Origin of the sequence: Trujillonella endophytica, assembly GCF_900110555.1 — a bacterium.
In the GTDB taxonomy this organism is placed as follows: Bacteria; Actinomycetota; Actinomycetes; order Mycobacteriales; family Geodermatophilaceae; genus Trujillonella; species Trujillonella endophytica.
Map to the genome: position 1 here is coordinate 170086 of NZ_FOEE01000006.1, position 114138 is coordinate 284223.

A 114138-nucleotide genomic window follows, 5' to 3' on the forward strand; every position below is an offset into this window, starting at 1 on the left:
GTGTCCCCCGACCCCGACCCGGCCACGCCCGGCACGCCACAGGCGCCCGCCGAAGCCCCCGCGCCCGAGGTGCCGGCCACGGTCCCGCCCGCGGAGGACGTCATCGCGGCCGGCGCCGTCGCGGCGGCCGCCGACCTCGGTCGCGAGGTCTCCGGCGACGACCTGCGCGCCGTCGTCGAGGGCTGGTCGCACGACCCGCACGCCGTGCTCGGCGCCCACCGCGCCGGCGACGGGTGGGCCGTCCGCACGCTGCGGCCCGACGCGGTCTCCGTCGCCGTCGTCGACGAGGACGGCAGCCGCTACGAGGCCCGCCAGCTGCACGGCGGCGGCATCCACGAGGCGCTGCTGCCCTCCCAGCCCGGTGACTACCGGATCGAGGTCGCCTACCCCGACGGCGCCGGCGGGACCGCCGCCTTCACCGTCGACGACCCCTACCGGTGGCTGCCGACGGTCGGCGAGCTGGACCAGCACCTGCTCCGCGAGGGCCGGCACGAGCGGCTCTGGGAGGTCCTCGGGGCGCACGTCCGCCGCTATGACACCCCCCGCGGCCGCGTCGAGGGCGTCTCCTTCGCGGTGTGGGCGCCCAACGCCCGCGGCGTCAAGGTGACCGGCGACTTCGACTACTGGGAGGCGCGCGCCTACCCGATGCGCTCGCTGGGCTCCTCCGGCGTCTGGGAGATCTTCGTCCCGGGCGTGCAGGTGGGCACCCGGTACCGCTACCACGTCCTCGGGGCCGACGGCAGCTGGCGGGAGAAGTCCGACCCGCTCGCCTTCGCCACGGAGGTGCCGCCGCTGAACGCCTCGGTCGTCGCCGAGTCCACCCACGAGTGGGACGACGAGGAGTGGCTGACCGACCGCGCGGCCGGCAACTGGCACGAGCGGCCGATGAGCGTCTACGAGGTGCACCTCGGCTCCTGGCGGCAGGGCCTGTCCTACCGCCGGCTCGCCGACGAGCTGATCGACTACGTCTCCGCCGCCGGCTTCACCCACATCGAGTGCATGCCGGTCGCCGAGCACCCCTTCGGCGGCTCCTGGGGCTACCAGGTGACCAGCTACTACGCGCCCACCTCGCGCTTCGGCGGTCCCGACGACTTCCGCTACCTGGTCGACCGGGCGCACCAGGCCGGCATCGGGGTCATCGTCGACTGGGTGCCGGCGCACTTCCCCAAGGACGCCTGGGCGCTGGCCCGCTTCGACGGCACGCCGCTGTACGAGCACGCCGACCCCCGCCGCGGGGAGCAGCCCGACTGGGGCACCTACGTGTTCGACTTCGGCCGGGCCGAGGTGCGCAACTTCCTCGTGGCCAACGCCCTGTTCTGGTGCAAGGAGTTCCACGTCGACGGCATCCGCGTGGACGCCGTCGCCTCGATGCTCTACCTGGACTACTCCCGCGAAGAGGGCCAGTGGGCGCCGAACGTGCACGGCGGGCGCGAGAACCTCGAGGCCGTGGCGTTCCTGCAGGAGATGAACGCCACCGTCTACCGCGAGGTGCCGGGTGTGGTCACGATCGCGGAGGAGTCGACCGCCTGGCCGGGCGTCACCCGCCCCACCTACCTGGGCGGTCTGGGCTTCGGGTTCAAGTGGAACATGGGCTGGATGCACGACTCGCTCGAGTACATGAGCAAGCAGCCGGTGCACCGCAGCTACCACCACGGCCAGATGACGTTCTCGATGGTCTACGCCTACTCGGAGAACTACCTGCTGCCCATCAGCCACGACGAGGTCGTGTACGGCAAGGGCTCGCTGCTGCGGAAGATGCCCGGTGACCGCTGGCAGCAGCTGGCCAACCTGCGCGGCTACCTGGCCTTCATGTGGTCCCACCCGGGCAAGCAGCTGCTGTTCATGGGGTCGGAGTTCGGGCAGGACTCCGAGTGGGCCGAGAGCCGGTCGCTGGACTGGTGGCACCTCGACGACCCGGCGCACCGCGGGATCCTGCAACTGGTGACCGACCTCAACGCCCGCTACCGGGAGCTCGAGGCGCTGTGGTCGCTGGACGTGGACCCGGCCGGCTTCCAGTGGATCGACGCCAACGACGCGCCGGGCAACGTGCTCAGCTTCCTCCGCTTCGGCAAGCCCCGGCAGGCGTCGAGCCCGGACGACGGCGCCGGCGCGCCCGAGCTGGGGCAGGCGCTGGCCGTCGTCGCCAACTTCGCCGGCGAGCCGCACCACGGCTACCGGATCGGGCTCCCCCGCGGGGGCACCTGGCGCGAGGTGTTCAACAGCGACGCCGAGGGATACGGCGGCTCGGGGGTCGGCAACGCCGGGGTCGTGGTGGCCGAGGAGCAGCCCTGGCACGGCCAGCCGTTCTCGGCGACCCTGTCCGCTCCGCCGCTGGGCACCGTCTGGCTGCTGCACGAGTAGGGGGCACCGCCCGGGCGACACCTCGTCCTCCGCTCGGACGACGCGCGCGCGATTCGGCACCACGACGGACGGAGACCGGGCATCATGTGCCGGCTCTCGAACGGCCGCCGGAACCGGTGGCGCCCCCCAGCAGACGAGGAACAACGGTCCATGAGGCAGGTCTCGCGCCGCGCGCTCGTCGCGGCAGCGGTGGGCAGCACGCTGCTCACCGGCTGTACCACCAGCGTCGCCGGCTCGGCGAACCCCCCGGCCACCGACGTGAGCGCCGAGGAGTTCCCGATCGTCGGTGCCGCCGACAACGACGTCGACCGGCTCGCCCGGAACGCGTTCGCCGACCTCAACACCTTCTGGGCGGAGGCGTTCCCGGAGTACTACGGCGAGGACTTCCTCCCCCTGCAGGGGCCCACCTCGTCGGTCGACGTCGACGACATCGACTACAGCCTCTACCCGTCCGACACCGGACTCGGGTGCGACGAGTACCCGATCGATCCGGCCGAGGTGGAGATGAACGCCTTCTACCACCGGGGCTGCGACATCGTCGCCTACGACCGCGCGTTCATCCTCACGCAGATGGAGCAGTTCGGCGCCTACATCAACCCGGCGATCATGGCGCACGAGTTCGGGCACCTGGTGCAGGGGCCGATCGACGAGCCCGCGGGCCGCGCCGGCTTCAGCGACGTCACCATCTACAACGAGACGCAGGCCGACTGCTTCGCCGGCGCCTTCACCCGGTGGGTGGCCGACGGCAACGCCGAGCACACCACCGTGCGGGTCGCCGACCTCGACCCGGTGCTCACCGGCTTCATCGAGCTCCGAGACCCCGTCGGCCTGACCGACGTCAACGTCCAGGGTGCGCACGGCTCCGGTTTCGACCGCGCGTCGGCCTTCTACGAGGGCTACGACGCCGGCATCGCCGCCTGCCGCGACAACTACGCGGAGGGCGCCCGGGTCTTCACCGTCGACGAGTTCGGATCCGACGAGCAGGGTCAGATCGACGAGGAGAACGAGGGCAACGCACCCATCGAGGACGTCCCCGCCATCATCGACGGCACCCTGCCGGTCTACTTCGACTCGTGGGTGGACGGCTTCGAGGCGCCCACGCTCAGCTTCGACGGCTCCACCCCCGACTGCGGCGTGATGGGCGAGGAGGAGCGAGCCCTGGGCTGGTGCGAGGACGACAACACGATCTACGTCGCCGAGGACCTGCTCGAGGGGGCCTACAACGAGATCGGCGACTTCGCCGTCGCGACCGCCTACGCCTTGCCCTTCGCGCAGGCCGTGCGCGCGCACCTGGGCCGGTCGGCCGACGACACCACCGCGACCGTCTGCCTGGCCGGCGCCTACACCGCGTCGTTCTTCAACGGTGACTTCGAGGAGAGCGAGAACGGCGCCACCCTGAGCCCCGGCGACGTCGACGAGGCGATCACGTTCCTGCTCACCTACGGCCAGACGGAGAGCGTGCTGCCCAACGTGTCCGCCACGGGCTTCGAACTGGTCGGCGCCTTCCGGGCCGGCTTCCTCCAGGGTCCGGGCGCCGACGTCTGCGACGTCCAGGCCTAGCCGGCACGACGCACGGTTGCCGTCCCACCGCCGCGGGCACCCCGCGGCGGTGGGACGTCGCCGTTTCCGGGGCCTGCTCGCCGCCGTGCTGGGCGGCGTGCTCCTGTCCGGGTGCGTCGTCACCGTCGGCGGCGCGCCCCGGTCGGCCGACACGCCTCCGCCGGACGCCCCCGACGGGGAGGTCACCGTCGTCGGCACCGACGGCGGCCCGGTGGACCGCATCGCCACCAACGCGCTCGCCGACCTCGGCACGTTCTGGGCCGAGCAGCTGCCCGACGTCTTCGGCGTCCCGTTCGAGCCGCCGGCGGGTGGCTTCTTCAGCGTGGACCCCGACGACGTCGACCCCTCCGTGTACCCGGACGGCGTCGGCTGCGGCTCCGATCCCCGCGACGTCGAGGGCAACGCCTTCTACTGCCGGGCCGAGGGCGTCGCGCACTCGGACGCGATCAGCTGGGACCGCGCGTTCCTGGCCGACCTCGCCGACGGCTCCGGCCGCTTCCTCCCGGCGCTGGTGATGGCGCACGAGTACGGCCACGCGCTCCAGGCCCGGGTCGGGTACCCGCGGACGTCGATCGCGACCGAGACCCAGGCCGACTGCCTGGCCGGCGCCTGGACGGCATGGGTGGCGGCGGGCGAGGCGGCGCACTCGCAGATCCGCGAGGCGGAGCTGGACGAGGTGCTCGGCGGCTACCTGCAGCTGCGCGACCCGGTCGGCACCGGGGCCGGGCAGGAGGAGGCCCACGGGTCGTTCTTCGACCGGGTCTCGGCGTTCCAGGAGGGCTTCGACGCCGGCCCGGAGGCGTGCCGCGACGGCTTCGGCCCCGGCCGGCCCTTCACCCAGTCGGAGTTCACCAGCGACCTCGACCTCGCCCGGGGCGGCGACGCGCCCTACCCGACGGTCGAGCAGCTCGTGGCGGCGTCACTGCCGGAGTTCTGGACCCGCGCGTTCGACGAGGTGCTCGGCGGCCGGTTCGACCCGCCGGACCTGGAGCCCTTCTCGGGCAGCCCGCCCGGCTGCGCGCCCGACGACGAGCTCGACCTCGTGGCCTGCCCCGACGAGGGCCTGGTCGGCTACGACGAGCGCGACCTCGCGCTGCCGCTGTACGAGGAGATCGGTGACTTCGCGGTGCTCACCGCAGTCTCCGTGCCCTACGCGCTCGCCGCCCGGGGCCAGCTGGGGCTCCCGGTCGACGGCGAGGACGCCGCGCGGTCGGCGATCTGCCTGACCGGCTGGTACGCCGCCGCGGTCGCCGACGGCGCGCTGACCGACATCGTGATCTCCCCCGGTGACGTCGACGAGAGCGTGCAGTTCCTGCTCACCCGCGCCGGCGACCCCGCGGTGCTGCCCGACGTCGACCTGTCCGGCTTCGAGCTCGTCGACCTGTTCCGCGCCGGCTTTCTGGAGGGCGCGGCGGCCTGCGACGTGGGGGCCTGACCGGCGGGCCCGCGGCATGATCGCGACCGTTGCGCCGTGGTCGCCGTCCGCGCTGTCCGTCGCGCGGACGGCGACGCTCCGGTGAGGACGGCGATCTAGTAGAGGGCGATCATCAGCTGGCGGCGGGCGGCGGCCACCCGCGGGTCCTCGTCGCCGACGACCGCGAACAGCTCGACGAGGTGCTTGCGGGCGGCGTCGCGGTCCTCGCCGGCGGTGCGCCGGACGGTGTCGACCAGCCGGGCGAACGCACCCTCGACGTCCCCGGTGCCGAGCAGGAAGTCCGCGGCCCGCGTCTGCGCGGCGACGTCGTCGGGAGCGGCGTCGGCGAGCGCGAGCGCGTCGGGCCCGGCTGCGTCGGCGCGCTGGAAGAGCTGCACCTGGCGCAGCGCGAGGCCGGCGACCGGGTGGTCGGGCTCGACGTCCAGGATCGCCTGGTACGCGGCCTCGGCCCCGGCCAGGTCACCCTGCTCGAGCGCGGCCTCGGCGGCGTCGAGCCGCGGGTCCTCCGCCTCCTGCTCCTGCTCCACGCCGTCGGCGCCGTCCGCGGGAACGGCCCCGCCGGTGGTCGCGCGCACGAGCTCGCCGACGAACTGCCGGGCCTGGTCCTCGGGGATCGCCCCGGTGAACTCGGCGACGAGCTGCCCCTGCCACACCGCCTTGACGGCGGGGATGCCCTGGACCCGCAGGCCCTGGGCGAGCGCCGGGTTGGCGTCGACGTCGACCTTGGCCAGCACCCACGAGCCGCCGCCCTCCGCGGCCAGCCGCTCGAGGACCGGGGACAGCTGCTTGCACGGCCCGCACCACTCGGCCCACAGGTCCAGCACGACGGGCACCTGGAACGAGCGGTCGAGCACCTCGCTCTGGAAGGTCTCCTCGGTGACGTCGATGACGGCCGCGCCCGGTGCGCCCGCGGGGACGGCGGCGCTCGGCGGCGGCGCGGCCTGGGCGCGGGCGGCGGCCTCGGAGCGCGCCTTGACGGCGGCGAGGTCGACGGCGCCGGACATGGCGGCGGCCAGCTGAGCCTGCTGGGCCTGCGCGCGCGGGTCGGGACGTCCGGGGCGGGAAGGCTGCATGCCCCGATGATCCCACCCCGGCGGCGGCGACGTCGGCGGGTGCCCTGCTCAGGCGGTCACCGGCCCGAGCGAGGGATCCCCGACCCCCATGCGGCACGCGGCGGTCACCACCCTGGCCATAGCCACCGTCCGGCGCATGAGGGTGGCTACGCGATCGCGCGGACCGCCCCGCCCGCCCTGTGGACAACCGCTCGTGCCCGCCCGCGGCGCGACAGAGTGCCCGGATGCCTCGCCCTCCCACGCGTCCGGCCGCCCTCACGGGGAAGGTGTTCCGCGGCTCCGACGCTCTCGCCTCGGGCCGGCTGACCCGTGGCCGGCTGCGCAGCTCCGCCTGGCGCCGGGTCTTCCCCGACGTCTACGCCTGCTCCTCCCTGACCGTCGACCACCGCCTGCGGGCTCGGGCCGCGGCACGACTCCTCGTCCCCGCGGCGGTGGTGTCCGGGAGGAGCGCGGCGGCCCTGTGGGGAGTCGACCTCGCCGGCGCCTACGACGACGTCGAGTGCACGGTCGACGCGACCTGCCGCGGCGGCGCGGTGCAGGGCGTGCGGCTGACCCGCCGGGCGCTCCCTGCCCAGGACGTCACCAGCCGGGACGGCGTCCGCGTGACGACGCCGCTGCGCACGGCGCTCGACCTCGCCCGAATCGAACCGCCGGAGGAGGCCGTCGTCTGCGTGGACCGCTTCCTGCAGCAGTCCCGGCGGGTGACGCTCGAGGAGGCTCGTGCGGCGGCGGAGACGCTGACCGGGCCGGGCTGCCGGCGCGTCCGGGCGGCGGTCGCCCGCGCCGACGGCCTGGCGGAGTCCCCGCAGGAGACCCGCACCCGCCTGCTGCTGCACGCGGCCCCTCTCCCCCGGCCGACCGCCCAGTACGTCGTCCGGGACGCCGAGAGCCGGTTCGTCGCGAGGGTCGACTTCGCGTGGCCGGAGGCGAAGCTCGCGCTGGAGTACGAGGGCATCTGGCACGGAGCGCCGCAGAACGTCGGGCGCGACCGCCGTCGGCTCAACGCCCTCACGGCCGCCGGCTGGACCGTTCTCTTCGTCACGGCTGCGGACCTCGCCGACCCGGTCGCGCTGATCGCCCGGGTGGCGGCCGCCCTCCAGGCGTCCGGATACGCACGGCGGCGGTCTCCGACCGCGCCGTGACCGCCACGATGCGCATCCCGGCGGCCCAGCGCCGGATCAGCGCGCTATCGGGGCCGGGCGCAGCGCCGGGACGTGCCGCAGCCCGAACACCTCGCGCAGCGCCAGCCGGGCGGCGTTGTCGCCGCACATGCCGTGCACCGCGGGTCCGGGCGGGGTGGCCGCCGAGGCGAGGTAGGTGCCCTCGATCGGCGTCTTGTAGGTGTTCCAGCGCGGCACCGGCCGGGCCAGCATCTGGCGCAGCGACGCCTCGCCGTTGGAGATGTCCCCGCCGACGTGGTTGGGGTTCCACTCCTCCATCTGCCGCGCGTCCTTGGTCGCCCGGGCCACGATCGTGTCGCGGAACCCCGGGGCGAAGCGCTCGATCTGCGCCTCGATGGCCTCGGTCATGTCGACGTCGGAGCCGTGCGGGACGTGCACGTAGGCCCAGAACACGTGCTCGCCGCCGGGCGCCCGCGTCGGGTCGACGACCGTGGGCTGGACGGCCAGGACGTACGGCTTCTCGGCCGGCCGGCCGTGCGCCGGCCCGTCCTCCCCCGCGATCGTCTCGGCGAGATTCCCGGCCACGTGGATCGTCCCGGCCCGCCGGACGTCGGCGTTGGCCCACGGCACCGGCTCCGACAGCACCCAGTCGACCTTGAAGACGCCGGGACCGTGCTTGTAGCGCGACACCCAGCGGCGGTAGCCGTCCGGCACCCGGTCACCGGCCATCCGGACGAAGGCCCGCGGCGCGGTGTCCAGCAGCACCGCCGGCACGCCCTCGAACTCGCGCAGGTCGGTGACCTCGTGCCCGGTGACCAGCTCGCCGCCCTGCTCCTCGAACGCCCGCACCATCGCGTCGGCCAACCGCTGCGACCCGCCCTCGATCAGCGGCCAGCCGACGTGGTGGGCCAGCATCCCGAGCAGCATGCCCAGCGCCGAGGTCAGCGGCCGGGCCAGGTCGAGCATGCCGTGCGCCGCCGCGCCGGCCAGGAGGGCCTGCCCCTCCTCGGTGTCGAAGTTCCGCCGGGCGAGCCAGCGGACGTTGGGCAGCCCGGTGAGCCCGAAGCGCGCGACCTGGACCGGGCTGCGGGTCGGCAGCCGGCGCAGGCGGCTGGACAGGAAGAAGTCGACGACGTCGTCCCCGTGCTCGACCAGCGGCTCGAACAGCCGGCGGTAGGCCGCGGCGTCGGCCCCGAGCCCCGCGGCGGTCTCCTCCAGCGACCGGCGGGCGACCGCGGCCCGGCCGCCGTCCAGCGGATGGGCGTAGGCGACCTCGGGGTGGACCAGCCGGACCCCGCGGCTGGGCAGGTCGAACTCGCGGAAGAAGGGCGAGGCCGCCGCCATGGGCTGCACCGTCGAGCAGACGTCGTGGTGCACGCCCGAGCGGATCAGCTCCTCGGTCCGCATGCCGCCCCCGGGGCGGTCGGCCCGCTCGACCAGCTGCACGCGCAGCCCGGCGGCCGACAGCCGCAGCGCGGCCGCCAGCCCGTTGGGTCCCGCTCCGACGACGACGGCGTCCGGCTTGCCTGTCACCGCCCCATCCTGGCCGAGCGGGGTCAGAGCTGCGCGAGCAACCGGTCCGCGGCGGCGAAGGGATCGGTCTCCCCCGCCACGACCCGCGCCGCGAGCGCGTCCAGCGCCGCCGAGCCGCCGACGTCGCCCATTCGCGCGCGCAGGCCGGCGAGCGCGATGGCCTCGATCTCCCGCGCCGCCCGCTCGGTGCGCCGGCGCCGCCCCTCGCCGGAGGTCTCGAGCCACTCGGCGTGCCGGTCCAGCTGCGCCAGCACCTCGTCGACGCCGTTGTCGGTGTCGCGGCTGGCGACGGTCCGGCAGATCGGCGGCCGCCACCCCCCGGGCAGGTCGTGCCGGCCGCCGAGGGACTGCATCGCCCGCAGGTCCCGCGCGGTCTGCCCCGCGCCGTCCCGGTCGGCCTTGTTGACCACGAAGACGTCGGCGATCTCCAGGATCCCCGCCTTGGCCGCCTGGATGCCGTCGCCCATCCCCGGCGCGAGGAGAACCAGCGTGGTGTCGGCCAGCGAGGCGATCTCCAGCTCGGACTGCCCCACGCCGACGGTCTCGATCAGGACGACGTCGCAGCCGGCGGCGTCGAGCACCCGCAGCGCCTGCGGCGTCGCCCAGGCCAGCCCGCCGAGGTGCCCGCGGGAGGCCATCGACCGGATGTAGACGCCGCGGTCGCCGGCGTGGTCCTGCATGCGCACGCGGTCTCCGAGCAGCGCGCCGCCGGAGAACGGCGACGAGGGGTCGACCGCGAGCACGCCGACGCGCCGGTCGCGCGCGCGGAACGCTCGCACCAGCGCCGTCGTCGTCGTCGACTTGCCCACGCCCGGGGCCCCGGTCAGGCCGATCACGCGGGCGTTGCCGGTGTGCGGGGCCAGCGCCGCGGCGACCTCCCGCAGCACCGGGCTCGCGTCCTCGACCAGGGAGATCAGCCGGGCGACCGAGCGCGGGTCGCCCGACCGCGCGCCCTCGACCAGCGCCGGGACGTCGACGGCGCGCCGGCCCCGCCGCCCCGAGGGGGCGGCGGGGCCGGGCGGCTGGACCGCCGTCGAGGCGAGATCGGCCTCCGTCACGCCTTGGCGGGCACGTGCAGGATCAGCGCCTCGCCCTGCCCACCGCCGCCGCACAGCGCCGCGGCACCGACGCCGCCGCCGCGGCGGCGCAGCTCCAGGACGAGGTCGAGCACGATCCGCGCGCCGCTCATGCCCACCGGGTGGCCGAGCGCGATGGCACCCCCGTTGGGGTTCACCTTCTCCGGGTCGATGCCGAGCTCGCGGGTGGACACGATGCCGACGGCGGCGAAGGCCTCGTTGAGCTCGACGAGGTCGAGGTCCTTCGGGTCGATGCCCTCCTTGGCGCAGGCCTGCTGGATGGCCCGCGACGGCTGGCTCTGCAGGGTCGTGTCGGGGCCGGCGACGACGCCGTTCGCGCCGATCTCGGCGAGGACGGTCAGCCCCAGCTCCGCGGCCTTCGCCGCGCTCATGACAACGACCGCGCAGGCGCCGTCGGAGATCTGCGAGGCCGACCCCGCGGTGATCGTGCCGTCCTTGGCGAAGGCGGGCTTGAGCCTGGCCAGACTCTCCACCGTCGTGTCGGCCCGGATGCCCTCGTCCTCGCGGAACTCGATGGGGTCACCCTTGCGCTGCGGGATGAGGACCGGGGTGATCTCCTCGTCGAAGACACCGTTCTTGGCCGCGCGGGCGGCCTTCTGGTGGCTGGCGGCGGCGAACTCGTCCTGCTCCTCGCGGGTCAGCCCGTACCGGGCGTTCGCCTGCTCGGTGAGGGCCCCCATCGCGACCTGGTCGAAGCTGTCGGACAGGCCGTCGTAGGTCATGGAGTCGACGAGCGTGGTGTCGCCGAACTTGGTCCCGGTCCGGCCGTCGAGCAGCAGGTGCGGCGCCTGCGTCATCGACTCCATGCCGCCGGCGACGACGATCTCGTGCTCGCCCGCGCGGATCAGCTGGTCGGCCAGGGCGATCGCGTCGACGCCCGACAGGCACACCTTGTTCAGCGTGAACGACGGCACGGTCAGCGGGATCCCGCCGGCGACGGCTGCCCGGCGCGCCGGGTTCTGGCCGGTGCCCGCCAGGATGACCTGGCCCATGATCACGTAGTCGACCTGGTCGCCGCTGATGCCGCCCCGCTCCAGCGCCGCCTTGATGGCCACGCCCCCGAGGTCGGCGGCGGAGAAGTCCTTGAGCGAGCCGAGCAGCCGGCCCATGGGGGTGCGCGCGCCGCTGACGATGACCGAGCGGGGCTGGGTGGACTGGCTCATGCGGGCCTCCAGGTAACGCCGGACGCCGACGTTGGCGACCGGGCCGGTGCGGGCCGGCCGGGGGCGACGTGCGGCCCGCGGCCGGGTGGGCTGCCGGAAAGGATAGGACGCCCCGCGCGGGTACCGGACCGGATGAGCGGCCACTGTCGCGTGCACCACACCCGACCGGGGGGCGGCGCCGCCGTCCGGACCTGACGTCCCGCGCGCGCTGCGGCAGGATGCGGCCGTGACCGATACGCAGACCGGCCTGCCCGCGGGCTTGTTCACCACCATCGACCACGTGGGCATCGCCGTCCCCGACCTGGACGAGGCCATCGCCTTCTACGAGAGGACGTACGGCATCACCTCGGTGCACGAGGAGACGAACGAGGAGCAGGGCGTCCGCGAGGCGATGCTCGCCGTCGGCGACGGCGACACCCGAATCCAGCTGCTCGCGCCGCTGACCCCCGAGTCGACCATCGCCAAGTTCATCGGCCGGTCGGGTCCGGGGCTGCAGCAGCTGGCCTTCCGCGTGGAGGACGTCGACGCGACCTGCGCGATCCTGCGCGAGCGCGGGCTGCGCCTGCTCTACGACCAGCCGCGCCGTGGCACCGCCGACAGCCGGATCAACTTCGTGCACCCCAAGGACGCCGGCGGCGTGCTCGTCGAGCTCGTCGAGCCGGCGAAGGTGCCCGCCGCGCACTGAGCGCCCGACGCCCGCCGGATCAGCGGGGCCAGGCCACCGGGAACAGCGGGTGGTCCAGCTCCGCGCCGGCGGGCAGCTCGTCGGCCAGCCCCTCGAACGGCGGCGAGGTGCGCCACGGCCGCGGCGCGTGCCGCGCCTCCTCCGACAGGTAGCGCAGCGACAGCACCCGCCGCCGCCCCGGGAACGGGAAGCCCGGCGCGCCGTGCACGGTGAGGAAGTCGAAGAACACCGCGTCGCCGGGCTGCAGCTCCCACGCGCGGATGTCGTACGCCGACCGGTCGGCCTCGACGTCGGGCAGCTCGGCCAGCGAGCCCTCGGGGAACCACCGGGCCTCCCCGGTCAGGAACGTCCGCGGCATGAGCCAGGGCCCGGCGTGGCTGCCGGCCAGCAGCTCCAGGCTGCCCGCCTCCGGCACCGGGTCGACGGGGATCCACGCGCTGACGCCGCGACCGTCGACGTCGTAGTAGGGCTGGTCCTGGTGCCACGGCGTCCGCTGCGCCGTTCCGCCCTCCTTGACCAGCACGTGGTCGTGGTAGAGCCGCACGCTCCGGCTGCGCAGCAGCGCGGCGGCGATCTCCGGCACCCGCGAGCGCAGCGCCAGCTCGGCGAGGTCGGGGACGTCGGTCCAGCGGCGGAAGTCCTCGACGAACCGGCCCGGGTCCTCCGGCCCGCTGGCCGTGATCGCCAGGACACCGGGACGGCGGAGCACCTCGTCGATCGCCCGCTCGGCTCGCGCGACCTCCACCGGGTCGAACACCCCGCGGACGCAGACGACGCCGTCGCGCGCGAACTCCTCGACCTGCTGCCGGCCCACCGGCTCCGCGTCGCCCACGGCGGCAGCCTAGGCAGCCCCGCCTCGGGCCGGCGTCGTGGCGCAGGTCGCACGCCCCGCCTCGCCTCCTTGCCTACTCGTCAGTAACATCTGGCCCCACGCACCGCTCCTCCGAGCCGACGAAGACCCGGGAGACACCGTGGACGAGATCAGGGACGCCATCCTCGCCGACAGGCTCAGCGACATCGGGGGGCTTCCGGTACCGGAGTCCTACCGCGCCGTCGTCGTCCGCAAGGACGAGCAGGACATGTTCGAGGGCGTGGCCACCCGCGACAAGGACCCGCGCAAGTCCCTGCACGTGCAGGAGGTGGCGACCCCGGAGCTCGGCCCGGGCGAGGCGATCGTCGCGGTGATGGCGTCGTCGGTGAACTACAACACCGTGTGGACGTCGATCTTCGAGCCGGTCTCGACCTTCGGGTTCCTCGAGCGCTACGGCCGCGTCTCCGAGCTCACGAAGAAGCACGACCTGCCCTACCACGTGGTCGGCTCCGACCTGGCCGGCGTCGTGCTCGAGGTCGGCCCCGGCGTGAACAGGTGGAAGGCCGGCGACGAGGTCGTCGCGCACTGCCTGTCGGTCGAGCTCGAGGACCCGGCCGGGCACGACGACACGATGATGGACCCGCAGCAGCGGATCTGGGGCTTCGAGACCAACTTCGGCGGCCTGGCCGAGCTGGCCCTGGTCAAGAGCAACCAGCTCATGCCCAAGCCCGGCCACCTCACCTGGGAGGAGGCCGCCGCCCCGGGCCTGGTGAACTCCACCGCCTACCGGCAGCTGGTCAGCCACAACGGCGCGAACATGAAGCAGGGCGACACCGTGCTGATCTGGGGCGCCTCGGGCGGCCTCGGGTCCTACGCCACCCAGATGGCCCTCAACGGCGGCGCGATCCCGGTCTGCGTCGTCTCCAGCCCCGAGAAGGCCGACATCGTCCGGAGGATGGGCGCCGAGCTGGTCATCGACCGCTCCGCCGAGGGGTACGCGTTCTGGAAGGACGAGAACACCCAGGACCCCAAGGAGTGGCAGCGCCTGGGGAAGAAGATCCGCGAGCTCACCGGCGGCGAGGACGTCGACATCGTCTTCGAGCACCCCGGCCGCGAGACCTTCGGCGCCAGCGTCTACGTCGCCAAGAAGGGGGGCACGATCGTCACCTGTGCCTCCACCAGCGGGTACATGCACTCCTACGACAACCGCTACCTCTGGATGAACCTCAAGCGGATCGTCGGCAGCCACTTCGCCAACTACAAGGAGGCGTGGGAGGCCAACCGGCTCATCGACAAGGGGCTGATCCACCCGACGCTGTCGAAGGTCTACCCGATGGCCGAGGTCGGCCAGGCCGCCCTCGACGTCCACCGCAACGCCCACCAGGGCAAGGTCGGCGTGCTGACACTGGCGCCCGAGGAGGGCCTCGGCGTCCGTGACGTCGCGAAGCGCGAGCAGCACCTCTCCGCCATCAACCGCTTCCGCGGCATCTGAGGCGGCCCCGCCGCCCCCGGCCTCGCGGCGGGCCGGCGCAGCGCGGCCGTCCGGGGAGGTGTCTCTCGGGGCACCTCCCCACCCCGTCCGCGTTCTATCGTCGTGGGCACCGGCCGGGCCGGGGCCCGGACCGACACGCCGATGACGCCCCCGACTCTGCGAGGATGAGCGAATGACCGATCCCCGCCGCGACCTGGTGCCGATGCGCGAGGCCCAGCACTCGTTCGACGTGGTCCTGCGGGGCTTCGACCGTCACCAGGTGGCGGAGACGATCGAGCGGCTGGAGGCCGACATCCGCGTGGCGCTGGCCGACCGCGACGCCGCGATGTCCCGGTCGTCCGAGCTGGGCGGCCAGCTGTCGGCCATGCACGCGGAGGTCGACCAGCTGCGCCGCAAGGCCGCCGCCGCCGGGCCGACGACGTTCGAGAACATGAGCGAGCGCATCTCCCACATGCTGCGGCTCGCCGAGGAGGAGGCCGCCGACATCCGGCGGGCCGCCGAGGAGGAGGCGCAGGCGCTGCGCGAGCAGACCGCCGCCGAGGAGCGCGCCATGGCCGAGCGGCACGCCGCCGGCCAGTCCGAGGTGGAGCGGATGCTCGGCGAGGCGCGGCACCACGCCGAGCAGATCGCCACGAAGGCCCAGATCCGCGCCGACGAGCTGGTCACCAAGGCGCAGGAGAAGGTGGCCCGGCTCGACGCCGAGTCCCAGGCCCGCCGCGCCAAGGTCGAGGAGGACTTCGAGCTCGCCCAGCGCTCGCGGCGCGTGGAGGCGGCCCGGCTCGAGGAGGAGCGCGACCGCGCGTCCACGGAGGCGGCCCGGCAGCGGGTCGCCGCCGCGGAGCAGCACGCCGCCCGGCTGGTCGGCGAGGCCGAGGCCGCGGCCGCGGCGATCCGCTCCGTGCGCGACGAGCTCACCGGCCGGCTGCTCGAGGCCCGCCGGGTCCTGAGCGCGCTGCCCGACCTGGGCGACCGCCCGCCGGCCCCGCCCGTGCCCCAGGGGCAGCAGCAGGTGCGCCCGCAGGAGGGTGACGAGGCCGCACGGCAGCCGGCGCCGCCCATCTCCGGGCCGTCCCCGTCCGGGCCGTCCCGCGAGCCGGCTCCCGGCGCCGGGGAGTCGGCCGCCGCGCGCCAGCCCGTGCGCCCACCGGCGCCCCCGACCCAGCCCGGAGCGCCGCGCGGCGCGCACCGCACGCCGACCGGGTCCCAGCCGGCGGTGCGCGCGCAGGGGCCCGACACGCAGGTCGCCATGCAGACGGTCTCCGGCGGCCAGGTGTCCACCCCGCCGGCGTCCCAGACGCAGGTCATCCGCCCGGTCACCGCGCCGCAGCCGGCGGCGCGCGCGGGGAGCACCGCGTCCCGGCCGGCCGACCCGCAGACGCTCGTCCAGCCCGCCGTCTCCGCCGACTCCGGAGCCGACGCCCCGGCGCCGTCCGGAGAGGGCACGGCGGAGAACCGGGCGGAGTCCCCCGCCGACGGCCCCTCCGCCGCGACCGGCAGCGAGACCGCCCCCGCCTCGCACCGCTGACCCCTCCACCCCCGGTCGCGGGGCCGGCACCGAGTCCGGGGAGGACCGTCCTGCGCACCACCCGGGCCGTCCTCGTCGCGCTGCTCACCGCCCTCGGCGCCTTCCTGCCGCTGGGCGGGGCGCAGGCTGCCGACACCGCGTTGCTCCGCCTGGCGCACCTGTCCCCCGACACCCCGCCCGTCGACGTCTACGTCGACCCGGTGTCCCCGCCGGGCGCCGGCCGGGCGTTCCCCGGGGTCGGTTACGGCACCGTGTCGGACTACCAGCAGGTGCCGCCCGGCACGTATGCGATCAGCCTGCGCCGGGCCGGGGCCGACGCGGTCGACCCGCCGGTGCTGTCCACGACCGTCGAGATCGCGGCCGGGCAGGCCCGCACGGTGGCCGGGGTCGGGCCCTTCGCCGACCTGGGCCTGGCGGTGCTCGAGGACGACCTGACCCCGCCGACCTCCGGCACCGCGCGCGTTCGCGTGGTGGCGGCTGCCGCCTCCGCCCCGCGGGTGGACGTGGCCCTGGCCGGCGGCCGGGCGCTCGCCGGCGGGCTCGCGTTCGCCGACGTCGGCGCCTACGTCGAGGTGCCCGGTGGCGTGACCGCGCTCGTGGTGACCCCGGCCGGCGGCCCCCCGGTGTCCCTGCCGGTCGGGATCGCCGCGGGCGCCGTCTCCAGCGTCCTGGTGCTCGATGCCCCCGGTGGCGGGCTGATGGTGCGGCCCACGCCGGACGCCGCGGGCGCGGGCGCCGTTCCGGTCGGCGGCGTGGAGGCCGGCGGCGGGGGCGCGACCGGGGTCTCGTCCCCGGTCCGGCCGATCGCTGCGGCCGTCGTCCTCGTGTCCGTCGCCGCGCTCGCCCTCACCGTCGCCGCCCGGACCGGGCGCCGGGGCCCGGCCGTCCGGGCCCTGGGAGCCGTCCTCGCCGTGCTCGCCGGGAGCATCCCGCTGCTGGCGCCGGACCCCACCCCCGCGCGGTTGCCCGGGGAGCCGGTCGCCGCCGCGGCGACGGGGTCCCCGATCGCCCTCCAGGCGTGGACGTCCCGGGCGGCGGCCGAGCCGCTCCGGGTGCGCGTGCCGGGCATCGGCGTCGACACGCCGCTGGCGCCGGTCGGCGTGGACGCCGCCGGGGCGCTGGCCCCCCCGGTCGATCCCACGCGCGCCGGCTGGTTCACCGGCGGTCCGGCGCCGGGGGACGTCGGCCCGGCGGTGCTGGCCGGGCACGTGGACTCCACCGCCGGCCCGGCGGTCTTCTGGCGGCTGGGCGAGCTGTCCCCCGGGGACGAGGTGCTCGTCGACCTCGCGGACGGGACGACGGCGCGGTTCACCGTCACCCGCGTCGAGCGCCACGCCAAGGACGCCTTCCCCACCGCCGACGTCTACGGCCCGACGCCGGACGCCGAGCTGCGACTGGTCACCTGCGGCGGCGAGTTCGACCGCTCCGCGCGCAGCTACCGCGACAACGTCGTGGTGTTCGCCCGCCTCGCGAGCTGAGCCGGCCGCCCGGGTGACCGCGCCGGCCGCCTTGAACGGGCCGGCCGCGAACCGTGCGGGCGGCGGGGTCCGTCATCTGCGGCGGTCGCGGGCGCGCCAGCACGCGCCGTGCCAGTGCCGGCGGGTGTCCGCGGCCGAGTCGGTGTCCCACGGCTCGAGGTCGGAGTTCCGCGCGTAGGCGGGCCACGTGACCAGGTGCGGCGTCCCGGGGCGGATCTCCTGGTCGCAGCCCGGGCAGCGGTAGCTCTTGGTGCTGGCGGAGCCGGTCAGGGAGCGGACGACCCAGTCGCCGTCCCCCGCCTCCTCCACCCGCTCGGCACGCCGGGCCGGGTCGGTCCGGGCAGGGCGCGACCCGGCCCGTGCGCGCCGTCGGGGCACCGGATCAGCGGCGGGCGTAGTCGCGGAACCCGCGCCCGGTCTTGCGGCCGAGGTAGCCGGCCGTCACCAGGTGCTCCAGCAGCGGGGCCGGGGCGAACCCGGGCTCCCGGAACTCGGTGTAGAGCTCCTTCTCGATGGCCAGGGAGACGTCGAGCCCGACGACGTCCAGCAGCTCGAACGGGCCCATCGGGTAGCCGCAACCGACCTTCATCGCGGCGTCGATGTCGTCGGCGGTGGCGTAGTGCGCCTCCAGCATCTTGACCGCGTCGTTCAGGTAGGGGAACAGCAGCGCGTTGACGATGAAGCCCGCCCGGTCGGTGCAGGAGACCGGGTGCTTGCCCAGCTGCTCGCAGACCGCGTACGCGGTGGCGGTCACGTCGGCGGCCGTGGAGATCGTGGACACGACCTCGACCAGTTTCATCACCGGCGCCGGGTTGAAGAAGTGCAGGCCGACCACGTCCGCCGGGCGGCCGCTGGCGCGCGCGCACTCGATGACCGGCAGGCTGGAGGTGGTCGTGGCCAGCACGGCGCCGGGCTTGGCGATCTCGCCGAGCGCGGCGAACAGCGCCTCCTTGACCGGCAGCGACTCGACGACGGCCTCGACGACCAGGTCGCGGTCGGCCATGTCGTCGAGGTCGGTGGTGCCCCGCACCCGGCCCAGCACCGCGTCGCGGCCGGCCTCGTCGAGCCGGCCGCGGGCGACCTGCTTGTCCAGGGACTTGGTCAGCGCCGTCACGACGCCGTCGACCTTCTCCGCCGAGCGCGCGTGGAACAGCACGTCGTAGCCGCCCTTGGCGACGACCTCGATGATGCCGGTGGCCATGGTGCCCGACCCGATGACGCCGACGGCCGAGACCGGCCGCGCTCCCGCGGCCGCGCCGCCGGGAGCCGGGGTGTGCGCGTCGGCGACGATCTCGGCGGAATCCCGCTGGGCGTAGCTGTAGAAGCCGCGGCCGGTCTTCCGGCCCAGCAGCCCCGCGGTCATCATCTGCTTGATGATCGGCGCGGGGGCGTGCAGCCGGTTGCGCGACTGCTTGTACATGGTGTCCAGGATCTCGTAGGCGGTGTCGATGCCGATGAGGTCCATGAGCGCGAGCGGGCCCATCGGCAGGCCGCAGCCCAGCCGCATGGCCGCGTCGATGTCCTCGCGCGAGGCGTAGCGGGCCTCGAACATCGACACCGCGTGGTTGAGGTACCCGAACAGCAGCGCGTTGGCGATGAAGCCGGCCCGGTCGCCGATGGTCACGTCGACCTTGCCCAGCCGGGCGGCCAGGGCCTCGACGTCCTCGACGACGGAGGGCTCGGTGACGACGGTGCGGACGACCTCGACCAGCTTCATGACGGGCGCGGGGTTGAAGAAGTGCATGCCGATGACCCGGCTGGGTCGGGCGGTGGCCACCGACAGCTCGGTGACCGACAGGCTGGAGGTGTTGGTCGCCAGGATCGTGTCCGGCGGGCAGATGGCGTCGAGCTTGCCGAATATCTCGGTCTTGAGCTCCAGCCGCTCCGGAACGGCCTCGATCACCAGCTCGGCGGCGGCGAGGTCCTCCAGCGAGGTGCTGTACCGGATCCGGCCGAGGATCTCGTCGCGCTCGGCGGACTCGAGCTTGCCGCGGGTCAGCGCGCGCTCGGTCGACTGCTCGATGTGCGCGCGCCCGCGGGCCGTCGCCTCGTCGTCCACGTCCACGGCGGTCACCGACAGGCCCGCCCGCGCCAGCACCTCGCTGATGCCCGCGCCCATGGTGCCCAGGCCGACGACGCCGACCTCGGTCAGTTCTCTGGCCACGCTGCCAACTCCTCCCGATCGCTGATCGACGGGAGTCTTCCACTCGCCCGAGCGCCGCGCGCGCCCGGGTTACCGGCCAGTAACTAGAAGAGTCGCTGGGTGGGGTCGTCGGCGCCCTTGAGGACGGCGTAGTCGACGGTGACGCAGTCGATGCCCCGGTCGGCGGCCAGCACGCGGGCCTGCGGCTTGATCTCCTGGGCGGCGAAGACCCCCTTGACCGGCGCGAGCAGCGGGTCCCGGTTGAGCAGCTCCAGGTACCTCGTCAGCTGCTCGACGCCGTCGATCTCACCGCGCCGCTTGATCTCGACGGCGACCGTCGCGCCGCCGGCGTCCCGGCAGAGCAGGTCGACCGGGCCGATCGCCGTCGGGTACTCCCGGCGCACCAGCGACCAGCCCGCGCCGAAGGTGTCCACGTGCAGGGCCAGCAGCCGCTGGAGCTCGGCCTCCACGCCGTCCTTCTGCAGGCCCGGGTCGACGCCGAGCTCGTGCGAGGAGTCGTGCTCCACCGCCTCGATCGTGATCACGAGCTGCTCGCCGGCCTTGTTGGTGACCGTCCAGGTGCCCGCGCCGTCGGCGATCTCGTCCCTCAGCGTGCACGGCGGGGTCATCCAGTTGAGCGGCTTGTAGGCGCGGTCGTCGGCGTGCACCGACACCGAGCCGTCGGCCTTCACCAGCAGCAGCCGGTTGGCCATGGGGAGGTGGGCGGTGAGCCGGCCGATGTAGTCGACCGAGCAACGGGCGATGACCAGGCGCACGGGGTGCGACGGTACCCGGCGGCCCGCGATCCGCACGGGACACCCGGGACCGGCGGGGCGCGCCGGGGAACCGCCCGGCTCCCCGGGACGTCGGACGACCGTGACGAGGACCTCCCTGCGCGGCGTGCTGGCCGTGCTCGCCCTGGTGCTGCTGTGCTCGTGCGCCGAGCGCCCGGCCGACGACGGGGGCGGCGACGCCGGCGCCCCACCGCCGTCGCCGGCGCTGCCCGAGGGCCTGGTCCTCCAGGTCTCCTACACCGGCGGCTACGTGACGCCCGAGATGCTGGCCTCCCGGCTGCCGCTGCTCAGCGTCTACTCCGACGGGCGGGTGCTCTCCGAGGGGCCGGTGACCATGATCTACCCCGGTCCGGCGCTGCCCAACGTGCAGCTCGCGCGCGTCGACGAGGCGACCGTCCGGGGCCTGGCCGAGCGGGCCCTGGCGGCCGGGGTGGCCGACACCGGCGACCTGGGCTCGCCGCCGATCGCCGACGCGGCCTCGACCCGGTTCACGCTCGTCACCGCCGAGGGCACCCACGTCCGCGAGGTCTACGCCCTCACCGAGGGTGCGGGGGCCGACGAGCAGCTCGGGGACGAGCAGCGGGCGGGGCGAGCGGCGCTGGCCGGGCTGCTCGACGAGCTCACCACCGTGACCGGCACGGCGAGCGAGGGGTACGTCCCCGACGCGCTCGCCGTCGTGGTCCGGCCGTGGACCGCGGCCGACGACGAGGTCGAGCCGGACCTCGTCCAGCCGCAGGCCCCGTGGCCGGGGCCCGCACTGCCCGGCGAGCCGCTCGAGCCGGCGCTCGGGCTGTCCTGCCTGCTGGTGGCCGGCGCGGACGTCCCGGCGGTCCTCGAGGCCGCCACCGCCGCCAACGCGCGGACGCCGTGGATCGGCGCCGACGGTGCCCGGTGGGCCCTGACGTTCCGGCCGCTGCTGCCGCACGAGAGCGACTGCACCGCACTGCGGAGCTGATCCGGCTCAGCGCCCCGCCGCCCGCGCGAGCAGCGTCCGCCGGCTCCGGACGCCGGTCTTGTCGAACACCGACTTGAGGTGGTCCTGCACGGTGTGCCGGGAGATGCACATCCGCCCGGCCACCTCCCGGGTGTCCGCCCCCGCGGCCAGGTGCCCGACCAGCTCCACCTCCCGGGGGCTGAGGCCGGCACAGCGCACGTAGAGGTCCAGCCGGTCCACCGGGCCGGCCTCGTCGACGGTGACCGCGATGTCACCGGCCACCGGGTCGCCGACGCGCGCCGCGCGCAGAACGAGCCACCGCCCCGCGGCCAGGTGCACGCGGGCCTCCGGCGGGGCGTCGTCCACAGCGGCCTCCACGGCGAGCAGCTGGGCGGCGACGTTGTAGGCGCCCGCCGGGACCGGGGGCCCCGCGTCGTCCCGGGGCACCAGGCGGCGCAGGGCCTCCTCCGTGCCCGGGGTCGCCCGGACCGAGCGCAGGTCCGGCGACAGCAGGAGGACCAGCGGCCCCGGCGGTGGACCGGGGGGCGGCGGCCCGGCGAACGTCCGCGCCTGGCTGCGGCGCAGCGCGGTGGTCACGCACGGGACGACAGCGCGCAGCACGGCGGCGTCGTCCGCGCCGAACACGCGGCCGCCGGTCCGCCACAGCTCCAGGAACGCCCAGCACCCCCAGGCGTCCCGGAACACCACCGAGGCGACGTCGGCGACGTCGTGGCGGCACAGCAGCTCCCGCCAGAGCTCGCTGCGGCCGAGGTCGCCCCCGGTCGCCGAGCTCAGCAGCGCGACGGGGTCCGGCGCCAGGCCCGTCCAGCGGTTCAGCCGGGTGAGGTACCGCAGGCGGATCAGCTGCGGGAGCTCGGGCAGGCACGGGACGTCCGCCAGTGGCGCGCCGCCGACCCGGGTGCGCGGATCGGTCAGGACCCAGGCGTAGGCGTCGAAGCCGAGGGAGCGGTGCAGCACGGCCAGCAGCCGCAGGCGCAGCGCCCGGTCGTCGTCGGCGTCCGCGCAGATCCGCTCGATCCGTTCCCGCAGCGCCGCGTGGCCGGCCATGGACGGAGGCTAGGACCCCAGGTCCCTGGGATGGGGCGCACCGGACGCGCCGTCCTAGCGTCCCGGCATGACCACCCTGCACATCGAGCACGCGATCACCGACCTGCCCACGTGGCGGGCCGCTTTCGACCGGTTCGCCGACCGGCGCCGCCAGGGAGGGGTCTGCGGCGAGCGGGTGCAGCAGCCCGTCGGAAACGCGCACTCCGTCGTCGTCGACCTGGACTTCCCCACCCGCGAGCAGGCCCGGCGCTTCCTCGGGTTCCTCGAGACCACGGTGTGGGCCTCCCCCGACAGCTCCCCCGCGCTGGCAGGAACCCCGCGGACGGTTCTGCTCGAGCCGGCCTGACCCGCCCTAGTCCGGCCAGACCGGCGGGCGCTTCTCCAGGAAGGCCGCCATCCCCTCCCGGGCGCCGTCGAGCTGGCTCGCCGCCGCCATGACCTCGACCGCGACGTCGTAGGCGTCGCGCTCGGGCCGGTCCAGCTGGGCATACATCGTCGACTTGCCCCACGCCTTGCTGGCCCGCGAGCCGCGGGTGGCCCGGCCCATCAGGTCGGCGACGGCCGCGTCGAGCTCCCCGTCGGGCACGACCCGGTTGACCAGCCCCCACTCCAGCGCCGTCCGCGCGTCGATCACATCGCCGGTCAGCGCGAGCTCCATCGCGCGCTTGCGGCCCACGTTCCGCGCGACGGCGACCATCGGGGTGTGGCAGAACCAGCCGCCCTTGCCGCCCGGCGCCGCGAAGCCGGCGGACTCCGCCGCCACCGCGAGGTCGCAGGAGGCGACGAGCTGGCAGCCGGCCGCGGTGGCCAGCGCGTGCACCCGGGCCAGCACCACCTGCGGCACCGCCTGCAGGGTCTGCATCAGCTCGGTGCACAGCGCCAGCAGGCTGCGGACCTCGGCCACCGGGCGGCCGGCGACGTCGGCGAAGTCGTGGCCGGCGCTGAACACCGGCCCCTCGGCGGCCAGGACGATGCCGACGGCGTCCGTGCCGCCCACGCCGGTCACGGCCTCGAGCAACTGCGCGAGGTGCTCCCGGGACAGCGCGTTGCGCCGCGCCGGCCGGCACATCGTCACGGTGACGACGTCGCCGTCCCGCTCGACCCGGGGCGCGCCCTCGCTCACGGGACGACGGTCGTCGACGGACGCGGGACCGGCAACTCGTCGTCCAGTCCGCCGGCGTGGAGCAGCCCCCGGCCGCGCGCCTTGGCGCCGTACATCGCGAGGTCCGCCTCGGCCAGCACCTCGGCGAAGGCGGTCGTGGGCCCGGTCATGGCCAGCCCGATGCTGACCGAGACCCGCACCATCCGCCGGCCCACCTCGATCTCGTCGGCGAGCTCCGCCACCAGCCGCCGGCCGACCGCCGCCGCGTCGTCCCGGCTCAGCCCCGGCAGCACGGCCGCGAACTCGTCGCCGCCCAGGCGGCCCACCACCGCGTCGGGGACCTCGACGAGCCCCGCCTCCAGCCGCTGGGCCAGCCGGGTGAGCAGCTGGTCGCCCACGGCGTGCCCGGCCCGGTCGTTGACCTCCTTGAAGCGGTCGACGTCGACGAAGAGGACCGCCCCGCCCCGGTCGGCCAGCGCCTCCTGACCGGTCGCGAGCAGGTGGCCGCGGTTGGCCAGGCCGGTGAGCGGGTCCTGGCGGGCGGTCCGGGTCAGCGCGCGGCGCCAGGCATCGGCCTCGGTCGCGATGGTGGACAGCCGGGCCACGGTGTCGTCGAGCGCCAGCCGCTGCTGCGGCTCCGCGTCCGGCGCCAGCTCGCGGACCGCGGCCGCGACGAGGTCGAGCACGTCGTCGAGCGGGTCCCCGGTGGCCACCCCCTCGAGCGCCCGGTTCTGCAGCGCCAGCAGCCGGGCGTCCCACCGGTGCGCGGCCACCTGCCGGCGCAGCGACAGGACGCTGCGCACCAGCCGCACCTGGACCTGCAGCACCTCGACGTCCTCGCCCAGGAACGAGCGCACGTCGTCGTCGAAGACGCCGAGCGAGCCGAGGACGAAGCCGTCCTCGTCGACCAGCGGCACGCCCAGGTAGGCGCGGACCGCACCGGCGGCCACCGCCGGGTTCGCCGCGAACACCGGGTGGGCGAGCGCGTCGCGCACCTCCAGCGGCTTCCCCGTCGCCACGACGTAGGCGCAGAACGACAGCTCGTCGGGCACCTCGGTGAACGGCAGGCCGACGCCGATCTCCGCGGGGAAGCACTGCAGGTCCGGCCCGACCAGGTTGATCACCGCGATCGGCGCGTCCAGCGCGCGGGCCATGTACGCGACGACGGCGTCGAGATCGTCGTTGCCCGCGTGGCCCCCGAGCCGGTAGCTGGCGAGGGCCGCGAGCCGAGCAGGGTCGGCGACGGCGTCGCGGGGGGACTCCACCTGCTGCACGTTAACCGCTGACCGTCACCATGCACACACGTTGGGGCACGAAACCGGCGATCCGGCGGCGCGATCTCAGGCCGGCGCGGGTACCCGCTGGTCGGTGTCCTGCGGGAGACCGTTGGCCTCGCGGATGACGTCGACGATCGAGCCCATGATGTCGGTGAGGCCGAAGTCCTTGGGCGTGAACACCCGGGCCACGCCCTGCTCGCGCAGCCGGCGGGCGTCGCTGTCGGGGACGATGCCGCCGACCACGACCGGGACGTCGTCCAGCCCCGCCTCCCGCAGGCCGCGCAGGACCGCGGGCACCACCTGCAGGTGCGAGCCGGACAGGACCGACAGCCCCACGACGTGCACGTCCTCCTCCACGGCGGCGGACACGATCTGCGCCGGCGTCAGCCGGATCCCCTGGTAGACCACCTCGAAGCCGGCGTCGCGGGCCCGCACGGCGATCTGCTCCGCGCCGTTGGAGTGGCCGTCGAGCCCGGGCTTGCCGACCAGGAAGCGCAGCCGGCCGCCGAGCTCCTCGCCGGTGGAACGCACCCGCTCGCGCACCTCGGCCAGGCCCTCGCCGGTCCCGCCGCCGCTGGCCGCCGAGACGCCCGTGGGCGCGCGGTACTCGCCGAAGACCTCCCGCAGGACCCCGGACCACTCCCCCGTCGTCACGCCGGCACGGGCGCACTCGAGCGTGGCCGCCATGAGGTTCTCCTCGGTGCCCGCGGCCCGGCGCAGACGGTCCAGGGCCCGCTGCACCGGCTCGGGGTCGCGCTCGGCGCGCCACGTCCGGACCGACTCCTGCGCGGCGGCCTCGACCGCCGGGTCCACCGTCATGATCGCGGTGTCGAGGTCGGCGGTGAGCGGATTGGGCTCGGTGGTGTCGAACCGGTTGACCCCGACGACGACGTCGTCCCCGCTCTCCATCCGGCGCCGGCGCTCGGCCAGCGACGCCACGAGCCGGCCCTTCATGTAGCCGGACTCGACGGCGGCCACCGCGCCGCCCATCTCCGCCACGCGCGCCATCTCGGCGCGGGCCCCCTCCACCAGCTCGGCGACCTTGCGCTCGACCACCACCGAGCCGGTGAACAGGTCCTCGTACTCCAGCAGGTCGGTCTCGTAGGCCAGCACCTGCTGCAGCCGCAGGGACCACTGCTGGTCCCACGGCCGCGGCAGGCCCAGCGCCTCGTTCCAGGCCGGCAGCTGCACCGCACGCGCACGGGCGTCGCGCGACAGGGTCACCGCGAGCATCTCCAGCACGATCCGCTGGACGTTGTTCTCCGGCTGCGCCTCGGTCAGGCCCAGGGAGTTGACCTGGACGCCGTAGCGGAACCGGCGGTGCTTGGGGTCCTGCACGCCGTAGCGCTCCAGCGTCAGCTCGTCCCAGAGCTGGGTGAAGGCGCGCATCTTGCACATCTCCTCGACGAAGCGGACGCCCGCGTTGACGAAGAAGGAGATCCGCGCCACCACCTCCCCGAACTGCTCCTGCGGCACCTGTCCGGAGTCGCGCACCGAGTCCAGGACGGCGATCGCGGTGGACAGCGCGTAGGCGATCTCCTGCACCGGCGTGGCCCCGGCCTCCTGCAGGTGGTAGCTGCAGATGTTGGTCGGGTTCCACCGGGGCATCGCCGTCACCGTGTAGGCGACCATGTCGGTGATCAGCCGCATCGAGGGCCCGGGCGGGAACACGTACGTCCCGCGCGACAGGTACTCCTTGATGATGTCGTTCTGGGTCGTGCCCGCCAGTTGCGCGACGTCGTGCCCGTGCTCCTCGGCGACCGCCTGGTAGAGCGCCAGCAGCCACATCGCCGTGGCGTTGATCGTCATCGACGTGTTCATCTCGTCCAGCGGGATGCCGTCGAACAGGGCGCGCATGTCCCCGATGTGCGTGACCGGGACGCCGACCTTGCCGACCTCCCCCACGGCGAGCTCGTCGTCGGGGTCGTACCCGGTCTGCGTCGGCAGGTCGAAGGCGACCGACAGACCGGTCTGCCCCTTGGCGAGGTTGCGGCGGTACAGGGCGTTGGACTCGGCGGGCGAGGAGTGCCCCGCGTAGGTGCGCATGACCCAGGGGCGGTCGCGCTCCGCCGGCGACGAGGGGAACGGCATGCACGGAGGATAGGTCGGTTACCCGCCAGTAGCATCCCCGGTGGTCAGGTGCGAGCGGCGGCACACCCGTCGGGAGGACCCTGGTCGCATGGGTCTGCACTACACCGCGGCGCCGGTGCTGGTCTTCGCCGTCCTCGCGCTGATCGCGCTGTTCCTGCGGTGGGCCTTCGGCACCGGCGGCGCGCGCCGGCCTGCGGCACCCGGCGACGACGGCCTCCTGGTGCGGGTGGCCACGACCACCAGCCACGAGTCCGCGCTGGCGCTGCGCGCCGTGCTGTCCGACGCCGGCGTCCGGTCCACGGTCCGCCTGGCCGCGGCGCACCGGGCCGAGGTGCTCGTGTTCCGGGAGGACGCCGAGCGGGCGCGTGCGCTCGCCGCCACCTTCCGCAGCTAGGCCCCGTCGCAGGATCCCGCCGCGAGCTGGCGAGTGGTGGGGGGCGAGGGGGTCCTTCCTCAGTCCGGCCGGGCCACCCGCTCGATCGTCGCGCCCAGGCCCCGCAGCTGGTCCACGAAGTCGGGGTAGCCGCGGTCCACGTGGTGCACCTCGGCGACCTCGGTGACCCCGTCGGACACCAGCCCGGCCAGCACGAGGCCGGCCCCGGCCCGGATGTCGGTGGCCAGCACCGGAGCGCTGGACAGGCGTTCCCGCCCCCGGACGACGGCGTGGTGGCCGTCGATGCGGACGTGCGCGCCGAGGCGCACCAGCTCGTTGACGAACATGAACCGGCCCTCGAAGACGTTCTCGGTGATGAGCGCCGTCCCCGAGGACACGGCGGCCAGCGCCACCGCCATCGGCTGCAGGTCGGTCGGGAAGCCGGGGAACGGCAGCGTGACGATGTCGACGCAGCGCGGCCGCTCGGTCATGACCACGCGCAGGCCGTCGGGGACCACCTCGACCGAGGCGCCGGCGTCGGTCAGCTTGTCCAGCGCGACGGACAGGTGCGCGGGCACCGCCCGCTCGATGACGACGTCCCCGCGCGTCATCACCGCGCCGATCGCCCACGTCCCGGCGACGATCCGGTCGGTGACGGTCGTGTAGGTGACCGGGTGCAGACCGGTCACGCCCTCCACGGTGATGGTGGAGGTGCCGGCGCCGTCGATGCGGGCGCCCATCGCGTTCAGCATCGCGCACAGGTCCGCGATCTCCGGCTCGCGGGCGGCGTTGTCGACCACCGTGGTGCCCTGGGCCAGGACCGCGGCCATGACCAGGTTCTCGGTCGCGCCGACCGACGGGAAGTCCAGCCAGATCGTCGTCCCCACGAGGCGGGGCGCGGTCGCGACGAGGAAGCCGTGCTCGCTGTCGATCGTCGCGCCCAGCCGCTCCAGGCCGGAGATGTGCATGTCCAGCCCGCGGGAGCCGATCGCGTCGCCGCCCGGGAGCGCCACCCGCGCGCTGCCGCACCGGGCGACGAGCGGGCCGAGCACGCTGATCGAGGCGCGCATCTTGCGGACCAGGTCGTAGTCGGTCTCGGTGCCCGGTTGCTCGGGCACGTCGATGATCACCCGGCCCCCGCCGCCGGTGCCGGCGATCCGCTCGTAGGTCACGTCGCAGCCCAGCCGCCGCAGCACCTCGCTCATGATCGCCACGTCGAGGATGTCGGGGACCTCGTCGATCGTGGTCCGTCCGGCGGCGAGCAGCGCGGCCGCCATGAGCTTGAGGGCGCTGTTCTTGGCCCCGGTCACGCGGACCCGACCGGTGAGTGCGGTGCCGCCGGTGACCTCGAAGCACTCCACCCGGTCACCCTACGGCGCCCCACGATCACGGCGCCGGACCGGAGCGACCTGGCGGGGGGCCGCGGGCCGGAGCGGCGGTGCGCTCCTTCTAGGCTCCGACCATGACCGTCCGGCTGACCCGCATCTACACCCGCACCGGTGACGCGGGGCAGACCCACCTCGGCGACATGAGCCGGGTGGCCAAGACCGACGCCCGGCTGGTCGCCTACGCCGACGTCGACGAGACCAACAGCGTCATCGGCGTGGCGCTGGCCCTGGGCGCCCCGGCGCCGGAGCTCGCCGACCTGCTGCGCGGCGTGCAGAACGACCTGTTCGACGTGGGCGCCGACCTCTCCACGCCGGTCGTCGCGGACCCCGCCCATCCGCCGCTGCGGATCACGGCCGAGTACACCGCGCGCCTGGAGGCGGCCTGCGACGAGCACAACGAGCGCCTGGAGCCGCTGACGAGCTTCATCCTGCCCGGGGGCACCGCCCTGGCCGCGCTGCTGCACCAGGCGCGGGTGGTGGCCCGGCGCGCCGAGCGCAGCGTCTGGGCGCTGCTGGCCGACGACGCCGACCGGACGAACCCGGAGACGGCCCGCTACCTCAACCGGCTGTCGGACCTGCTGTTCATCCTCGCCCGCGTCGCCAACCCCGGCGGCGACGTGCTGTGGCGACCCGGCGGCGACCGCACCTGAGGAATGGACCCCGCTGCCCCCATGGCCCCGTCCAGGGGCTCGCGCCGAGCGTGCGAGGCGTGCGGAGGACGGGGTCCGTCATCAGCGGCCCCCGCGGGGGGCCGACTCCACCCACGACAGGAAGCCGGTCACCGTGGAGGGGTCCATCGCCAGCTCGCGGAGCCCGGCGGCGGTCGAGCAGGACAGGACGACGACGTCGTCGGGCAGGGCGACATCGGCCCGGCCGGCATCGCGCCGGCCGGTCACCTCCAGCTCCGCCCGGCTCAGCCGGTGCTGCGGGCGCACCGACAGGGACACCGCGCGGTACCAGAGCAGGGCGTCACCGCCGTACCAGGCGACCCCCACCGACCAGCGCGAGGAGCCCCCGGGCCGCAGCCACATGGTGACCGCGCCGAGGCCGGAGAGCAGGAACCGCCGCCGGAGGGCGAACGCGACGACCACGACCAGCAGCAGCACCCCCACCAGGACGAGCACGACGGTGGTCATGGGGTGTGTCCCGGGGGCCGAGGGGGCTGTGCGGGGTTCGGCAGGAGGTCAGGACTCCTGGCCGGCGGCGCGCAGCCGGCCCTGGGCACGGCGGGCGGCGGCGAGCGCCTCGGGCTCGTCGCCCTCGGACTCGGCGCGGCGCAGGGCCTCGCGGGCCCGGTCGACGTCGATCTCGGCCGAGATCTCCGCGGTCTCGGCCAGGATCGACACGCCCTGCTGGGTCACCGACAGGAAGCCACCGTGCGCGGCGACGACGAGGTCGTCGCCCTCGGCCGTACGGATCGTGACGACGCCACCCTCGGCCAGCTGACCGAGCAGGGGCGCGTGGCCGGGCAGGACGCCGAGCTCGCCCTCGGTCGTGCGGGCGATGACCATGGTCGCCTCGCCGGACCAGATCGTCCGCTCGACGGCCACCAACTCGACCTGCAGGGTCGCCACGACACTCCTCGGTTCGTTGTGAGATCAACTGTAGACGGCGGCACGGGCGCCGGCCGCCCGGCTCCGGCCGGACGGGGGCCGCACCGGAGCGCGGCCCCCGTCCGCCGGAGCGGGATCGACCCGGGTGCCCGGGCCCCGGCTCAGCCCTTCTTCAGCTTGTCCGCGTTGCGCTCGAGGTCCTCGAGCCCACCGCACATGAAGAACGCCTGCTCCGGCAGGTGGTCGTAGGTGCCCTCGGTGAGCGCCTTGAAGGCCTCGAGGGTCTCCGCCAGCGGCACGAAGGAACCCGGCTGACCGGTGAACGCCTCGGCCACGAACATGTTCTGCGAGAGGAAGCGCTCGATGCGCCGGGCCCGGTTGACCGTGACCTTGTCCTCCTCGCCGAGCTCGTCGATGCCGAGGATGGCGATGATGTCCTGCAGCTCCTGGTAGCGCTGCAGGATCTGCTTCACGCGCTGGGCAATCTGGTAGTGCTCCTGCCCGACGTACTGCGGGTCGAGGATCCGGCTGGTGGAGTCCAGCGGGTCCACGGCCGGGTAGATGCCCTTCTCCGAGATCGGCCGCGACAGGTTCGTCGTGGCGTCCAGGTGCGCGAAGGTGGTGTGCGGCGCCGGGTCGGTGATGTCGTCGGCGGGCACGTAGATCGCCTGCAGCGAGGTGATGGAGCGACCCCGGGTCGAGGTGATCCGCTCCTGCAGCTGGCCCATCTCGTCGGCAAGCGTGGGCTGGTAACCCACGGCGGACGGCATGCGGCCGAGCAGCGTGGACACCTCGGAGCCGGCCTGGGTGAACCGGAAGATGTTGTCGATGAAGAGCAGCACGTCCTGGTTCTGCTCGTCCCGGAAGTACTCCGCCATCGTGAGCGCCGACAGCGCGACCCGCAGGCGGGTGCCCGGCGGCTCGTCCATCTGGCCGAAGACCAGGGCGGTCGACTCGATGACGCCCGACTCGGTCATCTCCGCGATGAGGTCGTTGCCCTCACGGGTGCGCTCGCCGACACCGGCGAACACCGACACGCCACCGAACTCCTGGGCGACGCGGCGGATCATCTCCTGGATGAGCACCGTCTTGCCCACGCCGGCGCCACCGAACAGGCCGATCTTCCCGCCGGCCACGTAGGGGGTCAGCAGGTCGATGACCTTGATGCCGGTCTCCAGCATCTCGGTACGACCCTCGAGCTGGTCGAACCGGGGCGGCTGCCGGTGGATGCCCCAGTGCAGGGCGTCCGTGCCGTAGCCGGGGGTGTCGAGGCACTCGCCCAGGGCGTTGAACACGTGGCCCTTGGTGACGTCGCCGACGGGCACCGAGATCGGGCGGCCGAGGTCGGTGACCTGGGCCCCGCGGACCAGGCCGTCGGTCGGCGCCATGGAGATGGTGCGCACCACGTTGTCGCCCAGGTGCTGGGCGACCTCGAGGGTGAGCGTCTTGCCCAGGTCGGCGAGGGTGACCTCGACGTGCAGGGCGTTGTAGAGGTCGGGCATCGCGTCGCGGGGGAACTCGACGTCGACGACGGGGCCGGTGACACGGACGACGCGGCCGGTCCCCTGAGTGGTCGGACGGTCCTCGGTGAGGGTCATCTGGTGGCTCTCCTGCCCTGGTTCAGTCGTCTGCGTTCGAGGACACCAGCGCGTCGGCCCCGCCGACGATCTCGCTGATCTCCTGGGTGATGTCTGCCTGGCGGATCTGGTTGGCCTGCCGGGCGAGGCTCTTCGCCAGCTCCTCGGCGTTGTCCGAGGCCGACTTCATCGCCCGCCGCCGCGAGGCCGACTCCGAGGCCGCGGCCTCGAGCATCGCCGCGTAGATGCGGGTGGTGACGTACTTCGGCAGCAGCGCGTCGAGCAGCGCCTCGGCCGAGGGCTCGAACTCGTAGGAGGTCGGGATCCCGGAGTCGGCGGTGCGGCCGGCCTCCCGGTCCTCGCGCTCGTAGTCGAACTCCTCGACCTCCTCGACCTCCAGCGGCGCGAGCCGCTTGGCGACCGGCACCTGGGCGAGCAGCGAGCGGAACTCGGTGAAGACGATGTGCAACTCGTCCACCCCGAGCAGGCCGTCCGCCCCCGGGCCGCTCTCGTCGTCGTCCTCACCGGCGGTGAAGACGGCGATGAGCTCCTCGCCCACGCGCTGGGCGTCGGCGTAGCCGGGCTGCTCCGAGAAGCCGGTGAAGACGTCGGCCATCGGCCGGTCGCGGAACCGGTAGTAGGTCTCGCCCTTGCGGCCGACGACGTAGAGCACCGGCTCCTTGCCCTCCTGCCGCAGCAGGCTGAGCAGCTCCTCGGTACGCCGCAGCACGTTCACGTTGTACGAGCCGGCGAACCCCCGATCGGACGTGATGACCAGGACCGCGGCGCGCCGGGGGTTCTCCCGCTCGGTGAGCAGCGGGTGGTCCAGCGACGCCGACGAGGCCAGCGCCGAGAGGACGCGGGTGATCTCGCGGGCGTACGGCTTGGAGGCCTCCACCCGCGCCTGGGCGCGCACGATGCGGGCGCCGGCGATCAGCTCCTGGGCCGAGAAGATCTTCTTCGTCGACTTGGTGGAGCGGATGCGGCGCCGCAGCGCGCGGAGGTTACCGGCCATCGGTCAGCTGCTCTTCTTGACCTGGACGCGCTCCTGGCCACGCTCCGAGGCGTCCATCGCCTCGGCCTCGGGCTCGTTGAGCAGCGTGCCGCCGTCGGGGAGCTGGAACTGGCCGTAGAAGGACTCCACGGCCCGCTCGAGGCTGGAGACGGCGTCGTCACCGAGGAGCCGCGAGGTGCCGATCTCGTCGTAGACGCCGGCCTCGCTGCGCCCGATGTAGTCGAGGAACTCCGACTCGAAGCGGCGCACCTCGCTCACGGGCACCTTGTCGAGCTTGCCGGTGGTACCCAGCCACAGGGCGACGACCTGGCGCTCCACCGGGTAGGGGCTGTACTGGCCCTGCTTGAGGATCTCCACCAGCCGCTGCCCGCGGTCCAGCGTGGCGCGGCTGGCCGCGTCCAGGTCGGAGGAGAACGAGGAGAAGGCCTCGAGCTCGCGGAACTGGGCCAGGTCCAGGCGGAGACGGCCGGCGACCGACCGCATCGCCTTGACCTGTGCCGAGCCGCCGACGCGGGACACCGAGATGCCGACGTTGATGGCCGGGCGGACACCGGAGTTGAACAGACCGGTCTCGAGGAAGATCTGCCCGTCGGTGATCGAGATGACGTTGGTCGGGATGTACGCCGACACGTCGTTGCCCTTGGTCTCGATGAGCGGGAGACCCGTCATCGAACCGGCGCCCAGGTCGTCGGAGAGCTTCGCGCAGCGCTCCAGCAGGCGGGAGTGCAGGTAGAAGACGTCGCCCGGGTAGGCCTCGCGGCCCGGCGGACGGCGGAGCAGCAGCGACACCGCGCGGTAGGCCTCGGCCTGCTTGGTGAGGTCGTCGAACACGATCAGGACGTGCTTGCCCTCGTACATCCAGTGCTGGCCGATGGCCGAGCCGGTGTAGGGGGCGATGTACTTGTAGCCCGCGGCATCGGAGGCAGGGGCGGCGACGATGGTCGTGTACTCCATCGCGCCGGCCTCCTCGAGGGCCGAGCGGATCGAGGCGATCGTCGAGCCCTTCTGGCCGACGGCGACGTAGATGCAGCGCACCTGCTGCGCCGGGTCGCCGGTGGCCCAGGCCTGCTTCTGGTTGATGATCGCGTCGATGGCGATCGCCGTCTTGCCGGTCTGCCGGTCACCGATGATCAGCTGACGCTGGCCGCGGCCGATCGGGGTCATCGCGTCGATGGCCTTGATCCCGGTCTGCAGCGGCTCGTGCACCGACTTGCGCTGCACGACGCTGGGCGCCTGCAGCTCGAGGGCGCGGCGACCGGAGGTCTCCAGCGGGCCGCCACCGTCGATCGGGTTCCCCAGCGGGTCCACGACGCGGCCGAGGTAACCCTCACCGACGGGGACCGAGAGCACCTCGCCGGTCCGGCGGACCTGCTGGCCCTCCTCGATGCCGGCGAAGTCACCCAGGATGACGACGCCGACCTCGCGCACGTCCAGGTTCAGGGCCAGGCCACGCACGCCGCTCTCGAACTCGAGCAGCTCGTTGGTCATGACCGAGGGCAGGCCCTCGACCCGGGCGATGCCGTCGCCGGCCTCGGTGACGATCCCGACCTCTTCCCGGGAGACGTCCGGGGAGTACTCGGTGACGTAGTTCTGGATGGCACTGCGGATCTCATCAGCGGAGATCGTCAGCTCGGCCATGGCTCGCGTCCTCTTCCCTGCGGGGGTCGTGTCTGTGTTCGGGCTGTGTGGGTGGCTGCGCTCGGACGGCGCCGGTCAGCCGACGAGACGGCGGCCGGCCTCGTCGAGGCGACGCAGGACGCTGCCGTCGATCACCTCGTCGCCGACGCGGATCACCAGACCACCGAGCAGCTCGGGGTCGACGGTCACCTGCAGGCCGATGGCGCGGCCGTAGACCCGGCCGAGCACGTCGGCCAGGCGCCGCTCCTGGGCATCGCTCAGCGGCGACGCCGCGGTCACGTGCGCGACCGACTGCCCGCGGCGGCGCGAGGCCACCTCGGAGAGCCGCTCGATCGCCGTCTCCGCGTTGGCGACGGTGGGGCGGGTCAGGTGGTTGCGCAGCAGCTGCTCGGTGACCGGGCTGACCCGGCCGGTGAGCAGCCGGTCCAGCAGCGCCGACTTCCCGGCCGCCGGAGCCGCGCGGTCGCCGAGGATGCGCGACAGGTCGGGGTCACCGGCGACGATCCGGCCGAACCGGAACAGCTCGTCCTCGACGCCCTCGAGCTCCCCGCGGGCGTCGGCCGTGTCGAGCGCGGCCTCCGTCGCGAGGGTCTCGGCGGCCTCGACGAGGTCGAACGGCCGCGACCAGCGCTGCCGGGCGAGGGTCTCGACGAGGTCGAGCGTCGCGTCGGTGACCTTCCCGGCCAGCAACCGCCGCGCCAGCGCGGCACGCTCGGCCGGCTTGCCCGCCTGGTCCGAGAGCGCGCGCCGCAGCGACGGCTGCGCCTGGAGCAGACGCGCCACCGCGAACAGCTCGTCGGCCAGACCGGCCAGGTCCTCCGCCTCGACCACGCGCGGCGGGCCGCTGACGATGTCCCGGGCACGCCCGAGGATCCCCGTGGGTCGGGAGGTCAGCTCGCCGAGGCGCTCGCGCGCCTCGGCGACGGCTGCCCGGCTGGCGGCGTCCATCAGCGGTTGCCCTCCGGGACGGTCGCCCCGACGCGGCCGTCCGCGTTACCGGCCATGCCCTCGAGCTGGTCGAGGAACCGGTCCACGGTGCCGCGCCGGCGCGCGTCGTCGCTGAGCGACTCGCCCACCACGCGACCGGCGAGGTCGACGGCGATCGTGCCGATGTGCGTCCGGAGCTCGTTCAGGACCTGCTGGCGGGAGGCCGCGAGCTGCTCCTCCCCGCGGGCGACGATGCGGGCCGACTCCTCCTGGGCCTGGGTGCGCAGCTCCTCGAGGATCTGCTGCCCCTCGGCCCGGGCCTGGTCGCGGATCTGCGCGGCCTCGGTGCGGGCCTCGGCGAGCTGGGCGCGGTACTGCTCCAGCGCCGCCTTCGCCTCGGCCTGCATCGCCTCGGCGCGCTCGATGCCGCCCTCGATCGCCTCGCGACGAGCCCGGAAGACCTGCTCGAAACGCGGCGCGACGAACTTGAAGAACACCAGCAGGACGATCGTGAAGGCGATCAGCCCGATGATGATCTCGCCGACCGGCGGGAGGAGCGGGCTTTCGCTCTCCGCAGCGAGGAAGCTCATGGTCTCAGTGTCCCTGTCTGGTATGGGTACCCGTACGCCGGCGTACGGATCAGGTGCCGAAGACGAAGGGGACGACGAAGCCGATCAGAGCCAGCGCCTCGGACAGCGCGAAGCCCAGGAAGGCGTAGGTCCGGGTCAGGCCGGCGGACTCGGGCTGGCGTGCGGTGGCCTGGATGTAGGCCGCCCACACGATGCCGACGCCGATGCCGGGGCCGATCGCGGCGAGGCCGTAGCCCACGGAACCGATGCTGCCGGTCAGCTCTGCCAACAGGTCCATGCGAGGTGTTCCTCCTGTGTCGTCGACCGGCTTCTGCCGGCCGGCTCTGGGGGGTGGTGCGGGTGGTGCCGTTCAGGGGCGGGTCGGCGGGGTCGCCGGCCACGGTGCTGCGTGGATCAGTGATCCGCCTCGATGGACCCGTTCAGGTAGGTGCCCATCAGGACGGTGAAGACGTAGGCCTGCAGGAAGATGACCAGCAGTTCGAAGAAGGTCATCACGATCGCCATCAGCGCCGAGACCGGACCGAAGATGACCGAGAAGTTGTCCCGGCCGAACAGGTACACCGCGCCGAGGGAGAAGACCACCAGCAGCATGTGACCGGCGAACATGTTGGCGAAGAGTCGGACGGCGAGCGTGAACGGCCGGACGACGAAGTTCTGCAGGAGCTCGATCGGCGTGACGAGGATGTACATCGGCTTCGGGACACCGGGGAGGAACAGGATGTCCTTGAAGTACTTGCCGGCGCCCTGCTCGCGGATGCCGATGTAGATGTAGAGGACCCAGCAGAACGCGGCCAGCACCAGGGGGAAGGCGAACTTCGACATCGGGGAGATCTGCGCGAACGGCACGATCGCCATGAAGTTGTTCGCGAGGATGAAGAAGAACAGCGACGCCAGGAACGGCGCGAAGGGGATGCCCTTGGGGCCGACGACGTCGCGGGCGATGCCGTCGCGGACCAGCGAGTAGCCGCTCTCCCCGATGAACTGGAGCTTTCCGGGCACGATCTGGGCCTTGCGCGACGCCGCGATGACGAAGGCGAGCATCAGCGCGGTCGCGATCCAGAGGATGATCGTGATGCGGGTGATCGCGAAGTCCACGCCCAGGAGCGAGAACTCCGCCACCGTCTCCGGGTAGAACTCACCGAGACCGGGGGCCTGGAAGCCGTCGCCGCCGCCGGAGTCGACCGCGAGCACGGTCCCGAGCGTGTGGGCGCTGGAGGTCACCGTTGTCCCTTCTGCGTCCTGGGCCGGCTCCGTCGTCCGCCCTGGGTCGTGCTGGTGCGACTGCCCTCCGCTGCCGGGGGCAGGCCGCCGAACCGGGCGACGACCAGGTAGATCGCCACCGCCATGCCGAAGATGATGCCGACCGGGAAGAACACACGGGTGTCCAGCCACTGGTCGAGCAGCCATCCGGCCCCGCCCCACACGGCCATCCCGGAGATCAGGGTCCCGATGACCGCGTATCCGGTCTCGGCACCGCTGCCGCCGCTGGTCGGCTTCGCAGTTGGGGGCCGAGCGTCCCCGGTGCTGGGGTGTTTCTCGGCCATCGGTCCCGGACACTATCAGCCGGGCGCCGGGGGTCTCCCGGGGTGCGGCGGAGGGGCCGGGCGGACCACCCGTCCGGGTGTCCGGGTCGCCCCGGTTCAGCCCGCGGGCGGGCGCGGCGGGGTCACGTAGTACATGGGCCGGGTCCACACCCAGCGCAGCTGGACGGCGCTCCACAGCAGCGCACCGACGATCACCGACCAGGCGAGCGTGAGCCGGTCCAGCCAGCCGTCCTCGGGCAGCGCGTTCAGCACGCCGAAGAGCACGATCGCCTTGACGAAGAAGGCCCCCATCGCCGCGGGCAGCGTGAAGGCGTCGTTGATGCGCCCGGCCCAGGCCACGACGAGACCGCTGACGACGAAGAAGGCCGTCACCACGGCCGCGCCGACGAGCACGCCGACCGCGTCGTCCCAGCCCGCGACCAAGCCGGTCACCGGAGCCGCGACGGCGGTGACCGCGAGCGTCGCCAGGGCCCCGACGCGCAGGAACGACAGGTCCCAGCCGCCGTCCTCCCGCGGCATCCCGCTCATCGGACGACCTGCCCGGGCGCCCGGGCGGCCGGCGCGGGCGGGGCCTCGCCGGCGGGGGCCGGACCGCGGACGGCGCGGGCGGTCGGGTGGGCCGCCCGGCTGCGCCGGCGCATGGCCATGAGGTCGGCGGCGCGCGCCTCGCGCGCCGCCCGGCGGGTCCGCGGTGCCAGCACGACGACGACCCCGATCAGGAGCAGCGCACCGATGGCGACGAGGAGTTCCACCCGGCCACCGGTGATGGACAGGGCCACGGCGCCGCTGGACAGCAGCGCCGCCCAGAAGTACATGACCAGCACGGCCCGGCGGTGCGAGTGGCCGATGGCCAGCAGCCGGTGGTGCAGGTGCATCTTGTCCGGCGAGAACGGCGACTGCCCCCGCCGCGTGCGCCGGATCACGGCCAGCACCAGGTCGATGAACGGGATGAAGAGAACCGCGATCGGCACCAGCAGCGGCAGGGTCAGCGGGAGCAGGCTGGCGGCGGAGTCGAACGTCTGCGGGTCCACGTTCCCGGTCGCGGTCACCGCCGCGGCCGAGAGCATCAGCCCGACCAGCATGGATCCGGAGTCGCCCATGAAGATCCGCGCCGGGCTGAAGTTGTGCGGCAGGAAGCCCACGCAGGCGCCGGCCAGCACCGCGGTGATCAGCGCGGGGGCGCTGGCGACCTCGTCGTACCCGGTCAGCCCCAGGTTGTAGCTGTAGGCGAAGAAGGCCAGCGCCGCGATCGCGGACACCCCGGCGGCCAGACCGTCCAGCCCGTCGATGAAGTTCAGGGCGTTCACCGTCAGGACGGTGAGCAGGATGGTGAGCGGGACGCCGACATCGGGCCCGAGGGAGATGGTGCCGAGGTCGGCGAACGGCAGGAAGACGAACGACAGCTGCACGCCGAGCAGGACCATCACACCGGCCGCGGCGATCTGGCCGGTGAGCTTGGTGAGGGCGTCGAGCCCGAACTTGTCGTCCAGCACGCCGAGGAGGCAGATCAGGCCGCCGGCGGCCAGGACGGCGGCGGTCTGCGAGTCGTCGAAGGTGCGCTGCAGCGCCGGCAGCCGGGTGGCCACCAGGATGGCGGCGGCCACCCCGAGGTACATGGCCACTCCCCCGCCGCGGGGGGTGGGGATGACGTGCACGTCCCGCTCGCGGGGGGCCGCCATCATCCGCAGCCGGACGGCGACCAGCCGCACCACCGGGGTGGCGAGGTAGGTGACCAGCCCGGCGGTGAGGAAGGCGACGAGGTACTCGCGCATGGCTCAGCCGGCGCCCAGGGGCGCTGCGGGCAGAGAGCCCCGGCCGGGGATGCGCATCGGGGGATCTCCCGGACTCGGACGACGTCGGTGGGTCCACGGTATCGCTCCCGCCTGGGAGCGGAGCGTCACCGCACGGCGGGCATCCCTGCAGGGGCCCACCGCGGGCTCGCGACCGGTGGGGGCGGGGAGGTCCGTCGTCTACTCGCCGATCTCGGGGACGACGGCGCGCAGCCGGTCGACGTCCACGGCGCCGACGCGCAGCACCCGGGGCGTCGGCGCGGTGCAGTCGACGATCGTGCTGGCCGCCGAGCCGGTGCGCGGTCCGGCGTCGAGGGCGACCGCCGCGTGGTCGCCCAGCTGCGCGACCGCGCCGGCCGCGTCGGTGGCGGCCGGACGGCCGGAGCGGTTGGCGCTGGAGACGGCGAGGGGTCCGGTGCGGCGCAGCAGGTCGCGGGCGACGTCGTCGTCGGGCAGCCGCACCGCGACGGTGCCCTCGGCGTCCCCCAGGTCCCAGGCCAGCGACGGCGCGTGCTCGAGCACGAGCGTCAGCCCGCCCGGCCAGAACTCCTCGGCGAGGCGGGTGGCCACGGCCGGCAGGTCGACGACGAGGCCGGCCAGCGTCGAGGCCTCGCCGATGAGCACCGGCACGGGCATCGCGCGGCCGCGGTTCTTCGCCGCCAGCAGCCGGGTGACCGCGTCGGGGGTGAAGGCGTCGGCCGCCACCCCGTACACGGTGTCGGTGGGCAGCAGCACGAGCTCGCCGCGGCCGATCGCCGCAGCGGCGGCGTCGATCCCGGCGGAGCGGGCCGCGGGGTCGGAGCAGTCGTAGAGGTCGGCCACGACGGGTCAGTCTCCCCCAGCCCCGGCGGCGGCGCGGCGGGCGGTGGTGAAGCGCGGGCGGCCGGCCAGGTCCGGGTGGTCGGCGACGTCGTCCCAGCCCCCGTGCGCGCGGACGAGCGCGGGCAGCGCCGTCCCCTGCTGGTCGGCGTGCTCGATGCCCAGCGCGCCGCCGGTCCGCAGCAGCCGGGCGGCGGTGCCGAGCAGGCCGCGGACGACGTCGAGCCCGTCGGGACCGCCCCACAGCGCCAGCGGCGGGTCGTGGTCGGCGACCTCCCGGGGCAGCCGGGCGCCGTCGGGCACGTAGGGCGGGTTGGACACGACCAGGTCCACGCCGCCGTCGAGGCTGCGCAGCAGCCGCGGATCGGTCATGTCCCCGGCGACCACCTCCACCGGCCGGTCGCCGGCCGCGGCCCGTGCGGCCGCGTTGACGCGGGTCCACTCGATCGCGTCGGGGTCCCGCTCGACCGCGGTGACCCGCGCGCCGGGGTGCTCGTGGGCGAGCGACAGCGCGATCGCCCCGGAGCCCGTGCCGAGGTCGACGACGACCGGCTCCGGGACCCCGGCGAGGCGGGCCAGCGCCCACTCGACCAGCTGCTCGGTCTCCGGCCGGGGCACGAAGACGCCGGGACCGACGGCCAGCTCGAGGTGCCGGAACGCCGCGCGGCCGGTGAGGTGCTGCAGCGGCACCCGGTCGACGCGCTGGTCGACGAGGACGGCGAAGCGGCGGGCGGCCGGCTCGTCGACGGCGTCGAGGGTGAGCAGACCCGAGCGGGTGCGCCCGGTGACGTGGGCCAGGAGCAGCTCGGCGTCCACGCGCGGGGAGGCGACCCCGGCCTCGGCGAGCAGCCGGGCGGCGTCGGCCAGCAGGGTGCTGCGGTTCATGGGCAGGGCCTCAGGAGCCGGCCGCCAGCAGCTCGGCGGTGTGCGCCGCGCTGAGCGCGTCGAGCACCGGGTCCAGCTCGCCGTCGAGGACGGCGTCGAGGTTGTGCGCCTTGAACCCGACCCGGTGGTCGCTGATCCGGTTCTCCGGGAAGTTGTACGTGCGCACCCGCTCGCTGCGGTCGACCGTGCGGACCTGGCTGCGCCGCTGGTCGGACGCGGTGGCCGCGGCCTCCTCGCGCGCGGCGACCAGCAGCCGGGACCGGAGCACGCGCAGCGCCGACTCCTTGTTCTGCAGCTGGCTCTTCTCGTTCTGAGAGCTGACCACGATGCCGGTGGGCAGGTGGGTGATCCGGACGGCGGAGTCGGTGGTGTTCACGCTCTGCCCGCCCGGCCCGGAGGAGCGGAAGACGTCGATGCGCAGGTCGTTGGGGTCGACGCTGACGTCGACCTCCTCGGCCTCGGGCAGGACCAGCACGCCCACGGCGGAGGTGTGGATCCGGCCCTGGCTCTCGGTGACCGGGACCCGCTGCACGCGATGCACCCCGGCCTCGAACTTCAGCCGGGGCCAGACGCCCTCGTCCGTGCGGGACTTCACGGCCACCGCGACGTCCTTGTACCCGCCGAGGTCGGCGTCGACGGCCTCGAGGATCTCGGTGGACCACCCGCAGCGCTCGGCGTAGCGCAGGTACATGCGCAGCAGGTCGCCGGCGAACAGCGCGGACTCCGCCCCGCCCTCCCCCGCCTTGATCTCGAGGATGACGTCCTTGTCGTCGTCGGGGTCCTTGGGCAGCAGCAGCGTGCGCAGCCGGCCGGTGAGCTCCTCGATCTGCCCCTCGAGCGCCTCGGCCTCGGCGCGGAAAGAGGCGTCCTCGACGGAGAACTCCCGCGCGGTGCCCAGGTCGTCGCGCGCCTGGTCCAGCTCGCGGGCGACCTGCACGACGGGCGAGAGCTGGGCGTAGCGGCGGCCCAGGCGCCGGGCGCGGCCGGCGTCGGCGTGCACGGCCGGGTCGGCGAGCTCCAGCTCCAGGGCCGCGTGCTCGTCGAGCAACCCGCGCAGCCGGTCGGTGCCGGCGTCGGTGCTGCTCATCGCGAGGGCCTCTCCAGGGGTGTGGCTGGGTGCGGCCGGCCCGGGACGGACGGCCGCGGACACGACGACGGCGCCCGTTCCCGCCCCCGGGGAGGGGTGGGTACGGGCGCCGTCGGACGCGCTACTCGCCGGCGCTGACCTTGGAGTCGGCGCGCTTGCCGAACCGCTTCTCGAAGCGGGCGACGCGGCCGCCGGTGTCGAGGACCCGCTGCTTGCCCGTGTAGAACGGGTGGCAGGCGGAGCACATCTCGACGGTCAGCTGACCGCTGGCGACGGTGCTCTTCGTGGTGAAGGTGTTCCCGCAACCACAGGTCACCGTGGTGGTGTGGTACTCGGGGTGGATGCCGGGCTTCATGCCGTGGACCTCTTCCGCAGGTGTCGGTGCTGTCTGGTCGAACGCCGCCTGGCCGGGCGGCATTCCAGGGCGCCAGGCGGGAGTCGACCGTCGAGTATCCCCGATCGGTGACCCCGCCCGGCGGCCGGGGGGTGCCGGCGGCTACTCGCCGCCGGGACCCAGGGTCGTCTTCTGGATCTGCATGAGGAACTCGATGTTGTTGCGCGTCTTGCGCAGCTTGTCGTTGAGCAACTCGATCGCCTGCTGCGGCTCGAGGGCCGACAGCACGCGGCGCAGCTTGATGATGACCGCCAGCTCGTCGGGCGCCAGGAGGATCTCCTCCTTGCGGGTGCCCGAGGCGTTCACGTCGACGGCCGGGAAGATCCGCTTGTCCGCCAGGCGGCGGTCCAGCTTGATCTCCGCGTTCCCGGTGCCCTTGAACTCCTCGAAGATGACCGTGTCCATCGTGGACCCGGTCTCCACCAGCGCCGAGGCGATGATGGTGAGGGAGCCGCCGTTCTCGATGTTGCGGGCGGCGCCGAGGAAGCGCTTGGGCGGGTACAGCGCCGTGGAGTCGACACCACCGGACAGGATGCGCCCGCTGGCCGGGGCGGCCAGGTTGTAGGCGCGGCCCAGGCGGGTGATCGAGTCCAGCAGGACGACGACGTCGTGGCCCATCTCGACCAGGCGCTTGGCCCGCTCGATCGACAGCTCGGCGACCGTGGTGTGGTCGGCCGGCGGACGGTCGAAGGTCGAGGCGATGACCTCGCCCTTCACCGACCGCTGCATGTCGGTGACCTCCTCGGGCCGCTCGTCGACGAGGACGACCATGAGGTGGCACTCGGGGTTGTTCGTCGTGATCGCGTTGGCGATCGCCTGCAGCACCATCGTCTTGCCGGCCTTCGGCGGGCTGACGATGAGCGCGCGCTGGCCCTTGCCGATCGGCATGACCAGGTCGATGACCCGGGTGGTCAGCTGCTGCGGCTCGGTCTCCAGCCGCAGGCGCTCCTGCGGGTACAGCGGCGTCAGCTTGGTGAACTCGGGACGCTGGCGCGCCTGCTCCGGGTCCAGGCCGTTGACCGTGTCGAGCCGGACCAGCGCGTTGTACTTGTCCTTGCGCTCGCCCTCGCGGGGCTGGCGGACGGCGCCGGTGATCGCGTCACCGCGGCGCAGGCCGTAGCGGCGCACCTGCGACAGCGAGACGTAGACGTCGTTGGGACCGGTCAGGTAGCCCGAGGTGCGGACGAACGCGTAGTTGTCGAGCACGTCCAGGATGCCGGCGACCGGCAGCAGGACGTCGTCGTCGCTGACCGTCGGCTCGATGGGCTGGTCGAAGCGCTCGCGCCCGCCGCGGCGGTTGCGGTCGCGGTAGCGACGCCCACGGCGGCCGCGGCCGTCCAGGTCGTCGTCGTCCTCGTCGCGGTCGTCCCGTGCAGGCCGGGCGTCGGTGCGGGTGTCGGCACGGTTGTCCGGACGGGCGTTGCGGTCGGGCCTCTCGGAACCGCGGTCGGGACCGCGGTTGCCATCGCGGTCGCCGCGGGGGGCACGCTCGGCGCCGCCGCGGGCCGCGCGCTCGCCGCCGTCACGGGCCGGACGCTCGCCGCCGTCACGGGCGGGACGCTCGGCGCCGTCACGGGCGGGACGCTCGCCGCCGTCGCGGTCGCCGCGGGGGGCACGCTCGGCGCCGTCGCGGTCGCCGCGCGCGGGGCGCTCGCCGCCGTCCCGGGCCGGGCGCTCGTTGCCGTCCCGGTCCCGGCCGCGGCTGCGGTTGCGGGCCGGGCGGTCGCCGTCGGCGCGCTCGTCGCGGTCGGTCCGGTCGGCCGGGGCGGAGGGCTCCGCGGCGGGCTCGGCGGTGGGCGCCTCGGCCGGGGCGGCGGGCTCGGCGACCGGCGCGGTCTGCGCGGTCGTGCCGGCGTCCGCGTCGGCGACGGGCGCGCCGGCCGGGCGGCTGGCGGCACGGCGGCGGCGCGGCTGCTGCTCGGCGACGGGGGCGACTGCGGGGGCCGGCTCGGCCGGGGTGGTCAGCGGACCGCCGTTGGCGCCGCCGCTGACGGGCGCCTCGAGCGGAGCGGCGGTCGCGGCCGCGCCGCGCGAGGCCGGGACGCCGTCGCGGGCGCCGGCCGCCGGGGCGCTGTCGGTGGTGGCAGCGGAGCCGCTGTCGATGGCGGCGAGGTCGTCGGTGCCGCCCACCTGGCGGGCGGAGATCGCGGCGACGAGGTCACCCTTGCGCATCCGGCCGGTGCCGGGGATGCCCAGTTCGGCCGCGAGGCGCTGCAGCTCGGGCAGCAACATCCCCGAGAGCCCGCTGCCGCGGCGGCGGGAACGGCCCGCCTGCCCAGAAGCGGCAGCTGCCTCGTCGGCAGCCGGGGGCGCGACGAGGTCGGTGGTTTCGCTCACGTACAGGTCCTTCCCTGCGGTGACCTGCGCCTACCAGCGCAGGGGGTGACCCGGCCCCTGCCCTCCGGTCTGTTTCCGGAGTCGGCGAGGAGAAGGGATCGCGTGGATGCGGGGCGGGATCTGCGGCGATGGACTCTTCGTCGGCAACGCCCCGCGCGAGGCTCGCCCGAGTGGGGCGGCTACGCCGTGAGCCTAGATGCAGCTCACGGGCAGGACAACACCGGTCGTTCTCGGTGTGTTCCTCGTTATCAGGACGATACCTGACGCCTCGGCCGGGACACCGACGCCCCGTGCCGATCCACCCCCAACGGGCGGACCGACCACCCCGCGGACGCCAGGTCGGCGATCTCCCGTACGCCGGCCGCGGCCGCTGGGTCGCCCGGGGGGTCGTCGGGGCGACGCCGGCTCAGCACCAGCACGCTGGGACCGGCGCCGGAGACCACCGCGGCGTGCCCGGCCTCCCGCAGCCGGTCCACCAGCGCGATGGTGTCGGGCATCGCCGCCGCGCGCTGACGCTGGTGCAGCCGGTCGTCGGTCGCGGCCAGCAGCAGGGACGGCGCCTGGGTGAGGGCGTGCACGAGGAGCGCCGCCCGGCCGGCGTTGAAGGCGGCGTCGGCGTGCGGAACGGCCTCGGGCAGCAGGCCGCGGGCCACGTGCGTGGCCAGCGTGCCCCCGGGCACGAGCACGACCGGGAGCACCTCGTCGGAGAGGGCGAGCCGGTCGGCGTGCGCCCCGTCGGCCTCCATCCAGGACAGCACCGCTCCCCCGAGCAGGCACGGCGCCACGTTGTCCGGGTGCCCCTCGATCTCGGTCACCAGGCGCAGGACCGCGTCGTCGTCCCGGGTCTCGACGTCCGGGCACAGCGACCAGGCCCCGACGACGCCGGCCACGACGGCGGCGGCCGAGGACCCCATCCCCCGCCCCTGGGGGATGCAGTTCTCGGCGACGATCCGCAGCCCTCGCGGGGACCACCCGAGCTCCGCGCACGCGGCGCGGAAGGCGCGGACCACCAGGTGCGACTCGTCGGTGGGCAGGTCGCCCGCGCCGACGCCGGTGACCTCGACGGCCAGCCCGCCGTCGGCGAGGGCGAACTCGACGACGTCGTGGCAGGCCAGGGCAAGCCCCGCGGAGTCGAAGGCCGGACCGAGGTTGGCGCTGGTCGCCGGCACGCGGACGCGGGCCACCGACCGGTCGAGCACACCCACCGCGGTCAGAGACCCAGCTGGGCGGCGGCCACCGCGGCGTCGACCGGGATCGTCACCGGCGCCGGGGCGCCCGAGATGGCCCACTCCGGGTCCTTGAGCCCGTTGCCGGTGACGGTGCAGACGATCCGCCGGCCCGGCTCGAGCTCGCCGGCGGCCGCAGTCTTGAGCAGGCCGGCGACCGAGGCGGCCGACGCCGGCTCGACGAACACCGCCTCGCTGCGGGCCAGCAGCCGGTAGGCCGCGAGGATCTCCCGGTCGGTGACGGCGTCGATGCGTCCGCCGGACTCGTCGCGGGCGGCCAGCGCCTTGACCCAGGACGCGGGGTTGCCGATCCGGATGGCGGTGGCGATCGTCTGCGGGTTCTCCACCACCGCGCCGTCGACGATGGGCGCGGAGCCGGCGGCCTGGAAGCCCCACATGCGCGGCGTCCGGGACGCGGTCCCGTCCGCCGCGTACTCGCGGTAGCCCTGCCAGTAGGCGGTGATGTTGCCCGCGTTGCCGACCGGCAGGCAGTGGATGTCGGGGGCGTCGCCGAGGACGTCGACGATCTCGAACGCCGCCGTCTTCTGGCCCTCGATGCGGTACTGGTTGACGCTGTTGACCAGGCTTACCGGGTAGTCGATGGCGAGCTTGCTGGCGAGCGCGAGGCAGTCGTCGAAGTTGCCGTCGACCTGCAGCAGCTTCGCGCCGTGCACCAGCGCCTGGGCCAGCTTGCCGAGCGCGATCTTCCCCTGCGGCACGAGCACGGCGCAGACCAGGCCGGCGCGCGCGGCGTAGGCGGCGGCGCTGGCGCTGGTGTTGCCCGTGGAGGCGCAGATGACCGCCCGGGCGCCCTCCTCGACGGCCTTGGTGATGGCCATCGTCATGCCGCGGTCCTTGAAGGAGCCGGTGGGGTTGGCCCCCTCCACCTTCAGGTAGACGTCGCAGCCGGTGCGCCGGGAGATCTCGACGGCGGGGACCAGCGGGGTCGCCCCCTCCTGGAGGGTCACCACCGGCGTGCTGTCGCTGACCGGCAGCCGCGAGCGGTAGGCCTCGATCAGCCCCGGCCAGTACGGGGACACGCCCCCGCGCAGCGTTCCGGTCATGGCACCTTCTCCTGTTCGCTCCCGCTCGGCGGAGCCGCCGTGTACGGAGCCGCTCACAACCCCTCCACCCGCAGCACGCTCGTGACCCCGCGGACCACGTCCATGCCGCGCAGCGCGGCCACGGTCGCCGACAGGGCCGCGTCCGGCGCGCTGTGGGTGACGATGACCAGTGTGGCGGCGTCCCCGTGGCCGTCCTGCCGCACGGTGGCGATGCTGACGCCCTGCCGGGCGAACTCGTGCGCCACGGTCGCCAGCACGCCGGGCCGGTCGGCCACGTCGAGGCTGACGTGGTACCGGGTCGGCGTCTCGGCGATCGGCCGCGCCGGCAGGCCGGCGTAGGGGGTCACGCCGGGGCCGGCGACGCCGGCGACCCGGTTGCGGGCGACCGCCACCAGGTCGCCCAGCACGGCGCTGGCGGTCGGCCCGCCACCGGCACCCTGCCCGTAGAACATCAGCTCGCCGGCGGCCTCGGCCTCCACGAACACGGCGTTGAACGCCCCGCCGACGGCGGCCAGCGGGTGCGTCGTCGGGATCATCGCCGGGTGCACGCGGACGGCCACGGACTCCCCCGCGCCGTCCGGCGCGGCGACCCGCTCGCAGATGGCCAGCAGCTTCACCGTGCAGCCGATCTCGGCGGCCCGGGCGACGTCGGCCGCGGTCACCGCGGAGATGCCCTCGCGGTACACGTCGGCCGCGGTGACCTCGCTGTGGAAGGCCAGCGACGCGAGGATCGCGGCCTTGGCGGCGGCGTCGAAGCCGTCGACGTCGGCGGTCGGGTCGGCCTCGGCGTAGCCCAGCTCCGTGGCCTCGGCCAGCGCCTCGGCGAAGCCGGCGCCGGTCTCGGCCATCCGGGACAGGATGTAGTTGGTGGTGCCGTTGACGATGCCGACCACCCGGCGGAGCTGATCACCGGCCAGCGACTCGCGCAGCGGTCGCAGGATCGGGATCGCGCCGGTCACCGCGGCCTCGTAGTAGAGGTCGACGTCGGCCTTCGCCGCGGCGGCGTGCAGCACGGTGCCGTCCTCGGCCAGCAGCGCCTTGTTCGCGCTGACGACGGACTTGCCGGCGGCGAACGCGGCCAGCAGCAGCGTGCGCGCCGGCTCGATCCCGCCGATGACCTCGACCACGAGGTCCACGTCCTCGCGGGTCACCAGCGCGTGCGCGTCGGTGGTGAGCAGGTGCGGGGGCACGTCGGGGTGCCGGTCGGGACGCCGGACGGCGACCCCGGCCACCTCCACCGGCCGGCCGATGCGGGCGGCGAGCTCGTCGGACTGCTCGTCGAGCAGCCGCAGCACCGCCCCGCCGACGGTGCCGCAGCCCAGCAGCGCGACGCGCAGGGGCGCGGTCACGGCCGCACCTCCGCGCCGACCCGCGAGCCCGTCGACCGGGCTCCGGCGGCGTGCTCTGGGGCCGGCTGGTCGATCGCCGGCGAGGGGGCGGGCAGTCCGGCGAGGACGGCGTCGAGGGCGAACACGTCGGACAGTGTCTGCCGTCGCACGATCTCCGTCGCGACGCCATCCCGGACGGCGACGACCGGGGGCTTGAGCAGGTAGTTGTAGTTGCTGGCCATCGACCAGCAGTAGGCGCCGGTGGCGGCCACCGCGAGCAGGTCCCCGGGCACGACGTCCGAGGGCAGCCAGAGGTCGCGCACGAGCACGTCCCCGCTCTCGCAGTGCTTGCCGACGACCCGGCACAGCGCGGGCGGCGCCGTGGAGGTCCGGTTGGCCAGCACGCAGGTGTAGGCGGCGTCGTAGAGCGCGGTGCGGATGTTGTCGCTCATCCCGCCGTCGACCGAGACGTAGTTGCGCACGGGCGCTCCCCCGCCCGAAGCGCTGCCGGCGCCGAGCCGCACCGGCTTGATCGTGCCGATCTCGTACAGCGTGACCGTGCCCGGACCGGCGATGGCACGGCCCGGCTCGACGGCCAGCCGCGGCACCGGCAGGTCCAGCGCGGCGCACTCGGCGGCCACGACCGTGCGCAGCCGGCGGGCCACGTCGGCCGGGGTCACCGGGTCGTCGTCGGGCAGGTAGGCGATGCCGAACCCGCCGCCGAGGTTGAGCTCCCCCAGCACCTCGCCGGTGGCCTGCGCGATCTGCCCCAGCAGGCCGACGACGCGGTGCGCGGCCGCCTCGAAGCCCGCGGTGTCGAAGATCTGCGAGCCGATGTGGCTGTGCAGGCCGGTCAGGTGCAGCGCCGGCTCGCGGATGATCCGCACGGCGGCGGTGAGCGCGTCGCCGGTGGCCAGGGAGAAGCCGAACTTCTGGTCCTCGTGCGCCGTCGCGATGAACTCGTGGGTGTGCGCCTCGATGCCGACGGTGGTGCGGATCAGCACCGGCACCGGGGAGCCGCCGGCCGCGACCCGGGCGGCCGCCAGCGGCACGAGGCGCTCGATCTCGTCGAAGGAGTCGACGACGACGTGGCCGATGCCCGCGTCGACGGCCAGCCGCAGCTCGACCAGCGACTTGTTGTTGCCGTGCAGCGAGATCCGCTCCGCCGGGAAGCCGGCGGTCAGGGCGACGACGAGCTCGTTGCCGCTGCACGCGTCCAGGTGCAGCCCGTCCTCGGCGATCCAGCGGGCCACCTGACCGCAGAGGAAGGCCTTGGACGCGTAGTGGACGTCGGCGTCCATCCCGTCGCCGCCGAACGCGGTGGCGAAGTCGGCGGCGCGGCCGCGGAAGTCGGCCTCGTCCAGCACGAACAGGGGCGTGCCGTGCTCGCGGGCCAACTGGGTGACCGGCCGGCCGGCCAGGTGCAGCTCGCCGTCGACGCGGGTGGCCGACCGCGGCCACACGTGCGCGTCCAGCGCGCCCAGGTCGGCCGGCGGCTGCCCGGCGGGGGTCGGCTGCTCGAAGCCCCCGTGCAGGGGGCCCGCGGGGTGCGCTCTCACATCCGCTCCGGGGCGGTGACGCCGAGCAGGCCCAGGCCGTTGCGCAGCACGACCGCGGTCGCCGCGCACAGCCACAGCCGCGCCGTGGTCAGCGGGGTCGCCTCCTCGTCGCCGCGCGGGAGCACGCGGCAGACGTCGTAGAAGCGGTGGTAGGTGCCGGCCAGCTCCTCCAGGTAGCGGGCCACCCGGTGCGGGGCGCGCAGCTCGGCGGCCGACGCCACCACCCGGGGGAACTCCCCGATCGCCCGGAGGAGGTCGCCCTCGCGCTGGTGGGCCAGGGCTGCGGTGTCGACGTCGGCCGGGGAGGGCGGATCGAGGGTCGCCGCGAGACCCAGGTCGGCGGCGTTGCGCAGCAGCGATGCGATGCGGGCGTGCGCGTACTGGACGTAGAAGACCGGGTTGTCGTTGGTCTGGCGGGTCCAGGCGTCGAGGTCGAGGTCGATCTGCTGGTCCACCGAGGCGCGGGCGAGGGCGTAGCGGGCAGCGTCCGCGCCGATCGCCTCGACCAGGTCCTCGAGCGTGACGACCGTGCCGGCCCGCTTGCTCATCCGCACCGGCTCGCCGTTGCGCACCAGGTTGACCAGCTGGCCGATCAGGATCTCGAGGTTGGCCTGCGGGTCGTCGCCCATGGCCGCGACCAGCGCCTTGTACCGGCCGACGTAGCCGGTGTGGTCGGCGCCGAGCATGATCACGACCTTGTCGAACCCGCGCTCCCGCTTGTCGAGGTAGTAGGCGCAGTCGGCCGCGAAGTAGGTCGGTTCGCCGTCGCCCTTGACCAGCACCCGGTCCTTGTCGTCGGCGAAGTCCGTCGTGCGCAGCCACACGGCGCCGTCGGCGTCGTAGACGTGGCCCTGCGCGCGCAGCCGGGCGATCGCCTTCTCCAGGGCGCCGCTGTCGTGCAGCGTCTTCTCGGAGAAGTACGTGTCGAACGCGACGCCGAAACCGGCGAGGCTGCGCTTGATCTCGGCGAACATCAGCTCCACGCCGCGCACCCGGAAGCGCTCCTGCTGCTCGTCGGCGGGCAGCTCGAGCACGCCCGGCTCGAGGGCCACCACCTGGGCGGCGATCTCGCCGATGTAGTCCCCGGCGTAGCCCTCCTCCGGGACCGGCCGCCCCAGCGCGGCGGCCTGCAGGCTGCGGGCGAACCGGTCGATCTGCGCGCCCGCGTCGTTGAAGTAGTACTCCCGGCTGACCTCGGCCCCGCTGGCGGTGAGCAGCCGGCCCAGCGCATCGCCGACGGCGGCCCACCGGGTGCCGCCGATGTGCACCGGCCCGGTGGGGTTGGCCGAGACGAACTCGAGGTTGAGCCGCTGCCCGGCGAGGGTCTCGGTGCGGCCGTAGGCCTCGCCCTCGGTGACGGCCCGGACGGCGAGCCGCCCCAGCGCGTCCTTGGCCAGGGTGATGTTGAGGAACCCGGGGCCGGCGACGTCGACCCGGTCCACACCCTCCAGCGCCCGCAGCTCGGCGGCGACGGCCTCGGCCACCTCGCGCGGCGGGCGGCCGGCGGGCTTGGCCAGCCGCATCGCCACGTTGGTCGCGTAGTCGCCGTGCTCGGGGTTCTTGGGGCGCTCGAGGACCAGGTCGTCGGGGACGGCGACGGCGAGCGTGCCGCGCTCGACTGCCGCCCCGACCGCGGTCCGGACGAGGTCGCGCAACTGCTCGGGTGTCACCGCGCGATCGTACGGGGCCGCCCGGGGCGCCCCGGGCGAGGTCCGGGGCGCGCACAGGTTGCCGACCTAGACTCGCTGCCGGGGAGGCGCCGGAGCGCCTCCGGCGGTGCCGGCGGTGCGCGGGCCCCGCGAGGACGAGTTCGAGGAGACGCTGTGCCCAAGGACGGTAAGCCCGACGAGCCCCGGAACGCGCGGGGAGCGTCCGGCCGGGGCAGCTCGGCGTCCTCCGGCCGGGACGGCTCGGCGGCCTCCGGCCGGGGCGGCTCGCGTCCGGCGGGCAAGGGCGGGGCGGGCAAGGGCCCGGCGGCCAAGGGCGGGCGCACCCGGCCGACGGCCAACGTCGTCTCCCCGCAGCGCCCCTGGGGCCTGATCGCCGCCGCGATCGCCGTCGTCGTGTTCGCCGGCGCGGTGCTGACCTACGCGGTGCTGCAGGTCCGCGAGTCCGAGGCCAACGAGGCGGGTGACCCCGGCGACATCGCCGGCGTGCAGACCTACGAGTACGCCGCGGGCCAGGAGCACGTGACGTCCGTCGTGGACTACGCCGAGTCCCCGCCCGTCGGCGGCCCGCACGAGCCCGCGCCGGGCTGGGCGGACTGCACCGGCACGGTCTACGACGTCGACATCCGGCACGAGAACGCCGTGCACAGCCTCGAGCACGGCGCCGTGTGGATCACCTACGACCCCGAGGTCCTCTCCGAGGACGACGTCAGCACGCTCGCCGACCTGGTCGACGGCGAGAACGGCCGGATGATGTCGCCGTACGTCGGTCTCGACGCGCCGATCAGCATCCAGTCGTGGAACCACCAGCTCAAGGTCGACAGCGTCGACGACGAGCGGCTGGAGCAGTTCGCCGACCTGCTCACCCTCAACGGCGACTACTACCCCGAGGTCGGCGCGAGCTGCCAGAACCCCGACTTCATCGCCAGCCCGCGGCTCGCCGCGGAGGACGCCGCCCCGACCGCCGAGGGCGGCGCGGCCGAGACCGAGGCGGCCGCCGGGTGACCGCCGGGGCACCGGCGACGGACACGTCGACCCGGGCGACGCAGGCCGGCGGGGCACCCCCGCGCAGCGGCGCGCTGCGGACCGCGCTGCTCGCGGTCATCGCCGTCGCCCTGCTCGTCATCGGGGGCGCGCTGGCCGTCGCCCTCGGCATCGGCGACGACGAGGCGCCGGCGACCCCGGGGGCCGACTCGGTCGACGCCGGCTTCTCCCGGGACATGTCGATCCACCACGACCAGGGCGTCGAGATGGCCAACCTGGCCCTCGAGCGCAGCACCGACCCCGCGATCCGCGGCCTGGCCTTCGACATCGCCGAGACGCAGAACAACCAGGTCGGGCGGATGCGGGGCTGGCTGGCGCTGTGGGGGCTCACCCCCACCGGCGGCGAGCGGATGGCCTGGATGGCCGACTCCCACACCGGCGGGCACGACATGTCGGGCATGGACGGCGCCCTCATGCCGGGCATGGCCACCGAGGAGGAGCTGGCCGAGCTGCGGACCCTGTCGGGGACGGAGTTCGACGTCCAGTTCCTCCGGCTGATGATCCGCCACCACGAGGGCGGCGCGGGCATGGCGCAGTACGGCGCCGAGCACGCCGACCAGGCCGTCGTCCGCTCGCTTGCCGCCTCCATCGGCGACTCGCAGGCGGCCGAGACCTCGCTGATGGTCGGTCTGCTCAGCGCCCGCGGCGGCACCCCGCTGCCGCCGCCCTGACCGGGACCGCCGTCGGGCCGGCGGGGCACGGCTGGTAACTTCGTCCGTGCCCCGAGCCCCCGTAGCTCAGGGGATAGAGCACTGCCCTCCGGAGGCAGGGGCGCAGGTTCGAATCCTGCCGGGGGCACACATCCGCACAACCGTCGAGCAGGCGTTCCGCCGGCCGGGCTAGCGTCGCCGCCGTGGAGCACACCGAGGTGCAGCGCACCAGCGTCGGAGCCGTCGAACTCGCCTACGAGACCTTCGGCTCGCCCGGGGACACGCCGCTGCTGCTGGTCATGGGCCTGGCGACGCAGATGATCGGCTGGCCGGACGAGTTCTGCCGGGAGCTGGCCGGGCGCGGCCTGCACGTCGTGCGGTTCGACAACCGCGACATCGGGCTCTCGACCCACCTGGACGCCGCCGGTGCCCCCGACGTCACGGCGCTGCTGACCGGCGCCGGGACCGCGCCGTACTCGCTGGCCGACATGGCCGGGGACGCCGCCGGGCTGCTGGACGCCCTCGGCTGGGACAGCGCGCACGTGGTCGGGGCCTCGATGGGCGGGATGATCGCCCAGTCGCTGGCCGTCCGGCACCCGCGCCGGGTGCGCAGCCTCACCTCGATCATGTCCACGACGGGCGACCGCACCGTCGGCAGCCCCGCCGCGGCCGCCCTGGGCGTCCTGCTCGCGCCGCCGGCCCGCAGCCGCGAGGAGGCGCTGGAGCGGGCGGTGGACACCTACCGGGTGATCGGCTCCCCGGGCTTCGAGTTCGACGAGACCGGCCTGCGCGAGCGGGCGGGCCTGTCCTTCGACCGCGCGTACGACCCGGCCGGCGTCGCCCGTCAGCTGGCCGCGGTCCTCACCACCGACGACCGGACGGCGCACCTGGGCGAGATCGCCGTGCCCACGCTCGTCGTCCACGGGGAGTCCGACGCGCTGGTCGACGTCAGCGGCGGCCGGGCGACCGCTGCCGCCGTCCCGGGCGCCGAGCTCTGGGTCGTCGAGGGGATGGGCCACGACCTGCCGCGCGAGGTGTGGCCGGAGCTGGTGGAGCGGATCGCCGCCGTCGTGGCCCGCGGCGAGGCCGCCCGCTGAACGCCGGGGCCGGGGCGGCGACCCCGGCCCCGGCACTCCTCAGCCGGCGACCGGAGCGGCCAGCCGGCGCCCGGCGAACGTGCCCGTCGCGGCCGTCCCCGTCAGCGGGCGCGAGGTCGCCGTCCCCCCGCCGGCGAACGCGCTCGCGGGACGGGGCAGGCCGTAGTGCTCGCGCAGCGTGGAACCCGCGTACTCGCGCCGGAAGAGCCCCCGGTCCTGGAGGATCGGCACGACGCCGTCGACGAACCGCTCGAGCTGCGAGGGCTGCAGCGGCGCCATCACGTTGAAGCCGTCCGCCGCCCCGGCCGTGAACCACTCCTCCAGCGTGTCGGCGACCTGCTCGGGGGTCCCCGTGAACGTGCGGTGCCCCCGGCCGCCACCGAGCCGCGCGATGACCTGCCGCACGGTGAGCCGCTCCCGCCGCCCCAGGTCGGTGACCAGCTCGTAGCGGCTGCGGTTGCCGTTGATCCGGCCCGGATCGGGCAGCTCGAGCTCGGCGAGCGGGCGGTCGAGGTCCGCGTGCCCGAGCGACAGGGTCAGGATCCCCGACAGCTGCGCCAGGCCGTGGTCCCAGACGAGGAGCTCGTCGAGCTCGGCCGCCAGCGCGCGGGCCTCGGCCTCGGTGTCGCCGATCACCGGGACGATGCCGGGCAGGACCTTGACCAGGTCCGGGTCCCGGCCCACCCGGGCCGCCCGGGCCCTGAGGTCGACGGCGAAGGCCCTCGCCTCCTCCAGGGTCTGCCACGCGGTGAACACCGCCTCGGCGTAGCGGGCGGCGAACTCGCGGCCGTCCTCGGACGAGCCGGCCTGGACCAGGACCGGCCGCCCCTGCGGGCTGCGCGGCGTGGTCAGCGGCCCCTGCACGGCGAAGTGCTCGCCGCGGTGGCGGATCTCGTGCACCCGTCCGGTGTCGACGTACTCGCCGGAGGCCGTGTCCGCCACCACGGCGCCGTCCTCCCAGCTGTCCCACAGCGCGACGGCGACGTCGACGTGCTCGGCGGCCCGCCGGTAGCGCGCGGCGTGCTCGTGGTGCCGGTCCAGGTCGAAGTTGCGGGCCTCGGGCTCGCTGCCGGAGGTCACGATGTTCCAGCCCGCCCGCCCGCCGGACAGGTGGTCGAGGGAGGCGAAGGCGCGGGCCACGGTGAACGGGTGGGTGAACGACGTCGACACCGTGGCGATGAGGCCGATCCGCTCGGTGTGCGTGGCCACCGCGTTCAGGATCGCCAGCGGGTCGAGACCGCCCTGGGTGTTGTGCCGGACCGCGGCGCCCACGGCCAGGCCGTCGGCGAAGAAGATCGAGTCCAGCTTTCCGCGCTCGGCCGTCCGGGCCAGGTCGATGAAGTGCCGGGCCGAGCGCCCCGCGTGCGGGTCGGACAGCGGATGCCGCCAGGCGGCCTCGTGGTGGCCCACGTTCATGAGGAACGCGTTGAGGTGCAGTTGCCGGGTCATGGGGACGCTCCTGCGTCGGGCTCGCATCGCGAGCGGGGTCAGTGGGAGAGGTCGGCGCGCCAGCGCGACGCGCGGCGCTCGAGGGAGACGAGGACGGCGTTGAACAGCAGCCCGATCGCGGAGATCGTCAGGATCCCGGCGTACATCTCGGGGATGAGGAAGTTCATCTGGGCGTAGGTGACGAGGTAGCCCAGGCCGGCCCGGGCCCCCACCATCTCGGCCGCGATGAGCACGAGGATCGACGACGCCCCGGCCATCCGGATGCCGGTGAAGATCGACGGCACCGCCGCCGGCAGCACCACCTTCTGGAACACCCGCAGTTCCCCGAACCCGAGGCTGCGGGCCGACTTCACCAGCAGGTGGTCGACGCTGCCGACCCCGCTCACGGTGTTGAGCAGGACGGGGAAGAAGCAGGCGTAGACGACGATGGCGATCTTCGACGTCTCGCCGATGCCGAGCAGGACGGTGAACACCGGCAGCAGGGCCAGGGCCGCCGTGTTGCGGAACACCTCCAGCAGCGGCTCGAGGAAGTCCCGCACCGGCCGGTACCAGGCGACGAGCAGGCCGATCGGGACGGCGAGGCCGACCGCGAGGACGAACCCGGTCAGGGCCCGCTGGAGGCTGGCGGAGGTGTTGCTCCACAACTGCCCGTTGCCGGCCAGCTCGCGCCAGGCCGTGAGCACCTCCCCCAGCGGCGGGATGAGCGCGCGGTCCACCCAGCCCAGCGAGGGGGCGATCTGCCACAGCAGCAGGAACAGCGCGATCGCGGTCGACCGGAGCAGCAGCCGCCGCAGGGCGCGGCCCGCCGCCCGGGCCCGCCGGGGGGTGGGACGGACGCCGACCGCTGCGACGGACGGCAGGGGCGGGCGCTCGAGGAGTCCGGGACTAGCCAACGCCGACCACCTCCCGCAGCGGCTCGGCCGGTCGCTCCGCCGGCGCGTCCGCGGCCACCGGAGGGGCCTCCTCCTGCAGCAGCTCCCACACCTGGTGACGCAGGCGGGCGAACTCCGGATCGGACCGGACGTCGCCCTGCCGGCGGTGCATGGGCAGCGGAACGTCGAGCACGGCGGTGATCCGGCCGGGGCGCGCCGTCATCACCGCGACCCGCTGGCCCAGCAGCACCGCCTCGTCGATGCCGTGGGTGATGAACACGACCGTCTTGCCGGTGCGGTCCCAGATCCGCAGCAGCTCGCCCTGCAGCGTCTCGCGGGTCTGGGCGTCCAGGGCGGCGAACGGCTCGTCCATGAGCAGGACCTCCGGGTCGAACGCCAGGCTGCGGGCGATGGCCACCCGCTGGCGCATGCCCCCCGAGAGCTGGTGCGGATAGCGGTCCTCCGCGCCGGTGAGGCCGACCAGCTCCAGGTACTCCCGGGCCACCGCCCGCCGCTGCCGGCGCGGCAGGCGCGTGGCCTCCAGCCCGAGCTCCACGTTGGCCAGCGCGGTGCGCCACGGGAGCAGGGCGTACTGCTGGAACACCAGCCCCCGGTCCAGGCCCGGCCCGGTGATCGGGCGGCCGCCGACCGTGATGGACCCCGAGGTCGGCCGGGTGAACCCGCCGACGAGGTCGAGCAGGGTCGACTTGCCGCAGCCGCTGGGCCCGACGAGGGCCACGAACTCCCCCGCGGCGACGTCGAGGTCCACGCCGGCGAGCGCGGCGAAGGGTGCGGCGCCGCCGCGGGACGGGAACTCCTTGCCGACTCCCTCGAGCCGGATGCCGGCGCTCACGCGTCGCCGTCTGTGGCGTAGGGGTTGTACTCGTTGGTGTAGATCGAGCCGGGATCGAGCCCGCCCTCGTCGAGCGCGCCGGTCCGCTCCAGCCACGCCGACCACCGGGTGAAGTCGGTGTCCTCGATGACCCCGCCCTCGGTGGCCACGCCGGTGCTGCGCCAGTACTGGAGGCTGTCGGTGCTCTCGTTGCGGTTCCGCTGCTCGATGATCGTGGTGTAGGTCGCGATGATCTCGTCGTGCGGCGTCGTCCTCGTCCACTCGATCGCCCGGGCGACCCCGTCGACGAAGGCCTCGACGGCCTCGGGGTACTCGGCGATGAAGTCGTCGCGGAACACGTAGGTGCCCGCGTTGAAGTCACCGAAGATCTCGGAGTCGGTGAACAGCGCCCGGACCCCACCGGTGGCCAGCGTCTGGTCGCGGAACTGACCGGACAGCGCCGCGACGTCGATCTGGCCGTGCCGCAGGGCGGAGTCGATGTTGGGCGGTGGCAGCGGCACCAGCTGGACCTGCTGGACCTCCTCCCAGCTCAGCCCCTCCTCCAGCAGCCAGGTGTCGATGACCGCCTCGTTGTGGCCGCCGAGGGTGTTCACCCCGACCTTCTTGCCGATGAGGTCGCGGGCGTCGGCGATCGGGCTGTCCTCGAGGACGTAGAAGCCGTTGTAGGCGTCCGCGTCGGAGCCGTAGTAGGCCACCACCGCGGTGACGGGGGCACCGGAGGTGGCGAGCTTCGCCACCGCGCCGTCGAAGGCGCCGCCGAACTCCACGGCGCCGCTGGCCGCGGCCTGGATGTCCTGCGGGCCGCTGGTGGTGTTACCGGCCCACTCCAGGCCGACCCCCTCCAGGTAGCCGAGGTGCTCGGCGAGCTCCGGGAGGGTCACCTGGTTGGCCCACCCCTGGTACCGCAGGGTGACGGTGCCGTCGGCGGCGGTCCGGACCTCGTCGCTGCTCCCGCACGCGGTGGCTCCGACGAGGACCGTGGCGGCCGCGAGCGCGGCGAGGACGGGTCTGGCACGCATCGTGTCGTCTCTCCTTGGTTCGGTTCGGTGGTGGCTCAGGCGGCGCGGGCGTAGTCCGACGCGTCGCCCCGGCGGGCGATCGAGGGCTGCCCGTCGACGCCCACGGGCAGGTCGCCGGCGACGGTCACCCGGCGCAACCGGCGGTCCGCCGAGCCGTAGTCGTCGACGGCGTAGTGCTGGGTGGCGCGGTTGTCGAACACGGCGACGTCGCCCGGGCGCCACGACCAGCGGACCAGGTTCTCCGGCCGGGTGATGCGGTCCTGCAGCAGCGGGAACAGAGCGGCGAAGTCGCGCGCGCCGAGGCCGACGAAGGAGCGGACGAAGCCGCCGAGCAGCAGCGTCCGCTCACCGGTCTCGGGGTGGACCCGCACGACCGGGTGCTCGGTCTCGAAGACCTCGGCCACGAACTGCTGGAAGTGCTGCCGCTCGGCGCTGCCCTCGGGCGGGACGGGCCGCGCGTAGTCGTGGGCGTTGGTGTGCACCGCGCGGAGCCGGTCGGCCAGCGCCTTCAGCGGCTCGGGGAGCCGTGCGTACGCCTGGGTGGTGTCGGCCCAGACGGTGTCCCCGCCGGCGTCGGGCAGCGTGACGGCCCGGAGGAGGGAGAAGGCCGGCGGGCGGTCGACGAACGTGACGTCGGTGTGCCACTGGTTGGCCCGGGAGGCGGAGCCGTCGACGGGCAGCACGGTGCCGGTGTCGTCGCCCGCGGGAACGGTCGGGTGGGCGCCGGTGAGCCTGCCGAGCAGCCGGGCGAACCCGATCTGGCCGTCCTCGTCGAGGTGGTGCTGGTCGCGGAAGAAGACGACCTTGCGCTCCAGCAGCGTCTGCCGGATGCGGGTGACCGCCTCGGCCGGCAGGTCCGGGCCGAGGCGGACGCCGGAGATCTCGGCGCCGACGGTGCCGGTGACGGGGTGGACGGTGGCGGCGGACGGGGTGTCGAGCAGTGTCATGGCGGACTCCTGGAGGGGGGTGGGCGGGCGGAGGAGCGCACGCGGCACCTGCGCGCGCCCCGGACGGGGGCGTGCGCCGACGCCGCGCCACCCGCAGGCGGGCGTGCGGGTCACCGCCTCACCCGGGACGGGCGCGCGGGAACTCCGCCGCACCCGGAGGCGGGTGTGCGGGGACGGCGACGACGGCGGACGGGAGGTCCGCCGGGTCACCGGGAACGGGACGCACGGGGTGCGCACCGGGGAGGAGCGCGGCCCGCCCCGGAGACGTCGCCCTCGGCGGGCGTCTCAGGAGGACAGCGGGACCGCGCAGGCGCGGGAGCGCCTCAGCCGGGACCTGTCAGCAACAGCGACAGAGGGCACCGGCGTAGCGGACGAGGTCCAGGTGGGGACGCCCCACCAGCAGGACCGTGTCGCCGCATCGCATAAACCACACTAAATCGATGGACTTAGTACAGTCAAGGGGTACGAGGCGATCAGCTGGTGAGCAGGCCACCCTCGACCGGCAGGGTCGTGCCGGTCACGTAGCCGCCGGCCGCGCTGACCAGGAAGACCAGCGCCGCCGCCAGTTCCATCGGATCGCCGGGCCGGCCGACGAGGACCCGCCCCAGCTGCTGCGCGATGTACCCCTCGGGGTACTGGTCGGTCATCTCCGAGTCGAAGAAGCCCGGGGCCAGCGCGTTGACCCGGATGCCCTTGCGGCCGGTCCACTGCTGCGCGAGGTCACGGGTCAGCCCGATGAGACCTGCCTTGCTTGCGGCGTAGGCCGCCTGCGGCAGCCCGGCCGTGGTCAGCCCCAGGATGCTGGAGATGTTGACGATCGAGCTGCCCGGCTGCATCACGCGGGCACAGGCCTGCGCCATCCAGTAGCAGCCGTTGAGGTTCACGTCGATGACGGACCGGAACTGCTCGGGGGTCTCCCGGGTCGCCGGGACGGCGGTGCCGACGCCGGCGTTGTTGACCAGGACGTCGACGCGGCCGAACTCGGCCATGGTCGCCTCCACCAGGGCCTGGCAGTCCTCGGGCCGGGCGACGTCGGTCCGCACCGTGATCGCCCGGCGGCCGGCCGCCTCGACCGCCTCGCGGGTCGCCACCAGGCGGTCCTCCCGCCGCGCGCCGAGGGCGACGTCCGCGCCGGCCTGGGCGAGGGCCTGCGCGAAGACCACGCCGAGCCCGGACGACGCCCCCGTCACGATCGCCACCTTGCCGTCGAGCCGGAACATGTCCAGGACGCCCTTGTCCGCCACGGATCTCCCCTGTCGTCGATGTGACGGCCACGCTATCGGCGGCTCGCCGGGCGCTCGCGCCGGGCGGCCGGCGGCGGCGTCGTCAGCTGTCGGTGCAGTGGCATCGGGGTCGTCCCCCGGCCGTCACCGTCCCGACACCTGGGCCGCCCACGCTCATCCCGTGAGCCCGACCCTCCTCGCTCCCACCGCCGCCCGCCCCGCCGTCTCCCCGCTCCGCTGGGCCCGCACCGCCGCCGTGCTGGCCGGTGCCGGACTCCGGCCCGGCAGCTCGCGCCGCGGCGCGGTCTGCGGCGCCGCCCGCCTGCTGACCGCGCTCGGTGTCCGGGTGCGCGTCCACGCGCCACTGCTCGCCTGGCCCCGCGCCCGCTCCGGCACCCCCGGCCTGCTGGTGGTCGCCGACTCCGGCTCCGACCTGGCGCACCTGGCGCTGGTGACCGCCGTCGCCGGGCCGGTGGCGCTGCCCTCGGGCCGGCGCGGCCGGTTCACCTCCGCCCTACGGCTGCCCACGGTGCCGGCGACGGCGGACGCGATCGCCGCCGTGCTGCGCGCCGGTACGACGGTCACCGTGCGCCCCGGTCCGGACGGCCGCTTCGCCCCCGCCGGTTTCGCGGCCGCGGCCGAGACCGGCGCCGCGGTGTGCCCGGTCGCCGTCCGCAGCCGCCGCGACGCCACGGCTGCCGCCGGCGCCCCCGGCACGGTCGTGGAGCTGTACCTGCTGCCCGAGGTCGCCGGTGCGGCCGGCGACGCCGCCGCCCTGGCCGACGGGGCCCGGCGCGCGCTGGCCGCCGTCCCCGACGGCCTCGCTACTCGCTGACCCGCCCCTCGCGGACGTCGAGCCGGCGGGTGGTCCGGACGGTCTCCAGCATCCGGCGGTCGTGCGTGACCAGCAGCAGGGTGCCGCGGTAGGCGGCCAGCGCCTGCTCCAGCTGCTCGATGGCCGGCAGGTCCAGGTGGTTGGTCGGCTCGTCGAGCACGAGGACGTTGACCCCGCGAGCCTGCAGCAGGGCCAGTCCGGCGCGGGTGCGCTCGCCCGGCGACAGGGTCTCGGCCGGCCGCGTCACGTGGTCGGCCACCAGCCCGAACTTCGCCAGCAGGGTGCGCACCTCGGCGGTCGGCTGGTCGGGCACCTCGGCGGAGAAGACGTCGAACAGCGGCTCCGGCCCGAGGAACCGCCCGCGGGCCTGGTCGATCTCCCCGATCCGCACGGCCGGGCCCAGGCTGCCGCTGCCCTCGTCGAGCGGCGTCCGGCCGAGCAGCGCCGCCAGCAGCGTCGTCTTCCCGGAGCCGTTCGGCCCGGTGATCGCCACCTTGTCGCCCCAGTCGACCTGGAGATCCACCGGCCCGAGCGTGAAGTTCCCCCGCCGGACGACGGCGCCGCGCAGCGTGGCCACGACCGCCCCGGCCCGGGGCGCCGCCGCGATCTCCATCCGCAGCTCCCACTCCTTGCGGGGTTCCTCGACGACCTCGAGCCGCTCGATCCGCCGCTCGGTCTGCTTGGCCTTCGCGCCCTGCTTCTCCGCCGTCGACCGGGCGTGCGCGGTGACGTGCTTGTCCGGGTCCTTCTTCTTCTTGATCGAGTCGCGCACGCCCTTGGCCAGCCAGTTGCGCTGCATCCGCGCCCGGGCCTCGAGCTCGGCCTTGGTGCCGGCGAACTCCTCGTACTCCTCGCGCGCGTGCCGGCGCGCCACCTCCCGCTCGACCAGGTAGCTGTCGTAGCCGCCGTCGTGCACCCGCACGAGCTGCTGCGCCAGGTCCAGCTCGACCACCCGGGTGACGGTGCGGGCCAGGAACTCGCGGTCGTGGCTGACCAGCACCACCCCGGTGCGCGCGTCGGTGACGAAGCGCTCCAGCTGGTCGAGCCCGGCCATGTCCAGGTCGTTGGTCGGCTCGTCGAGGAGCAGGACGTCGTACCGGGAGAGCAGCAGGGCGGCCAGCCCGACCCGCGCGGCCTGCCCGCCCGACAGCCCGGCCGTCGGCGCGTCCAGCGCGACGCCGGGAGCCACCTCCGCGACGACCTGCTCGGCGCGCTCCTCGAGGTCGGCGCCGCCGAGGGCCAGCCACCGCTCCAGCGTCTCGGCGTACTCGTCGTCGGCACCGGGCGCGCCCTCGGTCAGCCGCTCCGTGGCCGCTTCCATCGCGGCCAGCGCGGCGGCCACCCCGGTCCGCCGGGCGACCAGCCCCGCGACGGTCTCGCCGGCCCGCCGCTCGGTCTCCTGCGGCAGGTGCCCGACGGTCGCGTGCGGGGGGCTCAGCGTGATGCCGCCGGCCTCCGCGGGCAGCTCACCGGCGAGGATCCGCAGCAGGGTCGACTTGCCGGCACCGTTGACCCCGACCAGTCCGACGACGTCCCCCGGGGCGACGACGAGGTCCAGTCCGGAGAACAGCACGCGGGCGCCGTGGCCGGCGGCCAGCTCCCGGGCGACGAGGGTGGCACTCACGGGGGTCCAGCCTGCCAGTCCGGTTCAGAAGGGCTCGTCGGGCGTCTCGTCGGGGGTCTCGTCGTCGGCCCCCGGGTCGCCCTCGAGGTCGTCCTCGACGGCGTCGACGGCGTCCTCCCCGGGCCGGCGACGACGCAGCAACCACGGCTGCAGGTGGTCGTAGCCGCGCACCGACACCCGGCGCAGCGGCCGCACGCGGAGGCCCGGGAGCTCCCGCACCCGGGAGGCCAGCTCCCGGTCGAGCAGGACCGTGCCCGGCCGGGCCAGCGACGTCAGCCGGCTGGCCAGGTTCACCACCGGCGAGTAGACGTCGCCCAGGTGGGTCAGCACCGTCCCGTACGCCGCGCCGACCCGCAGCGGCGGGCGGTCCGCGGCCTCCCACGCCTCCGGCAGCTCCAGGGCGATCCGGGCCGCGGCCTCCGCGGTCGCGGCGGTGAACAGCACGCCGTCCCCCACCGTCTTGACCACCCGCCCGGCCCGCCGGGCGACCACCTCGGCGGCGATCGACTCGAAGTCCTCGATCATCGCCCCGAGCTCGCGCCCGCCCATCCCGCGGCTGCGGGAGGTGTAGCCGACCAGGTCGGCGAACCCGACGGCGAGCTCCCGGCGGTCCCCGGTGCCCGGACCGGCGAGCAGCCGGTCGGCGTTGGCGGCCAGGTGCCGGCGCCACACGTAGTCCTGCACCGCCCGCAGCACCGGCAGCAGCCGCTGCACGCTGTCGACGGCGCGCGCCGGGTCCAGCCGCTCCTCCGGGTCCCCGGCGCCGCGGATGAGCACCTCGGCGAGCAGGTCGGCCTGCCAGTCGGCCAGCCGGGCCAGCGCCTGTGCCAGGGCACGGGCGATGGAGGCCTCGGTGTTCTCGTCGACGAACCCCGCGTCGATCAGGGAGGACAGCAGGCCGAGGGCGTGCACGTCGGCGTCGGTGAAGACGGCGTCGTCGTCGGCGACGTCGGGGAACCCGAGCGCCCGCCACAGCCGCTGGGTGCGCGCCGGGGGCATCCCGGCCATCCGCGCCACCTCGTGCCGGGTCCAGCGCCGCGGCCCCCCGAGCAGCAGCCGCTCGAGCGCGTCGCGGGCCTCGGCTCCCGACTCCTCCACCGGGCGACCGCCGCGGCTCAGCCGGTGGTGTGGACGACGAGGACGTCGCAGGCCGACCGGCGCGTCGCGTCCGCCGGCACCGAGCCCAGCAGCCGGCCCTTGATGCTGTTCAGGCCCCGGTTGCCGACGACCAGCAGGTCGGCCTGCTCCCGCCGCACGACGTCGAGCAGCACCTCCACGGGGGAACCGGCCACCGCCAGCGACCGCACCGCACCGGCGCCGGCCGCCGCGGCCCGCTCGACCGCCGTCCGCACGGTCTCCTCCGCCGGCGAGGAGCCGACGACCTGGTAGGCCTCGTCGCCGAGCACGTCCTGGGCCCGGGAGAGCTCGCGCTCGTCGGTCCCGGTCGGCAGGAAGGCGCAGGCGACCACCAGCGTCGCGCCGCAGGCACCGGCCAGCGCCCCGGCCCGCGCGACCGCCCGCAGCGAGGACTCCGACCCGTCCGTGCCGACGACCACGGTGCGATAGGCACTCACGTCAGCCAACTCCCGATCTCTCGACTCGTCGCCGGACTGTAGGTGACCGGCGCCCCTCCCGCTCCCGGGTGCAACGAGGCCGGCCGCGGCGGGACACGGGTGAACGGTCGGTGAACGTGCCGGTCGGCGGGCCCCCGGTGCGGTTGGATGGCCGGGACAGCTCCGATCCCCCCAGGAGGGCGTCATCGCCACCGGCACGACCGTCAGCGCGGACCGCCGCGAATCCGTCCGCGTCGAGGTCACCGGCCTCACCAAGACCTTCGGCGCGGTCCGGGCCGTCGACGACCTGAGCTTCACCGTCGAGCCGGGCTCGGTCACCGGCTTCCTGGGGCCCAACGGCGCCGGGAAGACGACGACCCTGCGGATGGCCCTCGGCCTGCTCGTCGCCGACAGCGGCGGGGCCACCTTCAACGGGCGCCCCTACCGCGACCTGCCCGAGCCGACCCGCACGGTGGGTGCGGTGCTCGAGACCGCCTTCCACCCGGCGCGCTCGGGCCGCAACCACCTGCGCGTCTACTGCCGCGCCGCCGGCTACCCGATCGCGCGCGCCGACGAGGTGCTGCAGCAGGTCGGCCTCGCCGACGCCGGTGACCGGCGCGCCGGCGGCTACTCCCTCGGCATGCGACAGCGGCTGGCCCTGGCCACCGCGCTGCTCGGCGACCCGTCGGTGCTGGTGCTCGACGAACCGGCCAACGGCCTGGACCCCGAGGGGATCCAGTGGCTGCGCGGGTTCCTGCGCCACCTCGCCCACACCGAGGGGCGGACCGTGCTGGTGTCCAGCCACCTCCTGGCCGAGGTCGAGCAGACCGTGGACCGGGTGGTCATCGTGGGTGCCGGCCGGCTGGTCCGCGAGGGCTCGATCGCCGAGCTGCGGGCCGGGGCCGAGGGCGCCGGCAGCGTCGTCGTCCGCAGCCCGGAGGCCGGCCGCCTCGCCGGCCTGCTCCAGGGGCTCGGCCGGCACGTGGAACTCGAGGACGCGAGCCGGCTCGTGGTCACCGGCACGACGACCGAGGAGGTCGGCGCCACCGCCTTCGCGGCCGGGGTCGAACTGCACGAGCTGGCCTCCCGCAGCAGCGGCCTCGAGCAGATCTACTTCCAGCTGACCAGCGGCACCGAGCAGTACGCCGCCGCCCCCGCGGGGAGCGCCACCCTGCAGGAGGTCTCCCGATGAGCGCGCTGGTCCGGTCCGAGTGGACCAAGCTCTTCACCACGAAGACGTGGCTCGGCCTCCTCCTCGGCGCCTGCGCGCTCGCCGGTGGTTTCGCGGCGCTCTTCACCGGCCTGGCCGGTGAGGACGAGGGGCTGCCGGCCCTCGACGACCCGGTGTACGCGGAGCTCGTCTTCTCCGTCGCGGCCAACGCCAGCGTGTTCCTGCTGATCCTGGGCATCATCGGGATGACCCAGGAGTACCGGCACCGGACGGCGACGCCGACGTTCCTCACCACCCCCCGCCGCGGCCGGGTGATCGCCGCCAAGGTGCTCGCCTACGCGCTGGTCGCGGTGCCGATGGCGCTGCTGGTCCTGGCGGTGACGGTCGTCGTCGTCCAGATCTACGCCGGGGCGCGGGGCGACGCGCCCCCGCTGAACGCCGACAACCTGCAGACCCTGGCCGCCTCGGGGCTGGTCCTGGTGGTGTTCACGGTGATCGGCGTCGGCGTCGGCGCCCTGGTGCGCAACCAGGTCGGGGCCATCGTCGGCGCGCTGGTCTACCTCAACGTGATCGAGCCGATCGTCGCCTCGATCGGCGCCATCTCCGGCGCCTACAAGTGGCTGCCCGGCGGGGCCGTGCAGGCCATCACCTCCGACTTCGAGGCCCCCGACCTGCTCGAGCCGTGGCAGGGCGCGATCCTGCTCCTGGCCTACGGGCTCGTCGCGGCGCTCGTGGGCACGGCGCTGGCCTCCCGCCGCGACGTCCTCTGAGCAGGGACGCCGTCCGCCCGGCCACCCGCGCGGTGACCCCGGCCACGGCGGCGTCCCAGCGGCCCCGGCCGCCCCGGCCCTTCTGACACCGGCCGGTCCGGCGCACCCTTCGGGCGTAGAGTCGGACACTGGTCCAGACACGTCCAACCCACGACGAAGAAGGCACTCGACCCCGTGTCAAGCGTGAGCCCCTCCCGGCCGTCCGCCCCCTCCTCCTCCTCTGCGGTGGCCGGTTTCGGCACCAACGAGTGGCTGGTCGAGGAGATGTACCAGCAGTACCTCGCCGATCCGTCCACGGTCGACCAGGCCTGGCACGACTTCTTCGCCGACTACCGGCCGGGCAGCCCGGTCGGCAGCAGCGACGGCCGCGAGTCCGCGACCGCCAAGGGCGCCGCGGCGTCGGCCCCGGCGCCCGCGCGCGCGAAGGCCCCCGCGCAGCCGGCCGCGCCCCGCCAGCAGCCGGCACCGGCGGCTCCGCAGCAGCAGTCCGGCACCCCGTCCAACGGCGCGCCGAAGCCCGCGAGCCCGCCGCCGTCCGTGGGCATCGAGCCGAAGACCGAGGCGACGGTGGTGAACCGCGCCGCCGACCGCGCCGACCAGCAGCGCCCCGCGGCGCCCGCCCCCGAAGCCACCCCCGCCAAGGCCAAGCCCGCGGCGACCGGCGAGGGCCCCAAGCGGACGCCGCTGCGGGGTGCCGCGGCGAGCGTCGTGAAGAACATGAACGCCTCGCTGACCGTGCCGACGGCCACCAGCGTGCGCGCGGTGCCGGCCAAGCTGCTGGCCGACAACCGCATCGTCATCAACAACCACCTGACCCGCGCCCGCGGCGGGAAGGTCTCCTTCACGCACCTGATCGGCTACGCGCTGATCCGCGCGCTGGACGACTTCCCGAACATGAACAGCGCGTTCGCCGAGGTCGACGGCAAGCCGATGCTGGTGCAGCCCGAGCACGTCAACTTCGGCCTGGCGATCGACCTGCCCAAGCCCGACGGCTCCCGCTCCCTGGTCGTGGCCTCGATCAAGGGCGCCGAGGCCATGGACTTCGCCCAGTTCTGGGCGGCGTACGAGGACGTCATCCGGCGGGCCCGGCAGAACAAGCTGACGCTCGAGGACTTCGCGGGCACCACGATCAGCCTGACCAACCCCGGCACCATCGGCACCAACCACTCCGTGCCGCGGCTGACCGCCGGCCAAGGCGCGATCATCGGCGTCGGCGCCATGGAGTACCCGGCCGAGTTCCAGGGGATGAGCCCCGAGGCGCTCACCGAGCTCGGCATCTCCAAGATCATCACGCTGACCTCGACCTACGACCACCGGATCATCCAGGGCGCCGAGTCCGGCGACTTCCTGCGCCGGCTGCACGCCCTGCTGCTGGGCGAGGACGGCTTCTACGACGACGTCTTCCGCGCGCTGCGCATCCCCTACGAGCCGGTGCGCTGGATGCCCGACGTGCGGGTCGGCCGCGAGGGGCAGATCGACAAGGAAGCCCGCGTCATCGAGGTCATCGAGGCCTACCGGCGCAACGGCCACCTGATGGCCGACACCGATCCGCTCGAGTTCAAGGTCCGCACGCACCCCGACCTGGACATCCTCCAGCACGGGCTGACCCTGTGGGACCTGGACCGCCAGTTCCCCGTCGGCGGCTTCGCCGGCGAGCGGATGATGGCGCTGCGCGACATCCTCGGCGTGCTGCGCAACTCCTACTGCCGCACGGTCGGCGTGGAGTACATGCACATCACCGACCCCGAGGAACGCCAGTGGATCCAGCAGCGGGTCGAGCTCAAGGCCGAGCAGCCGGACCGGGAGAAGCAGAAGCACGTCCTGGGCCGGCTCAATGCCGCTGAGGCCTTCGAGACCTTCCTGCAGACCAAGTACGTCGGCCAGAAGCGGTTCAGCCTCGAGGGCGGCGAGTCGGTCATCCCGCTGCTGGACGAGGTGCTCGTCGCCTCCACCGACCACGAGCTGGACGAGGTCGCGATCGGCATGGCCCACCGCGGCCGGCTGAACGTGCTGGCCAACGTGCTCGGCAAGAGCTACGCCAAGATCTTCGGCGAGTTCGAGGGCAACATCGACCCCGGCACCGTGCAGGGCTCGGGCGACGTCAAGTACCACCTGGGCGCGTCCGGCACCTTCAGCAACCCCTTCCGCAGCGACTCCCGGATCGCCGTGTCGCTGGCGAGCAACCCCTCGCACCTGGAGACCGTCAACCCGGTCCTCGAGGGGATCACCCGCGCCAAGCAGGACATGATCAACAAGGGCGAGAACGGGTTCACCGTCCTGCCCGTCCTGCTGCACGGAGACTCCGCGTTCGCCGGGCAGGGCGTCGTCGCCGAGACCCTGAACCTCTCCCAGCTGCGCGGCTACCGCACCGGCGGCACCGTGCACGTCGTCATCAACAACCAGGTCGGCTTCACCACCAGCCCGGCCGCGGCCCGCTCGAGCCTCTACTCCACCGACGTCGCCCGGATGATCGGCGCCCCGATCTTCCACGTGAACGGTGACGACCCGGAGGCCTGCGTCCGGGTGGCGCGGCTCGCGGTGGAGTACCGGCAGAAGTTCCGCAAGGACGTCGTCATCGACCTCGTCTGCTACCGCCGCCGGGGCCACAACGAGGGCGACGACCCCTCGATGACCCAGCCGCTGATGTACGACATCATCGACCGCAAGCGCTCGGTCCGGAAGCTGTACACCGAGGCGCTGATCGGCCGCGGCGACATCACGCTGCAGGAGGCCGAGGAGGCGCTCAAGGACTACCGCGGGCAGCTCGAGCGGGCGTTCGCCGAGACCCACGACGCGCGGGACACCTCCAAGCCCGAGCCCGTCATGGACCCGCGGACGGCGCAGGAGTCCGCCATCGCGACGGCCATCTCCCCGGAGGTGCTCAAGGCGATCGGCGACGCCCACGTCTCCTTCCCGCCGACCTTCACGCCGCACCCGAAGCTGCAGAAGATGCTCGAGCGGCGCGCGGCGATGGTCAGCGAGGGCGGCGTCGACTGGGCCATGGGCGAGCTGCTGGCCTTCGGGTCGCTGCTCATGCAGGGCGTTCCGGTCCGCCTCGCCGGCCAGGACTCCCGCCGCGGCACCTTCGTGCAGCGGCACGCGGTGCTCATCGACCGCGAGTCCGCGGCGGAGTACACGCCGCTGCTGCACCTGTCCGAGGACCAGGCGAAGTTCTTCGTCTACGACTCGCTGCTCAGCGAGTACGCCGCGCTCGGCTTCGAGTACGGCTACTCCGTGGCCAACCCCAAGGCCCTGGTGCTGTGGGAGGCCCAGTTCGGCGACTTCGTCGACGGCGCGCAGATGGTCATCGACGAGTTCATCAGCTCCGGCGAGGCGAAGTGGGGGCAGCGCTCCGGCGTCGTCCTGCTGCTGCCGCACGGGCTGGAGGGCCAGGGCCCGGACCACTCCAGCGGGCGCATCGAGCGGTTCCTGCAGCTGTCGGCCGAGAACAACATGACGGTCGCCAACTGCACGACCCCCGGCAACTACTTCCACCTGCTGCGGCGCCAGGCGCTGTCGGACGTGCACCGGCCCCTGGTCGTGTTCACGCCGAAGTCGCTGCTGCGCTCGAAGGCGGCGGTCAGCGCCGTGGCGGAGTTCACCGAGCTCGGCTTCCAGCCGGTCCTCCCCGACACCGGGGTGGGCGGCCGGCCGCTGGACGGCGACGCGGTGACCCGGGTGCTGCTCTGCAGCGGCAAGGTCGCCTACGACCTCCTGGCCTCACGCGAGTCGGCCGGGTCCGGGGACACCGCCGTCGTGCGCGTCGAGCAGCTCTACCCGCTGCCGGCCGAGCAGATCGCCGCCCAGCTGGAGCGCTACCCGAACGCCACGGACGTCGTCTGGGTCCAGGAGGAGCCGGCGAACATGGGTGCCTGGCAGTTCATGGCGGTCAACCTGCCCGAGCACCTGCCGGCCGGCCGCACCCTGCGCCACGTCAGCCGCCGCGCGTCGGCCAGCCCGGCCGTCGGCTCCGCCAAGGTGCACGAGGTCGAGCAGCGGCAGCTGGTCGCGCAGGCCTTCGCGCGCTGACCGGGTCGGGGCACCGCTGATGTACTTCACCGATCGCGGGCTTGAGGAGCTGGTCGACCGGCGGGGCGAGGAGCAGGTCTCCCTCGCCTGGCTGGCCGACCAGCTCCAGGCCTTCGTCGACCAGCACCCCGAGTTCGAGGTGCCCGTCGAGCGGCTCGCCACGTGGCTGGCCCGCGGCGGCGCCGGCGACGACGACGAGGAATGAGCCGGGCACCCGACGCTCCGACCGGTGTCCTGGCGCCCCTGCTGCTGCTCGCGGCCCTGTCCGGGATCGCGCCGCTGTCGATGGACCTCTACCTGCCGGCCCTGCCCGTCGTGGGCGAGGACCTCGGCAGCGGCCAGTCGACGATCCAGCTCACTCTGACCGCGACGGCGATCGGTCTCGCCGTCGGCCAGCTCGTGGCCGGGCCCCTGTCGGACCGCTTCGGCCGGCGCGGTCCCCTGCTGCTCGGCCTGGGCGTCTACGCGCTGAGCACGCTGCTGAGTGCCTTCGCGCCGTCGGTGTGGCTGCTGCTGTCCACCCGGACGCTGGAGGGCATGGCCGGCGCCGCCGGGATCGTCATCGCCCGCGCGATCGTCCGGGACCAGTACTCCGGGATCGAGGCCGCCCGGGTGTTCGCGCTGCTGGCCTCGGTCAGCACGGCCGCGCCGGTCCTCGCCCCGCTGCTGGGCGGCCAGCTGCTGCGGATCACGCCGTGGCGCGGGCTGTTCGTCGTGCTGTGCCTGATCGGGGTCGCCCTGCTGCTGGCCTGCCTGGCCCGCATGCCGGAGACGCTGCCCCCGCAGCGCCGGGCCGTCGGCGGGCTGCGGACCACGGTGGCCGCCACCCGCGAGCTGCTCGGCCGGCGCCTCTTCGCGGGGTTCGTCCTCGCCCAGGGCTTCGGCTTCGGCGCGCTGTTCACCTACATCTCGTCGTCGTCGTTCACGCTGCAGGACGGCTACGGGCTCTCGGCCCAGCAGTTCAGCCTGATCTTCGCGGGCAACGGCATCGGCATCATGCTGGCCGCTCAGCTGTCGCGGACCCTGGTCGGCCGGTGGGGTCCCCGCCGGCTCCTGGTCGCTGGGCTGAGCGTCCAGCTGGCCGGCAGCGCGGTCCTCGTCGGCGCCGCGCTCGCCGACGCCGGACTGCCCGTGGTGCTGCCCGTCCTCTGCCTCGTGGTGGCCGCGACCGGCTGGATCATGCCCAACGCCACCGCCCTGGCGATGGGGGGTGCGGCGTCCAGCGCCGGGACCGCGTCGGCCCTGCTCGGCGTCACCCAGTTCGCCGTCGGCGGCCTGATCGCTCCGCTGGCCGGTCTGGGCGAGGGGGGCTCCCTGCTCCCGATGGTGGTGGTCATGACCGGGTCGTCGGCCGTGGGCCTGCTGGCCGCCACCGCGCTCGCCGGCCGGACGCCGTCCCCGCGAGTACCCGAGCCGGCCGCGGACCCGGCGCCCCTCGTGCGGGATCCCGCGGCACCGGGTCCCGAGGCGGCGGACGCCGGCACCCGGGCGACGACGGGCCGGCCGGCCGGACCGCCGTCCGCCTGAGTTCCGCGCGCCTCCCCCGCCGACGGTCCCCGGCGGGGCACCCTGCGCGCGTGCTCGGTCACTCCCACGCCCTGTCGGGCCTGGCCGTCGGCGCCGCGACGCTGCCCTGGGCCCCGGTCGACGGCACCGTCGCCCAGGTCGCCTGGGTCGCCGCCGTCGGCGGATTCGCCATGCTCCCCGACCTCGACACCCACAACTCCACGGTCTCGGACATGTGGGGTCCGCTCACCGACGTGCCGTCGGCCGCCATCGGCCGGCTCGCCCAGGGGCACCGCTGGGGCACCCACGACGCCGTGATCGCCCCGCTGGCGTTCGGCGCGCTCGCCATGGCCGCGGCGAACGCCTACTGGTCCAGCCTGCTGTTCGTGGCGCTCGCCATCGGCCTGGCGCTGCGTGCGCTGCACTTCATCATCCCGGGCCGCGCGGAGAACACCGTCATCGGCAACCTCGTGCTGGCCTGGGCCGGCGCGTGGCTGCTGCTGGACCACATGCCGCAACCGATGTGGCTGCCGTGGGCCGTGGGCGTGGGTTCGCTCGTCCACATCGCCGGCGACATGATCACCCGCCAGGGCGTGCCCGTGCCGCTGATCTGGATCGTCCACCGGTGCCGGCTGGTGCTCACCCCGATGCACACCGGGGCGTTCCTGGAGAAGGCGGTGCTGGTGCCGGCGTTCGTGCTCGCCGCGCTGTGGTTCCTCTACGCCAACACCGACATCCGGGACGCACTCGACCCCTTCATCGCCGACGTCCTGGCCCGCTAGCGCCGCGTCGGCCCCGTCCCGAGGCTCGACCCGAGCGTCAGCGAGGGTCGAGACGACGGGTTGGCTCAGACCGTGACGTGCTGCTGCCTCGCGCAGGCGGCCACGGCGGCGGCGACGGCCTCGGCGACGCGGCGGTCCAGCGGGCTCGGGACGATGTAGTCCGCCCGCAGGTCGTCCCCGACGACGTCGGCGATCGCCGTCGCGGCGGCGAGCTTCATCTCCTCGGTGATGTGCTTGGCGCCGGCGTCGATCGCGCCGCGGAAGACGCCGGGGAACGCCAGCACGTTGTTGATCTGGTTCGGCTCCCCGCTGCGGCCGGTCGCGACGACGGCCGCGTACTTCGCCGCCATCTGCGGGTCGACCTCGGGGATCGGGTTGGCCAGCGAGAACACGATGCAGTTCGGCGCCATCGACGCGACCGCCGACTCCGGCACCGAGCCGCCGGAGAGGCCGAGGTAGACGTCGGCGCCGGCGAGCGCGCCGGCCATCGTCCCGGCGTAGCCGGCCCGGTTGGTGTTCTCGGCGACCCAGCGCTTGATCGGCGTCAGGTCCTGGCGGCCGGTGTGCAGCACCCCGCGCGAATCGGCGACGGCGATGTCGGCGACGCCCGCCTCCAGCAGGATCTTGGTGCATGCCACACCCGCCGCGCCCGCACCGGACACGACGACGCGCAGGCTGCCCAGCTCGCGGCCGACCACCTTCGCCGCGTTGCGCAGGGCGGCGAGGACGACGATCGCCGTCCCGTGCTGGTCGTCGTGCATGACCGGGATGTCCAGGGCCTCCCGCAGCCGCTCCTCCACCTCGAAGCAGCGCGGCGCGCTGATGTCCTCGAGGTTGATGCCGCCGAAGGACGGCGCGATCGCCACGACGGTCTCCACGATGCGGTCGACGTCGGTGGTGGCCAGCACCACCGGGATCGCCGACAGGCCGGCGAACTCGCTGAACAGGCAGGCCTTGCCCTCCATGACCGGCAGGGCGGCGGCCGGGCCGATGTCGCCCAGGCCCAGGACGGCGGTGCCGTCGGAGACGACGGCGACGGTGCGCGGCGCCCACGTGAACCGCCGCGCCAGCTCCGGCTCGGCGGCGATCGCGCTGCTCACCCGGGCGACCCCGGGGGTGTAGGTGAGGGCCAGGTCGGCGATGGAATCGATCGAGCGCGTGGACCGGACGACCAGCTTGCCGCCCTCGTGCACCGCGAACGCCGGGTCGTCGGCGAAACGGTCGGGGGGCTGCGCGGCGTCGAAGCTGTCCATGGACACGGCAGCGTAATCGCCCCGCCGCAGACCCCTCGCTACGGTGCGCCCCGTGGACATCCGCCAGCTCGCCGTGCCCGACGCCTACGTCATCGACCTGGTGTCCCACGGTGACTCCCGCGGCCGGTTCACCGAGTGGTACCGCGCCGACCTGCTCGCCGAGGCCGCCGGATCCGCGCTGCCGCTCGCCCAGGCCAACCACAGCGTCTCCGCGCGTGGGGTGCTGCGCGGGGTGCACTTCGCGCTCGTGCCGCCCGGTCAGGCCAAGTACGTCTACTGCCCGGCGGGGCGCGTGCTGGACGTCGTCGTCGACGTCCGGGTGGGCTCCCCCACCTTCGGCGTCTCCGAGGCCGTGCTGCTCGACGGCGAGCAGCCGCGCGCGGTGTACCTGGCCGAGGGGCTCGGGCACGCCTTCGTGGCGCTGGCCGACGGCAGCTCCGTCACCTACCTGGTGTCCAGCGGCTACGACCCCACCCGTGAGTTCGGCGTCCACCCCCTCGACCCGGAGCTGGACCTCCCGTGGCCCGGGGACCTGGAGTTCGAGCTGTCGGCCAAGGACGCGGCCGCCCCCACGCTGGCGCAGGCCCGCGAGCAGGGCCTGCTGCCCACGATGGCGGAGTGCGCCGCCCGGTACGCCCAGCGGCAGGCCTAGTCGCCGAGGTCCCCGGCGTCCGGCGGGCGGGGGTCCAGCCGGCCGGGTCGCGGCCACAGCCGGGTCACCACCCGCCCCACGACGACGGCGACGCCGAACGCGCGGCTGTCGTCGGTCACCACCGGGTTGTCGCCCTCCACCCAGTGACCGCCGGGCAGCGGGTGCACGACCCGCTTGACCACCAGCAGCTCCGGCCGGGTCGGGAACCGGGCCAGGACGACGTCGCCGGAGCGGATCCGGCCGCCGGGGCGGACCCGACGCACCAGCAGCCGGTCACCGGAGCGGACGGTCGGCGACATCGACGGACCACTCACCCGGGCCAGCACCCAGGGCGTGACCAGGGAGGAGACCGCTGCCTCCCCGCTGTCCGAGCTGCTCACCGCGAGTAGGGTCCCAGACGACCCACACCACGAGTTCCGGAGGCACGTCCATGCGTCTGTTCCGCATGCTCTCCGCCGTGGAGGCCACCGCGCACTGCGACCTCCCCTGCGGCGTGTACGACCCGGCCCAGGCCCGCATCGAGGCGGAGTCCGTCAAGGCCATCCAGGAGAAGTACCAGGCCAACGAGGACCCGGCCTTCCGCACCCGCGCCATCCTGATCAAGGAGCAGCGGTCGGATCTGGTCAAGCACCACCTGTGGGTGCTGTGGACCGACTACTTCAAGCCACCGCACTTCGAGAAGTACCCGCAGCTGCACGAGCTGTTCAACAAGGCCACCAAGCAGGCCGGAGCGGCCGGCGGCAAGGGCAGCATGGACCCCGCCGAGGGGCAGAAGCTGCTCGACTACATCGCGGAGATCGACAAGATCTTCTGGGAGACGAAGGCCGCGGCCTGAGTCCGGTCCAGACCCTCACCGGCCGGTGACCCTCCGGGGTCGCCGGCCGGTGGCGTTTCCCGGTACCGGGGCGATGAGTTCGGCGCGCGCGACCGGTCTGCACCCCGACGTCCGACCCACCGAGGAGCGACCATGGCGATCCGGCTCACCCCCTACCTGCACTTCTCCGGCGACGCCCGCGCGGCGATGGAGTTCTACCGCTCGGTGCTCGGCGGCCGGCTGGACGTGATGACCTTCGGGGACGCCGGCGGCGGCGGCGGGGGCGAGTACCCCGACGACGGCGTCATGCACTCCTTCCTGCGCACCGACGACGGGCTGGAGCTGATGGCCTCCGACGGCAGCGATCCGGACACCAGCGGCGCGAAGGTCTCGTGCTCGATCTCCGGTGACGACGCCGAGACCCTGGGCCGCTACTTCGCGGGCCTCGCCGAGGGCGGCACCGTCGACGTCCCGTTCGAGACGCAGATGTGGGGCGACACCTTCGGGCAGGTCACCGACCGCTTCGGGATCCGCTGGCTGGTCAACGCGTCCACCCCCGCTCCCTGACGCGTGCCGCGCCGTTCGGGGCGCCACGGGCGTAACGTGCGCGCGGACGAACAGGGGCGTGACGGTGGGACGAGGTGACGGCATCGACGTCGGCACGCTGCTCGAACTGGTCGAGGCGGCGGCTCCGGTCGAGGCGGTGGACGCCGTCGCCGCCGCGCTCGCCGAAATGGCCGACGCGCGCGAGGTCAGCTTCCTGATCGCGGACTTCAGCGGTCGCGCGATCGTCCGGCTCAGCACCGTCGCCAACGGGCGGGACGGCACCCGGAGCACGGGGGTCGAGCGGGCGGAGACCGTGCCCCTGCCCGGGAGCCGCTTCGAACGCGTCCTGCGGTCCCAGCAGCCCGAGGTCGAGCCGGTCGACGACGCGTGGCGGGTGACGGCGCCGGTGACCGACCGCGGGGACGCGATCGGGCTGCTCGAATTCGTCCTCCCGACCGAGCCCCCGCCGGACGTCGTCGCCGAGGTCTGCACCGCCGCTCATGCGCTGGGGTACGTCGTCATCGCCGCGCGCCGGCACACGGACCTGTTCGAGTGGGGCCAGCGCTCGGCACCGTTCGCGATGGCTGCGGAGATCCAGCGGAGGCTGCTGCCGGCGGCGTACACGTGCGAGGCCGGCCAGTTCACCCTCGCCGGCTGGCTGGAGCCCGCCGCGTCCGTCGGGGGGGACACCTTCGACTACACGCTGGACCGCAGCTGCCTGCACCTGTCGATCAGCGACGCCGTCGGGCACCAGGTGCCGGCCGCGCTGCTGGCGACGCTGCTCGTGGGCGGCCTGCGCAACGGGCGCCGCCGGGGAATGGACCTCGCCGAGCAGGCGGCCTACGCCGGCCGGGCACTGGCCGCCGAGGCGACTCCCGGCCAGTTCGTCACCGGCCAGCTGCTGCGCGTCGACCTGCGGACGGCGGCCGCGCAGATCGTCAACGCCGGCCACCCGTTCCCCCTGCGGCTGCGCGACGGCCGCGTCGAGGAGGTCGAGCTGGCGATCGACCCGCCGTTCGGCGTCACGCCGGAGACCCCGTTCCGCGTCCAGTCGTTCCCGCTCGAGCCCGGCGACCGGCTCGTCTTCCTCACCGACGGCATGCAGGAGCGCAACGCCGCCTCGCTCGACGTCGCGGCCGCCCTGGCCGACACCGCGGACCTGCACCCGCGCGAGGTCGTCCACGAGCTCGGGGGCGCCGTCCTCAGGGCCACCGGCGGCGACCTGCGCGACGACGCGACGATGCTCTGCCTCGACTGGCTCGGCGGTCCGCAGCGGCGCCGCGACACCGAGCACGGAGCGGATCCCGCGCGGGCATCCGGCCCGGTCCCGACGTCGCACTCCTGAGGGCCGGGCGCCGTCCCGGTAGCGTGGGGACCACCATGCGCATCGACCCCGCCGGCTGGCCGTTCATCGCGGGTCCACTGGCCCCCGCCGCCGTCCTGTCGACCGCCGCGTCGGTCACCGGCCGCCGCTGGCCCCGCCGCGCGGCGTGGCCGCTGGTCGGCCTCGCCGCCTACATGACGCTGTTCTTCCGCGACCCCGACCGGCGCTGCGACCGCGAGGTCCCGGCGCCCGACGACGTCGTCTCCCCCGCCGACGGCGTGGTGATGGTCGCCGGCGAGCCGCAGGAGGGCGTCGCGCCACCCGGGGACTGGCAGCAGGTGAGCGTCTTCCTCTCCGTCGTCGACGTGCACGTCAACCGCTCGCCGTACTCGGGCGAGGTGGTGGAGAGCTCCTACCGCAAGGGCAGCTTCCTCGCCGCCTACCGCAAGGAGTCCGCGCACCGGAACGAGCGCAGCGAGCTGTGGCTGCGCGAGGCCGGGCGGACCGTCGTCTTCCGCCAGATCGTCGGCGTGCTCGCCCGCCGCATCGTCACCCGTACCGGGGTCGGGCAGCACCTGGCCACCGGCGAGCGCATGGGCCTGATGAAGTTCGGCTCCCGGATGGACGTCTTCGTCCCCCCGGAGTGCGAGCTCACCGTCCGCACCGGCCAGCGCGTGCGCGGCGGCGAGACCGTCATCGCCCGCTGGCCCGCGGCCGGCTGAGGAGCGCCACGATGCCCAGCTCCGCGTCGGGGGCACGCCCGCCGCAGACCCGGCGGACGGCGACGGTCGAGTTCGTCCGCGGCTCGGTGCGCGGCACCCGGCGGAGGGCGCTGGCGACGCTGCCCAGCCTGTTCACGCTGGCCAACATGATGTGCGGTTTCGTCGCCATCCTGGTGTCCATCCGCGGCGACCACACGCTCGCCGCGGTGCTGATCGGCCTGTCGGTGGTCTTCGACATCACCGACGGCGCGGTCGCGCGGCTGGTCGGCGCCGTGACGCCGTTCGGCCTCCAGTTCGACTCCCTGGCCGACCTCGTCTCGTTCGGGGTGGCCCCCGCCCTGCTGGCCTTCACCCTGTTCTCCGAGGGCCGCGACGGATGGGACCCGCTGGGCTGGGTGGTCTGCGGCCTGTGGGTGGCCTGCGCGGCCATCCGGCTGGCCCGCTTCAACACCACGATCGACCCGACGGCCGACAAGCGGTACTTCACCGGCATCCCCAGCCCGGGCGCCGCGGGCGTCGTCCTGGCGTCGGTGTTCGCCTTCGGCGACCAGATGCAGGGCCGCGACCGGCTCTGGGTCCTGCTCATCGTGGCGGTGCCGGCCCTGCTGATGGTCAGCACCATCCGGTTCCGGTCGTTCCGCTCGCTGGTCAGCCCGAAGAGCGGCCGCCCCTACGGGCTGGTCGCCGCGGCGATCGTGATGGCGATCGGCTTCGCGACGGTGCCGGTGATCACCGGGTGCGTGCTCGCCTACGGCTACCTGCTCGCGCCGGTCCTCGTGCCGGCGCTGTCCCCGTTCGCCCGGCTGGTGCCCGCCCGCGTGCGGGAGCTGCTCACGTGATCAGGGGCATCCGCCCGAACGACGTCCCGGCCGTGGTCGGCCTGGTCCGCGAGCTGGCCGAGTACGAGAAGCTCCCCGACGAGGCGCGGATGACCGAGGAACAGCTGGCCGCGGCGCTGTTCGGCGACTCCCCCGCGCTGTTCGGCCACGTGGCCGAGGTCGACGGCGAGGTGGTGGGCACGGCGCTGTGGTTCCTCAACTTCTCCACCTGGCGCGGCACGCACGGCATCTACCTCGAGGACCTGTACGTGCAGCCAGGGCACCGGGGCGCAGGCCTGGGCCGGGAGCTGCTGCGGACCCTCGCCGACCTGTGCGTCGAGCGCGGCTACGGCCGCCTGGAGTGGTCGGTGCTGGACTGGAACGCCCCCTCGATCGCGTTCTACGAGGCGGCCGGGGCGGTACCGATGGACGAGTGGACCGTCTTCCGGCTGACCGACGACGCGCTCGCCGGCTTCGCCGCCGACCGGCGGGCCCGGTGACCATCGGGCGCCAGCCGGCGGAGTGCTGGCTCACCGACATGGACGGCGTGCTGGTGCACGAGGGTCAGGCGCTGCCCGGCGCCGCGGAGTTCCTGGCCCGGCTGGTCGAGCGGCAGCGGCGCTTCCTCGTGCTGACCAACAACTCGATCTTCACGCCGCGCGACCTCGCGGCGCGGCTGGCCCGCTCGGGGCTGCAGGTGCCCGAGGAGTCGATCTGGACGTCCGCGCTGGCCACGGCCGACTTCCTGGCCGGCCAGCTGCCCGGCGGCTCGGCCTACGTGATCGGCGAGGCGGGGCTGACGACGGCCCTGCACGAGGCGGGCTACACGCTCACCGACGTCGCTCCGGACTACGTCGTCCTCGGGGAGACCCGGACCTACTCGTTCGAGGCGATCACCCGCGCCGTCCGCCTGGTGGACGCCGGGGCCCGGTTCATCGCGACCAATCCCGACGCGACCGGCCCGTCGGCCGAGGGGCCGCTGCCGGCGACCGGCGCCGTCGCGGCGATGATCACCAAGGCGACCGGTTCGGAGCCGTACTTCGTCGGCAAGCCCAACCCGATGATGTTCCGCAGCGCCATGAACCGGATCGAGGCGCACTCGGAGAGCACCGTGATGATCGGCGACCGGATGGACACCGACGTCGTCGCCGGCATCGAGGCCGGCCTCGACACGATCCTCGTGCTCACCGGCTCGACCCGGATCGGCGACGTGACCCGCTTCCCGTTCCGCCCCGGCCGGGTGCTCCCGTCGATCGCGGACGTCGTCGAGCTGGTCTAGCGGTCCGGCCCCTCCGAGCGCTGGAAGTACGCGAGCCGCGCCTCGGGCGTGGCCAGCAGGTAGAGCTCCGCGGCCACGAGGACGAGCACCGGGATGCCGAACTCCGGGCGGCCGGCGGTGAACGCGGTGTAGGCCAGGGCGGCGAGGATCAGCTGCAGCGCCACGACGGGGCCGCGGGCCCAGGGCGAGACCCGCCACAGGCCGATCGCCGCCGCTGCCGTGACGGCGCCGAACAGCGCGGCGAGGACGACCTCGGCGACGGCGTTGCTCGTGCTCCGCGGCGAGCCGGTCACGGTCAGGTACAGCAGGACGAGCGCGCCGCCGAGCAGCAGCGCGGCCTCCAGGGCGACGACGAGCGCGGCCCGGCGGACGGCGGCCGGCGCCTCTGCGCGGTCCCGGGCCGGCGCCGGCGCCGGTTGATCGGCCGCGCCACCGAGCAGCCGGTCCACCCGGTTCCCGCGCCGCTGGGGGCCGGACCGCTCCCGGCGCCCCGCCGCACCGCTCTCCTGCGTCACACGAGCGAGGCTACGCGTCAGCGGTCACAGGATCGGCGTCCTCCTGGGCGGGGACGGCGCCCCTCGTGGCTAGCCTGGGCCGCATGCGTGCGCTCGTGGTGGCCAACCCCGCGGCGACCTCCACCAACACCAAGGTGCGCGACGTCCTCGTGGGCGCCCTCGGCAGCGAGCTGAAGGTCGACCTGGCCGAGACCACCCACCGCGGGCACGCCCGCGAGCTCGGGCGGGAGGCGTGCGCCGACGGCGTGGACGTCGTCGTGGCCCTGGGTGGCGACGGCACGGTCAACGAGGTCGTCAACGGCCTGCTGCACTCCGGGCCCGGGGCCCGCGTGCCGACCCTCGCCGTCGTCCCGGGCGGCTCGACCAACGTCTTCTCGCGCGCCCTGGGCCGCTCGCGCGACCCGGTCGAGGCCACCGCCGAGATCATCGACAGCATCCGCGCCGGGCGCACCCGGCGGGTCTCCCTCGGCACCGCGAGCGCGTCGGGCACCAGCAGCGCGCCCGCGGAGCCGATCGATCCCGCGGCCGCACCCGCCGTGGCCGCCCGGGACGCCGCCGCGCACCCGGGGTGGACCGACCCGCGGTGGTTCGTCTTCACCGCCGGCCTGGGCTTCGACGCCGAGGTCATCGCCCGGGTGGAGACCCAGCGCGCCCGCGGCCGCCGCTCCACCGGCGCGCTCTACGTCAAGGAGGCGACGAGGGCGTTCCTGCTGGGCCGGGAGCGACGCCGGCCCGCCGTGACGGTCGAGGTGCCCGGCGAGCCGCCCCGGAGCGGGGTGTTCCTCTGCCTGGTCTCCAACGTGAGCCCGTGGACCTACCTGGGCGCCCGCCCGATCAATCCGAGCCCGGAGGCCTCGTTCGACTCGGCGCTGGACGTCTTCGCGCTCGGCCGCATGGGCTCGGTGGGCATGCTCCGGGAGCTGCGCCAGGTCATGAGCCCCCGCCCGGGCAGCTCCGGCCGCCGGGTGCACCGGTGGCACGACCTGCCCGAGCTGACCCTCACCGCTACCCGCCCCCAGGGCTGGCAGCTCGACGGCGACCACCTCGGCACCGCCACCGGCCTGCGGCTGCGCTCGGTGCCGGCCGCCCTCCGCGTCGTCGCCTAGCCCCCAGCTGCGTTCCCGCGCGGCTGCGCCGGGAACCGCCCCCAACGGCCGGAATCGGGCCGTTCGAGCGCACGTCGCGCCCCCGTTGTCAACGGTTCGACCCGGCCGAGTGGCGGCTCTATCACGGGCGTGGTGAGCTTGCTCACGAGGGGTCGCACCAGGCCCCCGATGCGCTTGACAGGCGTCTGTGCCGTGAAAACATCGCGGCAGGAACGCAACCTGCCGGTAACAAAAGCAGGCGGTCGCTGAAGGACGGCACTGAGCATCGGTGCCGGCGCGCAGACGCCCGGACACAGCGGCCCGACCCGGCACACCGTAGACGACTTCGAGGAGCACACCACCATGGACTGGCGCCACCGCGCCCTCTGCCGCGACGAGGACCCGGAGCTGTTCTTCCCGATCGGCACGACGGGCCCCGCCACGGTGCAGGTCGAGCAGGCCAAGGCCGTGTGCCGACGCTGCCCTGTCGTCCAGTCCTGCCTGGACTGGGCACTGCGATCGGGTCAGGACTCGGGTGTCTGGGGCGGGCTCTCCGAGGACGAGCGCCGCGCTCTCAAGCGCCGCCAGTCCCGGACCCGCGTCCGCGCCTGACACCGGCACCTCGGCACCGCAGCGAGACGGCACCACAGCACTTCCGCGAGAGGCCGGCCCGGGTTCCCGGGCCGGCCTCTCGCGCGTCCGCACCGCTCAGCGGGTCCCGCCGCCGAGCCCCGAGCGCTGGGCGACCTCCGCGGCGGTCGCGCGGTCGGCCACCTGCAGCTTCGCGAACACGTTGGACACGTGGTTGCGCACCGTCTTGCTGCTCACCCCGAGGGCGTCGGCGATCTGCGGGTTCGTCCGGTGCCGGGCCACCAGGTCCAGCACCTCGCGCTCGCGCGCGGTGAGCTCGGGGAACGGCTCGGCGGGCGTGGCCGGGGGCGTGGCGAAGAACGCCGCCAGTCGCAGCGCGATGCTCGGCCCGAAGATCGCCTCCCCCTCGGCCACCGCGCGCACCGATCGCAGGATCTCCCCGCGCCCGGCGCCCTTGAGCAGGTAGCCCCGGGCCCCGGCCCGCAGCGCGGCGAACACGGAGTCGTCGTCGTCGGACATGCTCAGCACCAGCACCCGGGCGTGCGGGCTGGCGGCGACCAGCCGCTCGGTGGCGGCGACCCCGCCCATCCCGGGCATCCCGAGGTCGAGCAGGACCACGTCCGGCGTCGTCCGGCCGACGACGGCCAGGGCCTCCTCGCCACTGGCCGCCTCGCCGCAGACCTCGAGGTCGGCAGCGGTGGCCAGCAGCGCCCGCAGCCCGGCGCGGAAGTGCGCGTGGTCGTCAACCAGCAGGACGCGGATGCGCTCCACGGTCTCCCCCGTCCTCCCCGGGCTCCAGCGGCAGATCCGCGCGGACGACGGTGCCCCCGCCCGCGCGGCGGGTGACGCTACATCCCCCGCCGAGCTCCGCCGCCCGCTCCCGCATCGAGGCCAGCCCCACGCCGCTGCCGGGCCTGCCATCGCTGCCGCGGCCGTCGTCGCTGACCTCCACCCGCAGCCGGCCCGAGTCCTCGGTGAGCCGCACCCGCGCCGCCGTGGCGCCCGCGTGCCGGTCGACGTTCGCGACCGCCTCCACGGCGATCCGGTAGGCGGCGACCTCGACCGCGGCGGGCAGCGGGCCCAGCGGCTCCGGCACCTCGAGCACGACCGGGGTCCCCGACCGCGGGCGCCCGGCGAGCGCGGCGCGCAGCGCGCCGGCCAGGCCGAGGTGGTCCAGCGCCGGGGGCCGCAGCCCGTCGACGAGCCGGCGGACGTCGGCCAGCGCCGTCCGCGCGTCCTCGGCCACCTCGTCGAGCAGCTGCCGGACCACGGCCGGGTCCTCGACCTCGCGGGCGGTCTCGGCCCGCATCGCCAGGCCTGCCAGCACGGGACCCAGGCCGTCGTGGAAGTCGCGCCGCAGCCGGCGTCGCTCCTCCTCCCGGGCCAGCACCAGCCGCTCGCGGGAGCGCTGCAGGTCGGCGGCCAGCCGCCCGGCCCGCTCGCTCTCCCGGCCGGCACGGACCGCCCCCGCGATCCCCGGCGCGACGTCGCGCAGCACGCGCAGGTCGCGTCGGCCCAGCGTGGCCTCGCCGGGGCGGGGCGCGAGCAGCAGCCGGCCCACCTGCTCCCCTCCCGACAGCAGCGGGAGCGCCACCGGGTCCACCGGCAGGACGCCGGCGGTGACCCGTTCGGCGCCCGTCGCGTCGACGCCCACGCCGGGCAGCTGGAGCGCGTCGCGGACCGTCTCGGCGGCCGCCGGCAGCGACACCGCGCTCGGCGCGGACTCCAGCTCCCGGCCCAGCCGCGCCAGGACGGCGTAGGGGTCGCCGCGCTCGCCGTACAGCAGCCGGTCGACCCGGCGCTGCAGCCCGCTGCGCACCGGCGCCAGTGCCACCGCCGCCAGCACCGCCGCGCCCAGGGACGCCGGCAGCCGCACGGTGCCGCCCAGCAGCGCGCCGGCCGCCGTCACCCCGGCCAGGTACAGCCCCGCCACCGCAGCGGAGAGCCCGACCAGCACGACGGTCCGGCTGATCAGCCGGTCGATGTCGAGCAGCCGGTGGCGGACGACGGCCACCCCGAGGCCCACCGGCAGCAGGCACGCGGCGAGCGCGCCCACGACCTCCCAGCCCAGGCCTCGCGGGAACAGCGCGGAGGGGTCGTCGTCGGCCAGCCCCCCGGCGAAGCGGACGGCCACGAGGAGCGCGGCCATCCCGACGGCGTAGGCGAGCCACTCGGCCTGCTGGCGCAGCCGCGAGCCGGCGGGGGCCCGCCGCACCCGGCGGACCAGGTCCGCCCCCGCCGTCACCAGGAAGGCCGCGGCGACCACCGTGCACACCCCGCCGACGCTGTCGGCCACCGGCCCCAGCCCCGGCACGCCCAGGGGGTTGGGCCGGCCCGGGACGCCGAGCTGCTCGTCGCGCCCCGGGCGCAGCGCCGAGACGACCGCGGCGGCGGCCATGACCACGGTGAACGCCCGCAGCGGCCGGCGCCAGCCGGGGGCGATCCGGCCGTCGGGGAAGAACACCGGGGTGACGGTCAGCAGCGCGTTGGCCGGCACCCAGAGCCAGGTCTGGGGCCAGCCCAGCACCGCGGCCGCGACCGAGCCCTCGGGCTGCCGCAGGGCCAGCTGCCCGCAGGCCTCGAGCAGGGCGAAGCAGGCCGCGCTGCCCAGGAGCAGGTGGCCCAGCGGGTTCGCCGGACGCGACCGTGCCACGAGGCCCCCCGTGACCGCGCACACCGCGACGGGGAGCAGCTGCAGCCCGTCCGGCCCCGGCCCGCCGGCGGACAGGGAGAGCGCCGTCCCGGCCACGGCCAGGAGGAGCACGAGCGCCGTGACCGGCAGCACGGCCGCCACGGGGCCCACCGCCAGGGGGGCGCGGCGGCCGGCCACGGTCGACGACACGGCGCGCACGGTAGCGGTCGGCGCGCCCGGATCAGGCCCGCCGGCGCCCGAGCGCGGCGGACAGTGCCGTGCCGGCCACCCACAGCCCCCCGGGGACGACCGCCACGTACTGCACGGGGAACGCCTGCGTCGCGGCCAGCAGCAGCGCCATGACCAGGCTGAACACGGCGGTCGGGCGCCCCACCGAGCCGTGCCGGAGGCCGCCGACGGCCACCGCCGCCGCCGAGACGCCCAGCGCCGCCCACAGCCACGGAAGGGTGTTGTAGAGCGCGAGGTGGGCGCCCACGGTGTCCGGGTCGAAGGGCTGGTCCCCGGCGAGGGCCCAGTACAGCTCGGTGGAGATGCCCCCGCCGACCAGCACCGCCGCGGCGGTGACGACCACGCCGGCCGCCGCCAGGCCGGGCACCAGGCTGCCGGCCGGCTCCTGCCGGGCGAGGGCGCGGCGCAGCCCGGCGGCGAAGACGAGGAAGCAGGCGGCCACCACGGCGCACACCACCTGCTGGGCCCACACCAGGCCGGCGCTGTCGGTCACCGCCGCCAGCAGGGCGTCGTTGTCGGAGACGACGCCGGTGGACGCGTCGTAGGTGTTGCCGGTGACCATGAGGCCGGCGAGGCCGACGACGGCGCCGGCGAGACCGGTCCAGGCCCATGCCCGGCCGGCCGGCGGGGCCGGGAGCAGCGCCGGCGGGGCCAGCGGCGGAGCGGGGGCGGGGTGCGGAGCGGTCACGGGGGTCCTCCTCGGGCCGGGCTGGGGAGGCGACCCTCGCGCCGGAGGTGACCCGGCCGCATGGGGCGGTGCGTCCCGGCCGCCCGGGACATCCGGGGGACACGGCGGCGGCGCGCCCGGGGCGGGACCGGCGCCGGGCGGGTCAGCGGCGGGGGCGCCCTGCCCCCGGCAGGAGCAGCACGACCTCGGTACCGGCACCGCCGTCGGCCGGGGCGCCCATGGACAGCTCGCCGCCCAGCTCGCTGGTGACCAGGGTGCGCACGATCTGCAGGCCGAGCCCGTCGGTGGCGGCCGGGTCGAAGCCCGCGGGCAGGCCCGAGCCGTCGTCGCGGACCCGGACGACGAGGTTGTCGCCGTCCCGCTCGGCCTCCAGCCGGATGTTCCCGCTCTCGCCGTCGGGGAACGCGTGCTCGGCGGCGTTGTGCAGCAGCTCCGTGACCGCCAGCACGAGGGGCGTGGCCGCGGCCGCCGGCAGCTCCCCGATGGCGCCGACCCGGGAGGTGTGCGCGGCCGGGCCGACCGAGGCCAGGTCGCCGAGCATCGGCAGCACCTGGTCGAGGACGGAGTCGACGTCCACCACGTCCTCGCGGCTGCCTGCCAGGGTCTCGTGCACGATCGCGATGGAGGCGACCCGGCGCACGGACTCCTCCAGCGCGGCGCGGGCGGCGGGCTCGGTGAGCCGCCGCGCCTGCAGCCGCAGCAGCGCGGCGACGGTCTGCAGGTTGTTCTTCACCCGGTGGTGGATCTCGCGGATCGTCGCGTCCTTGGTCAGCAGCGCGCGGTCGCGGCGGCGCACGTCGGTGACGTCGCGGACGAGCACGAGCGCGCCCGCCTCGCCGCCCGGGGCCTGCAGCGGCAGCGCGCGCACCAGCATCGTGGCGCTGGTGCCCTCCAGGTCGGTGAGCTCGGGGAAGCGGCCGGCGACGGCGGCCCGGATGCCGGCCGCGACCGCCTCGGCGGCGACCCGGTCCGCGGCGACCTCCCGGCTCAGCCGGGCGAGGTCCGCACCGACGACGTCGCCGGTCACCCCGATCCGGCGGTAGGCCGACAGCGCGTTGGGGCTGGCGTAGACGGCGCGTCCGGCGCCGTCCAGGCGGACCAGCCCGTCGCCCACCCGCGGGCTGAGCTCGGCGTCGAGCACCGTGCGCGGCGGAAAGGTGCCGGCCGACACCATGAGGCAGAGGTCGGCGGCGATGTCGAGGTACGTGAGCTCCAGCGTCGACGGCGACCGGGTCACCGCCAGGTTGGTGTCCCGGGCCAGGACCGCGACGACGACGTCGTCGTGGCGCACGGGGATGACCTCGCGGCGGCGCGGGGCGATGCCCGACCAGTCCGGCTCCCCCTCCGTGACCGGCCGGCCCTCGCGGTGGGCCACCTCGAACGGCTGCGCGTCCTCGCCCGCGATCTCGCTGCCGACCAGGTCGTCGGGCTGGCTCGTGGGCGCGGTCAGCGGCCGGACCTGGGCCACGCACCACCACGTGCCCGACCGCAGCGGCACCCAGAGGGTGAGGTCGGCGAAGGAGAGGTCGGCCAGCAGCTGCCAGTCGGCCACCAGCCGGCGGGCGTGGTCGGCCTGGGACGGCGACGTGGCCGCGCCCCGCGTCAGGCGATCGGAGAGGCTGCTCATGGTGCCCGGAGCCTATGGCCCCACCTGCGGGTGACCGCCGCGAGCTCGGCGGTGCGGGGGCCGCTGCACCGGATCCGCGAGCTGACCGTCGGCGTCCACCGCGACGAGGAGCCGGCGTCGCCGGAGTACCTGACCCGGCTGGGCGACCGGGTCGTGGCAGCGCGACGGAAGGACCCCACTGCCCCACTCGCACGCTCGCGGCGGGCCCCTGCAGCGGGGCCCGTCAGACGGTGACGGTGGCGATCAGGTCGCCCTCCTGGAGCACCTCGCCCTCGATCACGTGCAGCTCGGCGACGGTGCCGGCCCGCTCGGTGAGCACGGGGATCTCCATCTTCATCGACTCGAGGATGACCAGCGTGTCGCCCGCGGCGACCTGCGACCCCGGAGCCACCAGCACCTTCCAGACGCTGGACACCATCTCGGCGTGGATCTCCTCGACCGCCACCGGCACCTCCCCCACCTCGACGCTGTGGTTCATCCAACCACTGCCGGTGGCACGGGCGGACCGGACCTGCGGGTTCAGCGGGCGGATCCTCGCTCAGCTGCCGGGCGCGGGGTGTCCGGAGGCGAGCCGGTCCAGCACCGCGCACACCTCGGCGCCGTCGTGCGGCACCCCGATCTCGCCCAGGCCGGTGAGCGCCTCGCTGGCCGCGCGCGCCGCCGTCGGCACGTCGACGGCACCGGCGCTGACCGTCGCCAGCAGGGCGTCGTACCAGCCGTCGAGCCGGTCGCCGGGCTCGTAGCCCCGGGTGGCCACCACGTCCAGCGCCCGCCCCCGGCTCCGCGGCCGGCCGCCGCCGGGCAGCGGCCCGGTGACGCGCCCGGCGCGCCCCGGGGCCAGCGTGGACCGGAGCTGGACGGCGACGGCGGACCGCGGCGGGTCCACGCGGGGCCCCGCGCCGGCCGCGGTGCCCGAGGCGCTGCGCAGCGCCAGCTCGACGGCGTCCACGCCGTGCGCCCGCTCCAGCACCGCCATGTCCAGCGAGAACCCGGCCGCCACCTCGGCCAGCTCCCCGTCGGGGTCGACCCCCACGGTGACCAGGCCGCGCCAGCCGACCTCGACCAGGCGGTGCGCCGCGGCGGGCAGCGGAGGTGACTCCTCGGGCGTCCAGGAGACGCGGGCGATCCCGGCGGCGCGGTCCCGGGTGACCGGCGTGGCGAAGCGCAGCCCGTCGTCGGTCACCCACGCCAGCAGGCCGCGCTCGCTCGCCGGCTCCACGCCGTCCCCACCGAGCCGCTCGAGCACCGCCGCTCCCGGACCGACCCACGTCAGGCCCGACGCCACGACCGCCCCGGCCAGCCGGGCGTTGCCGGCCAGCGCCGGCGGCACCGGGAGGACGGCGGAGACCCCGCTGCGGCGGGCGGCCTCGACGATCCGGTCGACCGCCAGGTAGGACTCGCTCGCGGGCGCCGGCCCCAGCAGGACGGCGTCGTCGGCCATCCGCACGTGCAGCGCGTGCCGCTCCGCCTCCGAATGGACGGCGACGGCCTTGACCTCCAGCCGCTCGCAGGCGGCGATGACCGCGCACGCCGCCGGGCCACGACCGGCCACGAGCACGCTCTCGATCCCCAACTGCGCCACCGCCTGCGGTCCCCTCCCCCGATGCTCCGTGCCCGCCCACCCCTGTCCGGCGCGGTCCCCCGCCCGGGCCGTGAGAGGCTTGCCCGGTCAGCTTGGCGGGTCCGCCGGGCGGCCGCACACCCGGCCCCCCGGACACGCCCGTGGCGATCGAGACGCCCGACCGGTCGTCTCCGGCACCAGCGAGGGAAGGAGGGCAGCGATGTCCAAGCGTGGACGCAAGCGTCGCTCCCGCAAGGGGAGCAAGGCCAACCACGGCAAGCGGCCCAACGCCTGAAACAGGGCGCTCGGGCGGGCGCCCCGCCGCTCAGGCGGTGGGGCGCTCGGCGCTCCGCTCGGTGACGACCTCGGTCGTGATCCGCTCGACGCTGACGGTGGTGCCGTCCTCCTCGAAGGAGACGGTGGTCAGCTGCATCTTGATCCGGTCCCGCAGCCCCATCGGGGGCGCGTCGCCCCCGCAGCGGCGGCGGACGAGCGCCTTGAACTCCTGCTCGATGCCGAACTGGCGCAGGCACGGCGAGCAGTCCTCGAGGTGCTCGGCGATGACGGCCCGCCGGGCGTCGTTCGTCTCGTGGTCGAGGAACTCGAAGACGTGGGTCAGGACGTCGTCACACGAGTCGATCCCGACCTCGTCCTCGTCGTGCCCGTGGTCCGCGTGCTCGCTCACGACGCCTCCCCGGAACCCGCGCGGACGAAGCCCCGCTCACGGGCGTAGTCGGCCAGCAGCTTCTGCAGCCCACGGCGGCCGCGGTGCAGCCGGGACATCACCGTGCCGATGGGCGTGCCCATGATCTCGGCGATCTCCTTGTAGGCGAAGCCCTCGACGTCGGCGAGGTAGACCGCCAGCCGGAAATCCTCCGGCAGCTGCTGCAGGGCCTCCTTGATGTCGGAGTCCGGCAGGTGGTCCAGCGCCTCGATCTCGGCCGACCGCAGGCCGCTGGAGCTGTGCTCCTCGGCCGCGTACAGCTGCCAGTCCTGGATCTCGTCGGTGGGGTACTGCTGCGGCTGCCGCTGCTTCTTGCGGTAGCTGTTGATGTAGGTGTTGGTCAGGATCCGGTACAGCCACGCCTTGAGGTTCGTGCCCTCGGCGAACTGGTGGAAGGCCGAGTAGGCCTTCACGAAGGTCTCCTGCACCAGGTCCTCGGCGTCGGCGGGGTTGCGGGTCATCCGCAGCGCGGCCGGGTAGAGCTGGTCGAGGTAGGGCAGGGCGTCGCGCTCGAAGCGGGCGTCACGCTCGGCACGGGTCTCGGCGACCTCGGTGCGACTGCCACCCTCGCGGGCCTCGGGCACCTCCACGGGGGTACCGGGCTGCGCGAGCGAGGCCGCCTCGGCAGCCGTCGGATCCTCCGGGGTCGTGCTCGCGGGCTCCAGGGCCACCGACCGTCCTCTCTGCGCACCCCGGACGCGGGGTGTCACCTCGGACGATCCTAGTCGCGCGGCATCGGGGCGGCCCGGCGGACGGCGGTGCACGGCCGGACCGGCGCCGGCGCGCGTACGGGCGGTCGGGAGGATGCTGCTCACGGCCGGTGCAACCGGGCGGATCCGGAGCCGATTCCCGTCCGGCGACGAAACCGGCGGCAGATGTCGCCGGCCGCTGGCTAGGCTGCCCCGCCGTGGCGGCCACCCCCGCGGTCCGGGTCCTCGAGAAGGCCCGGGTCGCGCACACCCTGCACCCCTACGACGCGGAGCATCCTGACGACCAGGGGCACGGGGAGGCCGCCGTCGCGGCGCTCGGCGCCGATGCCCGCCAGGTGTTCAAGACCCTGGTCACCCGCGTGGACGGCGTCCTGACCGTCGCCGTCGTCCCGGTGGCCGGCAGCCTCGACCTGAAGGCGCTGGCCGCCGCGGCGGGCGGCCGCCGAGCGGTCATGGCCGACCCCGCCGACGCCGAGCGGACGACCGGCTACGTGCTCGGGGGCATCAGCCCGCTGGGACAGCGCAAGGCGCTGCCGACCGTGGTGGACGACTCGGCGCTCGGCTTCGACACGGTGCTGGTGAGCGCCGGCCGGCGCGGCCTCCAGGTGGAGCTCCCGCCCGCCGAGCTCGTCCGGCTCACCCGGGCACGCACCGGCCCGATCGGCCGCTGACCGCCTCCGGACCGGGCGTCAGCCGGGGGCGCCGTAGGGCGTGAGCAACTGGTCGACCGGCGCCTCGTCGTCGGTCAGCACCTGCGCGTCGCCGACGAACTCCGCCAGCTCCGCGCCCTCGACGACCTGCCAGCCGAGGTCGCGCCCGGCCAGCGCGGTGCCGATCGCCTCGACCGGGAGGGGCCGCTGGGCCGCCACGACGACGACGTTGCCGCCGTCCTCCCCGGCCAGCACCGGCGCCCGGGCGAGCAGCACCACCTCGCCGAAGACCTCGCCGAGGGTGGCGAGCTCGGCGCGGACGAAGTCCAGCGGCGGGTGGTCGATGAGGTTGACGACGTAGACGCCGTCGTCCGCCAGCGCGGCGTCGACGGCCTCCAGCGCCTCGACCGTGGTCAGCTGCCAGGGCACCGACAGCCCGCCGAAGGCGTCGCCGACGACGAGGTCCCGGCCGCCGGCGGGCTCGTCGTCCAGGCCGATGCGGGCGTCGACCACCCGCACGGCCAGCGCCTCGGAGGTGCGCAGGCCCAGCTGCTCCCGGTCGATCTCGACCACGCCCGGGTCGACCTCCAGCACCAGGCTCTCGGTGCCCGGGCGGACCGCGGCCAGGTACCGGGGCACGGTCAGCCCGCCCCCGCCGAGGTGCAGCGCCGACAGCGGCTCGCCCGCGGGCGCGACGACGTCGGTCACCGAGGCGATCGCCCGCACGTACTCGAACTCCAGGTGCGTGGGATCGGCGAGGTCGACGTAGGAGTGCCGCAGCGTGTCGAGCAGCAGCAGCCGGCCCGTCGGCCGGTCGGGATCGGCCACCACGCGGGCGCAGTGGTAGGCCGTCTCCTCCTCGCACGGGCTCGGCGCGAGCGCGGCCAGGAGGGTGCCGGCGACGGCGAGGACCACGAGGCCCGCGGTGCGGCGACCGGTGCTGCCGGAGGACCGCCGCAGGTACACCGCGGCCGCGACGCCGGCGAGGACGGTGACCAGGCCGGTGCCGACCAGGATGCCGCTGGTCGGGAACAGCGCCACCAGGACGAAGCCGGTGCCGAAGGTGGCCGCGATCCCGCCGAGGGTGCCGATGCCCGAGAGGCGGCCGACGACGGCGCCGGTCTCCGCGAGGCTGGCCAGTTGCAGCTTGACCACCATCGGCGGCACGGCCGAGAGCAGCGCCGCGGGCACGACGATCGCGACGAAGGCCAGCAGCAGCACGCTGCCGGCGTCCCCACCGCTGAACGCCTCACCGGTGAACCGGACCAGCGGCAGGACCGCGATGACCAGCGCGCCGCCGGCGACCACCAGCGGCGGGATGAGCCGCCGCGGGTCCACGCGGTCGGCCAGGCTGCCGCCGGCCCACGCGCCGACGGCGATGGCGGCCAGCGCGAAGCCGATGACCGCGGTGTTGGTCTGCAGCGTGATGCCGACGTAGGGGGCGATGAGCCGCAGCCCGGCGATCTCGAGCACGAGCACCGCGCCGGAGGAGAGGAAGGTCAGGCCGGCGGCCACCCATCCGGGGAGCGCGCCGGTCGTCGGAGCGGGCCGGCCCACCTCAGAAGAGCGCGGGCTGGTCCGCCGGCTCGCCGACCGACTCCGACCGCTCGATCAGCTGGGCGCCGTTGTTCTTGACGCTGTTCACCATCGGGCTCACCGGGCGCAGCTCGAGGCCCTCGACGAGCTCCGGCGGGGTCGGCTGCGCGAGCGCCGCGACGTCGTCCATCCCGGGGTCGAGCCACTCGGACCAGCGCTCGCGGGGCAGCACGAGCGGCATCCGGTCGTGGATCTCGGTGAGAGCCCCCTGCGCGGGCGCGGTGACGACCGTGCAGGTGTAGAGCCGCTCCTCCCCCTCGCCCCACACCTCCCACAGGCCCGCCATCGCCAGCACCGACCCGTCGGCCGGGGTGATGAAGTACGGCTGCTTGCCCGGGCGGTCCAGCCGCTTGGCCCACTCGTACCAGCCGTCGGCCGGCACCAGGCAGCGCCGGGAGGCGGCGGCCCGGCGGAAGGCCGGCTTCTCGGCGAGGGACTCGACGCGGGCGTTGAGCAGGCGGTTGCCGATGGACGCGTCCTTGGCCCAGGAGGGCACCAGCCCCCAGCGGACGGCGCGCAGCTCGCGGTGCCCTCCGCCGGTGAGGGCCCCCTCGGGGTCGCGCTCGCGCTTGTGCCGGACGACGTAGACGTCCTTGGTCGGCGCGACGTTGTAGTCGGGGGGCAGGGGCTTCTGCCCCCCGGCGGGCACCGCCTCGAACTCGACCACCAGGTCGTCGGGACGGCGGCTGGCGGCGTATCGACCGCACATGGGGCGCTCCTCCCTGCTCGGGCACCGGCGTCGCCGACCCTAGCCGCGGCCACCGACAGCGGCCCCTCCGTGCAATTCCGCGCTTCTGCCCCCGGGCAACTTTGCGCTTCCGCCCCCGGGCAATTCCGCGCTTCTGCCCCCGGGCAACTTTGCGCTTCCGCCCCCGGGCAACTCCGCGCTTCCGCCCCCGGGCAATTTGCGCTTCCGCCCCCGGGCAACTTCGCGCTTCTGCACGGAGGCGGGGACCAGCCGGCGGGCGGACGGCGTGCGTGGCGGGCCGGGCCGCGGGTAGGGGTCCTGGGAGCCGATCGAGGACGAGACGAGGATCCACCCGTGACCGCGACACAGCAGCCCGACACCCAGCAGCCGAAGACCGCCGGCGACGCCCGGACGTACGCCACGGTCAACCCCTACACCGGCGAGACCGAGGCCGAGTTCGACTTCCTGCCCACCGCCGAGATCGACGGCGTGGTCGAGAAGGCCCACGCCGCCTTCCTCGAGTGGCGCCGCCGCCCGGTCGCCGACCGCGCCGCCGTCGTCCGCCGCGCCGCGGAGCTGATGCTCGAGCGGACCGACGAGTTCGCCGCGCTGATCACCAAGGAGATGGGCAAGCGCATCAAGGAGGCCGCGGGCGAGGTCCAGCTCGCGGCCAGCATCCTCACCTACTACGCGGACAAGGGCCCGGACTTCCTGGCGCCGCGCGAGATCGACGTGATGCAGGGGGAGGCCGTCGTCGTCAACGAGCCGGTCGGCGTCCTGCTCGCGATCGAGCCGTGGAACTACCCGCTCTACCAGGTGGTCCGGGTCGCAGGCCCGAACCTGGTGCTGGGCAACACGATCCTGCTCAAGCACGCCGAGCTGAACCCGCAGTGCGCGCTGGCCCTGGAGCGGCTGTTCCGGGACGCCGGCGTGCCCGAGGGCGTCTACACCAATGTCTTCCTGCGCATCGCCGACGTCGAGCAGGTGATCGCGCACCGTCGGGTGCAGGGCGTGACGCTGACCGGCAGCGAGCGGGCCGGCGCCAGCGTCGCCGAGATCGCCGGGCGGAACCTGAAGAAGTCGGTGCTCGAGCTCGGCGGCAGCGACCCGTTCATCGTGCTCGACGCCGAGGACCTCGGGCGCACCGTCAAGGCCGCCACGATGGGCCGCATGGCCAACACCGGCCAGGCCTGCATCGCCGCGAAGCGGATCATCGTGGTCGAGGACGTGTACGACCAGATCGTCGGCGGCCTGCAGCAGGCCTTCCAGGGGTTCACCCCCGGCGACCCGGCCGACCCCGCCACGACGATGGGCCCGGTCTCCTCCGAGCGCGCGGCGCAGGACCTCGCCGAGCAGGTGAAGGACGCGATCGACAAGGGCGCCACGGTGCTCGCCGGGGGCGGCCGGCCCGATCACCCCGGTGCCTTCGTCGAGGCCACCCTGCTGGCCGACGTCACGCCGGAGATGCGCGCCTACCACGAGGAACTGTTCGGCCCGGCCGCCGTCGTCTACAAGGTGAAGGACGCCGAGGAGGCCGTCGCGCTGGCCAACAACAGCGACTTCGGGCTCTCGGCCGTCGTCTACTCCGGCGACCTGGACAAGGCGCGTGCCGTCGCCGACCGGCTGGAGTCGGGCATGGTCTGGATCAACCAGCCCTCGGGCTCCTCCCCCGAGCTGCCCTTCGGTGGCGTGAAGCGCTCCGGCTACGGCCGCGAGCTCTCCGAGCTGGGCATGTTCGAGTTCGCCAACCGGCGGCTGGTGCGCGTCCTGCCGGCCAAGAAGTAGAAGGACCCCGCTGCCCCCCACCATTCGCAAGCTCGCGGCGGGCCCCTGCACCGGGGCCTATGAGGGAGGTCGCGTGCGGCGACCGGGCAGACTGACGGCGTGACCGAGGCCTGGCCGGCGCCGCACGCGCCCTCCCCCGTCGACGCGGTCGTCCCGCTGCCCGGATCGAAGTCGATCACCGCCCGGGCGCTGGTGCTGGCCGCGATCGCCGACGGCCCGAGCCGGCTGGTGCGCCCCCTCCGGGCCCGCGACACCGACCTGATGGCGGCCGGGCTGCGCGCCCTCGGCGTGGCGATCGATCCCGAGGACGACGACCTGCTCGTGTCGCCCGCGCCCCTGCGGGGACCCGCGCACGTGGACGTCGGGCTGGCCGGCACCGTGCTGCGCTTCCTGCCCCCGGTGGCGGCGCTGGCCACCGGGGAGGTCACCTTCGACGGCGACGCGCGGATGCGCGAGCGCCCCAACGCGGGGCTGCTGAACGGTCTCCGCGACCTCGGCGTCGACATCCCGGACACCGGCCGCGGCTCGGTCCCGTTCACCGTCCGGGGTACCGGGCGGGTGCCCGGCGGGCACGCCGTCGTCGACGCCAGCGACTCCAGCCAGGTGCTGTCGGGGCTGCTGCTCGCTGCGGCGCGCTTCGACGCCGGGGCCGACCTCGAGCTGACCGGCGGGCTGCCGTCGATGCCGCACGTCGAGATGACCGTGACGACGCTGCGCGAGCACGGCGTCGACGTGACGGCCACCGACCGCGGCTGGCGGGTGTCCCCCGGCCCGATCCGCGCGCTGGACCGCACGATCGAGCCGGACCTGTCCAACGCCGCGCCCTTCCTCGCCGCCGCCCTGGTCACCGGCGGGCGGGTGACCGTGCCGGACTGGCCCGCGGTCACCACGCAGCCCGGAGCGCAGCTCGACCGGCTGTTCGCCGCGATGGGGGCCGCCGTCGAGCGCACCGCGGCCGGACTGACCGTCACCGGCACCGGGTCGATCGCCCCGCTGGTCGCCGACCTCGGCGAGGTGGGCGAGCTGACCCCGGTGCTGGCCGCGCTGTGCGCCCTGGCCGACGGCCGGTCGGAGCTGACCGGCATCGGCCACCTGCGCGGCCACGAGACCGACCGGCTGCAGGCACTCGAGGAGGTGCTCACCGCGGTCGGCGCCCGGGTGCGGCAGCTGCCCGACGGGCTGGTGATCGAGCCGGGTCCACCCCGGCCTGCGGTGCTCGACTCCTACGCCGACCACCGCATGGTGCACGCCGCCGCGGTCCTGGGGCTGGCGATCGACGGCGTGCGCGTCACCGGGGCGGGCGCGGTGACCAAGACGCTGCCGGACTTCCGGGAGCGGTGGGCCGCGATGCTGGGGAGCCCGTCCTGAGCGGGCGCCGGCTGGACAGCCGGTCGGACGAGGACGACGTCCGGCAGCGGCCCGGCAAGCACGGCTCGCGGCCGCGCACCCGCACCCGCCCGTCGCACGGGGACGCCGTGCCCGGGCTCGTGATCGCCGTCGACCGGGGGCGGATGACGGTGCGCGTCGAGAGCAGCGACGGCGCCCCGGTCGAGGTCACCACCATGCGGGCGCGCGAGCTCGGCCGGCACGGCGTCGTCGTGGGCGACCGGGTGCGGATCGTCGGCGACACGACCGGCCGGCCCGACACGCTGGCCCGCATCGTCGTGATCGAGCAGCGGGCCACGTCCCTGCGGCGCACCGCCGACGACACCGATCCCACCGAGCGGGTCGTCGTCGCCAACGCCGACCTGCTCGTGATCGTCACCTCGGTCGCCGACCCCGAGCCGGCGCTGGGCTTCCTGGACCGGTGCCTGGTCGCCGCCTACGCCGGCGGGCTCGAGCCGCTGCTGTGCCTCACCAAGACCGACCTCGCCAGCGCCCAGCCGCTGCTGGACCGCTACGCCGGACTCGACATCGACGCGGTGCCGATGTCGCGGGAGGCGCCGCTGGAGGACCTGATGGCGCGGCTCGCCGGCCGGATGAGCGTGCTCGTCGGGCAGTCCGGGGTCGGCAAGTCGACCCTGGTGAACCGCCTCGTGCCCGACGCGTTCCGGGCCATCGGCGACGTGAGCAAGATCGGCAAGGGCCGGCACACGTCGTCGTCGGCCGTGCTGCTGGACCTGCCCGACGGCGCGGGCGAGGTCATCGACACCCCCGGCATCCGATCGTTCGGGCTCGCCCACGTCACCGCCGGCGACGTCCTGACGGCGTTCGACGAGATCGCCGAGGCCGCCGAGGAGTGCCCGCCCGGCTGCGGGCACACCGGCGAGGACCCCGACTGCGCCCTCGACGCGTGGGCCGCCGCCGACCCGGCCGGCCGGGCCGACCAGCTGCGGGCGGTGCGGGTGCTCCTCGGCGCCGTCGGTCAGGTCGGCCCCGGCTACTGAGCCGAGCGCCTGCCGGCCCGGGCAGGGAGCGCCGCTTCCTAGACTCGTGCCGAGGCAGCCGGTCCGGCACGCCAGAGGGAGGACCGCGTGGTGGCCGCAGACGCCCTCGACCAGCAGGCCCTCGAGCAGCCGAGCCTCGTCGAGCTGACGACCCAGCGGCTGCGGGCGGAGATCCTCTCCGGCGCGCTCCCACCCGGGGCGCGCGTCGTCGAGGAGCAGCTCTGCCGCCGGTACGGCATCAGCCGCGGGCCGCTGCGGGAGGCGCTGCGGCTGCTCGCGGAGCAGGGGCTGGTGGAGCACCTCCCCCGTCGCGGCGCCCGGGTGTGCGACTGGTCGCCGACCGACATCCGGCAGCTGTTCGAGATCCGGCACGTGCTGGAGCGGCACGCGGTGCTGAGCGCGCTGCCGCTGGCGTCCGAGGACGGCGATCCGCTCTCCCCGGTCCGGGCGCGACTGGTCGCCATGCGCGCGGCGGAGGAGCGCGGCGACCAGCTGGCCAAGGACGACGCCCATCGGGCGTTCCACGCCGCCGTCGTCGGGCTGGCCGGCAACCGCCAGCTGGAGCTGACCCTCGCGCCGATCCTGCTGAAGCTGCAGCTGCCGATGGCGGTCAACCTGCGGAAGGAGGCCGAGCTGCACACCCCCGACCAGGGCCTGGCCCGGCACGCGGCGATCCTCGAAGCGCTGGAGTCCGACGAGCCGGAGACCGTGCTCGACGCCCTCGACCGGCACGGGGAGCTGGCCTACCTGCCCCTGTGAGGGGGCGGCCACACACTCGTAACAGCACAGGCCGCGCAGCCGTAACCAGCGATTGTCAACAATCGACGGCATGGTCGACGCGCCGCCGGGGCCCTCCGCCGGGCCCTCCCTCTCCACCCTCCTGACCGCCCTCCGCGAGGGGACCACGACGCCCCGAAGGATCGCGGCGGAGGTCGCCGACGACCTCGCGCGGCGTGGCGACGATGGCGTCTGGATCACGACGGTCGGGCGGGACGGGCTGCTCGCGCGGGCGGCGCACCTGGAGTCGGTGCCGGACCTCGACCGGCTGCCCCTGTTCGGCGTGCCGTTCGCCGTGAAGGACACGCTGGACGTCGCCGGCCTGCCCACCACCGCCGCCTGCCCGGCGTACGCCTACGTCCCCGGGACCACCGCCCCCGCCGTCGCGCAGCTGCTCGAGGCCGGTGCCGTGCTCGTCGGCAAGACCAACCTCGACCAGTTCGCGACGGGCCTCAACGGCACCCGCAGCCCGTACGGCGTCCCGGCGAACGTCTTCGGCCGCGGGCTGATCCCCGGCGGATCCAGCTCCGGATCCGCCGTCGCCGTGGCCACCGGGGTGGTCCCCGTCGCCCTCGCCACCGACACCGCCGGCTCGGGCCGCGTCCCGGCCGCCCTCAACGGGATCCTGGGCCTCAAGCCGACCCGCGGGCTGATCAGCACGGTCGGCCTCGTCCCGGCCTGCCGGTCGCTGGACTGCGTCAGCCTGATGGCGAGGTCCGTGGCGGACCTGCGCAGCCTGCTCGACGTCGTCGCCGCGGTCGACCCCGCCGACCCGTGGTCGCGGCGCCGGCAGCGCCGGTCGGTCCCCGCCCCGCGGATCGGGCTGCCCCCGGCCGGGGATCTGGAGTTCCTCGGCGACGAGCCGATGCGGCGCGCGCACCTGGCGGCCCGGGCGGCCCTGCCGTCGGTCGGACCGGTGTCGGAGGTGCCGCTGGCACCCTTCCTCCGCGCCGGCGAGCTGCTCTACCAGGGGCCGTGGGTGGCCGAGCGGCTGCTGCAGTTCGCCGACTTCCTGGCCACCGACCGGGACGCGGTGCACCCGGTGGTCGCGGGGATCATCGAGGGCGGGGCCGCGTACTCCGCCGTCGACGTGTTCCGCGCGCAGTACCGGCTGGCGGAGCTCCGCGCGGAGGTCGACCGGCTGTGGGCCGAGGTCGACGTCGTCGTCCTCCCGACCATCCCGACCACCTTCACCGTCGCCGAGGTGCTGGCGGACCCGATCGGGACCAACACCGCCCTGGGCACCTACACCCACTGCGGCAACCTGCTCGACCTGTGCGCCGTGGCGGTGCCGGCGGGGCTCACCGAGGACGGCCGGCCCTGCAGCCTCATGGTGCTGGGCCCGGCCGGCGCGGACGACGTCGTGCTCGACGTCGCCGCGCGGCTGCTGGGCGAAGCAGTTACCCCGGCGGCTGCGGCGCCCCCGGGATCCACCGACATCGCGGTGGTGGGCCACCACCTGGCCGGCCAGCCCCGCAACGGCGAGCTGACCGACCGCGGCGGCGAGCTGCTCGCCCGCACCACGACCACCGCCGACCACCGGCTGCTCCGCGCGGACGGCGACCCGCCGGTGCCGGCGCTGGTCCGGACCGCCGACGGGTCCGGCGCGGCCATCGAGGTCGAGGTGTGGCGGCTGCCCGTGGCCGAGCTCCCCGGGTTCCTCGCCGGCCTCCCCGACGTCCTCGCCCTCGGCCGCGTCCCGCTCGCCGACGGGCGCACCGTGCCCGGCCTGGTCGCCGACGGCGCGCTCGCGACGGGCGCCGCCGGCCGGACCGTCACCGACATCACCGCCGCGGGCGGGTGGCGCGCCCACCTCGCCCGCTCCCGCCCCGAGCTCGCCCTGCCCGCCCGCTGATCCCGCCGCCCAGGAGCCACCGCCATGGATTCCCTCCCCACCACCCCCGAGAGCCCACCGCGCACCGTCCCCGCCGAGCCCGGCCCGTTCCCGCTCCCCGAGGGGAGGGTGGCCCTGCTGGTCATCGACATGCAGCGGGACTTCCTCCTGCCCGGCGGCTTCGGCGAGAGCCTGGGCAACGACGTCACGCAGCTGCAGCGCGTGGTCCCGCCGCTGACCGAGCTGCTCGCCGGCGCCCGCGCCGCAGGGCTGCTCGTCGTGCACACCCGCGAGGGCCACCTCCCCGACCTGTCGGACTGCCCGCCCGCGAAGCTGCGCCGCGGCGCCCCGAGCACGCGGATCGGCGACCCGGGCCCCTACGGCCGGATCCTGGTCCGCGGCGAGTTCGGCCACGACATCGTCGACGAGCTCGCTCCGCTCCCCGGGGAGCCGGTGATCGACAAGCCCGGCAAGGGCGCCTTCTACGCCACCGGGCTGGGCGACCTGCTCCGCGCCGCCGGCGTCACGCACCTGCTGGTCACCGGCGTCACGACCGAGGTGTGCGTGCACACCACCGTCCGCGAGGCCAACGACCGGGGCTACGACTGCCTCGTCGTCGCCGACTGCGTCGGCTCCTACTTCCCCGAGTTCCACCGCGTCGGCCTGCAGATGGTCAGCGCGCAGGGCGGGATCTTCGGCTGGGTCGCCGACTCCGCCGCCGTCCGCGCCGCGCTCTCCCCCGTTCCCGCCCCCACCTCCGCCTGATCCCCGCACCCACCGAGGAGCCCTGTCATGAGCAGCAGCACGGCCGCCCCGAGGGGTGGCATCGCCTGGTGGACCCGTGGGGACACCAACGCCTTCTTCGGACTGGCGTTCAACATCCTGGTCAACGTCCTGACCCTGACCGGCCTGATGATCGCCGTCGTCGGCGTACCGGCCGGCGACGTGCTCGGAACGGTCCTGCCCGCCCTGGGCGTCGCGCTGGTCGCGGGGAACGTCTACTACACGTACCTGGCCCGGCGGCTGGCCCGCCGCGAGAACCGCACCGACGTCACCGCGCTGCCCTACGGCCCGTCGGTGCCGCACATGTTCATCGTCGTCTTCGTGATCATGCTGCCGATCTACCTGGAGACCGGCGACTACCTGCGGGCCTGGGAGGCGGGCCTGGCCTGGGCGTTCGTCATCGGCGTCATCGTGCTCATCGGCGCCTTCGTCGGCCCTTACATCCGGCGGGTCACCCCGCGCGCGGCGATGCTGGGCACCCTGGCGGGCATCTCGCTGACCTTCATCGCCATGCGGCCGGCCGCGCAGATGTGGGAGTACGCGTGGATCGGCCTGCCGGTGCTGGCGATCATCCTGATCGGGTTCTTCACCGACGTCCGGCTCCCCGGCAACGTGCCGGTCGGCCTGGCGGCGCTCCTGGTGGGGACGGCGATCGGCTGGATCGGCGGGGCGATGTCGGTGCCCGACGTGTCCGCGGCGGCCAAGGACGTCGCGTTCGCGCTGCCGGACATGCGGATCGACATGCTCCTGGACGGGCTGGCCGACCTCGCCCCGCTCCTGGCCACCGCGATCCCGCTCGGCGTCTACAACTTCACCGAGGCCATGAGCAACGTGGAGAGCGCCGCCGCGGCCGGGGACGACTACAACCTCCGCAGCGTGCTGCTGGCCGACGGCGCCGGCGCGGTGGTCGGCTCGGCGCTGGGCTCGCCGTTCCCGCCCGCGGTCTACATCGGGCACCCCGGCTGGAAGGACGCCGGCGGGCGCGCCGGCTACTCGATGGCCAGCGGCGTGTTCATCGCCGTGCTCTGCTTCCTCGGGTTGTTCGGCCTGCTCTCGGCGCTGCTCCCGCTGCCGGCGATCGTGCCGATCCTGCTCTACATCGGGCTGCTCATCGGGGCGCAGGCGTTCCAGGCGGTGCCGCGGATCCACGCGGCCGCGGTGGTGATCGCCATCCTGCCCAACATGGCCTCGTGGGCGGCCGGGCTCATCGACAACTCCCTGGCCGCCGCGGGGACGAGCGCCGCCGAGGTCGGCTCGGACGCGCTGAACGGTGCCGGCGTGGTCTACGACGGGCTGAACACGCTCGGGCAGGGGGCCGTCCTGGCCGGGCTGGTGCTGGGCGCGATCGTCACCTTCGTCATCGACAAGCGCTTCGTGGCGGCCGCCGTCGCGGCCGGGGTGGGCGCGGCGCTCTCCTTCATCGGGCTGGTGCACGCCCCCGAGGTGGCGTGGGCCGCCGCGCCGGAGGTCGCCCTCGGGTACCTGCTGCTCGGGGTCGTCTGCCTCGGCTACGGCCTGCTGCGCCGCGGCGAGCCGGCCGGGCCGGTGGGCACCGACGGTCCCGCCCTGCACGCCGAGGAGGCCGCCACCCCGCCGGCCGCCGACGCCGAGCCGGTCGGGACGCCGGAGGTGCCGGCCCCCCGCCCGACCGCCGGCGCCGTCGCCGACCCGGCCTGACCTCCGCGGCCCGGCGCCGGGACGCCCACCCGCCGGTGGGGGTCCCGGCGCCGGGTCACGCCCGGCGGGGCGAGGGGCAGGACCCGGCGCGGGGCCGGGTCACGCCCGGCCGGGGCCCGGGGCGGGGCTGTAGCCCCACCGCGGCGCGCTCGGGGCTCGCGGCGGCTCGACGAACAGGTCGTCGTCCATCGGCTCGTCCACGGCCTCGATCAGCACCTCGTGCCCGTCGCCGGCCCAGGTGCCGTCGAGCGCCTCGGTGAGCACGCAGACTCCCGTGCCGACGTCGAGCCGGACCCGGGTCGCGCTCGGGTACCGGCTGCCGGCGAACCGCTCGCCCGCGTCGTCCCACTCCAGCCGGTCGATGCCCGCGTCGTGCAGGAGCGGGCAGCAGGAGCAGCACGGGTCGTAGGTGTCGGTCGTCGCGACGACGGCCTCCCACGCCGGCCGGCCGCCGTGGTCGACCTCTCGCACGGTCCCGATGGTCAGCGGCGGCCCGGCGGGCTCGCCGGTGTCGCCGTCCCGGGCCTGGCCGTCGGCGAGCTCGACCGGGTCGAGCATCGCCACCCAGCGGTAGTCCTGCCACATCGGGTCGTCGGCCCGATCGGCGTCCCACGGGCGGACGGCGACCAGCCCGTCGACCCGCAGGACGGGCGGAGGCGCCTCGGGCGGCGGGTCCCCCGGCCCGGCGCCGAGGACGACGCTGGTGGTGTGCGAGCGCCCGTGCACGACGCCGAGCAGCGCGCCGTCGATCGTCTCCACCCGGAGCGCGTCGGGCCGGCGCAGCCAGGCCCGGACCGCATCGCCGGACGGCCCCCGGCGCGAGGTGAACCGCACCGTGGTGAACCGCCACGGCGAGGACCGGGCGAGCGCGCGGAAGTCGTCGGCGTCGGGCACCGGCCGAGTGTGGACGCACCCGACCGCAGCGGCCAGCGGGTTCCGGTGCGCCCGGATGCGCACGACGGCGGCCACGCGCCCGCGGATGACCGTCGCGAAGCGCATCCGGGCGAGCCGGCGCGGCGGACGGGCCCGGCTACACGTCGACCCAGCCGCCGCTGCGCCAGTACACGCCCGACTCCCGGGTCAGCAGGCCCTCGTCGACCAGGTACCGCCGCAGCGCCGCGGTGTCGGGGTGCCAGACCGCCAGCAGCGCGTTGACCTCGCGCTCGGGATAGCGGACGCCGGCGTCGAACACCCGCACCAGGTGCTCGAGGACCACCCGCCGCTTGGTCGCCTGCGCGGGGATCGACACCAGCCGGCCGTCGCGGACGAACGCCGAGAGGACGGCGTCCTCCGCCGGGTCCTCCGACAGCGGCTCGGGACGCGGCGCGGCGGCCGCGGCAGCGCGGGCGGCCTCGCCGAACCGGTCGGTCAGCAGTTCCAGCGCGTGCCGGTCACGGCGCACCAGCCCCGCGCGGGCCAGCCGGCGGGCGGCCAGCGCGACGTCCTTCAGCGATAGCCCGGAGGCCTGCGCGACCTCCTCGATCGTGCCCGCGCCGAGGGCCAGGGCCGCCACGACGCGCAGGCGCGCGGGGTCGGCCAGCAGCCCCGCGATCGTCCCTGCGTCCACGCCTGCGACGGTAGCCAGCCGCCGCCCACTAGGTTCGGTGTCCATGACGTCGGGCCGCGACCACACCGGGGACATGCACCTGGCGCACGTACTGGCCGATCAGGCCGACTCCATCAGCATGGACCGCTTCCGCGCGCAGGACCTCCAGGTCGACACCAAGCCCGACCTGACGCCGGTCACCGACGCCGATCGCGCCGTCGAGGAGCAGCTGCGGATCACCCTGGCGCGGGCCCGGACCCGCGACGCCGTCCTCGGCGAGGAGATGGGGACGACGGGGCACGGACCGCGGCGCTGGGTGCTGGACCCCATCGACGGCACGAAGAACTTCGTCCGCGGCGTGCCGGTCTGGGCCACGCTCATCGCGCTGTTCGACGGCGACGAGCCGGTGGTCGGCCTCGTGTCGGCGCCGGCACTGCACCGGCGCTGGTGGGCGGCCAAGGGCGTGGGCGCCTGGACCGGACGGCGGCTGGAGTCGGCGACCCGGTGCCGCGTGTCGGGCGTCCGCGACCTGTCCGACGCGAGCCTGAGCTACTCCTCGCTGTCGGGCTGGGAGGAGCGGGGCCTGCTCGACGGCTTCCTCGACCTCACCCGCGGCGTGTGGCGGACCCGCGCCTACGGCGACTTCTGGAGCTACGTGCTGCTCGCCGAGGGCGCGGTGGACGTCGCCTGCGAGCCCGAGGTATCGGTGTGGGACCTCGCCGCCCTCGACGTGATCGTGCGCGAGGCCGGCGGCACCTTCACCGACGTCACCGGCGCGCCGGGACCGTCGGGGGGCAGCGCGCTGGCCACCAACGGCCACCTGCACGAGGCCGCCCTGTCCTACCTGAAGCCGCCCGCTCAGGCCTGAGCCGCGGCGGCGCGGCCGTGCGCCGTGCCGCCGGACCGGCCGTTGCGGTCGGCCAGGAGCCCGGCCAGCGTGCTCAGGGCGATCTCCGCGGGCGCCTTCGACCCGATGTCCAGCCCGATCGGCCGGTGCACCCGGGCGATGTCGGCCGCCGGCACCCCCAGCGCCGTCAGCGCGGCCACGTGCGGGCCCTCGTGCCGCGGATTTCCCAGCACGCCGACCCAGCGCACCGGCCGCGCCAGCGCGTCGCGCAGCACCTCCCCCAGCTCGGGGCGGTGGTGGTCGGTGACGACGACGTCGGCGGCGGCCAGGTCGAGGGCGTCGTCGAGGCCCACCTCGGCGAAGGCGCGGGCGCCGGCCGGCCGCCCGGCGTCCGGGTCCAGCAGGACCGTGCGGTAGCCCAGCTCGGGTGCCCAGCGCAGCAGCACCTCGGCCACCGGCGAGGCGAAGACGGCCACGAGCACCCGGTCCGCGGCGCCCCGCGCCGGGTCGCCGTGCGCCGCGCTCCGGTTCGGAACGGGATCGGTCATACCGACATCCTCCCCGCGCGCCCGCTCTGGTGGGATGGACCCGGTGCCGGCCGTCGGCATCGACGAGGAGGTCCCCCGTGCAGTACGCCGAGTCCGTCGTCGACCTGGTCGGTGACACCCCCCTGGTCCGGCTCCGGTCGGTGACCCGGGACCTGGGCCCCGACGCCCCGCTGGTCCTCGCGAAGGTCGAGTACCTCAACCCCGGCGGGTCGGTGAAGGACCGCATCGCCGTCCGCATGGTGGACGCCGCGGAGGCCAGCGGCGCGCTCCGCCCCGGGGGCACCATCGTCGAGCCGACCAGCGGAAACACGGGCATCGGGCTGGCCCTGGTCGCCCAGCAGCGCGGCTACAAGTGCGTCTTCATCTGCCCCGACAAGGTGGGCCAGGAGAAGATCAACGTGCTCAAGGCCTACGGCGCCGAGGTCGTCGTCTGCCCCACCGCCGTCGACCCCGACGACCCGCGGTCCTACTACTCGGTCTCCGACCGGCTGGCCCGCGAGACCCCCGGCGGCTGGAAGCCCGACCAGTACTCCAACCCGGCGAACCCGCAGTCGCACTACGAGACGACCGGCCCCGAGATCTGGACGCAGACCGACGGCCGGGTCACCACGTTCGTCACCGGCATGGGCACCGGCGGGACGATCAGCGGCATCGGGCGCTACCTCAAGGAGGTCTCCGGCGGTCGCGTCCGCGTGGTCGGTGCCGACCCCGAGGGCTCGGTGTACTCCGGCGGCACCGGCCGGCCCTACCTCGTCGAGGGCGTCGGCGAGGACTTCTGGCCCTCGACCTACGACCGCGAGATCGCCGACGAGATCATCCCCGTCTCCGACGGCGACTCCTTCGCCATGACCCGGCGGCTGGCCCGGGAGGAGGGGCTGCTGGTCGGCGGCTCCTGCGGGATGGCGGTGGTCGCCGCGCTGCAGGCCGCGGAGCACCTGACCAAGGACGACGTCGTGGTGGTGCTCCTCCCCGACGGTGGCCGCGGCTACCTGAACAAGATCTTCAACGACGCGTGGATGGCCGACTACGGGTTCCTGGACTCCACCGCCGGGGAGACCGTCGGCGAGCTCCTGCACACCAAGTCCGGCGCGACGCCGACGCTGGTGCACACCCACCCGAAGGAGACCGTGCGCGACGCGATCGACATCCTGCGCGAGTACGGCGTCAGCCAGCTGCCGGTGGTCCGCGCCGAGCCGCCGGTGACCGCGGGCGAGGTCGTCGGCTCCGTCGACGAGAAGGTGCTGCTCGACGCGCTGTTCGCCGGCCGCGCCAGCCTCGCCGACCGGGTGGAGACGCACATGTCCGCGCCGCTGCCGATCATCGGCTCCGGCGAGCCGGTCGGCGCCGCCGTGGCCGCCCTCGGCTCCGCCGACGCCCTGCTCGTGCACGTCGACGGCAAGCCCGCCGGCGTGGTCACCCGCCAGGACGTGCTGGGTCACCTCGCCGGCATCCCGTCCGGCGCCGCGCCCACGGTCGACGCATGACCGGCGACCAGGGGCCCGCGCACGGGTTCAGCACCCGCGCCATCCACGCCGGGCAGGACCCGGACCCGGCCACGGGCGCGGTGGTCCCCCCGCTGCACCTGACGACGACGTACAAGCAGGACGGCGTCGGCGGCCTGCGCGGCGGCTACGAGTACAGCCGCAGCGCCAACCCCACCCGGACGGCGCTGCAGGAGTCCCTCGCCGCGCTCGAGGAGGGCGCGACCGGGCTGGCCTTCGCCTCCGGCCTGGCCGCCGAGGACACCCTGCTGCGGACCGTCTGCTCCCCCGGCTCCCATGTCGTCCTGGCCGGCGACGCCTACGGCGGCACCTTCCGGCTGCTGTCGAAGGTGGCCGCTCGCTGGGGCGTCGAGCACACCCCGGTCGACCTCGGCGACCTCGGCGCCGTCCGGGACGCGATGCGCGACACCACCGCCGTCCTCTGGTGCGAGACGCCGACCAACCCGCTGCTCAACATCGCCGACATCGCCGGGCTGGCGGAGATCGCGCACGCGGCCGGGGCGCTGCTGGTCGTCGACAACACCTTCGCCTCGCCCTACCTGCAGCGGCCGCTGCCCCTCGGCGCCGACATCGTCGTCCACTCGACGACGAAGTACCTCGGCGGGCACTCCGACGTGGTCGGGGGCGCCCTCGTCGTCGCCGACGCCGACCTCGGCGAGCAGCTGGCCTTCCACCAGAACGCCATGGGCGCAGTCAACGGCCCGTTCGACGCCTGGCTCGTCCAGCGCGGGATCAAGACGCTGGGCGTGCGCATGGACCGGCACTGCGCCAACGCCGAGCGGGTCGTGGAGTTCCTGACGTCGCGGGCGGAGGTCTCCGCCGTCCTCTACCCGGGCCTGCCCGACCACCCGGGGCACGCCGTGGCCGCGCGGCAGATGTCCGGTTTCGGCGGGATGGTGTCGTTCCGGCTCGCCGGCGGCGAGGAGGCGGCGCTGCGGGTCTGCGAGCGCACGGAGCTGTTCACCCTCGCCGAGTCCCTCGGCGGCGTGGAGTCGCTGATCGAGCACCCGGCGCGGATGACCCACGCCAGCGCCGCGGGCTCGCCGCTGGAGGTGCCGGCCGACCTGGTCCGGCTCTCCGTCGGCATCGAGGACGTCGAGGACCTGCTGGCCGACCTGGAGCGCGCCCTCTCCTGACCCCGCGCCCCGGGGCAACTCCGCACTTCCGCCCCGGGGCAACTCCGCACTTCCGCCCCGGGGCAACTCCGCACTTCCGCCCCGGGGCAACTCCGCACTTCTGCGCCGGGCAGAAGCGCGGAATTGCGCAGGGTCAGCCCGTCAGCCGCGCCGGCAGCCGCTTGAGGCCGTTGACGAAGGAGGACTGCAGCCGGCTCGGCGGGCCCGTCACCTCGAGGTCGGGCAGGAGGTCGGCGAAGGTGCGGAACGCGACCGCGATCTCCCGGCGGGCCAGGTGGGCGCCGAGGCAGAAGTGCGGGCCCCGGGAGCCGAACCCGACGTGCGGGTTGGGGTCGCGGGCCAGGTCGAAGCGGTGCGGGTCGGCGAAGACCGCCGGGTCCCGGTTGGCCGCCGCGAAGAAGAGCAGGAACTTGCTGCCGGCCGGGAACGCCTGCCCGGACACCTCGACGTCCCGCGTCGCCGTCCGCCGCATCCACGTGACCGGGCTGACCCACCGCACGATCTCCTCCACGGCGGTGCGGGTGAGCCCCGGGTCGGCCGCCCAGCGGTCCCGCTGGTCGGGGTGCTCGGCCAGCGCCAGCACGCCCTGGGAGATGGCGTTGCGGGTCGTCTCGTTGCCGGCCACGAGCAGCAGGATGAAGAAGCTGGCGATCTCCTGGTCGGTGAGCCGCTCGCCGTCGACCTCGGCGTGCACCAGCGCCGTCGTCAGGTCCTCCGCCGGCCGGGCGCGGCGTTCGACGGCCATCCGCGTCATCAGCCCGGCGAGCAGCTCGCCGGCCCGGAGGAAGGCCGCGACGGCGTACTCCTCGTCCTCGATGAGCTCCGGATCGCCACCGGAGAGGACGACGTTCGACTGCTGCAGCACCATCGCCCGGTCGTCCTCGGGCACGCCCATCAGGTCGCAGATCACCCGCAGCGGGATCGGGGCGGCGAGGTCCGCGACGACGTCGATCGTGCCGTCGCCCTCGGCGGCGGTGCGGCGGGCCCGGGCCACGACGTCCTCGGCGACCAGCTGCACCGAGCCGACGAGGCCCTCCATCATCCGGGGGGTGAACGCCTGGGCCACGATCCGGCGGATCTTCGCGTGCCGCGGGTCGTCCATGCTGATCAGCGAGCCGAAGAACTCGTTGAGCTCCGGCGGCACGTCCTGGATCGACACCGCACCGGCGGCCGAGGAGAACAGGTCGGGGCGGCTGCTGATCGCCGCCACGTCGGCGTACCTGGTGACCGCGTGGTAGCCCGGGCCCACCGGCAGGTGCGGGATCTCCGGCTCGGCGAAGAACGCGAACGGCGCCTCGGCCCGCAGCAGGTCGAGGACCGCGTGCTTCACCTCCGGCGGGTTGGCCCAGAACGCCCGGTCGGAGAGATCGACGGCGCGGAGACCCAGCCCGGGCGGGACGACGATGGCGGACACGGGACCTCCCGGGACGGAGCGCGGCTCCGCCCACGGTGGTCCAGGTCACAAGGGGAGTCAACCCTCGGCACGGCCGGCCGACGGCGGGAAGCCATCGCCGGTCGCCGGGGTTGTCCGGGCGTCCCACCAGGCCCCGACGCGGGAGGATCGCCGTCATGAGCATCACCGACCCCCGGCCGGATCCCGCCACTGCCGAGGCGGAGCGGGCCCGCATCCGCGACACCCACCTGCGCGCCGCGGGCGAGCGGCCCGCCTCGACGGCGCGCGGCCTGCACCACACCGCGCTGATCAGCTCCGACGTCGAGCGGACCGTCCGCTTCTACCAGGACGTGCTCGGCTTCCCCCTCACCGAGCTGATCGAGAACCGCGACTACCCCGGCTCGTCGCACTTCTTCTTCGACATCGGCAACTCCAACCTGATCGCCTTCTTCGACTTCCCCGGCCTGGACCTCGGCCCGTACGCCGAGGTCCTGGGCGGCCTGCACCACGTCGCGATCAGCGTGTCGCCGGACCGGTGGCGGGAGCTGGTCGCGCGGCTCGAGCAGGCCGGCGTCCCGCACGAGCTGCACAGCGGGGTCTCGGTGTACTTCCGCGACCCCGACCGGGCCCGCCTGGAGCTCATCGCCGACCCGCTCGGCGAGATGTACGGCCAGCAGGTTCTCTGAGCCGGTGAGCCAGCCGCCCCGCCCCGGACCCCCGACCCGCGTCACCCTGCCGACGCTCTCGCCGTCCTCCCGGCTCTACGTCGGCACCGAGGCCGGCGGCTCGGCACTGCTGCTGGCCGCCACGCTCTGCGCGCTGGCCTGGGCCAACTCGCCCTGGTCGGCCGCCTACGACACGTTCTGGTCGACCCCCGCGTCGATCGGGGTCGGCGAGTTCACCCTGCAGATGGACCTGCGGCACTGGGTGAACGACGGCGCGATGGCGCTGTTCTTCCTCGTCGTCGGCCTGGAGATCACCCGCGAGGTCAGCACCGGGGAGTTGCGGGACCGCCGCTCGATGGCGGCCCCGGCGCTCGGCGCCCTGGGCGGCCTCGTCGTCCCGGCCCTGGTCTACCTGGCGTTCAACCCCTCCGGGGAGGCGGCCGGCGGGTGGGGCATCGTCATGTCCACCGACACCGCGTTCGTGCTCGGCGTGCTCGCGCTGTTCGGCCCGCGGTGCCCCGACCGGCTCCGCCTGTTCCTGCTGACGCTGGCGATCGTCGACGACATCGGCGCCATCACCGTGATGGCGCTCTTCTACTCCGACGACCTCGTGCTGCCCGCCCTGGCGGTCTCGGCGGCGCTCGTCGTCGCCCTGCTGGCGCTGCGCTGGGCCGGCGTCTGGCGGCTGTGGCCCTACGTCGCGGCCGGGACGGCGCTGTGGCTGGCGGTCCACGAGTCGGGCATCCACGCCACGCTGGCCGGCGTCGTCCTCGGCCTGCTGCTGCCCTCCCGGCCACCCACGTCGGAGGAGGTGCAGCGCACCAGCGCCTACGGGCGGGCGCTGCGCGAGCAGCCGGACGCCGAGCGGGCCCGGATGGCGAGCCTCGCCGTCGCGTCGACCGTGCCGGCCAACGCCCGCCTGCAGCACCGGCTGCACCGCTGGACGGCCTACGCCGTCGTCCCGGTGTTCGGGCTGGCCAACGCGGGGGTCCCGCTGGATCCGGCCACCCTGCGCGAGGCGTTCACCTCACCGGTCACCATCGGCGTCATGGTCGCGCTGCTGCTGGGCAACGCGGTCGGCATCACGCTCGGCGCCACAGTGGCCCTGCGCACCGGCCTGGGCATCCTTCCGGGCGGGGTCCGCTGGTCACACCTGGGAGCCGGCGCGACGCTGGCCGGCATCGGCTTCACCATCTCGCTGTTCATCGCCGATCTCGCCTTCCGCGACGCCCCGGCCCTGCGCGAGCAGGCCATGATCGGCATCCTCGGCGGCTCGCTGGCCGCCGCCGTCCTGGGCGTCGCGCTGCTGCGGTTCCTCGGCGACCGCTTCCCGCTGTGCACGCCCGAGGCGGAGGGGCCACCGTCGCTGCCGCCGCGCCCCTGGCTGGAGCCCCGCGTCCCCGCCTGAGCCGCCGTCCGGGCCCGCCCCGGGCAGCCATGTGCAGCTGAGCTCCTCCTGCGCGGGCGCCGGATCGGCGACGACGCCCGGCGCGGCGGCCACCGCCCGGCGCAGCGCGGCGATCTCCACCCGCCCGGCGTAGCGCTGCCCGCCGACGAACAGGGTCGGCGTACCCGCGACGCCCATCGCCAGGCCGGCGGCGAAGTCGGCCTCCACCTTGTCCCCGAAGGGCTGGGCGGCCGCTCCCACCACCCGGTCGCCGTCGAGCCCGAGCGCCTCGGCGTACCCGTGCAGCGCGGCGTCGCTCAGCCGGTCCTGCCGGGCGAAGAGCGCGTCGTGCATCGGCCAGAAGGCGCCCTGCTCGCCGGCCGCCTCGGCGGCGAGTGCCGCGGTGAGGGCGTAGGCGTGGCGGTCGGCCAGGGGGAAGTTGCGGAACACCAGCCGCACCCGGCCACCGGACTCCTCGACCAGTCGCCGCAGCACCGGCGCCGCCGCGGCGCAGTAGGGGCACTCGTAGTCGCCGTACTCGAGCACGGTGACCGGTGCCGCCGGATCCCCCAGCACGTGCTCGGCGTGGACCCGGGGCTGCCGCCGGGCCCGGCGCTCGGTCGGCGCGGTCACGCGCTCGCGCCCTCGACCAGGTCGCCGTACTCGGGGTGCTTGCCGATCCAGCCCCGCACGAACGAGCACTGGGCGACGACGCGCTCGCCGCGGCTGCGGACGTCGTCCAGGGCGCCACGGACGAGCTTTCCGCCCACGCCCGTCCCCTCGGAGCCGGGGTCGATCTCGGTGTGGGTGAACACGACGTTCCCGCCCTCGCGGCGGTAGGCGGCGTGGCCGAGCACGCGCTCGCCGTCGCGGATCTCGTAGCGGGAGGACTCGGGGACGTCCTGCACGGTGGGCTCCATGCCCGGCCACAACGTCGGGCGACGACACCGCTGTTCCCCGGACACGACGAAGGCCCGGTCACCGTGATGACCGGGCCTTCGTGCCAGTAGCGGGGACAGGATTCGAACCTGTGACCTCTGGGTTATGAGCCCAGCGAGCTACCGAGCTGCTCCACCCCGCGTCGCATTTCCTACTGTACACACCCGCGGCGGAGGCCCCCGCGGGGGGCCGAGCGCGCCTCCCTCCGGGTGACCGTGCAGCCACTTAGAGTCGCCGACGTGGGTGCGGAGTCGACGGTGACCTGGCTGGGCCGCCCCAAGCCGGTCGAGGTGCACCACCGCGACCGCTGGCACATCGGCGCCCTGCTGGGCTGGCGGCACGACGCCGACGGGACATGCCGGCTCCGGGTGACCGCGCTGGTCGACGGCTACAAGCGGACGGCGTGGGTCGAGCTGGACACCGTCCGCCTGCCCCTGCCACCGGCCCGGCCCACCGGCGACGCCCGCACGCAGCGGCTGCCGCGGCACGGCGACCGCACTGTGCGCACGCCCCCGCCGTCCCTCCCCCGGCCGCGGTCGTGGGCCCGGCCCGGGCAGGCCGTCGAGCCCCTGCGCCCCGCGCCGGCCTGAGCCGACCCGCAGGAACGGCCGGCGCACCCCGCCCACGACCGGCGCACCCCGCCCACGACCGGCGCTACAGCAGCGCGGCTGACGCCCCGGCGAGCTCTCTCACCCGCTCCTGGCTGCCGGTGCCCAGCCTGAGCGCAACCGCGACCTGCTCCCTGGTCGCCATGCCCTGCTCGACGGCGAGGCTGCCGAGGGGGGTCCACGCGCCGTCGCTCGTGGCCTGCAGGTCCAGCAGTTGCTGGAGCTGACCGACGGTGAGCACGCCCTGCGCGACCAGGATCTGCCCGATGCGTCGGGCACCGATCACCGGCCGGACCCGCGGGAGCATGGCGGGCACGGTCGCGGTCAGCCACATCACGCCGACGTGCACCAGCGGCGCGAGGCAGCAGACCAGGGTCACGGTGGCCCAGACGTACAGCGTGGCGTAGTCGTGGTCCTGGAGCAGCCCGGCCGCGATGGAGAACAGGGCGACCGCTGCCCAGAGCAGGTGCGGCCGGAAGGTCCGCCACGTGTCCCCCGTCGCGGCACTCCCCTTGGCGGTGACGACGTAGACCAGCGGCCGCCCGGCGAGCTGCGCGACGGCGGCCGCCACGTAGACGGGAGCGGTCAGCAGGTCCAGCGCCATACCGGCCAGCCCCCAGGAGCGGCGCTCGTGCTCGACGAGGTTGTAGCGGCGCATGGCGAAGGTGAAGG

General features: G+C 74.8%; 111 protein-coding genes, 2 tRNA genes and 1 pseudogene (2 of these 114 cut by a window edge). 48 read left to right on the plus strand and 66 right to left on the minus strand.

Annotated features, from left to right (window positions below):
- From glgB to BMY88_RS23840, 3 genes are all read left to right on the plus strand, one after another.
- Positions 1-2361: the 3' portion of a 1,4-alpha-glucan branching protein GlgB gene (gene glgB, locus BMY88_RS11430; RefSeq protein WP_211435603.1), read on the plus strand. The gene continues 564 nt to the left of window position 1, outside the view; the window shows 2361 of its 2925 coding nt (coding positions 565-2925); its start codon lies off the left edge, out of view; the stop codon is at positions 2359-2361.
- Between the two features lie 150 nt (positions 2362-2511).
- The gene (locus BMY88_RS11435; protein WP_091943195.1) at positions 2512-3921 is read left to right on the plus strand and encodes a neutral zinc metallopeptidase; all 1410 of its coding nucleotides are present in this window, start codon (positions 2512-2514) and stop codon (positions 3919-3921) included.
- A gap of 49 nt (positions 3922-3970) precedes the next feature.
- Positions 3971-5356, plus strand: coding sequence for a neutral zinc metallopeptidase (locus BMY88_RS23840; protein ID WP_170861075.1), 1386 nt, complete (start codon positions 3971-3973; stop codon positions 5354-5356).
- 95 nt (positions 5357-5451) lie between these two features.
- On the opposite strand, the gene BMY88_RS11445 is transcribed toward BMY88_RS23840, so the two are convergent.
- A complete protein-coding gene (locus BMY88_RS11445; protein ID WP_091943197.1) occupies positions 5452-6429 on the minus strand; it encodes a tetratricopeptide repeat protein in 978 nt (325 codons plus the stop codon).
- Positions 6430-6653: 224 nt separating this feature from the next.
- On the opposite strand from BMY88_RS11445, the gene BMY88_RS11450 reads away from it, so the two are divergent.
- Positions 6654-7571, plus strand: coding sequence for a type IV toxin-antitoxin system AbiEi family antitoxin (locus BMY88_RS11450; protein WP_091943199.1), 918 nt, complete (start codon positions 6654-6656; stop codon positions 7569-7571).
- A 36-nt stretch (positions 7572-7607) separates the two neighbouring features.
- Here the strand turns inward: BMY88_RS11450 and BMY88_RS11455 are convergent, their stop codons facing one another.
- Genes BMY88_RS11455 through BMY88_RS11465 form a run of 3 tightly spaced genes read right to left on the minus strand, consistent with a single transcriptional unit; the run spans position 7608 to position 11343 of the window.
- Positions 7608-9083: a phytoene desaturase family protein gene (locus BMY88_RS11455; RefSeq protein WP_091943201.1), complete on the minus strand. Its 1476-nt coding sequence runs from the start codon at positions 9081-9083 to the stop codon at positions 7608-7610.
- 23 nt (positions 9084-9106) lie between these two features.
- Complete coding sequence (gene meaB / locus BMY88_RS11460; protein WP_091943203.1) at positions 9107-10141, minus strand: methylmalonyl Co-A mutase-associated GTPase MeaB; 1035 nt, start codon at positions 10139-10141, stop codon at positions 9107-9109.
- Entirely contained in the window at positions 10138-11343 is a 1206-nt protein-coding gene (locus tag BMY88_RS11465) for an acetyl-CoA C-acetyltransferase (protein ID WP_091943205.1), read from the minus strand. The genes meaB and BMY88_RS11465 overlap by 4 nt, the downstream gene beginning before the upstream one ends.
- Positions 11344-11569: 226 nt before the next feature.
- Between BMY88_RS11465 and mce the strand changes: the two genes are divergently transcribed.
- Positions 11570-12028, plus strand: coding sequence for a methylmalonyl-CoA epimerase (mce, locus tag BMY88_RS11470; protein ID WP_091943206.1), 459 nt, complete (start codon positions 11570-11572; stop codon positions 12026-12028).
- 19 nt (positions 12029-12047) lie between these two features.
- Here the strand turns inward: mce and BMY88_RS11475 are convergent, their stop codons facing one another.
- Positions 12048-12860: a phytanoyl-CoA dioxygenase family protein gene (locus BMY88_RS11475; protein WP_211435604.1), complete on the minus strand. Its 813-nt coding sequence runs from the start codon at positions 12858-12860 to the stop codon at positions 12048-12050.
- Positions 12861-12999: 139 nt separating this feature from the next.
- Between BMY88_RS11475 and ccrA the strand changes: the two genes are divergently transcribed.
- The 3 genes from ccrA (at position 13000) to BMY88_RS11490 (ending at position 17334) form a co-directional block, all read left to right on the plus strand.
- Positions 13000-14331 (plus strand): crotonyl-CoA carboxylase/reductase, encoded by a 1332-nt coding sequence (gene ccrA, locus BMY88_RS11480; protein ID WP_091943208.1) that lies wholly within the window; start codon positions 13000-13002, stop codon positions 14329-14331.
- Positions 14332-14503: 172 nt separating this feature from the next.
- Positions 14504-15856 (plus strand): hypothetical protein, encoded by a 1353-nt coding sequence (locus BMY88_RS24430; RefSeq protein WP_244524612.1) that lies wholly within the window; start codon positions 14504-14506, stop codon positions 15854-15856.
- Between the two features lie 140 nt (positions 15857-15996).
- Positions 15997-17334, plus strand: coding sequence for a class F sortase (locus BMY88_RS11490; protein ID WP_211435605.1), 1338 nt, complete (start codon positions 15997-15999; stop codon positions 17332-17334).
- 72 nt (positions 17335-17406) lie between these two features.
- Here the strand turns inward: BMY88_RS11490 and BMY88_RS11495 are convergent, their stop codons facing one another.
- The 3 genes from BMY88_RS11495 to nucS all read right to left on the minus strand — a co-directional run bounded on the left by BMY88_RS11495 (position 17407) and on the right by nucS (position 20253).
- Entirely contained in the window at positions 17407-17712 is a 306-nt protein-coding gene (locus tag BMY88_RS11495; RefSeq protein WP_091943212.1) for a hypothetical protein, read from the minus strand.
- Positions 17713-17716: 4 nt separating this feature from the next.
- The gene (locus BMY88_RS11500) at positions 17717-19498 is read right to left on the minus strand and encodes a 3-hydroxyacyl-CoA dehydrogenase family protein (protein WP_091943215.1); all 1782 of its coding nucleotides are present in this window, start codon (positions 19496-19498) and stop codon (positions 17717-17719) included.
- 83 nt (positions 19499-19581) lie between these two features.
- The gene (gene nucS, locus BMY88_RS11505) at positions 19582-20253 is read right to left on the minus strand and encodes an endonuclease NucS (RefSeq protein ID WP_091943217.1); all 672 of its coding nucleotides are present in this window, start codon (positions 20251-20253) and stop codon (positions 19582-19584) included.
- A gap of 100 nt (positions 20254-20353) precedes the next feature.
- Here nucS and BMY88_RS11510 point away from each other — a divergent pair, with 100 nt between their 5' ends.
- Positions 20354-21226, plus strand: a complete 873-nt coding sequence (locus tag BMY88_RS11510; RefSeq protein ID WP_139220461.1) for a hypothetical protein — start codon at positions 20354-20356, stop codon at positions 21224-21226.
- A gap of 6 nt (positions 21227-21232) precedes the next feature.
- Here the strand turns inward: BMY88_RS11510 and BMY88_RS11515 are convergent, their stop codons facing one another.
- Positions 21233-22273 (minus strand): response regulator transcription factor, encoded by a 1041-nt coding sequence (locus BMY88_RS11515; protein WP_091943221.1) that lies wholly within the window; start codon positions 22271-22273, stop codon positions 21233-21235.
- A 67-nt stretch (positions 22274-22340) separates the two neighbouring features.
- Between BMY88_RS11515 and BMY88_RS11520 the strand changes: the two genes are divergently transcribed.
- Positions 22341-22619 carry a hypothetical protein gene (locus BMY88_RS11520; RefSeq protein WP_091943223.1) on the plus strand — a complete coding sequence of 93 codons (279 nt, stop codon included), beginning with the start codon at positions 22341-22343 and terminating at the stop codon, positions 22617-22619.
- Between the two features lie 6 nt (positions 22620-22625).
- On the opposite strand, the gene BMY88_RS11525 is transcribed toward BMY88_RS11520, so the two are convergent.
- The 3 genes from BMY88_RS11525 to BMY88_RS11535 form a co-directional block, all read right to left on the minus strand.
- A complete protein-coding gene (locus tag BMY88_RS11525) occupies positions 22626-23396 on the minus strand; it encodes an enoyl-CoA hydratase-related protein (protein ID WP_091943225.1) in 771 nt (256 codons plus the stop codon).
- Positions 23393-24640, minus strand: coding sequence for a sensor domain-containing diguanylate cyclase (locus BMY88_RS11530; protein WP_139220462.1), 1248 nt, complete (start codon positions 24638-24640; stop codon positions 23393-23395). Before BMY88_RS11530 ends, BMY88_RS11525 begins: the two co-directional genes overlap by 4 nt.
- A gap of 75 nt (positions 24641-24715) precedes the next feature.
- Positions 24716-26743: a protein meaA gene (locus BMY88_RS11535; protein ID WP_091943229.1), complete on the minus strand. Its 2028-nt coding sequence runs from the start codon at positions 26741-26743 to the stop codon at positions 24716-24718.
- Positions 26744-26831: 88 nt separating this feature from the next.
- Between BMY88_RS11535 and BMY88_RS11540 the strand changes: the two genes are divergently transcribed.
- Complete coding sequence (locus tag BMY88_RS11540) at positions 26832-27137, plus strand: hypothetical protein (protein WP_091943231.1); 306 nt, start codon at positions 26832-26834, stop codon at positions 27135-27137.
- Positions 27138-27196: 59 nt separating this feature from the next.
- Here the strand turns inward: BMY88_RS11540 and murA are convergent, their stop codons facing one another.
- Positions 27197-28477: a UDP-N-acetylglucosamine 1-carboxyvinyltransferase gene (murA, locus tag BMY88_RS11545; protein ID WP_091943233.1), complete on the minus strand. Its 1281-nt coding sequence runs from the start codon at positions 28475-28477 to the stop codon at positions 27197-27199.
- Between the two features lie 101 nt (positions 28478-28578).
- Between murA and BMY88_RS11550 the strand changes: the two genes are divergently transcribed.
- Positions 28579-29154 (plus strand): cob(I)yrinic acid a,c-diamide adenosyltransferase, encoded by a 576-nt coding sequence (locus BMY88_RS11550; protein WP_091943235.1) that lies wholly within the window; start codon positions 28579-28581, stop codon positions 29152-29154.
- 81 nt (positions 29155-29235) lie between these two features.
- Here the strand turns inward: BMY88_RS11550 and BMY88_RS11555 are convergent, their stop codons facing one another.
- From BMY88_RS11555 to argS, 22 genes are all read right to left on the minus strand, one after another.
- The gene (locus BMY88_RS11555; RefSeq protein WP_091943237.1) at positions 29236-29640 is read right to left on the minus strand and encodes a DUF2550 domain-containing protein; all 405 of its coding nucleotides are present in this window, start codon (positions 29638-29640) and stop codon (positions 29236-29238) included.
- A 48-nt stretch (positions 29641-29688) separates the two neighbouring features.
- Positions 29689-30078, minus strand: a complete 390-nt coding sequence (locus BMY88_RS11560) for a F0F1 ATP synthase subunit epsilon (protein ID WP_091943239.1) — start codon at positions 30076-30078, stop codon at positions 29689-29691.
- A 140-nt stretch (positions 30079-30218) separates the two neighbouring features.
- Entirely contained in the window at positions 30219-31655 is a 1437-nt protein-coding gene (gene atpD / locus BMY88_RS11565) for a F0F1 ATP synthase subunit beta (protein WP_091943241.1), read from the minus strand.
- A gap of 22 nt (positions 31656-31677) precedes the next feature.
- Positions 31678-32649 (minus strand): F0F1 ATP synthase subunit gamma, encoded by a 972-nt coding sequence (locus tag BMY88_RS11570; RefSeq protein WP_091943243.1) that lies wholly within the window; start codon positions 32647-32649, stop codon positions 31678-31680.
- A 3-nt stretch (positions 32650-32652) separates the two neighbouring features.
- Positions 32653-34287, minus strand: a complete 1635-nt coding sequence (gene atpA / locus BMY88_RS11575; protein WP_091943245.1) for a F0F1 ATP synthase subunit alpha — start codon at positions 34285-34287, stop codon at positions 32653-32655.
- Between the two features lie 75 nt (positions 34288-34362).
- Positions 34363-35235 carry a F0F1 ATP synthase subunit delta gene (locus tag BMY88_RS11580; protein WP_091943247.1) on the minus strand — a complete coding sequence of 291 codons (873 nt, stop codon included), beginning with the start codon at positions 35233-35235 and terminating at the stop codon, positions 34363-34365.
- Positions 35235-35804 carry a F0F1 ATP synthase subunit B gene (locus BMY88_RS11585; protein WP_091943249.1) on the minus strand — a complete coding sequence of 190 codons (570 nt, stop codon included), beginning with the start codon at positions 35802-35804 and terminating at the stop codon, positions 35235-35237. The genes BMY88_RS11580 and BMY88_RS11585 overlap by 1 nt, the downstream gene beginning before the upstream one ends.
- A 49-nt stretch (positions 35805-35853) precedes the next feature.
- A complete protein-coding gene (gene atpE / locus BMY88_RS11590) occupies positions 35854-36081 on the minus strand; it encodes an ATP synthase F0 subunit C (RefSeq protein ID WP_029432783.1) in 228 nt (75 codons plus the stop codon).
- 116 nt (positions 36082-36197) lie between these two features.
- On the minus strand, positions 36198-37025 hold the full coding sequence (gene atpB / locus BMY88_RS11595) for a F0F1 ATP synthase subunit A (RefSeq protein WP_091943251.1): 828 nt from the start codon (positions 37023-37025) through the stop codon (positions 36198-36200).
- On the minus strand, positions 37022-37348 hold the full coding sequence (locus tag BMY88_RS11600) for an AtpZ/AtpI family protein (protein ID WP_091943253.1): 327 nt from the start codon (positions 37346-37348) through the stop codon (positions 37022-37024). The genes atpB and BMY88_RS11600 overlap by 4 nt, the downstream gene beginning before the upstream one ends.
- A 96-nt stretch (positions 37349-37444) precedes the next feature.
- Positions 37445-37876, minus strand: coding sequence for a Cg1360 family ATP-synthase-associated protein (locus BMY88_RS11605; protein ID WP_091943255.1), 432 nt, complete (start codon positions 37874-37876; stop codon positions 37445-37447).
- Positions 37873-39120: a glycosyltransferase family 4 protein gene (locus BMY88_RS11610; protein WP_091943257.1), complete on the minus strand. Its 1248-nt coding sequence runs from the start codon at positions 39118-39120 to the stop codon at positions 37873-37875. Before BMY88_RS11610 ends, BMY88_RS11605 begins: the two co-directional genes overlap by 4 nt.
- A 198-nt stretch (positions 39121-39318) precedes the next feature.
- Entirely contained in the window at positions 39319-39960 is a 642-nt protein-coding gene (locus BMY88_RS11615; protein WP_091943259.1) for an L-threonylcarbamoyladenylate synthase, read from the minus strand.
- 6 nt (positions 39961-39966) lie between these two features.
- Positions 39967-40842 carry a peptide chain release factor N(5)-glutamine methyltransferase gene (prmC, locus tag BMY88_RS11620; protein WP_091943261.1) on the minus strand — a complete coding sequence of 292 codons (876 nt, stop codon included), beginning with the start codon at positions 40840-40842 and terminating at the stop codon, positions 39967-39969.
- A 10-nt stretch (positions 40843-40852) separates the two neighbouring features.
- Positions 40853-41929, minus strand: coding sequence for a peptide chain release factor 1 (prfA, locus tag BMY88_RS11625; protein ID WP_091943262.1), 1077 nt, complete (start codon positions 41927-41929; stop codon positions 40853-40855).
- Between the two features lie 121 nt (positions 41930-42050).
- A complete protein-coding gene (rpmE, locus tag BMY88_RS11630) occupies positions 42051-42284 on the minus strand; it encodes a 50S ribosomal protein L31 (protein ID WP_091943264.1) in 234 nt (77 codons plus the stop codon).
- A gap of 141 nt (positions 42285-42425) precedes the next feature.
- The gene (gene rho / locus BMY88_RS11635) at positions 42426-44660 is read right to left on the minus strand and encodes a transcription termination factor Rho (RefSeq protein ID WP_091943266.1); all 2235 of its coding nucleotides are present in this window, start codon (positions 44658-44660) and stop codon (positions 42426-42428) included.
- Positions 44661-44908: 248 nt separating this feature from the next.
- The gene (gene thrB, locus BMY88_RS11640) at positions 44909-45865 is read right to left on the minus strand and encodes a homoserine kinase (RefSeq protein ID WP_091943268.1); all 957 of its coding nucleotides are present in this window, start codon (positions 45863-45865) and stop codon (positions 44909-44911) included.
- A gap of 5 nt (positions 45866-45870) precedes the next feature.
- Complete coding sequence (gene thrC, locus BMY88_RS11645) at positions 45871-46950, minus strand: threonine synthase (protein WP_211435606.1); 1080 nt, start codon at positions 46948-46950, stop codon at positions 45871-45873.
- Between the two features lie 53 nt (positions 46951-47003).
- A complete protein-coding gene (locus tag BMY88_RS11650; protein WP_091943269.1) occupies positions 47004-48299 on the minus strand; it encodes a homoserine dehydrogenase in 1296 nt (431 codons plus the stop codon).
- Positions 48296-49837 (minus strand): diaminopimelate decarboxylase, encoded by a 1542-nt coding sequence (gene lysA, locus BMY88_RS11655; RefSeq protein WP_091943271.1) that lies wholly within the window; start codon positions 49835-49837, stop codon positions 48296-48298. Before lysA ends, BMY88_RS11650 begins: the two co-directional genes overlap by 4 nt.
- Positions 49834-51507, minus strand: coding sequence for an arginine--tRNA ligase (gene argS / locus BMY88_RS11660; RefSeq protein ID WP_091943273.1), 1674 nt, complete (start codon positions 51505-51507; stop codon positions 49834-49836). The genes lysA and argS overlap by 4 nt, the downstream gene beginning before the upstream one ends.
- Positions 51508-51660: 153 nt before the next feature.
- Here argS and BMY88_RS11665 point away from each other — a divergent pair, with 153 nt between their 5' ends.
- The 4 genes from BMY88_RS11665 to BMY88_RS11680 all read left to right on the plus strand — a co-directional run bounded on the left by BMY88_RS11665 (position 51661) and on the right by BMY88_RS11680 (position 54295).
- A complete protein-coding gene (locus BMY88_RS11665) occupies positions 51661-52509 on the plus strand; it encodes a thioredoxin-like domain-containing protein (protein ID WP_091943275.1) in 849 nt (282 codons plus the stop codon).
- On the plus strand, positions 52506-53219 hold the full coding sequence (locus tag BMY88_RS11670; RefSeq protein WP_244524613.1) for a DUF305 domain-containing protein: 714 nt from the start codon (positions 52506-52508) through the stop codon (positions 53217-53219). The genes BMY88_RS11665 and BMY88_RS11670 overlap by 4 nt, the downstream gene beginning before the upstream one ends.
- A gap of 55 nt (positions 53220-53274) precedes the next feature.
- Positions 53275-53346 (plus strand) — tRNA-Arg (locus BMY88_RS11675).
- A gap of 55 nt (positions 53347-53401) precedes the next feature.
- A complete protein-coding gene (locus BMY88_RS11680) occupies positions 53402-54295 on the plus strand; it encodes an alpha/beta fold hydrolase (RefSeq protein ID WP_211435607.1) in 894 nt (297 codons plus the stop codon).
- 39 nt (positions 54296-54334) lie between these two features.
- On the opposite strand, the gene BMY88_RS11685 is transcribed toward BMY88_RS11680, so the two are convergent.
- From BMY88_RS11685 to BMY88_RS11710, 7 genes are all read right to left on the minus strand, one after another.
- The gene (locus tag BMY88_RS11685; RefSeq protein ID WP_091943277.1) at positions 54335-55744 is read right to left on the minus strand and encodes an LLM class flavin-dependent oxidoreductase; all 1410 of its coding nucleotides are present in this window, start codon (positions 55742-55744) and stop codon (positions 54335-54337) included.
- Between the two features lie 38 nt (positions 55745-55782).
- On the minus strand, positions 55783-56637 hold the full coding sequence (locus BMY88_RS11690; protein WP_170861076.1) for an ABC transporter permease: 855 nt from the start codon (positions 56635-56637) through the stop codon (positions 55783-55785).
- Entirely contained in the window at positions 56630-57469 is an 840-nt protein-coding gene (locus BMY88_RS11695; RefSeq protein WP_211435608.1) for an ABC transporter ATP-binding protein, read from the minus strand. Before BMY88_RS11695 ends, BMY88_RS11690 begins: the two co-directional genes overlap by 8 nt.
- Positions 57466-58488, minus strand: coding sequence for an ABC transporter substrate-binding protein (locus BMY88_RS11700; RefSeq protein WP_091943279.1), 1023 nt, complete (start codon positions 58486-58488; stop codon positions 57466-57468). Before BMY88_RS11700 ends, BMY88_RS11695 begins: the two co-directional genes overlap by 4 nt.
- 35 nt (positions 58489-58523) lie before the next feature.
- A complete protein-coding gene (locus BMY88_RS11705; RefSeq protein ID WP_091943282.1) occupies positions 58524-59435 on the minus strand; it encodes a TauD/TfdA dioxygenase family protein in 912 nt (303 codons plus the stop codon).
- Positions 59436-59772: 337 nt separating this feature from the next.
- On the minus strand, positions 59773-59859 hold the full coding sequence (locus BMY88_RS24860; RefSeq protein ID WP_428978316.1) for a putative leader peptide: 87 nt from the start codon (positions 59857-59859) through the stop codon (positions 59773-59775).
- Between the two features lie 49 nt (positions 59860-59908).
- Complete coding sequence (locus BMY88_RS11710; protein ID WP_244524614.1) at positions 59909-60679, minus strand: SDR family NAD(P)-dependent oxidoreductase; 771 nt, start codon at positions 60677-60679, stop codon at positions 59909-59911.
- A gap of 160 nt (positions 60680-60839) precedes the next feature.
- Between BMY88_RS11710 and BMY88_RS11715 the strand changes: the two genes are divergently transcribed.
- The gene (locus BMY88_RS11715) at positions 60840-61493 is read left to right on the plus strand and encodes a hypothetical protein (protein ID WP_091943284.1); all 654 of its coding nucleotides are present in this window, start codon (positions 60840-60842) and stop codon (positions 61491-61493) included.
- On the opposite strand, the gene BMY88_RS11720 is transcribed toward BMY88_RS11715, so the two are convergent.
- The 3 genes from BMY88_RS11720 to BMY88_RS11730 are packed head-to-tail and all read right to left on the minus strand — an operon-like array spanning position 61483 to position 64691.
- Positions 61483-63117 (minus strand): ABC-F family ATP-binding cassette domain-containing protein, encoded by a 1635-nt coding sequence (locus BMY88_RS11720; RefSeq protein ID WP_091943286.1) that lies wholly within the window; start codon positions 63115-63117, stop codon positions 61483-61485. The genes BMY88_RS11715 and BMY88_RS11720 overlap by 11 nt on opposite strands.
- A 24-nt stretch (positions 63118-63141) precedes the next feature.
- Complete coding sequence (locus BMY88_RS11725) at positions 63142-64215, minus strand: adenylate/guanylate cyclase domain-containing protein (protein WP_244524615.1); 1074 nt, start codon at positions 64213-64215, stop codon at positions 63142-63144.
- A gap of 17 nt (positions 64216-64232) precedes the next feature.
- Complete coding sequence (locus BMY88_RS11730; protein WP_091943288.1) at positions 64233-64691, minus strand: universal stress protein; 459 nt, start codon at positions 64689-64691, stop codon at positions 64233-64235.
- Between the two features lie 325 nt (positions 64692-65016).
- On the opposite strand from BMY88_RS11730, the gene BMY88_RS11735 reads away from it, so the two are divergent.
- The 6 genes from BMY88_RS11735 (at position 65017) to BMY88_RS11760 (ending at position 72928) form a co-directional block, all read left to right on the plus strand.
- Positions 65017-65862: an ATP-binding cassette domain-containing protein gene (locus BMY88_RS11735; RefSeq protein WP_428978317.1), complete on the plus strand. Its 846-nt coding sequence runs from the start codon at positions 65017-65019 to the stop codon at positions 65860-65862.
- On the plus strand, positions 65859-66611 hold the full coding sequence (locus BMY88_RS11740) for an ABC transporter permease (RefSeq protein WP_091943292.1): 753 nt from the start codon (positions 65859-65861) through the stop codon (positions 66609-66611). The genes BMY88_RS11735 and BMY88_RS11740 overlap by 4 nt, the downstream gene beginning before the upstream one ends.
- Before the next feature lie 225 nt (positions 66612-66836).
- Positions 66837-70640 (plus strand): multifunctional oxoglutarate decarboxylase/oxoglutarate dehydrogenase thiamine pyrophosphate-binding subunit/dihydrolipoyllysine-residue succinyltransferase subunit, encoded by a 3804-nt coding sequence (locus BMY88_RS11745; protein ID WP_244524616.1) that lies wholly within the window; start codon positions 66837-66839, stop codon positions 70638-70640.
- Positions 70641-70659: 19 nt separating this feature from the next.
- Positions 70660-70845, plus strand: a complete 186-nt coding sequence (locus tag BMY88_RS11750; protein WP_091943296.1) for a DUF6104 family protein — start codon at positions 70660-70662, stop codon at positions 70843-70845.
- Positions 70842-72167 carry a multidrug effflux MFS transporter gene (locus BMY88_RS11755; protein WP_091943298.1) on the plus strand — a complete coding sequence of 442 codons (1326 nt, stop codon included), beginning with the start codon at positions 70842-70844 and terminating at the stop codon, positions 72165-72167. Before BMY88_RS11750 ends, BMY88_RS11755 begins: the two co-directional genes overlap by 4 nt.
- A gap of 50 nt (positions 72168-72217) precedes the next feature.
- Entirely contained in the window at positions 72218-72928 is a 711-nt protein-coding gene (locus BMY88_RS11760; RefSeq protein WP_091943300.1) for a metal-dependent hydrolase, read from the plus strand.
- Positions 72929-72993: 65 nt separating this feature from the next.
- Here the strand turns inward: BMY88_RS11760 and BMY88_RS11765 are convergent, their stop codons facing one another.
- Positions 72994-74181: an NAD(P)-dependent malic enzyme gene (locus tag BMY88_RS11765; RefSeq protein ID WP_091943302.1), complete on the minus strand. Its 1188-nt coding sequence runs from the start codon at positions 74179-74181 to the stop codon at positions 72994-72996.
- Positions 74182-74233: 52 nt separating this feature from the next.
- Between BMY88_RS11765 and BMY88_RS11770 the strand changes: the two genes are divergently transcribed.
- Positions 74234-74833 carry a dTDP-4-dehydrorhamnose 3,5-epimerase family protein gene (locus BMY88_RS11770; RefSeq protein ID WP_091943304.1) on the plus strand — a complete coding sequence of 200 codons (600 nt, stop codon included), beginning with the start codon at positions 74234-74236 and terminating at the stop codon, positions 74831-74833.
- On the opposite strand, the gene BMY88_RS11775 is transcribed toward BMY88_RS11770, so the two are convergent.
- Positions 74830-75213, minus strand: coding sequence for a S26 family signal peptidase (locus BMY88_RS11775; protein WP_244524617.1), 384 nt, complete (start codon positions 75211-75213; stop codon positions 74830-74832). The two genes, BMY88_RS11770 and BMY88_RS11775, sit on opposite strands and share 4 nt — an antisense overlap.
- Before the next feature lie 50 nt (positions 75214-75263).
- On the opposite strand from BMY88_RS11775, the gene sodN reads away from it, so the two are divergent.
- From sodN to BMY88_RS11810, 7 genes are all read left to right on the plus strand, one after another.
- A complete protein-coding gene (gene sodN, locus BMY88_RS11780) occupies positions 75264-75668 on the plus strand; it encodes a superoxide dismutase, Ni (RefSeq protein ID WP_091943306.1) in 405 nt (134 codons plus the stop codon).
- Positions 75669-75800: 132 nt separating this feature from the next.
- Entirely contained in the window at positions 75801-76214 is a 414-nt protein-coding gene (locus tag BMY88_RS11785; RefSeq protein WP_091943308.1) for a VOC family protein, read from the plus strand.
- A 58-nt stretch (positions 76215-76272) separates the two neighbouring features.
- Positions 76273-77538 (plus strand): PP2C family protein-serine/threonine phosphatase, encoded by a 1266-nt coding sequence (locus tag BMY88_RS11790; protein WP_244524618.1) that lies wholly within the window; start codon positions 76273-76275, stop codon positions 77536-77538.
- Between the two features lie 35 nt (positions 77539-77573).
- Entirely contained in the window at positions 77574-78239 is a 666-nt protein-coding gene (locus BMY88_RS11795; RefSeq protein WP_091943310.1) for a phosphatidylserine decarboxylase, read from the plus strand.
- 11 nt (positions 78240-78250) lie between these two features.
- Positions 78251-79078: a CDP-diacylglycerol--serine O-phosphatidyltransferase gene (gene pssA / locus BMY88_RS11800; protein ID WP_091943312.1), complete on the plus strand. Its 828-nt coding sequence runs from the start codon at positions 78251-78253 to the stop codon at positions 79076-79078.
- On the plus strand, positions 79075-79557 hold the full coding sequence (locus tag BMY88_RS11805) for a GNAT family N-acetyltransferase (protein ID WP_091943314.1): 483 nt from the start codon (positions 79075-79077) through the stop codon (positions 79555-79557). Before pssA ends, BMY88_RS11805 begins: the two co-directional genes overlap by 4 nt.
- On the plus strand, positions 79554-80336 hold the full coding sequence (locus BMY88_RS11810) for an HAD-IIA family hydrolase (protein WP_244524619.1): 783 nt from the start codon (positions 79554-79556) through the stop codon (positions 80334-80336). The genes BMY88_RS11805 and BMY88_RS11810 overlap by 4 nt, the downstream gene beginning before the upstream one ends.
- Here BMY88_RS11810 and BMY88_RS11815 read toward each other — a convergent pair.
- Complete coding sequence (locus BMY88_RS11815) at positions 80333-80851, minus strand: hypothetical protein (RefSeq protein WP_244524620.1); 519 nt, start codon at positions 80849-80851, stop codon at positions 80333-80335. The genes BMY88_RS11810 and BMY88_RS11815 overlap by 4 nt on opposite strands.
- 83 nt (positions 80852-80934) lie before the next feature.
- Here BMY88_RS11815 and BMY88_RS11820 point away from each other — a divergent pair, with 83 nt between their 5' ends.
- Together BMY88_RS11820 and BMY88_RS11825 are read left to right on the plus strand one after the other, a co-directional pair.
- On the plus strand, positions 80935-81957 hold the full coding sequence (locus BMY88_RS11820; RefSeq protein ID WP_091943316.1) for a diacylglycerol/lipid kinase family protein: 1023 nt from the start codon (positions 80935-80937) through the stop codon (positions 81955-81957).
- A 342-nt stretch (positions 81958-82299) separates the two neighbouring features.
- Positions 82300-82548 carry a WhiB family transcriptional regulator gene (locus BMY88_RS11825; RefSeq protein ID WP_091943317.1) on the plus strand — a complete coding sequence of 83 codons (249 nt, stop codon included), beginning with the start codon at positions 82300-82302 and terminating at the stop codon, positions 82546-82548.
- 96 nt (positions 82549-82644) lie between these two features.
- Here the strand turns inward: BMY88_RS11825 and BMY88_RS11830 are convergent, their stop codons facing one another.
- From BMY88_RS11830 to BMY88_RS11855, 6 genes are all read right to left on the minus strand, one after another.
- Positions 82645-83298, minus strand: coding sequence for a response regulator (locus BMY88_RS11830; protein ID WP_091943319.1), 654 nt, complete (start codon positions 83296-83298; stop codon positions 82645-82647).
- Positions 83270-85369, minus strand: a complete 2100-nt coding sequence (locus BMY88_RS11835; RefSeq protein WP_139220463.1) for a sensor histidine kinase — start codon at positions 85367-85369, stop codon at positions 83270-83272. The genes BMY88_RS11830 and BMY88_RS11835 overlap by 29 nt, the downstream gene beginning before the upstream one ends.
- Before the next feature lie 31 nt (positions 85370-85400).
- Positions 85401-86096 (minus strand): hypothetical protein, encoded by a 696-nt coding sequence (locus BMY88_RS11840; protein ID WP_091943323.1) that lies wholly within the window; start codon positions 86094-86096, stop codon positions 85401-85403.
- 142 nt (positions 86097-86238) lie between these two features.
- Positions 86239-87723 carry a sensor histidine kinase gene (locus tag BMY88_RS11845; protein ID WP_091943325.1) on the minus strand — a complete coding sequence of 495 codons (1485 nt, stop codon included), beginning with the start codon at positions 87721-87723 and terminating at the stop codon, positions 86239-86241.
- Positions 87724-87946: 223 nt separating this feature from the next.
- Positions 87947-88201: a biotin/lipoyl-binding carrier protein gene (locus tag BMY88_RS11850; RefSeq protein ID WP_091943327.1), complete on the minus strand. Its 255-nt coding sequence runs from the start codon at positions 88199-88201 to the stop codon at positions 87947-87949.
- 60 nt (positions 88202-88261) lie between these two features.
- Positions 88262-89305, minus strand: coding sequence for a biotin carboxylase N-terminal domain-containing protein (locus BMY88_RS11855; protein WP_091943329.1), 1044 nt, complete (start codon positions 89303-89305; stop codon positions 88262-88264).
- A gap of 199 nt (positions 89306-89504) precedes the next feature.
- On the opposite strand from BMY88_RS11855, the gene BMY88_RS24865 reads away from it, so the two are divergent.
- On the plus strand, positions 89505-89579 hold the full coding sequence (locus BMY88_RS24865) for a 50S ribosomal protein bL37 (protein ID WP_099459150.1): 75 nt from the start codon (positions 89505-89507) through the stop codon (positions 89577-89579).
- A gap of 30 nt (positions 89580-89609) precedes the next feature.
- On the opposite strand, the gene rsrA is transcribed toward BMY88_RS24865, so the two are convergent.
- Positions 89610-89969: a mycothiol system anti-sigma-R factor gene (gene rsrA, locus BMY88_RS11865; RefSeq protein WP_091943333.1), complete on the minus strand. Its 360-nt coding sequence runs from the start codon at positions 89967-89969 to the stop codon at positions 89610-89612.
- Positions 89966-90679: a sigma-70 family RNA polymerase sigma factor gene (locus tag BMY88_RS11870; protein WP_280138714.1), complete on the minus strand. Its 714-nt coding sequence runs from the start codon at positions 90677-90679 to the stop codon at positions 89966-89968. Before BMY88_RS11870 ends, rsrA begins: the two co-directional genes overlap by 4 nt.
- Positions 90680-90915: 236 nt before the next feature.
- Between BMY88_RS11870 and ybaK the strand changes: the two genes are divergently transcribed.
- Positions 90916-91389, plus strand: a complete 474-nt coding sequence (gene ybaK / locus BMY88_RS11875) for a Cys-tRNA(Pro) deacylase (RefSeq protein ID WP_091943337.1) — start codon at positions 90916-90918, stop codon at positions 91387-91389.
- An 18-nt stretch (positions 91390-91407) separates the two neighbouring features.
- Here the strand turns inward: ybaK and BMY88_RS11880 are convergent, their stop codons facing one another.
- Both BMY88_RS11880 and BMY88_RS11885 read right to left on the minus strand, forming a co-directional pair.
- Positions 91408-92883, minus strand: coding sequence for a fused MFS/spermidine synthase (locus BMY88_RS11880; RefSeq protein WP_244524621.1), 1476 nt, complete (start codon positions 92881-92883; stop codon positions 91408-91410).
- A gap of 43 nt (positions 92884-92926) precedes the next feature.
- The gene (locus tag BMY88_RS11885; protein ID WP_091943341.1) at positions 92927-93673 is read right to left on the minus strand and encodes an SOS response-associated peptidase; all 747 of its coding nucleotides are present in this window, start codon (positions 93671-93673) and stop codon (positions 92927-92929) included.
- A gap of 333 nt (positions 93674-94006) precedes the next feature.
- Here BMY88_RS11885 and BMY88_RS11890 point away from each other — a divergent pair, with 333 nt between their 5' ends.
- The 7 genes from BMY88_RS11890 to BMY88_RS11920 all read left to right on the plus strand — a co-directional run bounded on the left by BMY88_RS11890 (position 94007) and on the right by BMY88_RS11920 (position 102895).
- A complete protein-coding gene (locus BMY88_RS11890) occupies positions 94007-95437 on the plus strand; it encodes an NAD-dependent succinate-semialdehyde dehydrogenase (RefSeq protein ID WP_091943343.1) in 1431 nt (476 codons plus the stop codon).
- 99 nt (positions 95438-95536) lie between these two features.
- On the plus strand, positions 95537-96805 hold the full coding sequence (gene aroA, locus BMY88_RS11895) for a 3-phosphoshikimate 1-carboxyvinyltransferase (protein ID WP_091943345.1): 1269 nt from the start codon (positions 95537-95539) through the stop codon (positions 96803-96805).
- On the plus strand, positions 96775-97824 hold the full coding sequence (gene rsgA, locus BMY88_RS11900) for a ribosome small subunit-dependent GTPase A (protein ID WP_170861077.1): 1050 nt from the start codon (positions 96775-96777) through the stop codon (positions 97822-97824). Before aroA ends, rsgA begins: the two co-directional genes overlap by 31 nt.
- A 90-nt stretch (positions 97825-97914) precedes the next feature.
- Complete coding sequence (locus BMY88_RS11905) at positions 97915-98583, plus strand: GntR family transcriptional regulator (protein WP_091943347.1); 669 nt, start codon at positions 97915-97917, stop codon at positions 98581-98583.
- 70 nt (positions 98584-98653) lie between these two features.
- Positions 98654-100456, plus strand: coding sequence for an allophanate hydrolase (atzF, locus tag BMY88_RS11910; RefSeq protein ID WP_091943348.1), 1803 nt, complete (start codon positions 98654-98656; stop codon positions 100454-100456).
- 24 nt (positions 100457-100480) lie between these two features.
- Positions 100481-101200: a cysteine hydrolase family protein gene (locus BMY88_RS11915; RefSeq protein WP_091943349.1), complete on the plus strand. Its 720-nt coding sequence runs from the start codon at positions 100481-100483 to the stop codon at positions 101198-101200.
- A gap of 27 nt (positions 101201-101227) precedes the next feature.
- Entirely contained in the window at positions 101228-102895 is a 1668-nt protein-coding gene (locus BMY88_RS11920) for a hypothetical protein (protein ID WP_211435609.1), read from the plus strand.
- A 99-nt stretch (positions 102896-102994) separates the two neighbouring features.
- Here the strand turns inward: BMY88_RS11920 and BMY88_RS11925 are convergent, their stop codons facing one another.
- Together BMY88_RS11925 and BMY88_RS11930 are read right to left on the minus strand one after the other, a co-directional pair.
- Positions 102995-103789 (minus strand): hypothetical protein, encoded by a 795-nt coding sequence (locus BMY88_RS11925; protein WP_211435610.1) that lies wholly within the window; start codon positions 103787-103789, stop codon positions 102995-102997.
- Between the two features lie 136 nt (positions 103790-103925).
- On the minus strand, positions 103926-104462 hold the full coding sequence (locus BMY88_RS11930) for a DUF2087 domain-containing protein (RefSeq protein ID WP_091943350.1): 537 nt from the start codon (positions 104460-104462) through the stop codon (positions 103926-103928).
- A 43-nt stretch (positions 104463-104505) separates the two neighbouring features.
- On the opposite strand from BMY88_RS11930, the gene hisN reads away from it, so the two are divergent.
- Complete coding sequence (gene hisN, locus BMY88_RS11935; RefSeq protein WP_091943351.1) at positions 104506-105309, plus strand: histidinol-phosphatase; 804 nt, start codon at positions 104506-104508, stop codon at positions 105307-105309.
- Here the strand turns inward: hisN and BMY88_RS11940 are convergent.
- On the minus strand, positions 105300-105836 hold the full coding sequence (locus BMY88_RS11940; protein WP_091943353.1) for an XdhC family protein: 537 nt from the start codon (positions 105834-105836) through the stop codon (positions 105300-105302). The two genes, hisN and BMY88_RS11940, sit on opposite strands and share 10 nt — an antisense overlap.
- Before the next feature lie 77 nt (positions 105837-105913).
- Here BMY88_RS11940 and BMY88_RS11945 point away from each other — a divergent pair, with 77 nt between their 5' ends.
- Complete coding sequence (locus tag BMY88_RS11945) at positions 105914-107320, plus strand: cystathionine beta-synthase (RefSeq protein WP_091943355.1); 1407 nt, start codon at positions 105914-105916, stop codon at positions 107318-107320.
- A complete protein-coding gene (locus BMY88_RS11950; RefSeq protein ID WP_091943357.1) occupies positions 107317-108474 on the plus strand; it encodes a cystathionine gamma-synthase in 1158 nt (385 codons plus the stop codon). Before BMY88_RS11945 ends, BMY88_RS11950 begins: the two co-directional genes overlap by 4 nt.
- Before the next feature lie 133 nt (positions 108475-108607).
- Here the strand turns inward: BMY88_RS11950 and BMY88_RS11955 are convergent, their stop codons facing one another.
- The gene (locus BMY88_RS11955; protein WP_244524622.1) at positions 108608-109888 is read right to left on the minus strand and encodes a cytochrome P450; all 1281 of its coding nucleotides are present in this window, start codon (positions 109886-109888) and stop codon (positions 108608-108610) included.
- A 155-nt stretch (positions 109889-110043) separates the two neighbouring features.
- Here BMY88_RS11955 and BMY88_RS11960 point away from each other — a divergent pair, with 155 nt between their 5' ends.
- Both BMY88_RS11960 and nhaA read left to right on the plus strand, forming a co-directional pair.
- Positions 110044-110553 (plus strand): VOC family protein, encoded by a 510-nt coding sequence (locus BMY88_RS11960; protein WP_091943359.1) that lies wholly within the window; start codon positions 110044-110046, stop codon positions 110551-110553.
- Between the two features lie 4 nt (positions 110554-110557).
- A complete protein-coding gene (gene nhaA / locus BMY88_RS11965) occupies positions 110558-111940 on the plus strand; it encodes a Na+/H+ antiporter NhaA (RefSeq protein WP_091943361.1) in 1383 nt (460 codons plus the stop codon).
- Positions 111941-112042: 102 nt separating this feature from the next.
- Here nhaA and BMY88_RS24435 read toward each other — a convergent pair.
- The 3 genes and pseudogenes from BMY88_RS24435 to BMY88_RS11980 form a co-directional block, all read right to left on the minus strand.
- Positions 112043-112621: pseudogene (locus BMY88_RS24435) on the minus strand (DsbA family protein); the annotation flags it as partial.
- A complete protein-coding gene (locus BMY88_RS11975) occupies positions 112549-112839 on the minus strand; it encodes a GNAT family N-acetyltransferase (protein ID WP_091943363.1) in 291 nt (96 codons plus the stop codon). The pseudogene BMY88_RS24435 and the gene BMY88_RS11975, both read right to left, overlap by 73 nt.
- Positions 112840-112926: 87 nt before the next feature.
- Positions 112927-113000: transfer RNA gene (locus tag BMY88_RS11980), tRNA-Met, on the minus strand.
- A 97-nt stretch (positions 113001-113097) separates the two neighbouring features.
- Between BMY88_RS11980 and BMY88_RS11985 the strand changes: the two genes are divergently transcribed.
- Positions 113098-113448, plus strand: coding sequence for a hypothetical protein (locus tag BMY88_RS11985; RefSeq protein WP_139220464.1), 351 nt, complete (start codon positions 113098-113100; stop codon positions 113446-113448).
- 64 nt (positions 113449-113512) lie between these two features.
- Here BMY88_RS11985 and BMY88_RS11990 read toward each other — a convergent pair whose 3' ends face one another.
- Positions 113513-114138 carry the 3' end of a glycosyltransferase family 2 protein gene (locus BMY88_RS11990; RefSeq protein WP_244524623.1) on the minus strand. Its footprint extends 1351 nt past the window's final position, so 626 of the gene's 1977 nt are visible here — the last part of the coding sequence; the start codon falls outside the window, past its right edge; the stop codon is at positions 113513-113515.

Bases quoted from the DNA above. Each gene is read 5' to 3' on its own strand.
- BMY88_RS11435 (WP_091943195.1), top strand. From the start codon at position 2,512: ATGAGGCAGGTCTCGCGCCGCGCGCTCGTCGCGGCAGCGGTGGGCAGC.
- BMY88_RS11445 (WP_091943197.1), bottom strand. From the start codon at position 6,429: ATGCAGCCTTCCCGCCCCGGACGTCCCGACCCGCGCGCGCAGGCCCAG.
- BMY88_RS11450 (WP_091943199.1), top strand. From the start codon at position 6,654: ATGCCTCGCCCTCCCACGCGTCCGGCCGCCCTCACGGGGAAGGTGTTC.
- BMY88_RS11465 (WP_091943205.1), bottom strand. From the start codon at position 11,343: ATGAGCCAGTCCACCCAGCCCCGCTCGGTCATCGTCAGCGGCGCGCGC.
- BMY88_RS24430 (WP_244524612.1), top strand. From the start codon at position 14,504: ATGACCGATCCCCGCCGCGACCTGGTGCCGATGCGCGAGGCCCAGCAC.
- BMY88_RS11515 (WP_091943221.1), bottom strand. From the start codon at position 22,273: ATGGCCGGCCACGCGGCGCTGCGGGAACGGATCGAGCGGATCTGCGCG.
- BMY88_RS11520 (WP_091943223.1), top strand. From the start codon at position 22,341: ATGACCACCCTGCACATCGAGCACGCGATCACCGACCTGCCCACGTGG.
- BMY88_RS11535 (WP_091943229.1), bottom strand. From the start codon at position 26,743: ATGCCGTTCCCCTCGTCGCCGGCGGAGCGCGACCGCCCCTGGGTCATG.
- BMY88_RS11540 (WP_091943231.1), top strand. From the start codon at position 26,832: ATGGGTCTGCACTACACCGCGGCGCCGGTGCTGGTCTTCGCCGTCCTC.
- BMY88_RS11550 (WP_091943235.1), top strand. From the start codon at position 28,579: ATGACCGTCCGGCTGACCCGCATCTACACCCGCACCGGTGACGCGGGG.
- BMY88_RS11555 (WP_091943237.1), bottom strand. From the start codon at position 29,640: ATGACCACCGTCGTGCTCGTCCTGGTGGGGGTGCTGCTGCTGGTCGTG.
- atpD (WP_091943241.1), bottom strand. From the start codon at position 31,655: ATGACCCTCACCGAGGACCGTCCGACCACTCAGGGGACCGGCCGCGTC.
- BMY88_RS11570 (WP_091943243.1), bottom strand. From the start codon at position 32,649: ATGGCCGGTAACCTCCGCGCGCTGCGGCGCCGCATCCGCTCCACCAAG.
- atpA (WP_091943245.1), bottom strand. From the start codon at position 34,287: ATGGCCGAGCTGACGATCTCCGCTGATGAGATCCGCAGTGCCATCCAG.
- BMY88_RS11580 (WP_091943247.1), bottom strand. From the start codon at position 35,235: ATGGACGCCGCCAGCCGGGCAGCCGTCGCCGAGGCGCGCGAGCGCCTC.
- BMY88_RS11585 (WP_091943249.1), bottom strand. From the start codon at position 35,804: ATGAGCTTCCTCGCTGCGGAGAGCGAAAGCCCGCTCCTCCCGCCGGTC.
- atpE (WP_029432783.1), bottom strand. From the start codon at position 36,081: ATGGACCTGTTGGCAGAGCTGACCGGCAGCATCGGTTCCGTGGGCTAC.
- BMY88_RS11600 (WP_091943253.1), bottom strand. From the start codon at position 37,348: ATGGCCGAGAAACACCCCAGCACCGGGGACGCTCGGCCCCCAACTGCG.
- BMY88_RS11605 (WP_091943255.1), bottom strand. From the start codon at position 37,876: ATGAGCGGGATGCCGCGGGAGGACGGCGGCTGGGACCTGTCGTTCCTG.
- BMY88_RS11610 (WP_091943257.1), bottom strand. From the start codon at position 39,120: ATGCGCGAGTACCTCGTCGCCTTCCTCACCGCCGGGCTGGTCACCTAC.
- prmC (WP_091943261.1), bottom strand. From the start codon at position 40,842: ATGAACCGCAGCACCCTGCTGGCCGACGCCGCCCGGCTGCTCGCCGAG.
- prfA (WP_091943262.1), bottom strand. From the start codon at position 41,929: ATGAGCAGCACCGACGCCGGCACCGACCGGCTGCGCGGGTTGCTCGAC.
- rpmE (WP_091943264.1), bottom strand. From the start codon at position 42,284: ATGAAGCCCGGCATCCACCCCGAGTACCACACCACCACGGTGACCTGT.
- thrC (WP_211435606.1), bottom strand. From the start codon at position 46,950: ATGACCGGAACGCTGCGCGGGGGCGTGTCCCCGTACTGGCCGGGGCTG.
- BMY88_RS11685 (WP_091943277.1), bottom strand. From the start codon at position 55,744: ATGACCCGGCAACTGCACCTCAACGCGTTCCTCATGAACGTGGGCCAC.
- BMY88_RS11700 (WP_091943279.1), bottom strand. From the start codon at position 58,488: ATGCGTGCCAGACCCGTCCTCGCCGCGCTCGCGGCCGCCACGGTCCTC.
- BMY88_RS11705 (WP_091943282.1), bottom strand. From the start codon at position 59,435: ATGACACTGCTCGACACCCCGTCCGCCGCCACCGTCCACCCCGTCACC.
- BMY88_RS24860 (WP_428978316.1), bottom strand. From the start codon at position 59,859: ATGCGATGCGGCGACACGGTCCTGCTGGTGGGGCGTCCCCACCTGGAC.
- BMY88_RS11740 (WP_091943292.1), top strand. From the start codon at position 65,859: ATGAGCGCGCTGGTCCGGTCCGAGTGGACCAAGCTCTTCACCACGAAG.
- BMY88_RS11750 (WP_091943296.1), top strand. From the start codon at position 70,660: ATGTACTTCACCGATCGCGGGCTTGAGGAGCTGGTCGACCGGCGGGGC.
- BMY88_RS11755 (WP_091943298.1), top strand. From the start codon at position 70,842: ATGAGCCGGGCACCCGACGCTCCGACCGGTGTCCTGGCGCCCCTGCTG.
- BMY88_RS11765 (WP_091943302.1), bottom strand. From the start codon at position 74,181: ATGGACAGCTTCGACGCCGCGCAGCCCCCCGACCGTTTCGCCGACGAC.
- sodN (WP_091943306.1), top strand. From the start codon at position 75,264: ATGCGTCTGTTCCGCATGCTCTCCGCCGTGGAGGCCACCGCGCACTGC.
- BMY88_RS11785 (WP_091943308.1), top strand. From the start codon at position 75,801: ATGGCGATCCGGCTCACCCCCTACCTGCACTTCTCCGGCGACGCCCGC.
- BMY88_RS11795 (WP_091943310.1), top strand. From the start codon at position 77,574: ATGCGCATCGACCCCGCCGGCTGGCCGTTCATCGCGGGTCCACTGGCC.
- pssA (WP_091943312.1), top strand. From the start codon at position 78,251: ATGCCCAGCTCCGCGTCGGGGGCACGCCCGCCGCAGACCCGGCGGACG.
- BMY88_RS11820 (WP_091943316.1), top strand. From the start codon at position 80,935: ATGCGTGCGCTCGTGGTGGCCAACCCCGCGGCGACCTCCACCAACACC.
- BMY88_RS11825 (WP_091943317.1), top strand. From the start codon at position 82,300: ATGGACTGGCGCCACCGCGCCCTCTGCCGCGACGAGGACCCGGAGCTG.
- BMY88_RS11845 (WP_091943325.1), bottom strand. From the start codon at position 87,723: ATGAGCAGCCTCTCCGATCGCCTGACGCGGGGCGCGGCCACGTCGCCG.
- BMY88_RS11850 (WP_091943327.1), bottom strand. From the start codon at position 88,201: ATGAACCACAGCGTCGAGGTGGGGGAGGTGCCGGTGGCGGTCGAGGAG.
- BMY88_RS11885 (WP_091943341.1), bottom strand. From the start codon at position 93,673: ATGTGCGGTCGATACGCCGCCAGCCGCCGTCCCGACGACCTGGTGGTC.
- atzF (WP_091943348.1), top strand. From the start codon at position 98,654: ATGGTCGACGCGCCGCCGGGGCCCTCCGCCGGGCCCTCCCTCTCCACC.
- BMY88_RS11915 (WP_091943349.1), top strand. From the start codon at position 100,481: ATGGATTCCCTCCCCACCACCCCCGAGAGCCCACCGCGCACCGTCCCC.
- BMY88_RS11920 (WP_211435609.1), top strand. From the start codon at position 101,228: ATGAGCAGCAGCACGGCCGCCCCGAGGGGTGGCATCGCCTGGTGGACC.
- hisN (WP_091943351.1), top strand. From the start codon at position 104,506: ATGACGTCGGGCCGCGACCACACCGGGGACATGCACCTGGCGCACGTA.
- BMY88_RS11940 (WP_091943353.1), bottom strand. From the start codon at position 105,836: ATGACCGATCCCGTTCCGAACCGGAGCGCGGCGCACGGCGACCCGGCG.
- BMY88_RS11950 (WP_091943357.1), top strand. From the start codon at position 107,317: ATGACCGGCGACCAGGGGCCCGCGCACGGGTTCAGCACCCGCGCCATC.
- BMY88_RS11960 (WP_091943359.1), top strand. From the start codon at position 110,044: ATGAGCATCACCGACCCCCGGCCGGATCCCGCCACTGCCGAGGCGGAG.
- BMY88_RS11975 (WP_091943363.1), bottom strand. From the start codon at position 112,839: ATGGAGCCCACCGTGCAGGACGTCCCCGAGTCCTCCCGCTACGAGATC.